This window comes from Streptomyces sp. NPDC107500 (assembly GCF_055582785.1).
On record NZ_JBVJPF010000001.1, the window covers coordinates 1 to 115,343 of the forward strand.

The following is a 115,343-nucleotide window of genomic DNA, read 5'->3' on the forward strand; positions in this document are numbered from 1 at the left end:
CATTCCGAACCCGGAAGCTAAGCCTTACAGCGCCGATGGTACTGCAGGGGGGACCCTGTGGGAGAGTAGGACGCCGCCGAACAATCATTGTATGAAAGCCCCGCACCGGGAACGGTGCGGGGCTTTCTGCGTTTAGGGGGAAATGAAGGCGGGGCCGAAGGGCCCCGCCTCAGCCCTTTACAGGCGTCCGGCCGCCTTCAGTTCCAGATAGGCGTCGGCGAGTGCCGGCGGGAGGTCGTCCGGGGTGGCGTCGACGACCGTGACGCCGTGCCGGCGGAGCTGGTCCGCGGTGCGACGGCGTTCGGCCTGGGCCTGTGCGGCCGCGGCGGCCTCGTACACGGCGTCCGTGTGGCCGCGGGCCTTGGCCATCCGGGCGACGTGCGGGTCTGCCACCGAGGCCAGGAGGACAGTGTGGCGTCGGGTCAGTCGCGGCAGGACCGGGAGGAGCCCTTCCTCGATCGGTGCCGCGTCGAGAGTGGTGAAGAGGACGATCAGCGAGCGGCGCGGGGCCGAGCGGAGTGCGGTGGCGGTGAGGCCGCGTGCGTCGGTCTCCACGAGTTCGGGGTCCAGGTTCGCCATGGCGTTGACCAGGGAGGGGAGCACGTCGCCTGCGCTTCGGCCCTGCACGAGGGCGCGCACCCGGCGGTCGTACGCGAGGAGGTCTACGCGGTCGCCGGCGCGGGAGGCCAGGGCCGCCAGGAGCAGAGCGGCGTCCATGGCGGCGTCGAGGCGGGGGGCGTCGCCCACGCGGCCGGCCGAGGTGCGGCCGGTGTCCAGGGCGAGCAGGATGTGGCGGTCGCGTTCGGGGCGCCAGGTGCGTACGGCGACGGTGGACTGCCGGGCTGTCGCTCGCCAGTCGATGGAGCGGGTGTCGTCGCCGGGAACGTACTCGCGCAGGCTGTCGAACTCCGTGCCCTGGCCGCGGGTGAGCACGCTGGTGCGGCCGTCCAGCTCGCGGAGGCGGGACAGCTTGGAGGGGAGGTGCTTGCGGCTGGTGAACGGGGGGAGCACGCGCACGGTCCAGGGGACCCGGTGGGTGCCCTGGCGGGTGAAGAGGCCCAGCGGGCCGTACGACCGGATCGTGACGCGGTCCGCGTGCTGGTCGCCGCGACGGGTGGGCCGCAGGCGGGTGGTCGTACGTCGGCGTTCGCCGCCGGGCACCGTGAGGGTGTGGCGGGACGCCGCCACCTCGGTGCCGGGTTGCCAGCTGCTGGGCGGCCAGGCGTCGCGGAGCCGGGCCCTGAGCGGGCGCGTGGACGCGTTGGTGACCGTCAACGTGACGTCCGCGGTGTCACCCAGGCGTACGGATGTGTCGCCGGAACGAGTGAGGCGCAGGCGCCGTACGGGGGCGGCCAGCGCGAAGTCGCAGGCGCAGGCGGCCGCGAGCGGTGCGTTGACCGCGAGGATGCCCGTCCAGCTGGGGTCCCAGATGCCGATCGGGACGGAGCCCAGGGCCGCGATGAGCGCGGCGCGTCCGGTGAGTGCCATCAGCGGGGGACGGGGACGTGGGCGAGGATCGCGTTGATGACGGAGTCCGCGGTCACGCCCTCCATCTCGGCCTCCGGGCGGAGCTGGACACGGTGGCGGAGGGTGGGAAGGGCCAGGGCCTTCACATCGTCCGGAGTGACGTAGTCGCGGCCGGTGAGCCAGGCCCACGCGCGGGAGGTCGAGAGCAGTGCCGTGGCTCCGCGCGGGGAGACGCCGAGGGTGAGGGACGGCGATTCGCGGGTGGCGCGGCAGATGTCGACGACGTAGGCGGTGATCTCCGGGGAGACGGTCGTCTTGGCGACCTCGGCGCGGGCGGCGTCCAGGTCGGCGGCGTTCGTGACCGGGCGTACGCCCGCGGCGCGCAGGTCGCGTGGGTTGAAGCCGGTGGCGTGCCGGGTGAGGACGTCGATCTCGTCCTGGCGGGAGGGGAGGGGGACGGTGAGCTTGAGGAGGAAGCGGTCCAGCTGGGCTTCCGGGAGGGGGTATGTGCCCTCGTACTCGACGGGGTTCTGGGTGGCCGCGACGAGGAAGGGCTCGGGGAGCGGCCGGGGGGTGCCGTCGACCGTGACCTGGCGCTCCTCCATGGCTTCGAGGAGGGACGACTGGGTCTTCGGGGGCGTGCGGTTGATCTCGTCGGCGAGGAGCAGGTTGGTGAACACCGGGCCGGGCTGGAACGAGAACTCGGCTGTGCGGGTGTCGTAGACCAGGGATCCGGTGACGTCGCTCGGCATCAGGTCGGGGGTGAACTGGACACGCTTGGTGTCGAGTTCGGTGGCTGCGGCGAGGGCGCGGACGAGGAGGGTCTTGGCGACTCCGGGGACGCCTTCGAGGAGGACGTGGCCGCGGCACAGGAGCGCGACGACGAGACCGGTCACGGCGGCGTCCTGGCCGACCACGGCCTTGGCGATCTCGGCGCGCAGGGCTTCGAGGGCGGTGCGGGCGTTGCCCGGGTCCCCGCTCTGCCCGGCGTTGTCAGTGGTCGGGTCCATCATGGACGGCGTACCTCACTTTCGAGGGCGTCGAGTTGGTCGGCGAGGGCGATCAGGGCCGCGTCGTCGCCGGGCGGCGGGCCGAAGAGGAGGGCGTGCAGGGACTGTCCGTCGCCGTGGAGGTGGGCGGAGAGGGCGGGGAGCAGGGACTCGGGCGCGTGCGCCTGGGAGACGGGGACGCCTACGAGGGGGGCGAGGCGGGTGCGGGTGGCGGAGCGAAGAGCGGCGGCCGCGCGGTCGCGGGCGTTGGCCTTGCGGTAGAGGCGGGCGCGGCCTTCGACGGTCTCGGAGGCGCGGATCGCGACGGGGAGTTTCTCGGGCACCAGGGGGCCGAGCCGGCGTGCCCGCCACAGGGCGGCAAGGGCCGCGGCGATGAACAGTTGCAGGGTGCCCCAGAGCCAGCCGGAGGGGAGCAGGTCGAAGAAGCCGCGTTCGTCGTCCGGGTCGGGGACGTCGGAGAGCGAGGGGAGGTACCAGACCAGATGGTCGCGGGAGCCGAGGAGTTGCAGGGCGAGCGAGGCGTTGCCGTGGTCGTCGAGGCGTTCGTTGACGAGGATGTCGCGGGCGCCGAGGACGACGGTGTCGCCCCGGGTGCCGTCCGCGGAGGTGTCGGGGACGCGCAGCAGCGTGGCCAGGCGCCGGCTGGGGTAGCAGGCGTCGGCTTCGATGTGGGTGCTGTAGCGGAGGCCGCCCGTGTCGGCGGTGCCCGCGCGCCGGGCGGCGGGCAGGTCGCAGGCGGGGGCCAGCGTCGAGTCGAAGCTGAGCGCGGGGTCGGCGGTGACGCCGGGGACGAGACGTTCGACGGCGGGGCCGCCGGGGGCCACGAGGACGGTGCGGCCGCCGGATCCGGTGACCGCGGAGCGCAGGCGCGTCTGTTGACGCTCGGTCAGGAGGTCGGGGGCGGCGACCAGCAACGTGGTGTCCGGGCCGGTCGCGGCGCGGGCGTCGTCCAGGGTGCTGACGACGCGCGTGGAGACCCCCCGGTCGGCGAGGAGTTCGGCGACCGCGCGGCTGCCGGAGGGGTCGGCGGAGCGCGGGTCGAGTTCGCCGTGGTGGTCGCCGGAGCGGACGACGGCGATCGCCACGGCCCCGGCGAGCAGCAGGACGAGTGCGAGGGCGACGCCCCGCCCGCGCGTCCAGATCTGACGGGCGGTGGGCGAGGCCGAGGTGGTGGGGATCGTCGCCTCGGTGGTCATCCGGCGGCTCCCCGGCGGGTGTCCGTGCCGCCCCCGCCGTTACCGGGCGTGCTGCCCGCCAGGTGCGGCTTGCTGCGGTCCAGGTCGTGGTCGAGTTCGGTGAGGCGCCGGTACGCCTGCTCGGTGCCCGGGCGGCCGCCGTACGTGACGTCGTCGAAGTCCCGGGCCGCGGCCCGCAGCCGGTCGCCGTGGGCGGGCAGGGCGCGGCCGGCCTCGGTGGCGGCCTCGTCGGCGGTGCGGCCGGGCCGGATGTCGAGCAGGGCGCGTTCCTCCAGGGCGCGGACGACGGCCCGCATGCGCTCCTGGACGGCCTGGTTCCAGTGGCCCTGGGCGGCGTGTGCCTGGGCGGCGGCGCGGTGCTCGGCGGCGCTGCGGGGGCGGTCGTCGAACAGGGCGGGGGCGGAGGCCGGACCACGGCGCGGGGTGCCCAGGCGCCACCAGAGGGCGCCCAGTACCGCCAAGACGGCCAGGACGACGACGACCAGGCCGAGCGTTCCTCCGGGCGTCGCCGTGGACGCCCTGGCGAACAGCTCGTCGATCCACTCCCAGAAGGTGTCCAGGGCCCGTTGGAACCAGCTGGGGTCGTTCTCGTGGTACATGCCCTTGGACAGCTCGCGCTCGGCGGCCTCCCGCGCGGGGTCGCGCGGAATCGTCACCGGCGGTTCGTCGCCGGAGCGCGACAGCGACCGTACGAGGCTGTCGCCGGTGCGCGACAGCGTGCGTACGGCGATGTGCGACGTCTCTGTGAGAACTCCCCCCGCTGGGCCCACCCCGTCAGCTCCCCGGGACGGCGCCGGGGGCGCCGGAGCCCTGGGTGCCCGCGGCGCGGGCGAGTTCGAGGTCGAGGGCCTCGCGGCGGATGCGCTGGTCGATGTACAGCAGTACGGCGACGCCCGCCGTGATCGGGAAGGTGATCATGGAGCCGATCACCGAGCCGATGCCGCTGACGATGAGGAAGGTCCAGCCGAGGTCCCCGGTGCCCTCCAGGAAGCCGCTGACGCCGTCGCCGCCGAGGGCGGCGGCGAGGAAGGCGAACGGGATGACGATGATCGACGCGACGACGTTGGCGATGATCGTGGCGAGCAGCTGGATGCCGAAGACCCGCCACCAGGAGCCGCGCACCAGCTTCACGGAGCGGCTCATCGCCTTCTTGATGCCCTGCTTCTCCAGCATCAGCGCGGGGGACGCCAGCGAGAAACGGACCATCAGCCACACGGCGAAGACACCGGCCGCGAGGACGCCCAGGACGGTCAGGGCCACGCCCGCCTCGTCGCCCGCGGTGGCCGTCACGAGGAGACCGGGCGCCATGCCGACGACGACGATGCCCGCGACGATGAGCAGCAGCAGGATGATCAGGCCGAACAGCTTGAGCACCTGGGGGCGGGCGTCCCGCCAGGCCTCGCCGGCGGTCACCGGACGGCCGAGTACGGCACGGCTGGTGACGGTCGTCAGCAGCGCGGTGGCCAGGACGGTGCCGATCAGGGAGATCAGGAAGACGACACCCGAGTTGATCGTGGTCTCGGTGAGGGCGTCGCCGAGTTCGCTCAGGGAGGCGTCGGGGTCGTTGAGGGCCTCGGTGCCGGTGTTGTCCAGGACGAAGCCCTGGAGCAGCACGACGATGATCTCGGTGAAGACGGCGACCGTCAGCGAGATGCCGAGGACCGTGCGCCAGTAGGTGCGCATCGTGGAGACCGCGCCGTCGAGGATCTCGCCGACACCGAGCGGGCGGAGCGGGATCACGCCGGGTTTGGCCGCGGGCGGCGGGCCTCCCCAGCCGCCTCCCCAGCCACCGTGTCCACCGGGGGCGCCGTAACCGCCGTAGCCACCGCCGTAGCTCCCGCCCTGGCCGCCGTAGCCACCGGGGCCTCCGTAGCCGCCGCCGGGAGGTCCTGGGGGCGGGGCGCCCCAGCCAGGGCCTGGGGGCGGCGGAGGCGGGGTCTGCCCCTGGTCGCCGGGGCCGGTGGGGGCGGACCACTGGCCGGGGGGCGGCTGCTCTTTGGACCACTTCGTGCCGGGGCTCGTCGGTTCCGCGCCCGGCTGGTCCGCGGGCTGCGCGGGCTGATCGGGGCCGCCGGGACGGTCGGCGGGCTCGGCGGGGCCGGACGCGCCGGGCTCCCGCCCGTCGGACGGGGCGGATCCGGGCGAGGCCCAGCCCGGAGTGTCGTTCATCGTCGCTCCTTCACGGTGCCCGTCCGCGGGCGCGGCGGCAGGTTGGCAGCCATCGTGCCATGGGGGGCCCGGGTGCGGACCGGGCGCGGTATGGGCTGCACACCTTCAATTGTCCGCCGGATAGGGGGCAGACTGACCGCATGGCTGATCAGGACGCGCGAAACGGCGAGGACAAGCGGCCGACCGAGATCCCTGTGCTCCGCTGGGAAGAGCCCCCCGAAGGCCCGGTGCTGGTCCTGCTGGACCAGACCAGGCTGCCGGCCGAGGAGGTCGAGCTGGTCTGCACGGACCCGGCCGGACTCGTCGAAGCAATCCGTTCGCTCGCCGTGCGCGGGGCGCCACTGCTGGGTGTCGCGGGCGCCTACGGGGTCGCGCTCGCCGCCGTCCGGGGCTTCGAGGTGGAGGAGGCCGCGGCCGCGCTGGCCGGGGCCCGGCCCACCGCGGTGAACCTCGCCGTCGGGGTGCGCCGGGCGCAGGACGCTCACCGGGAGGCGCTCGCCAGGACCGGCGACACACGGGAGGCGGCAGCGGCGGCGCTGACGGCCGCGCGGGCCCTGCACCAGGAGGACGCCCAGGCCAGCGCGCGGATGGCCGCGCACGGACTGGCCCTGCTGGACGAGTTGCTGCCCGCCGGCGGACACCGCGTTCTCACGCACTGCAACTCCGGCTCGCTGGTGTCGGGCGGCGAGGGCACGGCCTTCGCGGTGGCGCTCGCGGCGCACCGGGAGGGGCGGCTGCGACGCCTGTGGGTGGACGAAACGCGTCCCTTGCTGCAAGGTGCTCGCCTGACGGCATACGAGGCGGCCCGCAACGACATGACGTACACCCTGCTCACCGACAGTGCGGCGGGTTCGCTGTTCGCGGCGGGCGAGGTGGACGCCGTGCTGGTCGGCGCGGACCGTATCGCGGCCGACGGGTCGGTCGCGAACAAGGTGGGGAGCTATCCGCTCGCCGTGCTCGCGCGCTATCACCACGTACCGTTCATCGTGGTGGCGCCGGTCACGACGGTGGATCCGCACACGCCGGACGGGGCCGCCATCGAGGTGGAACAGCGTCCCGGATACGAAGTGACCGAGGTCACAGCACCTCAGGTGCCGGTGGCGGGAGCGGGAGGCGGGATTCCGGTGGCACCCCTGGGGACCCAGGCGTACAACCCGGCGTTCGACGTGACTCCGCCCGAGCTGGTGACGGCGATCGTCACCGAGGAAGGCGTGGTTTCGCCCGTGACCGGCGAGGCCCTCGCCGAGCTGTGTGCCAGGTCACGCCAGGTAACGATTAGCTAATGGGATGATGTCGTTTATGAAGGGACGAGTCCTTGTCGTCGACGACGACACCGCACTGGCCGAGATGCTCGGCATTGTGCTGCGTGGTGAGGGTTTTGAGCCATCTTTCGTAGCCGACGGCGACAAGGCGCTGGCCGCCTTCCGGGAGACCAAGCCCGATCTGGTGCTGCTCGACCTGATGCTGCCCGGTCGGGACGGCATCGAGGTGTGCCGCCTGATCAGGGCGGAGTCGGGTGTGCCGATCGTGATGCTGACGGCGAAGAGTGACACCGTCGACGTCGTGGTCGGTCTCGAGTCGGGCGCCGACGACTACATCGTGAAGCCGTTCAAGCCCAAGGAGCTGGTGGCCCGTATCCGGGCGCGGCTCAGGAGGTCGGAGGAACCGGCACCGGAGCAGCTCGCCATAGGCGACCTGGTCATCGACGTGGCCGGTCACTCCGTGAAGCGCGAGGGGCAGTCGATCGCGCTGACGCCGCTGGAGTTCGACCTGCTGGTCGCGCTGGCCCGCAAGCCGTGGCAGGTGTTCACGCGCGAGGTGCTCCTGGAGCAGGTCTGGGGCTACCGGCACGCCGCCGACACCCGGCTGGTCAACGTGCATGTGCAGCGGCTGCGCTCCAAGGTCGAGAAGGACCCGGAGAAGCCGGAGATCGTGGTGACCGTACGCGGCGTCGGCTACAAGGCCGGGCCGAGCTGACATGACCAGGGACAGTGCCGCTTCGGCGCCCGGGTCCGAGGCCCGCGCCGGACGGCCTGTCGGCCCCCCGCCCGCCGGTTCGCGCTTCGGCCGCCTGCTGCGGGGCGGGCTGCTGCACGGCGGGGTGCAGGGCAGCCCGGTGATCCGGCTGTTCATGCGCTGGGTGCGGCGTCCGCTGCTGCCCGTCATGCGGCTGTGGCGGCGCAACATCCAGCTCAAGGTCGTCGTCACCACGCTGCTGATGTCGCTGGGTGTGGTGCTCCTGCTCGGTTTCGTGGTGATCGGACAGGTCCGCAACGGACTGCTGGACGCCAAGGTGAAGGCGTCCCAGAGCCAGGCCACCGGCGGTTTCACGGCGGCCAAGCAGAAGGCCGAGGAGGCGGCGGGCGCCGACGGCGACGACAGCAACCCCGCGGACGGCCGGCCCTCGCAGAACGTCATCCAGTGGATGAGCGAACTGGTGAAGTCGCTCTCCAGCGGCGGCCAGGGCGCCTTCGACGTGGTCACGCTCCCCATGGGCGGCGAGAGCGGCAGTGGACGCGGCCCGCGTGCCTCCGGATCGGTCGACTGGGCGGTCAGCGTCCCGGAGGACCTGCGGGAGCGGATCGACGGCGACACCGCGGCGGCCCAGAGCTACACCCGGATCGTCTACAACTCCGACCAGGGGTCCCAGCCCGGACTGGTCATCGGCAAGCAGGTCAACGATCCCAACGGCGAGCCGTACCAGCTGTACTACCTCTTCCCGCTCACCCAGGAGGAGAAGTCCCTCAGCCTGGTCAGAGGCACGCTCGCGACGGCCGGGCTCTTCGTCGTCGTGCTGCTCGGTGCCATCGCCTGGCTCGTCGTGCGCCAGGTCGTCACACCCGTCCGGATGGCCGCCAGCATCGCCGAGCGGCTGTCCGCGGGGCGGCTCCAGGAACGTATGAAGGTCACCGGCGAGGACGACATCGCGCGGCTCGGCGAGGCCTTCAACAAGATGGCGCAGAACCTCCAGCTCAAGATCAGCCAGCTGGAGGACCTGTCGCGGATGCAGCGGCGGTTCGTGTCCGACGTGTCGCACGAGCTGCGTACGCCGCTGACGACCGTACGGATGGCCGCCGACGTCATCCACGACGCGCGCGTGGACTTCGACCCGGTCACCGCGCGGTCGGCGGAACTGCTCGCCGACCAGCTGGACCGGTTCGAGACGCTGCTCGCGGACCTGCTGGAGATCAGCCGCTTCGACGCGGGCGCCGCCGCCCTGGAGGCCGAGCCGATAGACCTCAGGGAGGTCGTACGGCGGGTCGTCAGCGGCGCGGAGCCGCTCGCCGAGCGCAAGGGCACGCCGATCCGGGTGGTCGGCGACCAGCAGCCCGTCGTCGCGGAGGCGGACGCCCGGCGTGTCGAGCGGGTGCTGCGCAATCTCGTCGTCAACGCCGTCGAGCACGGCGAGGGGCGGGACGTCGTCGTCAAGCTCGCCGCGGCCGGCGGCGCGGTCGCCGTCGGAGTGCGCGACTACGGCGTCGGGCTCAAGCCGGGCGAGGCCACGCGGGTGTTCAGCCGCTTCTGGCGGGCCGACCCGGCACGCGCGCGTACCACCGGCGGTACAGGGCTGGGGCTGTCGATCGCCCTGGAGGACGCGCGGCTGCACGGCGGCTGGCTCCAGGCCTGGGGCGAACCGGGCGGCGGCTCGCAGTTCCGGCTGACGCTGCCGAGGACCGCGGACGAGCCGTTGCGGGGCTCGCCGATACCGCTGGAACCGGCGGACTCGCGGCGCAACCGCGGACTCCACGACGCCGGGCTCGACGACAACGCCGCCCCGCACGGTGCGGACAAGGCGGCCGGTGTCCCGGCGCAGGCGTCCGCCGGACAGGCGTCCCAGGTGCCCGCGCGGGGCCCCATACCGTCGAGGTCGGCCATGGCGGCCCCCACGGCCGACCCGACGGCCCTGCCGGGCAACGGGGCGCGCGTGGTGCCGAGGCCGGCGCCACCGGGCGCCCGGAGACAGGACGGCGGTCCCGCGGAGGCGGACGGCCGTCAGGACACCCGGTCTCAGGATCCGAGCAGGCAAGGGGAGGCATCTCGTGGGCGCTGACCGCGGGGGAGGCGGTCGGCGCAGGCCGGCACGTGTGGTGGGGTACGCCGTCGGCGGCGTCGTGCTGCTGGCGGGATGCGCGTCCATGCCGGACAGCGGGGACCTGCGCGGGGTGGAGTCCACACCGCGGCAGGACCCGCAGGTGCGGGTGTTCGCGATGCCGCCGCGGGAGGACGCGCCGCCCTCCGACATCGTGCAGGGCTTTCTGGAGGCCCTGACCAGCGACGATCCGCACTACGAGACGGCACGCAAGTACCTGACCGGTGATGCCGCGGAGAACTGGCGGCCGGACGAGTCGGCGACCGTGCTCGCGGGCGGGCCGGGCACCGAGTCGGACCACTCCGGCAGCCGCGAGGAAGCCAACGACTACTCGGTGACCCTGACGGGTGCCAAGGTCGCCACGGTGGACGCCCAGCAGTCGTACTCGCCGGCCGAGGGCGCGTACCGGCAGTCGGTGCACCTGACCCGGGACGGCAAGACCAAGCAGTGGCGCATCGACCAGCTGCCGCAGGGCGTCGTCATGGGCAAGTCGGACTTCCAGCGCAACTACATGTCGGTCAACCGGTACTACTTCGCCTCGAACACCGCGGTGCGCTCCGCGGCCGACGAGGGCGCGAGCCCGCAGCCCGCGGCCGTGGCCGACCCCGTGTACGTCCGTCGGCGGGTGGACCCCATGACCCAGGTGGTCAGCTCCCTGATCGGCGGGCCGTCGAGCCTGCTCGGGCCCGTGGTCAGGTCGAGCTTCCCGACCGGGACGGCGCTGGCGAAGAACGCCGGTTCGCTGGCGCCCGACGATCGCAGCAAGCTCACCGTCCCGTTGAACGAGAAGGCCGCCGGCGCCGACCAGGACCAGTGCGACGAGATGGCCGCCCAGCTCCTGTACACGCTGCAGAACCTCACCCCGGCCGTGGAGGAGGTCGAGCTGCGCGCGGATGGTGAGCAGCTGTGTTCGCTCAGCGAGGACCGCGCGGAGACGGTCGCCGCGCCGGGCTCGGCACAGCGGCCCGACTACTTGTACTTCGTGGACGACGAGAACCGGCTGGTCCGGATCGCCGCGGGCAGCAACGGGACCCGGGCGGAACCCGTGCCCGGCCCGCTCGGCGAGGGTGAGAAGGCGCTGCGGGCGGTGGCGGTGTCGCGCGACGAGCACAGTGCCGCCGGTATCGGCCTCGACAACAAGTCGCTGTACGTCGGCTCCCTGGTGTCGGGCGGTTCGCTCGGCGACCCCGTGCTGCTCAGCAAGGGCAAGGCGGAGGCCGACCGGCTGACCCCGCCCAGCTGGGACGCGCAGGGCGACCTGTGGATCGCCGACCGCGACCCGGCCGACCCGCGGCTGCTGCTGCTGGAGAAGGGCGCCGGTGAGCCGGTGGAGGTGCGCACGCCGGGGCTCGACGGGCGGGTGCAGGCCGTGCGGGCGGCGGCCGACGGGGTGCGGATCGCGCTCATCGTGGAGAAGGACGGCAAGCGGTCGCTGCTCATCGGGCGGATCGAACGGGACGAGAGGGCGGGCGAACGGCCTGCGGTCACCGTCCTCGAACTGCGTTCCGCCACTCCCGAGCTGGAGGAGGTCACGGCCATGTCGTGGGCCGGTGACAGCAGGCTCGTGGTGGTCGGGCGCGAGCGCGGCGGCGTCCAGCAGGTCGGATACGTCCAGGTCGACGGCTCGACGCCGGAGGCCTCGGTGCCCGCCGCCCTGACCGGCGTCAAGGAGATCGCCGCGACCGAGGACGAGCGGCTGCCGCTCGTGGCCTACTCCGAGGACCTGATCGTACGGCTGCCGTCGGGGCTCCAGTGGCAGAAGGTCACGGAGGGGACGGCCCCGGTCTATCCCGGCTGAGGCGTTGTCCGCAGCAGTTTTCCACAGGGAGCCCGGAGGCGTTTTCCACAGGCCTGGCCGGGTTTCGCCGGGCTTGGCACAGTGGTGGTCATGTGGCGATCACGGGACTGGTGGCGAGACCTCACGGACCTGGTGCTGCCGGCCGAGTGCGGCGGCTGCGGCCGGAGCCGGGCGGTGCTGTGCCCACGGTGCCGCACCGCCCTGAGCGGGTCGGCGCCACGCCGGGTGCGGCCGGTGCCGGAGCCGCCCGGGCTGCCGTCGGTGCACGCGGCCGCGCCCTACGCGGACGAGGTGCGGGCGGCGCTGCTGGCCCACAAGGAGCGGGGCGTCCTGGCCCTCACACCGCCGCTCGGCGAGGCCTTGGCGGGAGCGGTGCGGGCGGGGCTCCGCGAGGCGTGGCCCGGCGTCGGGGGCGTGGGCGGCGTACCGGGTCCGGTGCTCCTGGTGCCCGTGCCCTCGGCGCGCCGGGCGGTGCGCAGCCGCGGGCACGACCCGGCGCGGCGGATCGCCCTCGCGGCGGCGGGGGAGCTGCGGCGGACCGGGGTGCCCGTCCGGGTGGCCGCCCTGCTGCGGCAGCGGCATCCGGTGGCCGATCAGGCGGACCTCGACGCCCGGCAGCGGCTGGACAACCTCGCAGGCGCCCTGGCGGTGGCTCCGGGTGGTGGCCGGCTCCTGTGCGGCGGCGGCCCGGTCGTCCTGGTCGACGACCTGATGACCACGGGGGCGTCCCTGACCGAGGCGGCACGTGCCGTGCGCGCGGCTGAGTCGCGGACGGGGCCGGACACGTACGGGAAGGCGAGATCGGCTGTGTATCCGTCGGCGGCGGGGGAAGGCAGAGAGGAACGGAAGACCGGGCCGCAAATGGAGGGTCCCAACGGAGGAGACGGCGCGATCCGTGAAGCGATCTGCGCGGCAGTGGTCGCGGCTTCACCTGATTCTTTCGAAAATAAACCGGAACTGACTGAGAACTTACGTCGTTGCAGGTAATGAGAGGTCCTATTCACCGGAACGGAGGTACGTCGCGGTAGAGGGTGACGACATCCGCCCGGGCGAGATATGTTCGGTTGTGAGGCAAAGCCGCAGGCCACACCTCTCAAATCCGAATGCCGTGCTGCGGGTTTTACCGGCATCACCCGCACTGGGGGAGTGGAGATCTCGCCCGCGGGGGAGGAGGTGGACGTCACCGAGTCCGAGGTTCCGGAGTACACCGGAACCTGGTGCAAAAGGGAGATGCTCCGCCATGGAAGTGGAGCGATCCGGGAACGGAGTTCTGCGTGGACATCGTCGTCAAGGGCCGCAAGACCGAGGTGCCCGAGCGGTTCCGGAAGCACGTGGCCGAGAAGCTGAAGCTGGAGAAGATCCAGAAGCTCGATGGCAAGGTGATCAGCCTCGACGTCGAGGTGTCCAAGGAGCCGAACCCCCGGCAGGCCGACCGCTGTGACCGAGTGGAGATCACGCTCCGCTCCCGCGGTCCGGTGATCCGGGCGGAGGCAGCGGCGAGCGACCCGTACGCGGCGCTCGACCTGGCGGCGGAGAAGCTTGGCGCACGACTGCGCAAGCAGCACGACAAGCGCTTCTCGCGCCGCGGCGCACGCCGGATCCCGGCGGCCGAGGTCGCCGACCACGTACCCGGCGCGGCGACGCTCAACGGGAACGGCGACGTCGTTCCGACGGAGAAGCAGGACGGCGTCCCCACCAAGAAGATCGGCTCGCTGGAGGTCCAGGGCGACGGGCCGCTCGTCGTCCGCGAGAAGACCCACGTGGCCGCGCCGATGTCCCTCGACCAGGCGCTCTACGAGATGGAACTGGTCGGGCACGACTTCTATCTGTTCGTCGACTCCGAGACGAAGGAACCCAGTGTCGTCTACCGGCGGCACGCCTACGACTACGGCGTGATCCACCTCACCACGGACACGATGGTCACCCAGGCGCACGCCCCCGACGCGGGCGACGCGCTCGGCGGTTGACCACCGCCGGGTGACAGCGGACCGGTGCCCCTGGAGCGCGTGTGCGCCCCCAGGGGCACCGGTGTGCGACGGTGCGCGAGGGCGTGCGACCCCTTCGGAACTCGCGCGGTCACCCCGTTGTCCGTCGGGCATGGAATCATGGCGGCAACGGCCCAACCGGTGGGCCGTTGCTCTGGGTTGGCGATGGCGCAGGACCACGGGCCAAAGCCTTCAGGGGGAGGAACGATGGCGGACAGTTTCGGACCGATGCGGGGTGCGGGCGTCGACCACGGGATCGACGACGGGGCCGCCGGCCTGGGGCCGCACGCGGACGTGGGCTCCACACGCGAGGAACCCATCAGGGTCCTGGTCGTGGACGACCACGCCCTCTTCCGCCGGGGCCTGGAGATCGTGCTCGCGGCCGAGGAGGACATCCAGGTCGTCGGCGAGGCAGGTGACGGCGCCGAGGCCGTGGAGAAGGCCGCCGACCTGCTGCCGGACATCATCCTGATGGACGTGCGGATGCCCAAGCGGGGCGGGATCGAGGCCTGCACCTCCATCAAGGAAGTGGCTCCCAGCGCCAAGATCATCATGCTGACGATCAGCGACGAGGAGGCCGACCTCTACGACGCGATCAAGGCGGGCGCGACCGGCTATCTCCTCAAGGAGATCTCCACGGACGAAGTGGCCACCGCCATTCGCGCGGTGGCCGACGGGCAGTCGCAGATCAGTCCGTCCATGGCGTCGAAACTGCTCACCGAGTTCAAGTCGATGATCCAGCGGACCGACGAACGCCGACTGGTGCCGGCGCCGCGGCTCACCGATCGCGAGCTGGAGGTCCTCAAGCTCGTCGCCACCGGAATGAACAACCGGGACATCGCCAAGGAACTCTTCATCTCCGAGAACACCGTGAAGAACCACGTCCGCAACATCCTGGAGAAACTGCAGCTGCACTCCAGGATGGAGGCCGTGGTGTACGCGATGCGGGAGAAGATCCTCGAGATCCGCTGACTCCGGTCAGGCGAGCAGGCGGGTCAGCTCCGCCGTCAGGGCGTCGCGCAGGTGCGGGGCGTCGACCCGTTCCACCCGTACGTCCGTGCAGTCGACCCAGCTCGCCGCCTCGATCAGCGCCTGGGCCACCGCCGGAGCGGCCTTGACGCCGTCCAGCCTGACCTGCTTGGCGACCAGGGTGCGTCCTTCCCGCGCCGGGTCCACGCGGCCGACGAGCCGTCCGCCGGCCAGCACCGGCATCGCGAAGTAGCCGTGCACCCGCTTGGGCTTGGGCACGTAGGCCTCCAGGCGATGGGTGAAGCCGAAGATCCGCTCCGTGCGCGCCCGTTCCCAGATCAAGGAGTCGAAGGGGGAAAGCAGCGTGGTGCGGTGACGCCCGCGCGGGACCCTCTCCAGGGCGGCGGGGTCCGCCCAGGCGGGCTTGGACCAGCCCGCCACCGTGACCGGCACCAGACCCGAGTCGGCGATCACGGCGTCGACCTGCTCGGCCTTGAGCCGGTGGTAGTCCGCGATGTCCGCGCGCGTGCCCACGCCCAGGGACTCGCCGGCCAGCCGGACCAGGCGGCGCAGGCACTCGGTGTCGTCGAGGTCGTCATGGAGCAGCGCGGCCGGGACCGCGCGCTCCGCGAGGTCGTACACCCGCTTCCAGCCGCGGCGCTCCACGCACACCACCTCGCCGTACATCAGCGCGCGCTCGACGGCGACCTTCGTGCCCGACCAGTCCCACCACTCGCTGGTCCGCTTCGCGCCGCCCAGGTCCGTCGCGGTGAGCGGGCCCTCGGTGCGGAGCTGCTTGACGACCTGGTCGTAGGTGCCGTCCGGGAGGGAGTGGTTCCAGTGCGGGCGGTTGCGGTAGGCGCGGCGGCGGAACGCGAAGTGGGGCCACTCCTCGATGGGGAGGACGCAGGCGGCGTGCGACCAGTACTCGAAGGCGTGGGTGTCCCTCCAGTAGGCGTCCTCGACCGTCTTGCGGCCGACCGCGCCCAGGCGGGCGTACGGGATGAGCTCGTGGGAGCGGGCGAGGACCGAGATGGTGTCGAGCTGCACCGCGCCCAGGTGCCGGAGGACGCCGCGGACGCCCGCGCGGCGGTCGGGAGCACCGAGGAAGCCCTGTGCGCGGAGGGCGAGGCGGCGGGCCTCGTCTGCGGACAGTTCCGTGGCGGGGGGCGGGAGGGTCGTCATACGTCCGCACGATAGAGGGTGGGTCTGACAGTGCCGGTCGCTTGCGATGGCGCCCCGTGCCGGGGTGGGCCGGAGGTTGGTGCGCAGCCCGGCGTTGCGGGGTGCCGCCGCGCCCACCCGTGCCGCCCCGGCGGCACGATTGCCCGCAGCTATGCAGCTATGCGCGTCTACGCGGTCTGCGCCGGCAAGTAAGGCGCCGTCGACGGGAGGGCCAGGTCCGAGGGGAGGAGGGAGGCGATCCAGCAGTCTCGGCGTACGCCCTTGTTGTTGGCCGCGGAGCGCAACGTGCCCTCCATGGTGAAGCCCGCCCGCTCGGCCACCGCGCGTGAGGCCGTGTTGCCGACCTCGGCACGCCACTCCAGGCGGTCGATCGCCCGCTCCGTGAAGGCCCAGCGCGCGACGGCGAGGGATGCCTCCGTGATGTAGCCCCGGCCGCGGAACTCCTTGGCACTCCAGAACCCGAGCTCGCCGGCGCCCAGGGAGATCATCGTGATGCCGATCATGCCCGCCAGGTCACCGGCGGGCAGGAAGACGCCGAAGGTGAACATCGAGGCGTTGGCCCAGCCGTCCGGGACCATCTGCTCCGTGAAGCCCCGCGCGTGCTCGGGGAGGTAGGGCGAGGGGATCGTCGTCCAGCGCTGGACGACGGGATCCTGGCAGGCGGCGTACACGGCATCGTTGTCCTGGGGGCCGACCGTGCGCAGGACGAGGCGTTCCGTGCTGAGGGTGACGGGTTCCATCCGCCGATTCTGCGCGGCCTCAGGTCGCGGGCGCCATCTTTTTGCCCTGCGTGAACACGTGGTCACTTTTCGTTCAATTCACCGGAGGGTGCGGCACCATCGGCGGGGCCCGGACGTTGAACCCGGTGACGGCAGCCAGCGAAGCTGGATGCAAGGAGTGGACGCTCCCGTTACGGCGGGCCTCCCGGGGTGCCGGGGTCCTCGCATACGATGGCCGTTGCTCAGTCCGTGACAGGAAACCGACCGTCCCAGGCCCGACCGGCAAGGAGACCAACCCCCGTGTCCGTCCTCTCAAAGATCATGCGTGCAGGCGAAGGCAAGATCCTGCGCAAGCTGCACCGCATCGCGGACCAGGTCAACTCCATCGAAGAGGACTTCGCTGACCTCTCCGACGCCGAGCTGCGGGCCCTCACCGACGAGTACAAGCAGCGCTACGCCGACGGTGAGGCCCTGGACGACCTGCTGCCCGAGGCCTTCGCCACCGTCCGCGAGGCCGCCAAGCGCGTCCTGGGCCAGCGCCACTACGACGTGCAGATCATGGGCGGCGCCGCCCTGCACATGGGCTACGTGGCCGAGATGAAGACGGGTGAGGGCAAGACCCTCGTCGGCACCCTGCCCGCCTACCTCAACGCCCTGTCCGGCGAGGGCGTGCACATCGTCACGGTCAACGACTACCTGGCCGAGCGCGACTCCGAGATGATGGGCCGCGTCCACAAGTTCCTCGGTCTGAACGTCGGCTGCATCCTCGCCAACCAGACGCCGGCCCAGCGCCGCGAGATGTACCGCTGCGACATCACCTACGGCACGAACAACGAGTTCGGCTTCGACTACCTGCGCGACAACATGGCGTGGTCCAAGGACGAACTCGTCCAGCGCGGCCACAACTTCGCCATCGTCGACGAGGTCGACTCCATCCTGGTCGACGAGGCCCGTACGCCGCTGATCATCTCCGGCCCGGCCGACCAGGCCACCAAGTGGTACGGCGACTTCGCCAAGCTGGTCACCCGCCTGAAGAAGGGCGAGGCCGGCAACACCCTCAAGGGCATCGAGGAAACCGGTGACTACGAGGTCGACGAGAAGAAGCGCACCGTCGCCATCCACGAGTCGGGCGTCTCCAAGGTCGAGGACTGGCTGGGCATCGACAATCTCTACGAGTCGGTGAACACCCCGCTGGTCGGCTACCTGAACAACGCCATCAAGGCCAAGGAACTCTTCAAGAAGGACAAGGACTACGTCGTCCTCGACGGCGAAGTCATGATCGTCGACGAGCACACCGGCCGTATCCTCGCCGGCCGCCGCTACAACGAGGGCATGCACCAGGCGATCGAGGCGAAGGAAGGGGTGGACATCAAGGACGAGAACCAGACGCTCGCCACGATCACCCTCCAGAACTTCTTCCGCCTCTACAAGCGCCACGACCACGACGAGAAGGAACAGCCCGGTCTCTCCGGCATGACCGGTACGGCCATGACCGAGGCCGCCGAGTTCCACCAGATCTACAAGCTCGGCGTGGTGCCCATCCCGACCAACCGGCCGATGGTGCGCAAGGACCAGTCGGACCTGATCTACCGCACCGAGGTCGCGAAGTTCGAGGCCGTCGTCGACGACATCGAGGAGAAGCACCGCAAGGGGCAGCCGATCCTCGTCGGCACCACCTCCGTCGAGAAGTCCGAGTACCTCTCGCAGCAGCTCAGCAAGCGCGGCGTCCAGCACGAGGTGCTCAACGCCAAGCAGCACGACCGGGAGGCGACGATCGTCGCCCAGGCGGGCCGCAAGGGCTCCGTGACGGTGGCCACGAACATGGCCGGCCGCGGTACGGACATCAAGCTCGGCGGCAACCCCGAGGACCTCGCCGAGGCGGAGCTGCGTCAGCGCGGCCTCGACCCCGAGGAGCACATCGAGGAGTGGGCCGCGGCCCTGCCCGCCGCGCTGGAGCGGGCCGAGCAGGCGGTCAAGGCCGAGTTCGAAGAGGTCAAGGACCTGGGCGGGCTCTACGTGCTGGGCACCGAGCGGCACGAGTCGCGTCGTATCGACAACCAGCTGCGTGGTCGTTCCGGCCGCCAGGGCGACCCGGGCGAGTCCCGCTTCTACCTCTCCCTGGGCGACGACCTGATGCGCCTGTTCAAGGCCCAGATGGTCGAGCGCGTGATGTCCATGGCGAACGTGCCGGACGACGTGCCGATCGAGAACAAGATGGTCACGCGCGCGATCGCGTCCGCCCAGTCCCAGGTCGAGACCCAGAACTTCGAGACGCGCAAGAACGTCCTGAAGTACGACGAGGTCCTCAACCGGCAGCGCGAGGTCATCTACGGCGAGCGGCGCCGCGTCCTGGAGGGCGAGGACCTCCAGGAGCAGATCCAGCACTTCATGAACGACACGATCGACGCCTACGTCCAGGCCGAGACCGCCGAGGGCTTCCCGGAGGACTGGGACCTCGACCGTCTGTGGGGCGCCTTCAAGCAGCTCTACCCGGTGAAGGTCACCGTGGAGGAGCTGGAGGAGGCGGCCGGCGACCGGGCCGGTCTGACGGCGGACTACATCGAGGAGTCCATCAAGGACGACATCCAGGAGCAGTACGAGGCGCGTGAGACGCAGCTCGGCTCCGAGATCATGCGCGAGCTGGAGCGCCGGGTCGTGCTGTCCGTCCTGGACCGCAAGTGGCGCGAGCACCTCTACGAGATGGACTACCTCCAGGAGGGCATCGGCCTGCGCGCGATGGCGCAGAAGGACCCGCTGGTCGAGTACCAGCGCGAGGGCTTCGACATGTTCCAGGCCATGATGGAGGGCATCAAGGAGGAGTCCGTCGGCTACCTGTTCAACCTGGAGGTCCAGGTCGAGCAGCAGGTCGAGGAGGTTCCGGTCGAGGACGCGGCGCCGTCCCTGGACAAGGGCGCGCAGGACGCCGTCCCGGCCCAGGCGGGCGCCCGCCCGGAGATCCGGGCCAAGGGCCTCGACGCTCCGCAGCGCCGGGACCTGCACTTCTCCGCGCCGACCGTGGACGGCGAGGGAGGTGTCGTCGAGGGCGACTTCGCCACCGACGGCGAGCCCGCGCAGGCCGCGTCGGACGGGCTCACGCGCGCGGAGCGCCGCAAGCAGGCCAAGGGCGGGCGACGCCGCAAGAAGTGACGGTGCGGTGCCTCGGGGCGCCGCAGCGGTGGAAGGGCCGGTCACCCGTGGTGGCCGGCCCTTCGGCGTAGGCGCGCGGGCTGGGCGGTGCGCGATGGACGGTCGCCTGCGGAGTCGTCAGTCGTCAGTCGTCAGTCGTCAGTCGCGAGTCGCGAGTCGCCAGCCGTCAGTCGTCGTCGGCGTACGGCCTGCGGGGCCCGCCCAGTTCCACCGCGGTGCAGCGCCAGCGCAGGTCCTGGCCCCGTTCCAGCCGGAAGGCCATCGCGCGCAGCTGGTCCCCCGCGCCGATGCGGGCGAAGACCTCCAGGGCGCCCGGCCGCGGCTCGAAGTAGCCGATGTCCCGGACGACGGGGAGGGCGCCGCGCGTGCGCAGCGGGCCGCGCTCGGCGAGGTGGGCCAGGTCGTCGTAGGCGCGGCCGACGGTGTGGCGGAGCATCGAGTGGACGGGGCGCCGGCCGCTGAGCACATGGAGGAGAAGCTCGGCGAAGCGGTCCGTGGGGCGTACCTGCGGGACGGGGCGGCGCGGGGTCTGGGCGGGGACGCGGGGCGCGGCGGACGGTCGGGTGAGGGGCGGGAGCGGCCGTGGCGCGCGAGGCGTCGTGGCATCGGGCGCGAGCCGGTGGGCGCCCGGCTGGAGCGGCGTCGTCCCGGGCGCCCGGGCGGGGCCCTGTCCCGCCGTGGGCGGGCGGGTGTCCGCGGGCCTGGTGCGGCCCCGTGAGGACCGGCCGGGGGAGCCCGGCGGGCGCCCGCCGGACGGCGCGGTGCGCACCGGCCGCCCGCCGGGCCGGCGGGGCGGGAGGCCACCGGGGGCCCGGGTCGCGGCTCCGGCGTCGGGCAGGGCTTCGGGGATGGGCGGGGGAGGGCTGCTGGGAGGGAGCTGAGTCCTGGTCATGACCTTGCGCATGGGGGTCCCCGTTCGGCGGCGGCCCGGGTGATACCGGGCAGTAACTTAGTGGTTGGGGATCTTGTACGGGGTCGGGGCACCGCTCGGCAAGGAGGCGGGTGCCCGTGCCGCGGGGGTCGCAAGGTTCACCTATCAGAGTGACCGGGACCGCGCCGAGGCCCGGTGCGGAGCGGGCGGAGCGGGTGAATTCCGGGCCGGGGGTGGACGCCCTGGGCGTCACGGGTGGGAACTCGAAAGGGGACACCCGGACGTATCCTGAAGACCCCTCCGGGGCTCCACCGGGGCCTCACCAGGGCTCCTCGGGCCCGAAGCCCCCGACCCGAAAGCGGCGGTCCCATGCGCGTCTACGTCCCCCTGACCCTGTCCGGCCTCGCCGAGGCGCACCGGGCCGGGGAGCTGGGGGCAGGGCCGCTCCCCGCCCACGCCGTCACGCCGGCGCTGCGCGAGTGGTACCAGTCGGACGACGTCGAGGAGCTGGAGTACGCCGCCCTGGGCCGGGCCGCCCAGACCTCACTGCGCCTGCTCGCGGCCGCTCCGGGTGCCCAGTGGCACCGGGTCGTGGTCGCCGTCGACGTACCCGACGGCGCGGTCTCGGCCGACCCGGACCGGGCGCCCGACGGCGCGGTGCGGGTGGCCGGTCCGTTGCCGCTGGCCAAGGTGGCCTCGGTGCACGTCGACTCCGGCGACGCGGAGGCGGACGTGACCGCCGCGGCCCGGGCCCTCGCGGCGGCGGACGCCGGGGACGACGACGCCCGGTCCGTGGTGGACGGCGCCGAGGACCACGAGCTGCTCTGGTACGCCACGCAGGAGATCCCCGGCCTGCTGGAAGCCGGACGCTGACCCGGCGGCCTGCCGATTGTCAGTGGCGGCGGGTACGTTTTCGGGCATGGGGATGCAGACAGGGGCGCACATCGTCTGGGACTGGAACGGGACGCTGTTCCACGACAACGACGCGATCATCGGGGCGACGAACGCCGCCTTCGCCGAGCTGGGCATGACGCCGATCACGATGGAGCAGTACCGGGCGCTGTACTGCGTACCGGTGCCGAAGTTCTACGAGCGGCTGCTGGGCCGGCTGCCCACGGAGGCCGAGTGGGAGGTCATGGACGCCACCTTCCACCGGCACTACACCCGGCATCGGGCGGCGTGCGGGCTCACCGACGGGGCGGCCGAGCTGCTCGCGGGCTGGGGCGCGGCGGGGCGGAGCCAGTCGATCCTGAGCATGTACGGCCACGAGGAGCTGGTCCCCCTGGTCCAGGGGCTCGGGATCGAGGCGCACTTCATACGGGTCGACGGGCGGACCGGGCCGTCCGGCGGCAGCAAGGCTGAGCACATGGTGCGGCATCTCGAGGAGCTGGCCGTCTCCGGGGTGAAGCCCGCCCGGACGGTCGTGATCGGGGACGCCGCGGACGACGCGGTCGCCGCGCGGTACGTGGGCGCGGGGGCGGTGCTGTACACCGGGGGATCGCACAGCCGGGCCAGCCTGGAGGGCGTCGGGGTGCCCGTGGTCGACACGCTGGCGGAGGCCGTGGCGGAGGCGGAGCGGCTGGCCGCGTGAGTCCGTGGCCGCCGTCGGGCCGCGCGTAGCTGTGCGGAACGTCCAAGTTCCGGGCATGGTTTTGTACACATGCGGCTCGTGACGAGGGGCCCGTGCGGGGCGATAGCCTGGTGGCGTGATCAGCGCGATAGTTCGCGGGGGCACAGGTGCCCCTGCCCTGCGCCCGGTACGCACGGACCACATCCGTGTCCGGGCGGCGGTCGCTGGTCCTCGCGAGCGGGACGGGGCGCCGCAGGCTCCCCGCAGGGCGCCGCGCACACCCCGGACGGTGACGGCGAGAGCGATGTCACACCCGGTCGGTGCGGCGACATTGGCCGATATGCCCCCGCTCCTCTCATCTTGCGGCATAGCGTCGGAGCAGACCGGACACCCCGCGTCTCGACGTCGTGCCGGAAGGCAGGAGACCGTACTTTCTTCTACGTCACGCAACGGCGCGCGACAGGAGCCAGAGGACAATGCAGACCAAGCTGGACGAAGCCAAGGCCGAGCTGCTCGAAAGGGCTGCGCGGGTAGCTGAGAACAGCCCGGTCGGGGGGCACCTACCGACTGGGACGACGGACAAGGGGACCCCGGACACCCCGGGCACTCCGGCCCCGGACCACGCATCCGTGTTCGCGTTCCTCCGGCGTTACTACCGGCACACCGCTCCGGAGGACCTGGCCGACCGCGACCCGGTCGACGTCTTCGGCGGTGCCGTCTCGCACTACCGGCTGGCCGAGAACCGCCCGCAGGGCACGGCGAACGTGCGGGTGCACACCCCGACGGTCGAGGAGAACGGCTGGACGTGCAGCCACTCCGTCGTCGAGGTGGTCACCGACGACATGCCCTTCCTCGTCGACTCCGTCACCAACGAGCTGACCCGTCAGGGCCGCGGCATCCACGTCGTCGTCCACCCGCAGATCGTGGTGCGCCGCGATGTCGCCGGCAAGCTCGTGGAGGTGCTCGACGGCCGGCCCACCGCCGACCTCCCGCACGACGCGCACGTCGAGTCCTGGATCCACGTCGAGTTCGACCGCGAGACCGACCGCGGCGACCTCAAGCAGATCACCGCCGACCTGCTGCGCGTCCTCAACGACGTCCGCGAGACCGTCGAGGACTGGGGCAAGATGCGGGACGCGGCCGTCCGCATCGCGGAGGGGCTGCCCGCCGAGCACACCCCCGGCGACCTGCCCGCGCGTGAGGTGGAGGAGGCCCGCGAGCTGCTGCGCTGGCTGGCCGACGACCACTTCACCTTCCTCGGCTACCGCGAGTACGAGCTGCGCGAGGACGACTCCCTCGCCGCCGTCGCCGGCACCGGCCTGGGCATCCTGCGCTCCGACCCGCACCACGAGACCGACGAGAGCCACCCCGTCAGCCCGTCCTTCGAGCGGCTCCCCGCCGACGCCCGGGCCAAGGCGCGCGAGCACCGGCTGCTGGTGCTGACCAAGGCGAACAGCCGGGCCACCGTGCACCGGCCCTCGTACCTGGACTACGTCGGCGTCAAGAAGTTCGACGAGAACGGCGACGTCGTCGGTGAGCGGCGCTTCCTCGGCCTGTTCTCCTCCGCCGCGTACACCGAGTCCGTCCGCCGGGTGCCGGTCGTGCGGCGCAAGGTGGAGGAGGTGCTGGAGCGCGCCGGGTTCTCGCCCAACAGCCACGACGGCCGGGACCTGCTCCAGATCCTGGAGACGTACCCGCGCGACGAGATGTTCCAGATGCCCGTCGAGGAGCTGGAGCCGATCGTCACCTCGGTGCTCTACCTCCAGGAGCGCCGCCGCCTGCGGCTCTACCTGCGCCAGGACGAATACGGGCGCTACTACTCGGCGCTCGTCTACCTCCCGCGCGACCGCTACACCACCGGCGTCCGGCTGCGGATCATCGACATCCTCAAGGAGGAGCTGGGCGGCACCAGCGTCGACTTCACCGCCTGGAACACCGAGTCGATCCTGTCCAGGCTGCACTTCGTCGTCCGGGTCCCGCAGGGCACCGAGCTGCCGCACCTCTCCGAGACCGACAAGGAGCGCATCGAGGCCCGCCTGGTCGAGGCCGCCCGGTCCTGGGCCGACGGGTTCGGCGAGGCGCTGACCGCCGAGGTCGGCGAGGAGCGCGCCGCCGAGCTGCTGCGGCACTACGGGGGTGCCTTCCCCGAGGGCTACAAGGCCGACCACGGCCCGCGTTCCGCGGTCGCCGACCTCGGCCACCTGGAGCGCCTCGACGACCGGAACACCTTCGCGCTGAGCCTCTACGAGCCGGTCGGCGCCGGCCCGGAGGAACGCCGTTTCAAGATCTACCAGAAGGGCGGCACGGTCTCCCTGTCCGCCGTCCTCCCGGTGCTCAGCCGGCTCGGCGTCGAGGTGACCGACGAGCGCCCCTACGAGCTGCGCTGCGCCGACCGCACGACGGCCTGGATCTACGACTTCGGCCTGCGGATGCCGAAGTCGGTGGCCGGCGGCGCCGACTACCTCGGCGACGACGCCCGCGAGCGCTTCCAGGACGCCTTCGCCGCCACCTGGAACGCCCAGGCGGAGAACGACGGCTTCAACGCCCTCGTGCTCAGCGCCGGACTGAACTGGCGCCAGGCCATGGTGCTGCGGGCGTACGCCAAGTACCTGCGGCAGGCGGGCTCCACGTTCAGCCAGGACTACATGGAGGACACCCTCCGCAACAACGTCCACACCACGCGGCTGCTCATCTCCCTGTTCGAGGCGCGGATGGCCCCCGAGCGCCAGCGCGCCGGGCGGGAGATCGTCGACGCCCTGCTCGAAGAGGTCGACGCGGCCCTCGACCAGGTGGCCAGCCTCGACGAGGACCGGATCCTGCGGTCCTTCCTCACCGTGATCAAGGCGACCCTGCGGACCAACTTCTTCCAGGAGGCGGCGGGCGGCAAGCCGCACGACTACGTCTCCATGAAGTTCGACCCGCAGGCCATCCCCGACCTGCCCGCGCCGCGCCCGGCGTTCGAGATCTGGGTGTACTCGCCGCGAGTCGAGGGCGTGCACCTGCGGTTCGGCAAGGTCGCGCGCGGCGGTCTGCGCTGGTCGGACCGCCGGGAGGACTTCCGCACCGAGATCCTCGGCCTGGTCAAGGCGCAGATGGTGAAGAACACCGTCATCGTGCCGGTCGGCGCCAAGGGCGGCTTCGTCGCCAAGCAGTTGCCCGACCCGGCCGTCGACCGCGACGCCTGGATGGCCGAGGGCATCGCCAGCTACAAGACCTTCATCTCGGCGCTGCTCGACATCACCGACAACATGGTGGCCGGCGAGGTCGTGCACCCCGCGGACGTCGTCCGGCACGACGAGGACGACACCTACCTCGTGGTCGCCGCCGACAAGGGCACCGCGAAGTTCTCGGACATCGCCAACGGGGTCGCCGAGTCCTACAACTTCTGGCTCGGCGACGCCTTCGCCTCCGGCGGCTCCGCGGGCTACGACCACAAGGGCATGGGCATCACCGCCCGCGGCGCCTGGGAGTCCGTCAAGCGGCACTTCCTGGAGCTGGGCGTCGACACCCAGACCCAGGACTTCACGGTCGTCGGCATCGGCGACATGTCCGGCGACGTGTTCGGCAACGGCATGCTGCTCAGCGAGCACATCCGCCTGGTCGCCGCCTTCGACCACCGGCACATCTTCATCGACCCGAACCCGGACGCGGCCACCTCGTACGCCGAGCGCCGCCGCCTGTTCGACCTGCCGCGCTCGTCGTGGGAGGACTACGACACCGCGCTGATCTCGGCCGGCGGCGGCGTCTTCCCGCGCACCGCCAAGTCGATCCCGGTCAACGCGCACCTGCGCGAGGCCCTCGGCATCGAGGCCCGCGTCACCAAGATGACCCCGGCCGACCTGATGAAGGCGATCCTCTCGGCCCCGGTGGACCTGCTGTGGAACGGCGGCATCGGCACCTACGTCAAGGCCTCCACGGAGTCCAACGCGGACGTCGGCGACAAGGCCAACGACGCCATCCGCGTCGACGGCGGGGACCTGCGCGCCCGGGTCGTCGGCGAGGGCGGCAACCTGGGCCTGACCCAGCTGGGCCGGATCGAGTTCGCCCGCACCGGCGGCAAGATCAATACCGACGCCATCGACAACAGCGCGGGCGTGGACACCTCCGACCACGAGGTGAACATCAAGATCCTGCTCACCGGCCTGGTCAAGGACGGTGACATGACGGTCAAGCAGCGCAACAAGCTGCTCGCCCAGATGACCGACGAGGTCGGCGCGCTGGTCCTGCGCAACAACTACGCGCAGAACACGGCGATCGCCAACGCGCTCGCCCAGTCCAACGACATGCTCCACGCCCAGCAGCGCTTCATGCGCCACCTGGTCCGGGACGGGCGGCTCGACCGGGCGCTGGAGTTCCTGCCCACCGACCGCCAGATCCGCGAGCGCCTCCAGAGCGGCCAGGGTCTGACCGGCCCGGAGACGGCCGTGCTGTTGGCGTACACGAAGATCACGGTCGCCGAGGAGCTGCTGCACACCTCGCTGCCCGACGACCCGTACCTCAAGGGCCTGCTGCACGCCTACTTCCCGACGGCGCTGCGCGAGCAGTTCCTCGAGCGGATCGACGGCCACCCGCTGCGCCGGGAGATCACGACGACCGTCCTGGTCAACGACACGGTCAACACGGGCGGTACGACGTACCTGCACCGGATGCGCGAGGAGACCGGCGCGTCGCTGGAGGAGATCGTGCGGGCGCAGACCGCGGCCCGGGCGATCTTCCGCTCCGCCCCGGTGTGGGACGCGGTGGAGGCCCTGGACACCAAGGTCGACGCCGCGGTGCAGACCCGGATCCGGCTGCACTCGCGCCGTCTGGTCGAGCGCGGCACCCGCTGGCTGCTCAACAACCGGCCGCAGCCGCTGGAGCTGGCCGAGACGGTGGAGTTCTTCGCCGAGCGCGTCGAACAGGTCTGGTCGCAGCTGCCGAAGCTGCTGCGCGGCGCGGACGCGGAGTGGTACCAGCGCATCTTCGACGAGCTGACCGACGCCGGCGTCCCGGACGAGACGGCCACCCGGGTGGCCGGGTTCTCCTCGGCCTTCCCGACGCTGGACATCGTGTCGGTGGCCGACCGCATGGGCAAGGAGCCGCTGGAGGTCGCCGACGTGTACTACGACCTCGCCGACCGGCTGGGCGTCACCCAGCTGATGGACCGGATCAGCGATCTGCCCCGCACCGACCGCTGGCAGTCCATGGCCCGCGCGGCGATCCGCGAGGACCTGTACGCGGCCCACGCCTCGCTCACCGCCGACGTCCTGGCGGCGGGCAACGGCACGTCCACGCCGGAGCAGCGGTTCAAGGCGTGGGAGCAGAAGAACGCGGCGATCCTGGGCCGGGCGCGGACCACGCTGGAGGAGATCCAGGGTTCGGACGCGTTCGACCTGTCCAACCTCTCGGTGGCGATGCGGACGATGCGGACGCTGCTGCGCACGCACGCGTGACGGCGTAGCCGCCCGAACAGGGTTTGGCGGGCGCCCCGGGTCCTGACGGCCCGGGGCGCCTTCATGTCTGAGTGTCGACGCCTGATTCGTGCCCCATTTGGGAGTCTTGTGCGGATAAAGTGATCGCGTGACCGGGCGTTCCGCATTGACGCGCACCGCGCTGGCGCGAGCGGGGGCGGCCCTCGTCCTCCTGCTGCTGGTCCTGGTGGTGGTCCGGCTGCCCTGGATCGGTGACCTGGGCATGCACGCCGCCACCCTCGAACGCCTGCGGCACGACCTCCTCCACCCCGGCAACCCGCTGGTCGACGCGGACACGCCGAGCCCGTACTACACGCCGTGGACGGTGCCGCTGGGCTGGGTGGCCGGGGTGACCGGGTTCTCCGTCTTCACCGTGCTGCGGATCGGGGCGGTGGTGGCGCTCGCGGTGCTGGTCACGGGGGTGTGGCGGTACGCCCGCACGCTGAGCGCGCGCCCGGTGGTGCCCCCGCTGGCGCTGCTGTGCCTGGTGCTGCTGTGGGGGACGACCGAGTTCAGCTGGAGCGGCTTCCTCGGGCTGCACTCCCTCGCGTTGACGGTGGCGTACCCGAGTGTGTTCGCCCTCGGGCTGGCGTTCCACCTGTGGGCGTGGCTCGCGCGGGCGGACGGGTGGGGGAGCCGGCTCGGGTGCGGGTTGCTGTGGGCCGTGATCCTGCTGGTCCATCAGTACTCCGGGATCGTCGCGTCGTTGGGCGCGCTCGCCGTCGTGGTCGGGGCGCGGCATGCCGGGCGACGGGTGTGGGCGCGGGTGGCGGGGGCGCTGGCGCTGGGAGTGGTGGTGCTGTGGGCCTGGCCGTACTACGACTTCTTCGCGCTCTTCGGCGCCGGGGACGGGATGGACGAGGTGCACCGGTCGCTGTACCGGGACCTGTGGGCGCGGTACTGGCTGGTGCTGGTGGGGGTGGCCGCGCTGGTGGTGCGGTGGCGGCGGGACCGGCGGGACGTGCTGGTGCTGTTCTTCGCGCTGGGGCTGGTGGTGTTCGTGGCGGGCGGGGTGACCGGGCACTGGTCGTGGGGGCGGGTGCTGCCCGCGGCGGTGATTCCGGCGCAGCTCGCGGTGGCGGTGGAGGTGGGGGAGTCCGGGCGGCGGGCGGTGCGGTGGGTGTGGGCGGGGGTGTTGGGGGTGGCGCTGGTGGTGGGGGCCTGGGGGCAGGCGGGGATGCTGGGGTACGCGGTCGGGCCGGGGGCGTTGCCGGGGGTGGTGGCGGATAAGTACCGGGAGCCGTGGGAGGGGTACGGCTGGATCACGCGGTGGGTGGGGTACGGGGACGTGGTCATGGCGAGGGAGTTTCCGTCCCGGCGGATTCCGGCGACCGGGGCGTACACGGTGGCGCCGGGGTACACCGACTTCTTCCTCGATGACGAGGGGGAGCGGGTGGGGGCGGTGCGGAGGTATTTCTCGGTGGGGGTGGAGGGGGTGTCGGGGGGTGTGCGGAGGGGGATCGAGCGGGCCTATGACGTGCGGTGGGTGGTGGATCGGGGGATGGGCGTGCGGGGGGATGCGGGGTTGCGGGAGGTGGGGCGGGGGCCCGGTGGGTGGGTGTTGTACGCGGTGGTGGGGTGAGCGGCTGTTGGCGTGACGGGTGTTGGCCGGGTGCCCGGCGGTGGTGTGGGCCGGGGGTGGGTGACGCGGGCCGGCGCTGGCCGGGTGCCGCTGCGCCCACCCGTGCCGCCCCAGCGGCACGACTGCCCGCAGCTGGGTGGGATGCGGGGGAGGGTGCGTCCACCCGTGCCGCCTCAGCGGCACGACTGCCCGCAGCTGGGTGGGATGGGGGGAGGGTGCGCCTAGCCGTGCAGCCCCAGTGGCACGACTGCCCGCAGCTGAGTGCGGTGCGACTGCCTGTAGCTCGGGGGTCAGCGGAGGATGTTTGACGCCAGGCGGGCCGCTCGGCGGGTTCGGGGGGTGGAGAGGTGGCGGGCGGCCGGGTGGAGAAGGGTCGCCGTAGTGCCCACCGGCTGCCAGTGGACTTGCATGCGGCCCGGGTTGTGGCCCTCAGGTTCCACCGTGACCCGGTGCGGGGTGGTGCCGGCGTGGTACGGGACGCGGGCGGTGAGGGCCGGGAAGCGCAGCGGGGCCAGGAGGATGCCGGTGTGGACGCGGCCCTCGTGGCGCAGCCGGAGTACGGGGTGGCGCAGCCCTTCGAAGCCGTGCAGGGGGAGGCGGACCGCCGCGAGGTCGAGGCGGACGCGGCCCTCGAAGACGCCGGGGCGGACCGGGGAGAGGCGGAAGGGGACCGTCAGGCGCCGGTGGCCCGGCGAGAGGTGCAAGGTGGCACGCTGCGGCCCGACCGGGAGGCGCAGCGCGGGGTCGTAGGTGCGGACCGTGAGGTCGATCGACGCACCGGGGCCGCGCGCGAGGTCCGTGATCTCGTGCCGGAGCAGGGCGGTGAAGAACGGGCGGGTGTCCAGCTCCAGGTCCGTCAGGTCCAGCTCGCGGCGGGCCCCGGCCGACCCGGGGATCTCCTCGCCCCAGTAGGTCCGCCCGCTCTCCTCGTCCGGCGTCACCCGGCGCGGGGCGACGGCGTGACCGAGGCCCCGCGCCGCCACGCGTACGTCGGACAGGCGCCGGTCGCGCAGCAGTTGGAGGACCACCCGTTCGGCGCGGGGCAGGCGCGCGTAGGCGCCCTCGGCGAGCGTGTCGAGGTAGGGCGTCATGAGGTCGGCGAAGGACGCGAGCCAGGCGTCGTCCCGGTACGGGAGGTCACCGGCGTACATGCGGAAGTCGTGCTTGAGGAACTTGAAGTCCTTGTCCTCGCGCAGCGACTCGTGCCCGCTCCCGGTCAGGAACGCGTCGATGAGGCGCTGGACGTGGACCCGGTCGCAGACGTTGCTGAGCAGGTGCCGCTGGTTGGAGATGGAGGCGGTCTCGGAGGCGGCGTACGGGGCGACGTACCAGCGGTAGACCGGTTCGGGGACGACGGTGAACGTCCTGGCCAGGCAGTACGCCTGCGCCGAGAAGAGCTGGTCCTCGTAGTGGATGCCCTCGGGGAAGCGCAGGCCGTGTCGGTCGAGGAAGGCGCGGGCGTACATCTTGCTGGTCGACAGGTGTTCGAAGAGCAGTCGCGGATCGGCCTCGATGCCGTCCAGGGTGCGGCGTTCGGCGACCAGGTGCGGCATCCATGTGGTGCGGCGTCCGCCGTCCACGCGTATCCGGTGCACCGCGCCCATCGCGAAGTCGAGGTCGCGTTCGCGGTGGGCGGCGAGCAGGGTCTCGACGGCGCGCTCGGGGAGTTCGTCGTCGCTGTCCAGGAACATCAGGTACGGCGCCCGGGCGATCTCCAGGGCGCGGTTGCGCGGCACGCTGCACCCGCCGCTGTTCTCCGGCAGGCGCAGGTACACGACGCGCGGGTCGCGGGCCGCCAGCGCGCGGGCCACCTCGGGGGTCGCGTCGGTCGAGTGGTCGTCGCTGATGACGACCTCGATGTTCGCGTGGGTCTGGCGCAGCACGGACGCGACCGCGCGCGGGAGGCGCTCGGCGTCGTTGTAGACGATGACCGTGACGGTGACGTCCGGGGCCTCCACGGACGAGGGCGCGGACGGCGGGCCCGCGGCCGGGTCGGTGGCCGGACTCGTGGCTGCTCCGGTGGCGGCTCTCATGACGCGTTGGCCTCCTCGGGGCTCGGCGCCGGGGTGCGCTCCTCGATCGGCAGGACCGGGGGCAGCGTGCGTTCGTCCTGGCCGAGGAAGACCCGGCGGACGACGCGTTCGGCGGCGCGGCCGTCGTCGTACTCGCAGAACCGGCGCCGGAAGGCGGTCCGTGCCTTGGCCGCGCGCTCGTCGTGCCAGGCGTCGGTGGTGAGGATCTCCGTCAGTTCGGCCTGGCCGCGGGCGACCGGACCGGGTGCCTCGGCCATCAGGTCGAAGTAGACGCCGCGGGTGGTGCGGTACGTCTCCCAGTCGTCGGCGTGGATGACGATCGGGCGGTCCAGGTTGGCGTAGTCGAACATGATCGACGAGTAGTCCGTGACCAGCGCGTCGGCGGCCAGGCACAGTTCCTCGACGGGTTCGTAGGAGGAGACGTCGACGAGGCGGCCGGTGCGGCGCAGGCCGGCCAGCGGGGCGGACGGGGTGGACGCGCCCTCGTAGAAGTAGTGGGCGCGGACCAGCAGGACCGTGTCCTCGCCGAGGTCGGCCGCGAGTGCCGCGAGGTCGAGGCGCGGGGTCCAGCCCGCCTCGTAGTCGCGGTGGGTGGGCGCGTAGAGGATCGCCCTGCGGCCGGGCGGGATGCCCAGGCGCTCGCGGACCGCGCGGACCTCGGTGGCGCCGGCCGTGTAGTAGACGTCGTTGCGCGGATATCCGTGGTCGAGCGAGACGTGGCGGGACGGGTAGGCCCGTTGCCACATGCGGGTCGTGTGGCCGTTGGCGGAGACGCTGTAGTCCCACCGGTCGACGCGCTCCAGCAGCGCCGGGAAGTCCAGGCCCCGGGCGGCGGCGGGGTACGGCAGCTGGTCCAGGCCCATGCGCTTGAGCGGGGTGCCGTGGTGGGTCTGGAGGTGGACGGTGCCGGGGCGTTTGACCACGGCGTCCGGGAAGTTGACGTTGTTGACGAGGTACTTGGCGCGGGCCAGCACCTCCCAGTAGCGGCGGGTGCCGGGGACGACGTGGTCGGTGCCGGGCGGCAGCAGCGCCGCGTTCGCCGCGGTGACCACCCACACCGGGTGAACGTTCGGGGCGAGTTCGGCCAGCTCGGCGGCTATCGCGGCCGGGTTGCAGGCCACGCCGCGGGCCCAGTAGGCGGAGAAGACGGCGAGGTGCGGGTCGATCGGGCGGGCCAGGGCCCTGCGGTACTGGAGGGAGCGCACCCGGTCGCCGGCCAGGTGCCTGCCGGTGCGCACCGCCGACCGCACCCTGCGGCGCGTGTGGTTGGCGGCCTGGAGGGCGCGGTACTTCGTGTACGCGCCGTCGGCCAGCAGCGACCGGCGTACGCCTTCGAGTCCGGCCGGGTTCCGGTGGCCGTCGGGGCGCAGGCGCCGGGCGGCCGACGACGCCCGGCGGAAGAACTCCCGCGCCACGTCGTCCGGCATTCCGGCGCGGGCGAAGGTGCGCAGGCAGTCGCGGACCATCAGGTCGTACAGGGCGCCGCGGACGGCCGGGCGGTCGGCGGCGAGGCCGAGCAGCGTCTCGTAGCGGTCGACCAGGGCGTACCGCTGCTCCGGCGTGACCGGTGGGAGGCTCTCGGCGCGCAGTCGGCGGTCCTCGAACGCCGGCTGGGGCAGGCAGGCGACGCGGTCGGCGAGCAGCAGGGCGACGAGGGCGGCGAACGGCTCGTCGTCGGTGGTGAGGAGGCGCTCGTGCGCCCGCCAGAAGCCGGCCCGCACGGCGCGGTTCCCGAGCAGCGGGGTCAGCCCGAGCAGCGCCGCGCGGTCGTCCAGGGCGAGGTCGGCGTGTCCGGCGCGGGCGAGGCGGGGACCGTCGGGGGAGGGCAGTCCGGAGGCCCGCCAGGTGCTGCGGACGTGGTCGAACAGCAGGACGTCCACCGTGTCGGGGAGGTCAGCGGCGTGCTGGGCGACGGTGCGCGGGGCGCCGGGGGGCAGCCCGTCCTTGGCGTGGACGAAGTGCAGCCACCGGCCCCGCGCCCGCGCCGCCCCCGCCGCGCGGGCCGCGGAGTCGCGGGCGCCGTCGGGGAGGGGCAGCACGGTGAACGCGGGGACGTGGCCCTCGGCCGTCTCCCCGGCCCAGTCCCCGACGGCGGCGACGATCACTTCGACGCCGGTGAGGGGGTGGGCGGCCAGGGAGTCGAGGAGTGCGGGCAGGTGGTCCTGGACGTTGGGGCCGTGGACGACGACGCTGAGGTCGGGGGTCTCGGGCATCGCTGGGGCTCCTTAGCCTCGGTCGCTCCCTGCGCACTCCTTGGGGTCGTGTCTATTCGGATATGGTGGCATCAAACAGGCAAAAGGGTTAATCGAGAGTACGCCTCACGGGGGAAGGGCGCCGTCAGGCGGAGACCTTCGCCTTGGGCGCCGCCTTGGGTGCGGCCTTCGGCTTCGCCGCCTTGTCCGGGCCGCCGGTGAACTTCTCGTACTCCTTCAGGACCTCCTCCGTGGGCCCGTCCATCCGCAGCTCGCCCCGCTCCAGCCACAGCACCCGGTCGCAGGTGTCGCGGATGGACTTGTTGCTGTGGCTGACCAGGAAGACCGTTCCGGCGTGCTTGCGCAGCTCCCGGATGCGCTCCTCGGAACGCTTCTGGAAGGAGCGGTCGCCGGTGGCCAGGGCCTCGTCGACCAGCAGGACGTCGTGGTCCTTGGCCGCGGCGATGGAGAAGCGCAGGCGGGCGGACATGCCGGAGGAGTACGTGCGCATCGGCAGGGTGATGAAGTCGCCCTTGTCGTTGATCCCGGAGAAGTCGACGATGTCCTGGTAGCGCTCCTTGATCTGCGCGCGGGACATGCCCATCGCCAGGCCGCCCAGGTACACGTTGCGTTCGCCGGTGAGGTCGTTCATCAGGGCGGCGTTGACGCCGAGCAGCGAGGGCTGGCCGTCGGTGTAGATGCGGCCGTTCTCCACCGGGAGCAGCCCCGCGACCGCCTTGAGCAGCGTCGACTTGCCGGAGCCGTTGGTGCCGATCAGGCCGATCGCCTCGCCCCGGTACGCCACGAAGGACACCTTCTTCACCGCGTGCACCCGGCGCACGCCCGTGGCCTTCTCGCTCTTCTTGCGGCGCAGGATGCGGTTGAGGGCGGCGGTCGCGGAGCCGCGGCCCGCCCCGGTGCCGTTGACCCGGTAGACGATGTCGACGCCGTCGACGACGACGGTGGGAACGCGCTCGGCAGGGGTGTTGTCAGCCACGACCGTAGGTCTCCTCGGCCTTCCAGAAGTAGATGAAGCCGCCGATCCCGACGACCAGGGCCCAGCCCAGGGCCATCGCCCACACGTGGTTCGGCAGCATGTCCCCGCCGAAGCTGTCGATCAGGGCGAACCGCATCAGGTCGATGTAGACGACGGCCGGGTTGACCTGGAGCAGCGGGCCGACCCAGGACGGCAGGTCGCTGTCGGGGCCGGTCATGTGGTGGATGCTGAACATGACGCCCGAGGCGTACATCCAGGTGCGCAGCAGGAAGGGCATCAGCTGGGCCATGTCCGGGATCTTGGAGCCCACCCGGGCCATGACCAGCGCCACGCCCGCGTTGAACACGAACTGGAGCACCAGCGCCGGGATCGCCAGCAGCCACGAGGGGCCGGGCGGGACGCCGAACGCCAGCAGGATCACCACGAGGGCGCCCATCGAGAACAGCAGCTGCTGGAGCTGCTGGAGGCAGAAGGAGACCGGCAGCGCGGCCCGCGGGAAGTGCAGGGCGCGGACGAGGCCGAGGTTGCCGGATATGGCCCGGGTGCCCGCCATGATCGAACTCTGCGTGAACGTCCACACGAACACGCCGGTGACCAGGAACGGGACGAAGTCCTCCACCCCGTGGCTGGTGTTCAACAGCAGACCGAAGATGAAGTAGTACACCGCCGCGTTGAGCAGCGGCGTCATCACCTGCCAGACCTGGCCCAGCTTGGCCTGGCTGTACTGGGCGGTGAGCTTGGCGGTGGAGAAGGCGCCGATGAAGTGCCGCCGGGCCCACAGTTGGCGGACGTACTCGGGCAGGGAGGGGCGGGCGCCGCTGACCGTCAGACCGTGCCGGGCGGCGAGGGCGCCGAGGTCGTGGTCGGCGGGGGCGGGCGGGGCCGCTGTCGGGGGCGGTGTGTCGAGGACCTGGCTCACTCCGCGCTGCTTTCGCTCAGGGGGGTGGAAGCGAATCCCGTCGTTCACCCGGGTGTCGGGAGGCGTTCATTCACGTCGGGACGGGACCGTATCGTCGTAACGGGAGCGTACGGCGTGCTGGCGTCGGAACGCAACCGTTTCGTCGCTACGCCCTATGCTGTCCCGCATGACGACCGACGCCGCCGACGAGCCCCAGCCGCGCCCGCGCCGCCGCCGGGCCCCCGCCGGGGCGGCCGTACTCCGCGAGGACGTGACGGAGGCGATCCGGGCGGCGGTCTTCGAGGAGCTGGCGGCGGTCGGCTACGCGCGGATGTCCATCGAGGGGATCGCGCGCCGCGCGGGGGTCGGCAAGACCGCCGTCTACCGGCGCTGGCGCTCCAAGCTGCACCTGGTGCTCGACGTCGTCTCGGCGCTGGCCGTGCAGGGCCTGCCCGCGCCCGACACGGGTTCGCTGGAGGGTGACCTGCGGCTGCTGTACGAGGTGACGTCCCGGGCCCTGCGCCACCCGGTGGCCTCGCAGATCATCCCCGACCTCCAGGCGGAGGCGGCCCGCAATCCCGAGATCGCCGAGATGCTGCGGAAGACCCTGCGGGAGGGTCAGGACGGCGTCGCCAGCAAGATCCTCGAGGCGGCGGCGGTCCGCGGTGAGCTGGCCGCCGGTCTCGACACCGACCTGGCCCTCGACCTGATCTCGGGCCCGCTGTACTGGCGCTCGGTGGTCATCCGCAGCCCGAAGCTGCCGAAGGGCCACCTGGCCGCGCTGGCCCGGGCGACGGCGGCGGGGCTGCGCGCGCTCTGACGGCGGGGCCGCGGCATCACCGCACTGTCAGTGGTGCTTGCGAGGATGCGGGCATGGAACCTATGGCGGTCGTGCGGGAGTTCTGGGCGCGCATGCAGGCCCGTGACTGGGTGGGTCTCGGCGCCCTGCTGGCCGACGACCTGGTCGTGGAGTGGCCGGTCAGCGCGGAGCGGATCGTGGGCCGCGCGGACTTCGTGGCGGTCAACGCGGAGTACCCCGAGGGCTGGTCGATCGACGTGCTGCGCGTCGTGTCCGACGGCGAGACCGTGGTCTCCGAGGTGGAGGTCCCGCACGAGACGATGGGCGTCCACCGCGTCGTGTCGCTGTGGACGGTCCGCGACGGCCGGATCATCGCCGGCCGGGAGTACTGGACGGAACCGGGCTCGGACCCGTCCCCCAAGTGGCGGGCGGAGTTCGTCCGGCCCCTGTGACCCGCCGTCTTCACCAGGCGGCGGCCCGGAGCACCTCGGCCGCGATGTCCGGCACCGTCCGGCCGTCCGTGGCCACCCGGACCGTCCCGGCGGGAGCCTCGTCGGACAGCCGCCGGGCCGTACGAAGACTCCGCTCGATGTGGACGCCGAGCTGCGAACCGGTCTCCCGCCGGGCCAACCGCTGCCGCACGACGCCCTCACCCGCGGTCAGCAGTACCCGGGTGCCCCGCACCCCGCACCCGCCCATGGCCCGTACGATCATCGGCGCCTCGAGGATGCTCACGGTGTTGGTGTAGATCAGCCTGCGCTGTCCGAGCGCCGCGTAGTTCGCCCACACCGCCGCGATGTTCCGCTCCGTCACCGCCGTGCGGTGCGGGTCCCCTTCGGGGGCGGGATGGATCTGGTCCATGCCGTCCCCCTCGATCAGGCAGTGCGCGGTCCCGGCCTCTCGCAGCAGCGCGGACACCTCCCACCCGACGGCTGCTCTTGCCGACACCGGATCCGCCCGCCGGATCAGTCCCGCGCCGCCTCCGGGTGCAGGCGTACCCAGCCCGACCATGCCGACGTGATCATTTCCTCGACGTCGTACTTGGCCTTCCAGCCCAGTTCGACGGCGGCGCGGTCGGCCGAGGCGACGACGCGGGCCGGGTCGCCGGGGCGGCGCGGGGTGACCGTCGGAGGGTGGTCGTAGCCGGTGAGGGCGTTGATGTGGTCGATCATCTCGCGGACGGAGACGCCCTCGCCCCGGCCGATGTTGAGGGTGAGGGTGCGGCCCGGCGAGGACTGGAGCGCGCGGGCCGCGGCGACGTGGGCCTCGGCCAGGTCGACGACGTGGATGTAGTCGCGGACGCAGGTGCCGTCCGGCGTCGCGTAGTCGTCGCCGAAGACGCGCGGGGCGGCGCCCTCGGTCAGCTTCTCGAAGACCATCGGGACGAGGTTGTAGACGCCGGTGTCGGCCAGCTCGGGGCTCGCCGCGCCCGCGACGTTGAAGTAGCGCAGGGAGGCGGTGGCCAGGCCCGATGCCCTGCCGGTGGCGCGCACCAGCCACTCGCCGGCCAGCTTCGTCTCGCCGTACGGCGACATGGGCGCGCACGGAGTCTCCTCCGTCACCAGGTCGACGTCCGGCATGCCGTACACGGCGGCGGAGGAGGAGAAGACGAAGGACGGGACCTCGGCCGCCGTGACCGCGTCCAGCAGGACGCGCAGGCCCTCGACGTTCTCCCGGTAGTAGTGCAGCGGCAGGTCCACCGACTCGCCGACCTGCTTCTTCGCGGCCAGGTGCACGACGCCGGTGACGGAGTGGTCGGCCAGGGCGCGGGCGACCCGTTCGCCGTCCAGGACCGAGCCCACCACCAGCGGGACGCCGTCGGGCACGCGGTCGGCGATGCCGGTGGACAGGTCGTCGTACACCACCGCCTTCTCGCCCGCCTCGGTCATCGCCCGTACGACGTGCGCCCCGATGTATCCGGCGCCGCCGGTGATCAGCCAGGTCATGTGCGGCCGTCCCCTCGTGAGTGGTCCTGTGTGGACATGATCCGTCATCGGGGACCCGCGGGCGCCCGCACCCCTCAGGACGGTGCCGGGGCCGGATCGGTGCCGTAGGCGTCCAGGGCGGAGGTGAGCCGGTCGAGGCGGTCGCGCAGGTCCTGGACCTCGGTCACGTCCAGCCCCGTCGCCGCGGCGATCCTGCGCGGCACCTCGGCGGCCCGCTCGCGCAGCGCGACGCCCTCCCCGGTCAGCCGCACCTCCACCGACCGCTCGTCGCGCGCGCTGCGCTCCCGCCGGACCAGACCGGCCGCCTCCAGCCGCTTGAGCAGCGGCGAGAGCGTGCCGGAGTCGAGGCGGAGGTGCTCGCCGAGCTTCTTCACGGGCAGTTCGCCGTGCTCCCACAGCACCAGCAGCACCAGGTACTGCGGGTAGGTGAGTCCCAGATCCTTGAGGACCACGCGGTAGACGCCGCCGAAGGCGCGGGACGCGGCGTTCAGGGAGAAGCAGATCTGCTGGTCCAGGCGGAGCCAGTCGGTCGCGGGCGTGGTCATGGGATCCAGGGTAGCCGACCAGACGTCATTTAGTTGTGCGCAATTTAGTTGCACGCTTTCAAATTGCGTGCTCTACTTGTGGATGTCAGCGGTCGCCACCACGTGCGACGCACCCCACTGAGAGGCACGGGTTTCCCATGGACGCGCTCTACACCGCCGCCGCCACCGCCACCCACGGCCGCGAAGGCCGCGCCGTCAGCTCGGACAACAAGCTCGACCTCGCGCTCAGCGCCCCCGTCGAGATGGGCGGCGACGGAAAGGGCACCAACCCCGAGCAGCTGTTCGCCGCCGGGTACGCCGCCTGCTTCGGCAGCGCCCTCGGTCTCGTCGGCCGGCAGGCGAAGGTCGACGTCAGCGAGGCAGCCGTGACCGCCGAGGTCGGCATCGGCAAGCAGGGCGAGGGCTTCGCGCTCGCCGTCACCCTCCGCGTCGAGCTGCCCGAGGGCCTCGACCAGGAGACCGGCCGCAAGCTGGTCGAGCAGGCCCACCAGGTCTGCCCCTACTCCAACGCCACCCGGGGCAACATCCCGGTCGAGCTGGTCGTCGAGTAGTCCGGCCGGCGGCACCCCCGCTCATCCGACCCGCGCCAGGACCTCGCCGGTGCGCCCGCTCCACGCCACCACGACCGCCTCCTCGGGCACCGGGTGCCAGCGGGTCAGCAGCAGCCAGCGGACGTCGTACCGGCGGACGACGGCGGCGCGCCCGGCGCGGGTCGACCCGGGCGCGAGGTACGCCCGGACGTCGGCAGCCCGCCGCCCGCGCTCCCGTTCGTCCAGCGACGGGTCCGGCCAGGCGGGTGCCGCGAGGTTGGGCCCGTACCCGGCGATGGCGTGCCCGGCGTAGTAGCCGTCGGTGATCACGACCTCGCCGGGGCCGATGTGCCGGGCCGCCCACGTGTAGTCCGGCCAGGCGGGCGGCTGCTCGAAGCCGACCGGGTCCAGCGCCCGCGGCACCACCGCCCCCGCGTGCACCGTGAGGAACCCCAGCGCGGCACCCGCGGCCGCCACCCCGCCCAGCGCCCTGCGCCACCGCCCCCACGGCCGGGGTGCCGCCAGCTCCACCGCCAGCGCGAGCTGCGCCGGCACCAGCGAGAGCCCGAGGATCCGGCCGTAGGTGTAGTGCCCGCTGCACCAGCCGTACGCCACCACCGCGCAGTCCAGCGCGAACATCAGCACCAGCGGGTCCCGGGCCGACCGGCGTCCGCGCGCCCACAGCGCCGGCAGCCCGAGCAGCCCCAGCCAGAACTCACCGGGCAGGTCCAGGTACAGCACCCGGTGCAGCGCGTCCACGCTGTCGTCGCCGGCCAGCGCGAACACGTCGAAGTACGGCCACAGCGCCGCCGACGCCACCGCCACCGCGCCCGTCAGCGCCCAGCGCCCCACGACCGGGCCGCGCCATCCGCGCTGCCACCCGGCCACCAGCGCCACCGCGCCCAGCGCCGCCGCCACCGAGGTGATCGGGTGGATCAGCAGGACCAGCCCGTACAGGGCGCCGAGCCCCGCGTACCCGGGCAGTCCGCGCAGGCCGCCCGGCCCCACGTACCGCACCCGGCGCTCGTCCCTCGCCCGCGCCCCGGTCAGCGCCCACGCCCAGAAGGTGAGCCCGATCGCGCACGTCGACGGGTAGCCGAGGTTGCCCGTCATCGACATCAGCCCGAGGTAGCCGCTCCACCAGGCCCGCTCGGTGCCCCACAGCAGCGTCATCGCGCCCAGCGCCAGGACCGGCGCCCACGGCCGCGGGCTCAGCACCCGTACGAACCGGTTCAGGCCGGTCAGCAGCACCAGCAGGTTCAGCGGCCCGGCGAGCCGCACCACCTCCCAGCCGCCCAGCCCGGTCAGCCGCGCGAACAGGCCCTGGGCGAGGGCGTACGGCGAGTAGTACGCGCTGCCCGCGCCGGGCAGGTCGGCCATCGGGTGCCGGGGGTTCAGGAGGTCGGCCTTCAGGCGCTCCACGACCGCCGCGTGCTGGCCCGCGTCGCAGCAGAGCGGCACCGCCCAGTACGCCAGCGACATCACCAGGAGGAACAGGAAACCGGCGACCTGGAACGGGGTGGGGCGCCACCCGCGGCCACCGCGCAGCGCCGTCGCGCCGCGTACCGGCCGCCGGACGAGGACGTCGGCGCTCACGAAGGGATCAGAGGATGGGACATTCGGGACATTTGGCGTATGTTCCCGGCGTGGTCACCGCCCTGAACCCAAGTCACCTCAACGGGTGACTTTCAGCCGACCGCCCGGACCGGGTCGGCCGTCCCCTGCGCGGGCAGCGGCACCCTGCCACCCCGCACCACGGGCTCCAGCAGCAGCGGGATGCCCACCACGGGCAGCAGCCAGGCCAGCACGATCAGCCGCTCGCCCCAGATGTTGATGTCCGGATGCCCGGCCTGGGTGAGGATCCCGGTGCACGCCGCCGCGACCAGGAACCCGCCGACCGCGCCCCCGCGCCGCAGCGCGCCCCACGCCCCGGCGGCCAGCGCCGCGACGAACAGCGGCTGCCACGCCTGCCGCCGCAGCCACTCCACCCAGAAGTTGCCCTGCAGCTGCCAGAACTCCGGCCACGGACGCTCCCGGTCGGGCCGCGCGAAGTGGTCGGTGAGCAGATCCTGCACGCTGTCCGACACCGACGGGTAGTGCAGCAGGCGCGCCAGCACCAGCGTGCCGACGGCCCCGGCCAGCCCCACCGCCGCGAGCGCGAGCACGTCCCGGGACGACCGGCCGCCCCGTCGGCGGCGGCGCAAGGCGATCAGCGCGCCCGCCGCCGCCAGGCACACCCCGAGGAACAGCGACTGGGAGTGCTTGACCGTGAACAGCGCCGCCAGCGACCCGGCCACCAGCGCGAGCCCCGCCCGCGTCCGCCCCGCCCGCAGCATCAGCGCACAGCCCCAGACCGCCGCCAGGGTCAGCGCCATCAGCAGCCCTTCGGCCATCGGGCGCATCGCGGTCGTCCCGCACGGCAGCGCGTAGTACAGCGCCTGCCCGCCCAGCGCGAGCGGCACCGGCACCGACAGCGCGCGCAGGATCAGGAAGGCCAGCACCCCGCCCGCGCACGCGATGACGACGCCCGCCGCCCACAGGCCCCAGGTCACCCCGAGGACCGCCACGAACGGCACCAGGAACAGCGGATAGCCGGGCCGCACCTCGAAGATCCGCATGAAGCGGTCCGGCATGTACGGCAGGGTGTGCCCGCCGGTCCGGCCCGCCGCCAGCTGCGGCTCCACCACCGCCCACTCCCGCTCCCGGCACTCGGCCGCCACCTGGTCGGTGGGGTCGGGCCGGTGGAGGCGGACCACGTGCACGCTCTGGTCCCGGCGGGCCCGCTCGGCCCGGCTCGCGCACACGTAGTCGATCGTGGCCGTCGCCACCCCCCGCTTGCCCTCACCGCTGAGACTCAGCGCGTACGCCAGGTAGTTCTTGGTGTCGGGGGTGTCCCGGCCGGTGACGTTCGCCAGTTGCAGCGCGGCGAACACGGCGGCCAGGACCAGCACCCACAGCCGCGGTCTCACGAGGAGGCGAGCAGGTCGTGCCCGGCGGCGACCGAACGGGCGCCGGGGACGCCGGACGGCTCCGGGCCGGGCATCGGCTCGCCCAGCAGCAGCGTCCGCACCACCCGCTCGGCGGCCCGGCCGTCCTCGTACTCGCAGTACCGGGCCCGGAACGCCGACCGCAGCCGCGCCGCCTCCTCGTCCCGCCACGCCCCGGACGCCAGCAGCCAGGCCAGCTCCCGGTACGAGCGCGACACGTGCCCCGGTGCCTCCTCGGTGATGTCGAAGTAGGCGCCGCGGCTCGCCTCGTACGCGCGCCAGTCGTCGGCGTGGATCACGACCGGCCGGTCCAGCAGGGCGTAGTCGAACAGCAGGGCGGAGTAGTCGGTGATCAGCAGGTCGGAGGCGAGCATCAGCTCCTCCACGTGCGGTTCGTCCGTCGCGTCGACCAGGACGCCCCGCCGGTGCAGCTCCGACAGGCCCATGCCGCGGGCGGGTCCGGTGGCCAGCGACGGGTGCAGCCGCACCACCAGGGTGTGGCCCTCGCCGAGGTCCGCGGCGAGCCGGGCCGGGTCGAGGCGGTCGACGAGCCCGCCCCGGCGGTACTCGCGCCGGGTCGGCGCGTAGAGCACCACGGTGTGGCCGTCCGGGACGCCCAGCCGCTCACGCACCCGGCGGCCGTCGTCCGGGCCCGCGTTCACCAGCACGTCGTTGCGCGGGCTGCCACTGGGCACGGACGTGAAGTGGCACGGGTACGCCCGCTCCCACACCCGCTCCGCGTACCGGCCGGCGACCAGGCTGTAGTCCCAGCGGTCGGCCCGGCGCAGCATCTGCGGCACGTCCAGGCCGTGCCGGGCGCCCGGCCGGCCCAGCAGGTCGACGCCCATGTACTTCAGCGGGGTGCCCTGGTGGGTGTGGACGTGGACGCTGCCCGGGCGCTTGGTCACGGCACCGGGCCAGTTGACGTTGTTGACGAAGAACGTCGCCCGCTCGGTCACCCGCCGGTAGCCGGCGCTGCCCAGGACCACGTGCTCGGTGTCCGGCGGCAGCAGCGCCGCCGTCTCCTCGTCGCGCACCACCCACACCCCGCGCACGTGCGGGGCGAGTTCGCGCGCCTCGCGGTAGATCGCCGCGGGGTCGCCCAGCACGCCCCGGTGCGAGAACGCCGAGTACACCGCGAGGTCCGGGTCCAGCGGGCGGCGCGCGCGCACCGCGCTGCCGGCCCCGCGCAGCCGTCCGGCGACCGCGCCCCCCGCCTGCCGTGCCCGGCGCTCCAGCTCCCGGGCCGCCTGCCCGGACCGCAGCCGCAGCCGGTAGGCCGGATAGCCGAGCGCGCCGCCCGCCAGCACCCGCAGCCCGGCCGGGACCTCGGCGCCCTCGGGCCGGTACGCGCGGAACATCTCGGCGGTGCGCCGGAAGAACTCGGCCTTGTCACAGGGCGGCAGCCGGTCCGGCTTGGACAGGATGTCCAGGCAGTGCTCGCCCATCTTGGCGTGCAGGAACGGCCGCCAGCGGGCCAGTTCAGGTCGCGCGTCGAGGAAGGCGAAGACCCGCTCGTACTGCGCGTGCACGTCGAAGTGCTTGCGGCTGGTGGTGGAGAGGATGTTGCCCTGCCGCCGCTGCCGGTAGTTCAGGCAGATGCGGTCCAGCGTGGCGATCCGCTCCGCGCTGAACATCACCGGGAACGTCCAGGGCGTGTCCTCGTAGTAGCCGGGCGGGAAGGTGAAGCCCTCGCGCTCGACGAAGTCGCGCCGGTAGACCTTGTTCCACACCACCATCAGCAGGTCGAGGATCTCGGGGTGACCGGCGGCCGTGAACGTGTCCTCCCCGGCCTCGGCCAGCACCCGGGCCAGGGCGTTGCGCCGCGTGCCGCCCCACCAGTAGGTGCGCGCGTAGTCGAAGACCAGGACCTCGGGGTCGGCCGTCTCCGCGAGCCGGTCGGCCATGGCGCGCAGCGCGCCCGGGGTGAGGGTGTCGTCGCTGTCGAGGAAGAAGAGGTAGTCGCCGGTGGCGTGCGGCAGCCCGGCGTTGCGGGCCCGGCCGAGGCCGACGTTCTCCTCCAGGTGCAGCACGCGCAGCCGGTCGTCGCGGGCGGCGTACTCGTCCAGGATCGCGCCCGAGCCGTCGGGCGAGCAGTCGTCGACGGCGACGACCTCGATGTCCCGGAAGGACTGGTCCAGGACCGAGTCGAGGCACTCGCGCAGGAAGCCCTGCACCTTGAAACAGGGAAGGATGACGCTGAAGCGGGGCACGGCGGGGTCAGCTCCTAACGAGGGTGGCGGCGGGGGCCGGGACGCGCTCCGCGAGCGGGATCACGGGCGGCAGCGCCTCGGGCGGCTCGCCGAGCAGCACCCGGCGCACGACCCGCTCGGCGGCCCGGCCGTCGTCGAACTCGCAGAACCGCTCCCGGAAGGCCGCCCGCAGCGCCGCCGACTCCGGACCCGCGTACGAGCCGTCGCCGAAGACGCGGGCCAGCTCCTGAGGCGTCCGCGCCACCGGTCCCGGCGGCGCCGCCATCAGGTCGAAGTAGACGCCCCGGGTCTCCCGGTAGACGTCCCAGTCGTCGGCGTACACGACGATCGGCCGGTCCAGGTTGGCGTAGTCGAACATGATCGACGAGTAGTCGGTGACCAGCGCGTCCGCGGCCAGGCACACGTCCTCCGAGGAGCGGTGCGCGGTGACGTCGATGATCCGGCCGCTGCCCGCGCGGCCGCCCCGGTCGTAGAAGTAGTGGGCGCGCAGCAGCACCACCACGTCCTCGCCGGCCGCCTCGCAGAACGCCTCCAGGTCCAGGGCGCCCGCGCCGAAGCCGCTCTCGTAGTCCCGGTGCGTGGGCGCGTACAGGACCGCCGTCGCCCCGTCCGGGACGCCCAGCTCGCGGCGGACGCGGGCCACGTCCTCGGCGGTCGCCGTGCAGTACACGTCGTTGCGCGGATAGCCGTACTCCAGGTGCTCGTACGAGCCCGGGAAGGCGCGCTCCCACATCTGGGTGGAGTGCCGGTTGGCGGAGACGTTGTAGTCCCAGCGGTCCACGCGGCCCAGCAGCCTGGTGAAGCTGCCGCTGGCCGCGGCCACCACCGGGTACGTCGACTGGTCCACGCCCATGGTCTTCAGCGGGGTGCCGTGCTGCGTCTGCACGTGCACGCTGCCGGGGCGCTTGACCACGCCCTCGGCGAAGTTGGCGTTGTTCACCAGGTACTTGGCGCGGGCCAGCACCTCCCAGTACCGCCGGCCGCCGATGACCGCGTGGTCGACGCCCTCCGGCATGGTGTGCGCCTGGTCCGCCTCGACCAGGAACACCGACCTGAGGTGCGGGGCGAGTTCGCGGGCCTTGGCGTGGATCGCGGCCGGGCTGCACGCGTAGCCGCGGCCCCAGTAGGCGCAGTACACGACGAGGTTCGGGTCCAGCGGACGGCGCAGGTGGCGGCGGTACAGCAGCCGGGTGCGCAGCCCCCGCGGCCACGGCAGGCGGCGCAGCGCCCCGGTGAGCGCCCGGTTGGTGGCGCGCAGGGCGCGGAAACCGGCGTACGAACCCGCAGCGAGCAGCCGGTGCTGGACGCCGAGCCGGCCGCCCGGCGGGCGGAAACCGGCGGGGCGGTGGCGGCGGTAGAGGCGGCTCGCCCGCCGGAAGAAGACCCGGCGCTCCCGGTTCGTCAGCCGCCGCGGATGCGTCGCCGTCTTCAGGATCGCGGCGAACAGGTGCTCGAAGAGCGGCCCGCGGCGCGCGTCCGGCAGTCCCCGCTCGGCGGCGTACGCGAGCGCCAGTTCGGCCTGGTCGAGGAGGTCGCCGTGGTGCGCGCCGGGCAGGTTCAGCCGGTTGCCCTGGCGCCGCACCAGATGCCGGACGACCACCGAGCGCAGCACCGCCACGCGCTCGGCGCGCGCCGCGACCAGGGCGCCGAAGCCGATGTCCGTGAAGTGCCCGTCGGGGAAGGCGAGCCGGCGCTCGGTGAGGAAGGTGCGGCGGTGGACGGCGCTCCACGCGGGCAGCCGCACGCCGGTCAGGTCGGGGGCGCGGTCGGGGGCGAAGGCGCCGTCGGGGGCCCTCGTCAGCAGCGGGGCGGCCGGGTTGGTGGCCTCGCCCTCCCACCAGGGCACCCGCTCGTACTCGAAATACAGCACGTCGACGCCCCCGGTGTCCGCCAGCCGCGCCTCCAGCGCCGCCAGCGCGCCCGGTACGAGGACGTCGTCGCCGTCGAGGAACAGCAGGTACGCGCCGGTCGCCGCCCGCATCCCGGCGTTGCGCGCCCCGGCCAGCCCGGCCGACGGCGGGGCGTGCACGGGCGTCACCCGCGAGTCCCGTCCGGCGTGTTCCTCGGCGACGTCCGCCGCGGCGGTGTCCGGGGCGTCGCAGACCGGGATCAGCTCGAAGTCGCCGAAGGACTGGTCGAGCACCGAGTCCAGTGCCTGGGAGAGCCGCCCCGCGACCCCATGGGACGGGACGATGATGCTGAAGCGGGGCATGCTGCTCTTTCTCTCGATGTGCTGGTCCGGCGGGAGCCCTGCGCCGGCCGCGACACCCCGGGCTCCCGAGGGACCAACGGCGCTCAGAGGCTGTCGGTGACGGTGCGCGGCCCGGCCGGTTGCGGGACCGTGGCCAGTGGGGTGCGGGCGACCGCCGCCGCGGGGGGACGGCGGGTGCCGAGCGGCACCACCGGCGGCAGCCGGGTCTGGCCGAGCACCACCCGGCGCACCACGCGCTCGGCGGCGTGGCCGTCGTCGTGCGGGCAGAACCGCTCGCGGAACTCGGCCCGCAGCCGGGTGGACCGGGCGCCGTACCAGTCGCCGCCGGCGAAGAGGGCGATCAGCTCGTCCTCGTCCCGCGCGATCGGTCCCGGCGGGGCGGAGCGCAGGTCGACGTAGGTGCCGCGGGCCGCCTCGAACGCCTCCGGCTCGTCGGCGTGGAGCACGATCGGCCGGTCCAGGCCGGCGTAGTCGAACATCAGGGACGCGTAGTCGGTGACGAGGGCGTCCGAGGCCAGGCAGAGCGACTCCACGCTCGGGTGGCCGCTCACGTCCAGGACCCGGCCGACGGGCGCGGCGGGCCGGCCGTTGTGGCCCGGGTGGGCGCGGGCCAGCACCATGAAGCGGGGGCCGAGGCGGCGTACGACGCGCTCCAGGTCCAGGGCGGAGCGCTGGGTGCGGCGGTAGTCGCGGTGCGCGGGCGCGTACAGGATCGCCACCGTGCCCTCGGGGATGCCGAGGGTCTCGCGGAGCCGGGCCACGTCCGTGGCGGTCGCCCGGTGGAGGGCGTCGGTGCGGGGCTGGCCGTACTCCAGGGTGGTGTAGCCGCCGGGGTGGACACGTTCCCAGGTGAGGGTGGAGTGGCGGTTGGCGGAGACCACGTAGTCCCAGGAGTCGACCTCGCGCAGCAACCGGGCGAAGTCGGTGCCGCCCGCGGCGGCCGGCCGCTCCTGGAGGTCCAGGCCCGCGTGCGCCAGCGGCGTCCCGGCCTGCGTCTGGACCAGTACCTGGCCCCGGCGCTTGACCAGGCCGCTGTCGAAGGCGGCGTTGTGCACCAGGTACCGGGAGCGGGCCAGGGCCGTCCAGTAGGCGGCCGTGCCGGGAGTGAGGCGCCGGGTGGCGGGCGGGACCGTGTGGTGGTGCGCGGGGGCGGCGGCCCACGCGGTGCGCACGTGCGGCGCGAAGCGGCGGAACGCGTCCTCCAGTGCCCCCGGGTTGCAGCCGTACCCCCCGCCGCCGTCCACGGCGAAGAGGGCGCGGTCGGCCCGCAGCGGGAGGAGGCGCTGGCCCCGGTAGTGCAGGCGCAGGGCGCCGGTCCGGGCGGTCCGCAGCCAGCCGGCGGCGGCCCCCGCCGTCCGCCGGCGCAGGGCGGACGCCAGCCGCAGGGTCTCCCAGGTGCGGCGCAGGCCCAGCCGGAGCAGGGCGTGGCGCACCCGGACCGGCGCCGGGACGGGGGCACCGGCGACCCGGTAGCGGCGGCAGTGGACCCGCGCCCGGCGCAGGAACTCGGCGCGCAGGGAACGCGGGAGGCGGTCGGGCCGGGTGAACACGGTCGCCAGGTGGTCGCACATGCGGCGGTACAGCACCGGCCGCCAGCGGTCGTGCTCCGGATGCGCCTCGAGGAACGCGAAGACCCGGTCGTACTGCGTGAAGACGTCCAGGTGGCGTTCGCTCGGCGTGCCCAGGATGCTGCCCCGGCGACGCTGCCGGTAGTGGACGCAGACCCGGTCCAGGGTGGCGACGGACTCCGCGGTCAGGAGGACCGGGTACGTCCACGGGGTGTCCTCGTAGTAGCCGGGCGGGAAGGTGAGGCCCTCGCGCTCGGCGAACTCCCGCCGCACCGTCTTGTTCCAGGCCACCATCAGCAGCCGCAGCAGCCCCGGCCGGTCGGCCAGCCGGAACGGCGCCGGTCCCTGCTCGGTGAGGTGCGCGGCCGCCTGGCTGCGGACGGTCTCGCCGGTCCAGTACGTCCGGGCGTAGTCGTAGACGAGCACGTCCGGGTCGCCGGTCTCCTTCACGCGGTCGGCGAGGGCCCGGAGCGCGCCCGGGGCGAGGGTGTCGTCGCCGTCGAGGAAGACCAGGTAGTCGCCGCCCGCCCGCTCGATGCCGGCGTTGCGGGCGGGGCCGAGGCCCTGGTTCCTGGGCAGGTGCACGGCGCGTACGCGCGGGTCGCGGTCCGCGAACTCGTCGGCGATCGCACCGCACGCGTCCGGCGACCGGTCGTCGACGACGATCACCTCGAAGTCCTGGTACGACTGGGACAGCACCGACTCCAGGCACGCGTGCAGATACGCCTGGACCTGGTACGCGGGCACGATGACACTGAACCTGGGCACGGGAACATCCATGGGTCGGCGGGGTCGGCGCGGGCGTTCGCGCCGGGAACGGCCAATGGAGTGATTCGGTTACGGCCGCTGCGGCATTCGGGGGAACCTCGCCGCGTACGGTGCCCGTACGGATGAGGGGGCGGACCGGTGTCCGGCCCGCCCCCTCAAGGGTGATGTCGCGGCGGCTACTTGACGGCGCCCGCCATCACGCCGGACACGAACTGCCGCTGGAACGCGAAGAACACGGCCAGCGGGATCACCATGGAGATGAACGCCCCCGGCGCCAGCACGTCGATGTTGTTGCCGAACTGCCGTACCTGCGTCTGAAGCGCGACCGTGATCGGCTGGCTCCCGGAGTCCGAGAAGATCAGCGCGACCAGCATGTCGTTCCACACCCACAGGAACTGGAAGATGCCGAGGCTCGCGATCGCGGGCCCGCCGAGCGGCATCACGACCCGCACGAAGAGCCGCAGTTCACCGGCGCCGTCCAGCCGGGCCGCCTCCAGCAGCTCCCGGGGGATCTCCGCGAAGAAGTTCCGCAGCAGGAACACCGCGAAGGGCAGGCCGAAGCCGACGTGGAAGAGGACCACGCCGACGATCGACCCGAACAGCCCGATCTTGCCGAAGAGTTCGGCGATCGGGATCAGGGCCACCTGCACGGGGACGACCAGCAGCCCGACCACGGCCAGGAACCACCAGTCGCGGCCCGGGAACTCCATCCACGCGAAGGCGTACCCGGCCAGCGATCCGATGACCACGACCAGGACCGTCGCGGGGACGGTGATCAGCACGGTGTTGAGGAGGGACGAGGTGATGTCGCCGTTGGCCAGCAGGTCCTCGTAGCTCTGGAAGGTGAGCTGGGACGGCTTGGTGAAGACCTCCCACCAGCCGCTCGCCGCCATGTCCCGCGGGGTGCGCAGCGAGGAGAGCAGCAGGCCGATCGTCGGCACCAGCCAGAAGAGGCCGACGACGATCAGGAAGACCCGGACCAGACCGCCGCTGACGCCCTCGGCCAGCCGCGCCCCCAGGGAGCGCTTCGCCGTCGTCATCGCCGCACCTCCCGCCGCAGCCGCCGTACGTTGAACCACATCACCGGGATCACCAGGAGCAGCAGGAAGACCGCGATGGCGCTGGCGATGCCCGGCTGGTCGGAGGCGAAGCCCTTGCGGTACAGCTCCAGGGCGAGCACGTTCGCGTCGTCCTGCGAGGAGCCCGGGGCGATGATGAAGACCAGGTCGAACACCTTCAGGACGTTGATCATCAGGGTGACGGTCACGACCGCGAGGACGGGCGCCAGGAGCGGCACCGTGACCCGTCTGAAGACCTGCCACTCGTTGGCGCCGTCGACCCGGGCGGCCTCCAGGAGTTCCCGGGGCATCCCGGCGAGACCCGCCGCGATCAGCACCATCGCGAAGCCCGCCCACATCCACACGTACGACCCGATGATGGCCGGGGTGACGAGGGAGGGGCCGAGCCAGTTCAGGCCGTTGTAGGGCTCCTTGAAGTTGTCGGCGGGGAGTCTGAGCAGCGCCCCGTCGGCCGCGGCGGGCAGCGTGAACGTGCCGTCGCCCGACGCCTTCGCCGACGCGACGACCTTGCCGTCCTTCACCGCCTCGATCGTCATCCCGGCATAGCCCAGTTCGGCCGCGTCGACGCCGTTGAGCTTCCCGACGCCCTTGCCGCGGGTGAAGTCCTGCCAGGCGGTGCCGGTGATCTTCCCGTCCTCGGGTTCGGCGGGTACGGCCTTCTCCGCGCCGTCCGGCATCAGGTCGGGGGCGACGCCGACGAGGGGGAGGACGACCGGGGTGCCGGCCGCGACCGGCTGCTTGGTGACGAAGGCGCCGCCGCCGGCCGGTTCCAGCGGCGAGTCACGGCCCGGGTGCGCCTTCGGGAACGCGGACGACTCGGCGAACGTGTCGTGCACGCCGACCCACACCGCGTTGGCGACGCCCTTGTCCGGGTCCTGGTCGTACACCAGGCGGAAGATGATTCCGGCCGCCAGCATCGAGATCGCCATCGGCATGAAGACGACCAGCTTGAACGCGGTGCCCCAGCGGATCCGTTCGGTCAGCACCGCGAAGATCAGGCCGAGCGCGGTGGCGACCGTCGGCGCGAACACCACCCAGATGACGTTGTTCTTCAGGGCGGTGCGGATGCCGTCGTCGGTGAACAGCGCCTGGTAGTTGTCGAATCCGGCGAAGGAGTCGCCGGACTGGTCGTAGAAGCTGCGGACCAGCGAGTACCCGATCGGGTAGACCACGAGCGCGCCGAGCAGCACCAGGGCGGGGAGCAGGAACAGGGCCGCCACGGTCCTGCGGGTGCCGGTCACGCTCCTGCGCGACTTGGGGGCGGCGGGGCCCGGTGAGGTCCCCGCCGCCGTGGCCGACGTCATCCGTCAGCTCCCGTAGGCGGCGGCCGCGTCCGCCTCCAGCCGCTGCTGTGCGCCCTCGACGTCCTTCGGGTTCTTCAGGAAGTCCTGGAGGGCCTTCCACTCGCCCTTGCCGGGCGTGCCGCCGAAGGCCTGCGGGGCCTGGTCCGACATGTCGAAGCGGAAGTCGTCGCCGGCCGCGACCAGCGCCTCGGCGATCTTCTTCTGCACGTCGTTCGGGTACGCCGACGCGTCGACGTTCTTGTTCGGTGAGAGGTAGCCGCCGAGCTTCGCCTGGATCGTCGCCGCGTCCGGCGAGGCCAGCCAGGTGGCCAGCGCCTGCGCCGCCTTCGAGTCCTTCAGGACCACGGCCGCGTCGCCGCCGGAGACCACCGGCGCGGTGTCGCCGACCGACGGGAACGGGAACACCTTCGCGTCGGTGCCCACCTCCGCGTCCGTCTCGCCGATGTTGACCTGCACGAAGTCGCCCTCGTAGACCATGCCCGCCTTCGGCTGGTCGCCGCCGGTGAAGGTCTGCGTCACCGAGGCCGGGAACTCGGTCTGGAGCGCGCCGGACGCGCCGCCCGCCACGTAGTCCTTCTTGCCCCAGATCTCGGCGAGGGTGGTCAGGGCCTCCTTGACGGACGGGTCCGTCCACTTGATCTCGTGCTTGGCCAGCTGGTCGTACTTCTCCGGCCCCGCCTGCGAGAGATAGACGTTCTCGAACCAGTCGGTGAGGGTCCAGCCGTCCGCGCCGCCGACGGAGAACGGCGTCACGCCCGAGTCGTAGATCGTCTGGGCGGCGGTGAGCAGTTCGTCCCAGGTCTTGGGCTCGGCGGCGCCCGCGTTCTCGAAGACCTGCGCGTTGTACCAGATCAGCGACTTGTTGGCGGCCTTGTAGTACACGCCGTACTGCTTGCCGCCGACCTTGCCGATCTCCTGCCAGCCCGGCGAGTAGTTCTCGCCCAGCTCCTTCGTGGCCTCCGCGCCGAGCGGTTTGGCCCAGCCCTTCTCGACGGCCTGCTTGATGGCGCCGGGCTGCGGGAGCATCGCCACGTCCGGCGGGGCACCGCCCGCGATCTTCGAACCGAGGAAGTTGATGATCGGGTCCTGGGCGGGCACGAAGGTCACCTTGGCGCCGGTGCGCTTCTCGAACTCGGCGAGGACCTTCTTGAAGTTCTCCTGCTCCGCGCCGGTCCAGACGGCGGCGACCTCCAGACTCTCGCCGTCCAGCTTCGGGAGGGTGACGGTGGCGGCCGTGTCCTTGCCGCCGTCCCCCGGACTGCCCTTGTCGCCATCGCCGTTGTCGTCGTCGCCACCGCACGCGGTGAGCGAGAGCGCGAGCGCTCCCGCGGCGAGGGTGGCGGCGATCCGGGTGCTCCTGCCGAGGGTCCTGCGTGGCCCCATGGTGCTGCTCGTGCGCATCACTGCCCCGTTCTTCGTGCCTCGTCGAACGTTGAGCGCTCTTCCGTGCGCTCTGGTGTACGCCAGGGGGGTGAGGGCGGCAAGACCGCGTCCGCGGTGGTGGGGAAGATCGTGACCGCGTCGTGACCAGGTGGGCGGCACCGGTGTGGGCGTCGCTGGGGGCTGCCGCCCCCAGACCCCCGCTGTCGGCCTGGACGGCCTCGTCCTCAAACGCCGGACGGGCTGGAATGTGCCCGGCGTCAGAGGAGTGAGGGGACCTGAGCTGCCTCCACTTCGCGGGCCGCCCGTTCCAACGCGCTGGCCAGCAGGGCGAGATCGGTGGGGCCGTTGCCCAGTTCGCGTACCGGGCGGCGGGTGGGCGGGTCGCCCATGAGGTGCCATTCCAGCGGGATCACCGTGGGGCGCAGGGTCGCGGTGCGCGGGATGCGGCCGGTGACCCTCCCGGCCTGGAAGACCACGGCGGGTCCGTCGGGGCGGGTCAACCGGCCGCGTCCCGGCATCGGTTCGTCCGGTCCCGGGGCCGGGGCGTCCAGCGTGATGCGCAGGGTGGCGCGCTGGGCGGGCTCCGTCTGGGCCGTACGGCCGCCCGGCGCGGTGGCGGCCACCAGGTGCACGCCCAGCCGTCCGCCCTCCCGCGCGACGGCCTCCAGCGCCCGCACGACCGACCCGGCCGCGGGGCGTCCGGGCGAGCCGAGCGGGGGAGTGACGAGCGCGTCGAGATCGTCCACGACCACCACGAGGCGGGGCAGCGGCGGGACGGCCCCGGACCGGCGCCGGGCCGCTCCCGGGCGCAGCCGCATGGTGGAGCTGGGCGGGGAGTCGAGGTCCCCGTCGTCGGTCCCCGGCCCGGTGCCGGGTGCGCCGTCCGGCGGGGTGCGCTGGGCGACCAGACGGCCCGACACCTCGCGTCCGGTGTGCCACTCGGGGAACTCCGACCGCCCGAGCAGCTCCGCCCGCCGCTTCAGCTCGGCGCTCAGGGACTGGGCGAACTCCCGCATGCGGACCGGGTCGTTGGCGGTGAGGTGGGTGGTGACATGCGGTACGTCCGTGCAGACGGCCAGTCCTTCGCCCTGCCCGCCGTCGGTGCCCACGCTGTCGCGGCCGTCCATCAGGACGACGCCGAGACGGTCGGGGCGGTCGGCGGAGGCGAGGGAGGCGACGAGCGCCCGCAGCAGCTCGGTGCGGCCGCTGCCGGGCGGGCCCTCGACCAGCAGGTGCGGTCCCTCGGCGGCGAGGTCGACCGTGACGGGGCCGCGCGGTCCGGCGCCCAGGACCGCGTGGGCGCGCCCCCCGAGGGCGTGCGTGTCGTCGGCGGCGTCGGCCCAGCGGGCCATCAGGGAGGCCGGGGTGGCGCGGGCCAGGCCCAGTTCGTCCAGGAGCCGGGCCGCCTGGGGCAGCGGCGCGGCCACCCGCGTGTGCCGCTCGCCGCCCGCGGGGGCGTCGGTGCGCAGGGGCGCCAGTGCGCGCGCGAACCGCTCCGCCCACGCCAGGGAGACGGCGTCGACCGTGCCGAGGGTGCCGTGCCCGACCGGTCCTGCGGGGGCCTCGCCGGAGGTGCGGGCGACGCGCAGCAGCCGCAGGGCCGTCGCCACGTCGCCGCTGAGCAGCGCCACGGCACCGCACTCCCGGAACACCGGTGACACGGCGCAGGCCGCCTCGTACGTCTCCGCCACGGGCGAGGTGGGGGAGGCGGCGGCCGTCTCGGCGAGGCACAGGACGTGGATGCCGGCCCGCGGTCCCTCCAGGGCCAGCCGCGCCACGGTCTCGCGCACGTCGGCCCCGCCGGGGTCCCCGTCCACGACGACCACGCTGTACGGCCCGGCGAAGCCGTCGGCCGGGTCGGTGCCGTCGTCGGGGCGGGCCCAGGAGGGCTGCCGGGTGCTGCCGGGGGCCGTCGCCGGCCTGGCCTCGGGCCGGGCGTCCGACAGGTGGTCGTCCAGGCGGCGGACCAGCTCGTGGGCGCGGGCCATGGCCTGTTCGCGGTCGTGGGCGAGGAGCAGGCGGCAGTCCTGGCCGTGCGCCGGGCGCAGCTGGGGCAGCCAGCCGAGCCAGGACCACTCGGCGGTCCGCTCGGCGAGCGGACGGGAGCGGTCCGCGCTGATCAGGACGATCTCCAGGGTCTCCGCGGAGTGCAGCGCTGCGAGCTGGGCCAGCACCGAGCGGGCCAGCCCGGCGAGCCGGGCGCGCGGGCCGGCCAGGCCGAGCGCCCCGACCTCGCGCAGCCCGGCGGTGACCGGGACCGCGGGCAGCGGCTCCGCACCGCCGGGCGCCACCCGGTCGGCCGTACCGAGCCGCACGGTCAGCGCCTCCGGGTGCGCCGGGCCCCGCTCCCACAGCCGGGGCCCGGGGCCGAGCGCCGTCAGCAGCAGCGACGCGGCGTCCGGCCAGGTCTCCGGGGCGTGCGAGGCGCCACGGGGTGCGGCCGGTGCGGGTCCGGCCGCCTCGTCGTCGTAGGCGTGCGCACCGGTGGCGGTGTCGTCCTGCGCGCCCCCGCGCCCCCCGGTCAGCCGTCGCGCCCACGCGCCGATACCGCCGCGCCGCCGCACACCCTGCGGGAGGTCGGTGCCGCGCAGGGGGGTGCCCTTGCGTCCGGGGCCACCGTCCGGGACCCCACCCTCGTCGCCGCGCGCGGGGGCGCCGGGGTGCGATCCGCCCGCGCCGGAGGGCTGGGGGCGGACTGCTCCCGTGCCGGGCCCGGACCGCCCGGCGGGGCCGGTCCGGGGCTCGCCCCCGCGGGGTGCCGGAGCGGCGGGGGGTCCGCCATGGCCGCTTCCGCGTGACGCAGCCGCGTCCTGCCCGCCGGCCCCGGTGGAGCGCGTTCCGTGCTCGCCACCGTGGGACGTACGCGCGCCGGACCCGTCCGGATCGGCGGCGCCTCCTCCGAACGCGCCCGCTCCGTACCCGCCCGCCGCGGCGTCGAACGCCCCGTAGGGCGCCGTCCCGACGTGGGTCTCGCCCCCCGCGGGGGCCTGCCGGGGGAAGCCGGCCGCGGGGCCCGTGCCGTGGCTCTCCATGCGGGGCGCGCCGCCCTGGCCCGGCACCTGGGGAGGCTCGGCGGGTGTCGCACCCCGGCCGTGCCCCGAAGGTCCGCCGGCCTGGTGGCCCGGTCCGGCCGGGCTGTCCCATCCACCGGCCCCCGGGCGCCCCGCGCCGTCGGTTCCGGTCCCGTGGGCCGGGGTGTCCCGGCCGGCGGATGCGGCACCGCCCGCACGCGCGGTGCCGCTCGTCACACCCGAGTCCCTGTAGAGGGCGCCCGCCGGGCGGGGGCCCTCCGCACGGGAGGCACCGTCCGGGTCGCCCGCCTGCCCCCCGTCGGCCACGCGCGCGTGCGCCACCTCGTCGGCGTCACCGCGGCCCGCCGCCCCGGACAGCCGTACGTACCCCTCCCCGTCCGGCGTCGTCGCCGCCCGCGTGGTCGCCTCGCGCTGGACCGGCACCAGCCGCAGGGCCGACTCGCCGATCCGCAGCAGCGCACCCGGCGCGAAGCGGACCGGGCGGTCGCCCACGCGGCTGCCGTCCAGCGTGGTGCCGTTGGTGGAGCCGAGGTCGGCGACCGAGACGCGGGCGTCGGGGGTGACGGTGACCGCGCAGTGCATCCGGGAGACGTCCGGGTCGTCGAGCGCGACATCGGCGTCGGCGGAGCGGCCGAGGCGGATCTGCCCGCCGTGCAGGAGGTGGACGCCGCCCGCGTCCGGTCCCGCGACCACGTGGAGCTGGGCGGGGACACCGGCCGGCTCGGTGTCCGGGTCGGGCTCGCCGGGGGTGCCCAGGCAGAGCACGGCGCCGTCGATCAGCGGCGGCTCGCCCAGGGTGCTGCGCTGGGTGTCGAGCCGGTGCGCGCCCGCGTACAGCACCACCTGGCCGGTGCCCGGGGCCTCACCGCCGGGGAGCGCCGCGGCCAGCGCGGAGGCGACTGCGGCCAGGGCGGTGCCGGCCGGCGCGGTGACCAGCACGTCGCTGCTCGCGGCGCGGCCCCCCGCCGAAGCATGCGGGCCCAGCGGGTCTACGACGGTCAGCCGGATCTGCATCGCCGTCAGCGGTCCCTTCGCGCGGGCGCCCGCGCGTCGGGCAGAAGCCGTCACCACGGTCACCCACCGCGGACTTCCCCCACCGCCACACGAGCACGTCGGCCAGTTCTCCCCGCATCCTCGCACCTGCCACTGACAACGCGCCCGTCTCCCGCCGTCAAATGATCTTGATTGGTCGGCTCTGACCCCAAAAATGCCTGACAGGTGCCTCGGAGGTGATCGAAGACCGTCGGCTTGAGATCGGTCACGTCCGGGCATCGGCAACCAAGGGACCGGGTCGAGCGTCTTTCCTTCGAACACGGCCCGGGAGCGGAACGTAAGGCTTACCGGCGGGCCATCGGGAACCACGGAACAACCGCGGAATGACTACAGCCCGGTGCCGGGAGCGCGGCATTACAGTGGGTCGGAACAGCCAGCAAGCAACTAGGAGCGCATGACGTGCGGCCGGTAGGCAGCAAGTACCTCCTCGAGGAGCCCCTCGGTCGCGGCGCGACGGGCACCGTCTGGCGTGCGCGCCAGCGTGAGACCGCGGGCGCCGAGGCGGCCGTGGCCGGACAGCCCGGCGAGACCGTCGCGATCAAGGTCCTCAAGGAAGAGCTCGCGAGCGACCCCGACATCGTGATGCGCTTCCTGCGGGAGCGCTCCGTCCTGCTCCGGCTCACCCACCCCAACATCGTCCGGGTCCGCGACCTGGTCGTGGAGGGCGAACTGCTGGCGCTCGTCATGGACCTCGTCGCCGGTCCCGACCTGCACCGCTACCTGCGGGAGAACGGGCCGCTCACCCCGGTCGCCGCCGCCCTGCTCACCGCCCAGATCGCCGACGCCCTCGCCGCCAGCCACGCGGACGGCGTGGTCCACCGCGACCTGAAGCCGGCCAACGTGCTGCTGAAGCAGACCGGCGGCGAGATGCACCCGATGCTGACCGACTTCGGCATCGCCCGCCTCGCCGACTCGCCCGGTCTCACCCGCACCCACGAGTTCGTCGGCACGCCCGCGTACGTCGCGCCGGAGTCCGCCGAGGGCCGCCCCCAGACCTCCGCCGTCGACGTGTACGGCGCCGGCATCCTGCTCTACGAGCTGGTCACCGGGCGTCCCCCGTTCGGCGGCGGCTCCGCCCTCGAAGTGCTGCACCAGCACCTGAGCGCCGAGCCGCGCCGCCCCTCCACCGTCCCCGACCCGCTGTGGACGGTCATCGAGCGCTGCCTGCGCAAGAACCCCGACGAACGCCCCAGCGCCGAGAACCTCGCCCGCGGCCTGCGCGTCGTCGCCGACGGCATCGGCGTGCACGCGAACAACGCGCAGATCGGCGCCGCCGAGAACGTGGGGATGCTCCTCGTCCCCGACCCGGCGCCGGCACAGGTCCCGGGCGAACCCGGTGCCGCCGACCCGACGCAGGTCCTGCCGCAGAACGGCGGCTACGACCCGAACGGCGCGACCAGCGTCCTGCCGCACACCGGCAACCCGTCCGGCGCCGCCGACCCCACCGCCGTACTCCCCAACCGCGGGGCCGCCGACCCGACCGCCGTCATGCCGCCGGTGCCGCCCGGACAGGGCCAGGGCGGACAGCCCGGCGGGCCCGACGACCCGCACCCCTGGCAGAACCAGCTGCGTGCCGCCCGCGACCGCAACGAGCAGACGCAGGTCCAGTACCTCGACCCGAACCAGGACCCGCTGCGCCGCCGCCCCCAGCGGCAGGTATCCCGGCCGCCGCAGCAGCCCCGGCAGGCCCCGCCGCCCCAGCAGCCCGGCTACGGCTACCCGCAGCAGCAGCAACAGCCGCAGCGGTACGCCACCCCGCAGCCGCAGCAGCCCCAGCGGTACGCGCCGCCGCCCACGCCCGAGCCCCGGCCGCCCCGGCGTGAGCCGCGCCCGCCGCGGCAGCGCGGCGCGAACCCGATGCGTATCCCCGGGCTCGGCTGCCTCAAGGGGTGCCTGTTCACCCTCGTCATCATGTTCGTGGCCGGCTGGCTGATCTGGGAGCTGAGCCCGCTCCAGGACTGGATCGGCACCGGCAAGGGCTACTGGGAGCAGCTCAGCGACTGGTTCACCACGGCGACCGACTGGATCGGGGACCTGGGCGGTTCGGGCGGCGGCGGCTCCTCCGGCAGCTGAGTCTGGAGATTTGTCGACATCCGGCGGGTGATTTCCGCCTCCGTTGTGAAGGTTGGCTCCGCGGACGCGTACTTTTAGGCGCAACACGCGTCGGTAGGAGCAGTCTTGGCACGGAAGATCGGCAGCCGGTACACCGCCCACCAGATCCTCGGGCGGGGCAGCGCCGGCACGGTGTGGCTCGGCGAGGGCCCCGAGGGGCCCGTCGCGATCAAGCTGCTGCGCGAGGACCTGGCGTCCGACCAGGAGCTGGTCTCGCGCTTCGTCCAGGAGCGCACGGCCCTGCTCGGCCTGGAGCACCCGCACGTCGTCTCCGTCCGTGACCTGGTGGTCGACGGCAACGACCTCGCCCTGGTCATGGACCTGGTCCGCGGCACGGACCTGCGCACCCGCCTCGACCGCGAGCGGCGCCTGTCGCCCGAGGCCGCCGTGGCCGTCGTCGCGGACGTCGCCGACGGCCTGGCCGCCGCGCACGCGGCCGGGGTCGTGCACCGCGACGTCAAGCCGGAGAACGTGCTCCTCGACATGCAGGGCCCGCTCGGCCCCGGCGGCTCCCACCCGGCGCTGCTGACGGACTTCGGGGTGGCCAAGCTCATCGACACCCCGCGGCGCACCCGCGCCACGAAGATCATCGGCACGCCGGACTACCTGGCCCCCGAGATCGTCGAGGGCCTGCCCCCGCGCGCGGCGGTCGACATCTACGCGCTGGCCACGGTCCTCTACGAGCTGCTCGCCGGCTTCACGCCGTTCGGCGGCGGCCACCCCGGCGCGGTGCTGCGCCGCCACGTCACCGAGACGGTCGTCCCGCTCCCCGGCATCCCCGACGAGCTGTGGCAGCTCCTCGTGCAGTGCCTCGCCAAGGGACCCGCCTCCCGGCTGCGCGCCTCCGAGCTGAGCGTCCGGCTGCGCGAGCTGCTGCCGATGCTGGCCGGGATGGGCCCGCTGGACGTGGACGAACCCGACGGCGAGCAGGAGGAGGACGCGCCCGAGGAGCCCGCGACCTCCTCGGCGCCCGCCGGGGAACCGGTACGCCGCCGGGGAGCCGTGCCCCTGGTGCCGGGAGCGAAGCCGGCCGACTCCAACCGCGACACGCACACGTCGATGCGCGTACCCGCCCCGGACGAGCTGGCGGGCGGCGCCCGGGGCACCGCCCGCGCCCCGCGCGCATCCGGCGCCCCACGTCCCGGCTCGGCCCGCAACCGCGCCGCCACCCGTCGCCGCCGCCTCGCCCTGGGCGGCGGAGCGGTCGCCCTGGTGGCGGCGATCGGCGTCGGCACCTGGCTGGCGACCAGCGCCGACGAGACCGACCGGGGCCCCCAGGACACACGGAACTCGGCCCCCGCCTCCCCCTGACCACGGGCGGCCGTACGCCCGCCGTCCGCGCCCGGCGCCCCGGTCCGGCCGGGGCCGGTCGGTGGAGCCGTTACGCTGGACGCGTGGCAGTCGTCGATGTATCCGAAGAGCTGAAGTCCCTCTCCTCGACCATGGAGTCGATCGAGGCCGTCCTGGACCTCGACAGGATGAGGGCAGACATCGCCGTGCTCGAGGAGCAGGCGGCCGCGCCCTCCCTGTGGGACAACCCGGACGAGGCGCAGAAGATCACGAGCCGGCTCTCCCACCTCCAGGCGGAGGTGCGGAAGGCCGAGGCCCTGCGCGGGCGGCTCGACGATCTCGGCGTGCTCTTCGAGATGGCCGAGGAGGAGGACGACCCGGACACCCGTGCCGAGGCCGAGTCCGAGCTGACGGCCGTGAAGAAGGCGCTGGACGAGATGGAGGTCCGCACCCTGCTCTCGGGCGAGTACGACGCGCGTGAGGCGCTCGTCAACATCCGCGCCGAGGCGGGCGGCGTCGACGCCGCCGACTTCGCCGAGAAGCTCCAGCGCATGTACCTGCGCTGGGCCGAGCAGCACGGCTACAAGACCGAGGTCTACGAGACGTCGTACGCGGAGGAGGCCGGCATCAAGTCGACCACCTTCGCCGTGCAGTCGCCCTACGCCTACGGCACCCTCTCCGTCGAGCAGGGCACGCACCGGTTGGTGCGCATCTCGCCCTTCGACAACCAGGGGCGTCGCCAGACCTCCTTCGCGGGCGTCGAGATCCTCCCGGTGGTCGAGCAGACCGACCACATCGAGATCGACGAGTCCGAGCTGCGGGTGGACGTGTACCGGTCCTCCGGCCCCGGCGGCCAGGGCGTGAACACCACCGACTCCGCGGTGCGGCTCACCCACCTCCCCACCGGCATCGTGGTCTCCTGCCAGAACGAGCGGTCCCAGATCCAGAACAAGGCCACCGCGATGAACGTCCTCCAGGCCAAGCTCCTGGAGCGGCGCCGTCAGGAGGAGCAGGCCAAGATGGACGCCCTCAAGGGCGACGGGGGCAACTCCTGGGGCAACCAGATGCGTTCGTACGTGCTGCACCCGTACCAGATGGTCAAGGACCTGCGCACGGAGCACGAAGTGGGCAACCCCGAGGCCGTGTTCAACGGCGAGATCGACGGTTTCCTCGAGGCCGGAATTCGCTGGCGCAAGCAGCAGGAGAAGTAGCGCGAAGCGGCTGCGCTCACGCCGCTTTGTCGACAAGGCAACTGCCGTCCACCAGGCGGCGGTTGCCTTTTCTCTGCCCGCCGTTCGCCGGTGATGTCTGGGTTTTACATCACACTCACACCCTTTGTGTCCGGCATACGTCCCGTACCTGGACATCGCGTACGCAATGGCCTTGACGTTGCTTTGAACATTCGCAAGGGTGAGGCGCGGCATGCGTATTTCTGGGGCGCATGTGAACCGGGGGACATAAGCGCAGCCACCCCCGTCGATCACGGTCCCGAGCGCGGCCTCACTGACTAATCGGCTACTGGGGGTAGCAACCACATGACGAAGAAGACGCGCATCCGTGTCGCGCGCATAGCGGCCGGCGCCGTGATCGCCGCCGGAGCCTCGCTGACCGCCGCGGGTGCCGCCTCGGCGCTCGACATCGGCGTGAGCGCGGGTGTCGGCGACACCAACGTCGACCTCGGCGTGAGCGTCGGCGGCGACACCGAGGGGACCACCGAGGGTACGACCGAGGGCACCACCGAGGGCACCTCGCTCGGCGTGACCGAGGGGACCACGGAGGGTACGTCCGAGGGGACCACCGAGGGCACGACCGAGGGCACCTCGGAAGGCACCACGGAGGGCACGTCCGCGGGCACCACCGAGGGGACCACGGAAGGCACCACCGAGGGCACGACCGAGGGCACGACCGAGGGCACCTCGGTCGGCACCACCGAGGGCACGTCCGAAGGCACCACCGAGGGTGGTGACAACGGCGGCAACGGTGACAACGGCGGGAACGGCGACAACGGTGGCACCGGCGACAACGGTGGCAACGGTGACAACGGCGGTTCCGGCGACAACGGTGGCAACGGCAACACCGGTGGCACCGGCGGCAACGGTGGTGGCGGCGACAACACCACCCCCGACGGCGGCAGCAACGACAACGTCACCCAGGACGAGGGCTCCTCGGCCCTGACCGACACCGGCGAAGAGGCCCCGGCCTCCGACACCGCGGCCCAGGGCAGCGGTGACGAGCTGGCCGAGACCGGCGCCGCGGAGACCACGTTCCTGCTGGTCGGCGCCGCCACGATGATCGCCGGCGGTATCGGCTTCCGCCTGCTGCCGCGCATGATGAACGGTCGCGGCGGGGCCGCTGCCTGACGGTAGCCCTCGGGCTACGCACGGCACAGGCACGCGAAGGGGCCCGGAGCGCACAGCGCTCCGGGCCCCTCTGCCATGTCCGCGAAGGCCCTGTGGGCCTCTACGCGCCCCTCAGACGGTCTGGTGGGCCAGCAGGGCCACCGCCGCGATCAGCACCGCCAGCAGCGCGATCAGCGTCATCGGGTTCAGCCCCGCGAGGGGGCCCTCGTGCTGCATCCGCTCGCGGTTGGCCCGGCACACCGGGCACCGGCCCTCGTTCACGGGCGCCGCGCAGTTCGCGCACACCAACCGGTCGTACGTCATGCGCTCGCCCTCCTTGCCGCCGGCTCCGTCAGAACAACGCCCGCAACGACACGAACGTTCCCCTTCCACTGTGCCAGGTTCCGGAGGACCCCGCGCGTCCTCCCGTCAGGGACAAAACGTGCAACTGATACGCAACCCAGACCGGTGACTGCGGTCCGCTCCCCGGTTCGCGTATGGTCACGCACATCTACCCCCGGCGACCCGTGGTGCATCCGTGATCCGATTCGACAACGTCTCCAAGGTCTACCCCAAACAGAGCCACCCAGCCCTCAGGGACGTCTCCCTGGAGGTCGAGAAGGGCGAGTTCGTCTTCCTCGTGGGATCCTCCGGCTCCGGCAAGTCCACCTTCCTGCGGCTGATCCTCCGCGAGGAGCGGTGCAGCCACGGCCAGGTGCACGTCCTGGGCAAGGACCTCGCCCGCCTGTCCAACTGGAAGGTGCCGCAGATGCGGCGCCAGCTGGGGACGGTGTTCCAGGACTTCCGCCTGCTGCCGAACAAGACGGTCGGCGAGAACGTCGCCTTCGCCCAGGAGGTCATCGGCAAGTCCCGCGGCGAGATCCGCAAGTCGGTGCCCCAGGTGCTCGACCTGGTCGGTCTCGGCGGCAAGGAGGACCGCAGGCCCGGCGAGCTGTCCGGCGGTGAGCAGCAGCGCGTCGCGATCGCGCGGGCCTTCGTCAACCGGCCCAAGCTGCTGATCGCGGACGAGCCCACCGGCAACCTCGACCCGCAGACCTCCGTGGGCATCATGAAGCTGCTCGACCGCATCAACCGGACGGGCACCACCGTGATCATGGCCACCCACGACCAGAACATCGTGGACCAGATGCGCAAGCGCGTCATCGAGCTGGAGAAGGGCCGCCTCGTCCGCGACCAGGCACGCGGCGTCTACGGCTACCAGCACTGACGACGAGGAACGAAAGGCTTAACGAGACGCCATGCGCGCCCAGTTCGTGCTCTCGGAGATCGGTGTCGGTCTTCGCCGCAATCTGACGATGACCTTCGCGGTCATCGTCTCCGTCGCCCTGTCCCTGGCCCTGTTCGGCGGATCGCTGCTGATGAGCGACCAGGTCAACACCATGAAGGGCTACTGGTACGACAAGGTCAACGTCTCGGTCTTCCTCTGCAACAAGAGCGACGCCGAGTCCGACCCCAACTGCGCCAAGGGCGCGGTGACCGCGGACCAGAAGAAGCAGATCATGTCCGACCTCGACGAGATGACCGTCGTCGACAAGGTGACGTACGAGTCGCAGGACGAGGCGTACAAGCACTACAAGGAGCAGTTCGGCGACTCGCCGCTGGCCAGCTCCCTCACGCCGGACCAGATGCAGGAGTCGTACCGGATCAAGCTGAAGGACCCGGAGAAGTACCAGGTCATCGCCACCGCCTTCGACGGCCGGGAAGGCGTGCAGTCCGTGCAGGACCAGAAGGGCATCCTGGACAACCTCTTCGGCCTCCTCAACGGCATGAACTGGGCCGCCCGCGCGGTGATGGCGCTCATGCTGGTCGTCGCCCTGATGCTGATCGTCAACACGGTGCGCGTCTCGGCGTTCAGCCGGCGGCGCGAGACCGGCATCATGCGCCTCGTCGGCGCCTCCGGGTTCTACATCCAGGCGCCGTTCATCATGGAGGCGGCGGTCGCCGGGCTCATCGGCGGTGGTGTCGCCTGCGGCTTCCTGGTGGTCGCCCGGTACTTCATCATCGACCACGGTCTCGCCCTGTCCGAGAAGCTGAACCTGATCAACTTCATCGGCTGGGACGCCGTGTTGACGAAGCTGCCGCTCATTCTGGCCACCAGCCTGCTGATGCCCGCGTTGGCCGCGTTCTTCGCGTTGCGCAAGTACCTGAAGGTGTGACACATACCAAGAGGGCCGAACGGTCAAGCGACCGTTCGGCCCTCTCGCGTTGTCCTAGACTCACCGGCATGTCAGGTCGTGACCTGTTCTGTCAGCCCCGCCGCGTACGCCACGGGGCCGCCCTGGCCTTGGTGTTCGCGAGTGTGCTCGTCGCGGGCGGGGTCACTGGCTCGTTCTCCGGAAGCGACCGGAAGCCCGAGTCGGACACCGCGCACCCGGCCGCTCCCGCCGAGCGGCACGACGCGGTGGCCAGGGCGGCCGCCGAGGCGCTGGCCGACGGCAAGTCCCCCGAGGAGGCCGCCGAACGCGCGGTCAGCCGCAGCGGGGACCGCTGGGGCGCCGTCTACTCCCACGGCGAGTACGAGGAGTTGGAGGACGCCCTGGACGGCCGGTACACCGGCGTCGGGCTCTCCGCGCGGCGCGAGAGCGACGGCCGCATCGAGGTGACCGGCGTGCGGCCCGGCTCGCCCGCCGCCGACGCCGGGATCCGGGAGGGCGACCGGCTGCGCAGCGTCGACGGCGAACGGGTCGACGGGCGGCCCGTCACCGAGGTCGTCGCCATACTGCGCGGCGACGCCGAGACCGAGCCCGCCGGCACCGCCGTCCGGCTCGGTCTGGAGCGCGGCGCACGCGCGTGGAGCGAGACCGTGCGCCGGGCCAGACTCTCCACGGAACCCGTGACGGTACGCACCCTCGCCACCGGTGACACGGTGATCAAGGTCAGTTCCTTCACCAAGGGCGTCGGCGCGCAGGTGCGCGACGCCGTGCGGCGGCTGCCGTCCGGCGCGGGAGTCGTCCTCGACCTGCGCGGCAACTCGGGCGGTCTGGTCTCCGAGGCGGTGGTCGCCGCTTCCGCCTTCCTCGACGGCGGCCTGGTCGCCACGTACGACGTCGACGGCGAACAGCGGGCCCTGCACGCCGAGCCCGGCGGCGAGACCACCAGACCCCTGGTCACGCTCGTCGACGGCGGCACGATGAGCGCGGCCGAACTCCTCACGGGAGCCCTCCAGGACCGCGGCCGTGCCGTCGTCCTGGGCTCCCGCACCTTCGGCAAGGGCTCGGTGCAGATGCCGAGCCGGCTGCCCGGCGGCTCCGTGGCCGAGCTGACCGTCGGGCACTACCGCACCCCCTCCGGCCGCGGCGTCGACGGCACGGGCATCACACCCGACCTGGAGGTCGACCCGGCGGAGCCGTCCGCGCTGGAACGGGCGCGGACGGTGCTGAGCGGACTGGGACCGACCGCGTAATCGGCTTTCCGTGAGCCCCCTCGGTAGTGCCAAAATGGTTGCACTATGGCTAAGGAAAAAGGGCGCAAGCTGATCGCGCAGAACAAGAAGGCGCGGCACGACTACCAGATCCTCGACACCTACGAGGCGGGACTCGTCCTGTCCGGGACCGAGGTGAAGTCGCTGCGCCAGGGACGGGCCTCGCTGGCCGACGGCTTCGTGCAGCTGGACGGACACGAGGCGTGGCTGCACAACGTGCACGTGCCGGAGTACAGCCAGGGGACCTGGACCAACCACAGCGCCCGCCGCAAGCGGAAGCTGCTGCTGCACCGCGTGGAGATCGACAAGCTGGAGTCGAAGTCCCAGGAGACCGGCCACACCATCGTGCCGCTGGCCCTCTACTTCAAGGACGGCCGGGCCAAGGTCGAGATCGCGCTGGCGCGCGGCAAGAAGGAGTACGACAAGCGCCAGACGCTCCGCGAGAAGCAGGACCGCCGCGAGGCCGAGCGGACGATCTCCGCGATCCGGCGCAAGCAGCGGGCCTGACCGCCGGGAATAGGCTGGCACCCCGGTGCGTTGGTCACGTACGATGGCATCCGCACCTCACAGCGGGTGCACCTCCCTCTTCGGAGGGGTTGAAAAATCAACATGGGGATGATCGGTTTCGACAGCGGCTGTCGAAGCAGGGGAAGCGTGTCGAGGAAGCGGCCATGATCTCGTAAACCACAGGCCGAAAAAATAATCGCCAACACCAAGCGCGATTCCTCCCAGCAGGCCTTCGCCCTCGCTGCCTGATCTCAGGTAGCAGAGCGAGCCTCCTACTACGGGAGTGTCAGCCCGGGGCTGTTCCCGACCCGGATCCTGGCATCAGCTAGGGGACTAAACCTTGATCCCGGTCACGGGGTGAAGAGGGAAACCAAACAGTGACTGAGCCCGTCGGAGACTTGTCCGCGTGATCTCCGGGGCTGAGAAAATCGAAGCGGACTGCACACGGAGAAGCCCTGATTCCGCACCGTTGGACGCGGGTTCGATTCCCGCCATCTCCACGAGGTCGAGGGTGGCCTGGCTCGCGTACGGCGCGATCCGGGCCACCCTCGTCGTTTTTCCGCCGCCTACCGGAAGGCCGCGGCGTTGCGTGTCGCCCATGCCGTGAAGGAACCGGCCGGTCGGCCGAGGAGCTTCTCGACGTCGGGGGCGACGCGCTGCTCCGAGGGGAGCGGCTCACCGAGGATGTCGAGCGTGCCCTCGACGACCGGCTCGGGCATGAACCGCGCCATGTGCTCGCGCGCCTGCTCACGGCTCAGCTCCACGAACCGCACCTCCTCGCCCAGCGCCCCCGCGATCTCCTGTGCCTGCGCGCGCGGAGTCACCCCGACGGGGCCGGTCAGTTCGTAGGTCTGCCCCGCGTGGCCCTCCTCGCGCAGCGTCACGGCGGCCACCTCGCCGATGTCCGCCGGGTCCACCACCGGAAGGGCGACCTCGGCGAACGGCGCGTGCACGGTCCTCCGGGTGCGGACGGTCTCGGCCCACGCGTAGGTGTTGGAGGCGAAGCCGCCGGGCCGCAGGATCGTCCAGTCCAGGCCCGAGGAGCGCACCGCCTCCTCGAACTCCCGCAGCCGGCCGTGCGCCGGGGCCTGCGGCCGGGTGCCGGTGACCTGGGAGGAGAGCAGCGTGACCCGGCGCACCCCGCCCGACCGGGCCACCTCCAGGACCTCGGCGGCGGGTGCCCCGCCGGCGAGCAGTTCCCCGGCCGGCAGGAGGAAGAGCGCGTCCGCGCCGGTGACGGCGGCACCCAGGGTCGACGGGTCGGCGAGGTCGGCCCGGACGTGCCGGGCGCCGTCGGGAAGGTCGTGGGACGGGGTGCTGCGCGTGACGGCCGTCACCCGCTCGCCCGCGGCGGTGAGTGCCGCGACGAGGGGGCGGCCGACGTTTCCGGTGGCTCCCGTGACAACGATCATGATCGGCTCCCGCCGTCGGTGGTGCGGAGGTTCAGGACTTCCGGGAAGCTAACATCCTCCGTAAAGTAGGTACCTAAAGGAAAGTGACTTCCCTGGAGGGCCCGATGGCCGGTGCCACCCCCCGCGGCGCGGGGATCGAACCGGAACTGGCATGTCCGGTCTCCCCGGTGCTCGACATCGTCTTCAGCCGCTGGACCACGCCGATCCTGTGGGCGCTGCACGAGTACGGGCGTCAGCGCTTCGTCGAACTCCAGCGCAACATCGGCACCATCACCCCCAAGGTGCTCACCCAGCGGCTGCGCCAGATGGAGCGCGACGGCCTGGTCGAGCGGACCTACCACGCCGAGGTGCCGCCGCGGGTGGAGTACGAGATCAGCGACCTCGGTCGCAGCCTGGCGCCGATCTTCGCCTCGCTCGTCGAGTGGTCCGCCGAGAAACTGCCCGAGGTCGAGCGGGCGCGGCGGGAGTTCGACGGCGCGGACGAGCCCGTCGCCGTCATCCGGCGGCGCGGGGCAGCCGGGGCGGCAGCAGGGTGAGCATCAGGGCCACCGCGGCCGCCGTCACCGGGATGCCGTAGGCCGCCGCGGCCGACGTGTGCTCGACCGTCCAGCCGCCCGCCGCGCTGCCGCAGGCGATGCCGCCGAGCAGGCCCGTCACCGCGAGGGTCATGCCCTCGTTCAGGCGGCCCTCGGGTGTGCGCTGCTGGACCAGCGTCATGGTGGTGACCATGGTCGGGGCGGTGGCCATCCCGGCGATCAGCAGGGTGAGCGCCAGCAGCGGCAGGGAGCCGGTGAGCGAGGCCGCGAGCAGCGGCAGCGTCAGCAGGCCCGTCATGGCCGCGACGCACCACGGCAGCCGGTGTTCGGCGGCACCGGCCGGTTTCATCGCGCCGTACAGCAGGCCGGCCGCGCAGGAACCGGCCGCCTGGAGTCCGAGGACCACACCGGCCGCCGTGCGGTGGCCCTGTGCGTCCGCGAACGCGATGGTGACGACCTCCATGGCCCCGAACACCCCGCCCGTCGCGAGGCACACGACCAGCAGCGGAGGGATGCCCGGGACGCGGAGGGGGGCCTTGGCGGCGGGGCGCGGCCGGACCGCCGGGGGCTCGGTCGAACGCTGGGCGGTGAACAGCAGCATGCCGCTCACCAGCAGCCCCACCCCGGCGAGCGTGCCCGCCTGCGGGAACAGCGCCGTGCACAGGAAGGCCGCGAGGACCGGCCCGAGCATGAAGCACAGCTCGTCGACCGCCTGCTCGAAGGAGTTCGCGGTGTGCAGCGCGTCGGCGTCGCCCTTCAGCAGGTGGTTCCAGCGGGCACGGGCCATGCCCCCGGTGTTGGGGGTCGTCGCGGTGGCGGCGTAGGAGGCGAAGAGGGTCCAGGCGGGCGTGCCGTGGCGCACGCACAGCAGCAGGGCGAGCGAGCCCAGCGCGGCGATCAGCGTGGCGGGCACGGCGACCCGGGCCTGCCCGTGCCGGTCCACGAGCCGGGCGGTCCACGGGGCGACCAGGGCGGTCGCCGCCAGTCCCGTCGCGGTGACGGCGCCCGCCAGGGCGTACGAACCACGGGTGCCGGCGATCATCACGACGGCGCTCACGCTGAACATGCCCATGGGCAGCCGCGCCATGAGATTCCCGATCGTGAACGCGCGGGCGCCGGGTGTGGCGAGGAGCCGCCGGTACGGACCGGGCGGCCGGCGCCGGGTGCGCGGGCGGAAGTCGGCGGCGACCAGGGTGTCGGCGGTGACGGCGAGGAAGGCGACGGGAGGGGCCTGCGGGGGACGGCGTTCGAAGGTCGGTTGCGGCATGCATCCACCGTGGCCCGGAGGAGATCGAGGGGTCCAACACCTACTCCGTCGCCATTCACGCACTCCTGTTGTAAGTTCACCGGATGCCCGCACCCGCCCATGTCGACCCCCGCCTGCTGCGCGCCTTCGTCACGGTCGCCGAGGACCTGCACTTCACCCGCGCCGCCGCCCGGCTGTACGTCGCCCAGCAGGCCCTGAGCCGGGACGTGCGGCGCCTGGAGCGGGAGCTGGGTGCCGAGTTGTTCGTCCGGACCACCCGGCAGGTGACGCTGACCGCCGACGGCGAGCGGCTGCTGCCGTACGCCCGGCGCGTCCTCCAGGTGCAGGACGAACTCCTGGCCGCCTTCGGCCAGGCCCGCCCGCTGCTGGTCGACCTCAACTCCCCGTGGCTGGCCACCGGCCGCCTCGTCCTGGAGCGGGCGCGCGAACTCGCCCCCGGCCAGGAGCTGATGGCGCGCTACGAGAGCGGACTGACGTACGCCGCCGCCGAGGTGCTCGCGGGCCGGATCGACGCCTCCTTCGGCCGGTTCGCGGGCCTGCCCCCCGCGCTGCGGGCCGGACTCGGCCACCAGCCCGTGCGCCGAGAGCCGATGGCGGTCGTCCTGCCGGAGGACCATCCGCTGGCCGGGCTGGACGAGGTGCCGCTCTCCGCGCTCGCCGGGGAGCGGGTGTACGCCGGGGCCGGCAACCCGCGCACGCCGGAGTGGACCGACCTCGCGCACCGCCTCTTCGAGGGACGCGGCATCGACGTGGCGCCGCCCCTTCCGCTGGCGATGGGGGAGGAGGAGTTCCGGCGGATCATGGACAAGACGCGCCATCCGATCCTGGCGGTGATGGGCTTTCCGGCCATGGCGTCGACCGTCGTACGCCCGCTCGTCGATCCCGTGCCGCTGTCGCCGGTCTCACTGGTCTGGCGAAAGGGACTCGTGCATCCCGCGCTGGACGCGTTGCGCCGGGCGGCGGCGCAGGTCGCGACCGAGAACGACTGGCTCCGGGCCCCCGCCGGGGGATGGATTCCGGCCGCCGACAGCGCTGTGATGTCCGCCCACAATTGACACGCGGCCACCACGGATCCTCCGCGTGCGCTACATTCTCTGCCTGAGCACGGTGTGATACAGGGGGCGCTCGAACCTGGTGGGGGCCGGTTCTACCGACGAGTGCTCGGAGTCGTATGCGCACCCGGAAGTGTCCCGTGGGGGGAAGTGCGCACGCGTGAAGAATTGGCAGAAAGACGCCCAACCGGAGTGGCCCCAGGTCGAGTCCGGGGGTCGTGAACTCCCGGAGGCAAGACCCGATGCTGACGCCACCGAGGTGCTCCCGCCGACCCGCTCCTTCCCACCCGCGGCAGGGTCTGCGATGACCGCGCCGGCGTCCGGCGGGTCCGGTCCGGGATGGTTCGGCAGTGGTCCGGGTGACGGCGCCCGCCGCCAGGGGAGTGCCGGCAACGGCGGGCCGGAGATACCCCGTTCCCGAATAGGCCGGGAGTACCAGGGCACCGACGCCTTCGGCCGGCAGCCGCGCATAACCTGGGGCAACACCGACGCGGCCGCCCCGGCCGCTCCGGTCGCTCCGGTCGCCCCCACCACCGCGGTCCCCCCGACGGCCCCGGCCACCCCGACGGCCCCGGCCACCCCGCCCCCTCCCGTCCCCCTCCTCCGCGACCCCTGGCAGGAGACCCCGGACGAGGCCGCGGACGCCGACGCCCCGGACGCCCCGCACACCCACGACCCGCACGAGGTGACGGTCCAGCTCGACGCCGTCGTGCTCGGCGACGGCGTGCTCCACCGCGCCGACGGCGGGCACCGCGGAAAGGGCCGGGAGACCTCCGACGGACCGGTCTTCGTCGACTCCTCCGGCCGCCGCAGCCGCCTCTACCGCCGCCTCGGCATACTCGTCGGCGTCGCCTGCGCGATCTACGCCGTCGTCATCGTCTCCACCCTGATGTCCGGCAACTCCAACGCCCCCTGGCTGCCCGTGCCGGGCCAGGAGGAGGGCAAGCCCGCCGGCCAGGTCGACACCACCCCGCTGCCCTCGCAGTCCGGCCCGCCCGCCGCCACCGGCACCGGCGCCCCGCGGACGAGCCCCACCGACGGCGCCGGCGTGACCGGCACCCCGGGCGCCGGCGTCCCCGCACCCGGCACCACCGCCGGCACCGCTCCGCAGCCCGGCACGACCTCCGGCTCCGGCGTGACGGAGACCGGGACCGACGAGAAGCCGGCCGGCGGGGCAACGACCGACCCGGACCCCAGCGCGACGACGCAGGCCCCGCCGCCCGTCACCACCGGCCCGTCCGCGTCGACGGGCGGCGGCGACACCACCGTCGACCCGACCGCGCCCACCGGCGGTGCCACCACGGGCTCCGACCCGGGCGAGGGCGGCGCGGGCGCCAACGGCTCCCGTGACACGACGCCCCTCGCGGGGGCCTCCGCCGCGCCCGCCGCCGCCGGTCCGGGCACCACCTCCACGTCCACGTCCCTGTCCCCGGAGACCACCCTCTGATGGCATCCCGCACCCGCCGTCACGGGGCGGCGCGCAGCCCCCGTGCGGGCGTCCGCCGCCTGCCCCTGCGCCTGCTGCTCCCCCTGCTCGTCCTGGTCGCCCTGGCGGCGATGCTCATGCTGCGCGGCTACGTGCACAGCGAGATCCTCGCCGACCACCGCGTCCAGGAGCCCGCGCCGACCACCCACGTGCCCGAGAAGATCCTGGAGGGCGGCCCGGTCATCGACGCCCGGGGCGGCCGCACCGAGAGCCTGAGCGTGCCCGACCACCGGCTCGTCCTCACCTTCGACGACGGCCCGGACCCGACCTGGACCCCGAGGGTGCTCGACGTGCTGAAGAAGCACGACGCGCACGCGGTCTTCTTCGTCACCGGCACCATGGCCTCCCGCTACCCGGACCTCGTGGAACGCATGGTCGACGAGGGCCACGAGGTGGGCCTGCACACCTTCAACCACCCCGACCTCTCCTTCCAGTCCAAGAAGCGCATCGACTGGGAGCTGTCGCAGAACCAGCTGGCGATCACCGGCGCGGCCGGCGTCCGCACCTCGCTGTTCCGCCCGCCCTACTCCTCCTTCGCGGACGCCATGGACGACAAGTCCTGGCCGGTCACCGAGTACATAGGCAGCCGCGGCTACATCACCGTCGTCAACAACACGGACAGCGAGGACTGGAAGAAGCCCGGCGTCGGCGAGATCATCCGCCGCGCCACCCCGCAGGGCGGCAAGGGCGCCATCGTCCTGATGCACGACTCCGGCGGCGACCGCCACCAGACCGTCCAGGCCCTGGACCGGTTCCTGCCCGACCTGAAGGCGAAGGGCTACGAGTTCGACAACCTCACCGAGGCCCTGGACGCGCCCAGCGCCATGAGCCCCGTGACCGGCGCCGAACTGTGGAAGGGCAGGGCGTGGGTCTTCCTCGTCCAGGCCTCGGAGAAGCTCACCGACGTCCTGGTGGTGGGCCTGGCGATCATCGGCACGCTGGTCATCGGGCGCTTCCTGCTGATGCTGCTGCTCTCCGGCGTCCACGCCCGCCGGGTCCGCCGCAAGGGCTTCGGCTGGGGACCGGCGGTCACCGGACCGGTGACGGTGCTGGTCCCGGCGTACAACGAGGCCAAGTGCATCGAGAACACGGTCCGTTCCCTCATGGCGAGCGACCACCCGATCGAGATCATCGTCATCGACGACGGCTCCACCGACGGCACCGCCCGGATCGTGGAGGGCCTGGGCCTGCCGGGCGTCCGGGTGATCCGCCAGCACAACGCGGGCAAGCCCGCCGCCCTCAACCGGGGCCTGGCCAACGCCCGGTACGACATCGTCGTGATGATGGACGGCGACACCGTCTTCGAACCGTCCACCGTCCGCGAACTCGTCCAGCCCTTCGGCGACCCGAGGGTGGGCGCCGTCGCCGGCAACGCGAAGGTCGGCAACAAGGACAGCCTCATCGGCGCCTGGCAGCACATCGAGTACGTGATGGGCTTCAACCTGGACCGCCGGATGTACGACATCCTCGGCTGCATGCCGACCATCCCGGGGGCGGTCGGCGCCTTCCGCCGCTCCGCGCTCGCACCCATCGGCGGCATGAGCGACGACACGCTCGCCGAGGACACCGACGTCACCATGGCGCTGCACCGGGCCGGCTGGCGGGTCGTCTACGCCGAGAACGCGCGCGCCTGGACCGAGGCCCCGGAGTCCGTCAGCCAGCTGTGGTCCCAGCGCTACCGCTGGTCGTACGGCACCATGCAGGCCATCTGGAAGCACCGCCGCGCGGTGATCGAGAAGGGCCCCTCGGGCCGCTTCGGCCGCGTGGGGCTGCCCTTCGTCTCCCTCTTCATGGTGCTCGCGCCGCTGCTCGCCCCGCTCATCGACGTGTTCCTGCTCTACGGCATCGTCTTCGGCCCGACCCGGCAGACGATCATCGCCTGGCTGGGCGTCCTGGCCATCCAGGCGGTCTGCGCGGCCTACGCCTTCCGGCTGGACCGGGAGCGGCTGACACCGCTCATCTCGCTGCCGCTCCAGCAGATCCTCTACCGCCAGATCATGTACGTGGTGCTGCTCCAGTCCTGGATCACGGCCCTCACCGGCGGCCGGCTGCGCTGGCAGAAGCTGCGCCGCAGCGGCGGCGTGTCCGCGCCGCCCGGGGGAGGGGCCGCCGGCGTACCCGCCCAGCGGTCCCGCGCCATGGACGGGAGGCCGGTCGGATGACCACCCCGTCCTACGACCCCGCCCCTCCCTTCCCCGACCCGACCGCACCACCCCGGAAAGACCGGTACGTGACCGCACCACCCCCGTACGCCCCCGACACCGCGACCGCCCCGCCGCTGCCGCCCCAGCAGACGCAGGCCCGGCGGGCGCCCGTCCGGGACCGGTACTTCGACCTGCTGCGGGCGGTGGCGCTCTTCCGCGTGGTCCTCTACCACCTCACAGGATGGGCGTGGCTGCCCGTGCTGTTCCCGTCCATAGGCGTGATGTTCGCCCTGGCCGGCAGTCTGATGGCCCGTTCCCTCAAGCGCCCCGCCGTGCAGGTCGTCCGCGGCCGCCTGCGCCGCCTGCTGCCGCCGCTGTGGCTGCTCGGCGCGGTGGGCGTGACCGGGATGCTGCTCCAGGGCTGGGGGCCGAACGACGACGGGCACCCGGGGTGGTGGTGGCTCCACCTCACCTTCTGGATCCTGCCGCTGAGCGACCCGCCGTACGCCGAGGGCCTGTCCGGCATCCACGGGCTGCTGGGCGACAACTGGGCCTCGGACCTCGCGGGGCCGCTCTGGTACATCCGCGCCTACCTCTGGTACGTCCTGCTCTCCCCGGTGCTGCTGCGCGCCCTGCGTGCGCTGCCGTGGCAGACGATCCTGGCGCCCATCGCGCTCTCGGCCGCCTTCCAGTTCGGCTACCTCGAACTGCCGGGCGAGCGGATCCCCTCCGCCCTCACCGACTTCAGCACCTTCGGGGCCTGCTGGATCCTGGGCATGGCCCACCAGGAGGGCGTCCTGAAGCGGCTGCCGCGCTACGTCGTGCCGTCGGTGGCCCCGCTGATCGGTGCGCTCGGCCTCTGGTACGCCTTCGGGGAGGGCTTCAAGTCCGGCTACGACCTGGACTCCATCCCCTTCGCCCAGGCCGTCTGGTCCTTCGCGACCGTGCTGCTGCTCCTGCACCTCAGCCCGTCGTGGACCGAGTGGCCACGCCGGCTGCGCCGCTGGGACCGGGTGGTCACCCTGCTCAACTCCCGTGCGGTGACGATCTACCTGTGGCACAACGTGTGCATCCTGATCGCCGCCACCATGTGGGACCAGCTGTGGGGCTTCGACGTCATGTACGAGCACTTCACCTGGCTCCTGGAGAGCCCCTGGCCGGTCCTGGTCCTCGCCTGGCTGCTCATCGGGAGCTGCGTCGTCTGGTTCGGCTGGATGGAGGACGTGGCCGCCAAGCGGAAGCCGCAGCTGTGGCCGGACGGCGGGGGGAAGGCGGCGCGCACGCGGCCGAGGGCGCGCGCGGCGCACCGGGGCTGACGGCCGTCGTACCGGCGTGCGAGACTGCACCGGTTGCGCGAGTGAACACGGTGGCGTGAGCCGGTCAGGGGGAACGGGCGGGATGAGCAAGCGGCAGACGCAGAAGATGCTGCGGTTGATGGCGAGCGGCGAGCCGGTCGAGCTGACCAGCCCGATGGCGTCCGTGAAGAAACTCGCCAAGCTCGCCTTCGTCGCCCAGCAGTTCGGCTACGAGTACGCCGATGCCCGCCAGGGTGGCGGGAGCAACGGCTCGCTCACGATGCTGCTCCTGCCCGACCCGAGCCCGCAGGCCCGCGCCCGCGCCGCGCAGAACTGGGCGCAGTACCCGAACGCGGGCGACGGGGTCTCGGTGCCGCCGCTGGTGCCCGACGCCTTCGAACTCCTCAAGGCGCGGATCAACTTCGACCTCACCGGCAAGAGCGCCGAGAAGCGGATGGGGTACGGCGCGCTCGGCGTCACCATCGGCTGTGTGGTCCTCGCCTACCGCTCGGGCGGTTCGTCCGACGACTTCGTCGTGGCCGCGGTCGTCTGGCTGGCCGTCCTCGCCATCCTGGGCGTCGGCTTCCTCGTCACCCGCAAACGCAACGCGAAGTTCGCGGTCCGGTTGCGGGCCGCGGGGTTCGTCCCGACGGCCGACGAGACCGGGCGGGTGCGGTACCTGCCGCCCGGCGGGCAGCTCCCGGGCCACGGGAACCCGTTCGGCGGGGCGCAGGGAGGCCACGCCGCGCCCGGCGGCTACGGCGTCCCAGGCGGATACCCCGCCCCCGGTGGCTACGGCGCCCCCGGCGGTTACGGCGCCCCCGGCGGTTACGCGCAGCCGGCTCCCGCCCAGTACGCCCAGCCCCAGCAGCAGTACCCGCAGCAGCCCTACGCGCCGCCCCAGGGCCCGCAGCAGCCGTACCCGCCCCAGGCGCACCCGCAGCAGCAGCCGTACCCTCCGCAGCCCGCGCCCCGGCAGCAGCCCTACCCCCAGCAGAACCCCCACTGGCAGCCCCAGCACCCGCAGGGCTGACCGGCGCGACCTCTCATCCGGTCCCGGTGCCGGGTGAGAGCAACGTTCCCTTCCGGTCATCCACAGCCCCACCGGCACGAAACGCGCTCTTCCTACCGTCGGGGCAATCGAGCTGTGGAGCACCGTGGAGGCGTCATGACATTCCGAGGCGGCCGCTGGATCGAGTACTGGGATCCGGAGGACGAGACGTTCTGGAAGGAGACGGGGGAGCGGACCGCCCGGCGGAACCTGTTCTTCTCCGTGCTCTCCGAGCACATCGGGTTCTCCGTCTGGACGCTCTGGTCCGTGCTGGTCCTCTTCATGGGGCCGGAGTACGGGCTGACGCCCGCCGACAAGTTCCTGCTGACGTCCGTGGTGACCCTCGTCGGCGCCGTCGTACGGGTCCCCTACACCTTCGCCGTCGCCGTCTTCGGCGGGCGGAACTGGACGATCATCTCCGCCGGGCTCCTGCTCGTGCCGACCGTCGCGGCCTTCACCGTCATGGAGCCGGGGACGTCCTTCTCCACCTTCCTCCTGGTCGGGCTGCTGGCCGGCATCGGCGGCGGCAACTTCGCCTCCTCCATGACCAACATCAACGCCTTCTTCCCGCTGCGGAAGAAGGGGTGGGCGCTCGGTCTCAACGCCGGGGGCGGGAACATCGGTGTGCCGGTCATCCAGCTGGCCGCGCTCGCGATCATCGGGGCGAGCGGCGGGCCGCGGGTGCTGCTCGGCATCTACATCCCGCTGATCCTGGTGGCCGCGGTCCTCGCCGCCTGCTTCATGGACAACCTCGCCTCCGTGAAGAACGACACCGGGGCCGCGAAGGACGCCGCGCGGGACGCGCACACCTGGATCATGTCCGTGCTGTACATCGGCACGTTCGGCTCGTTCATCGGGTACAGCTTCGCCTTCGGGCAGGTGCTGACGACCCAGTTCGGGCGGACCCCGCTCCAGGCGGCCTACCTGACCTTCATCGGCCCGCTGCTCGGCTCCCTGATCCGGCCCCTGGGCGGCAGGCTCGCCGACCGGTACGGGGGCGCGCGGATCACCCTGTGGAACTTCGTGGCGATGGCCACCGCCACCGCGGTGCTGGTCGCCGCCAGCATGGCGAAGTCGCTCGGGCTGTTCGTGGCCGTGTTCGTGGTGCTGTTCGTGCTCAGCGGGCTCGGCAACGGCTCGACGTTCAAGATGATCCCCGGCATCTTCCAGAACAAGGCGCTGGGCCGGGGGCTGACGGGTGAGGCGGCGGTGGCCCACGGGCGGCGCCTCTCCGGTGCCTCCATGGGGCTGATCGGCGCGGTGGGCGCGCTCGGCGGCGTCGCCATCAACCTCGCCTTCCGGCAGTCGTTCCTCTCCTCCGGCTCGGGCACCGGGGCCTTCGTCGCCTTCCTCGCCTTCTACGCGGTGTGTTTCGTGGTCACCTGGGCGGTATACCTTCGCCGTCCGGCCCCGCGGGTGCCGGACGGCCCGGCGGACCCGGCGGACACGAAGGCCCAGCTCAGCTACGCCGAGGTGTGACGTAACACTGGTGACATGAAGCGGAACCGAGCCTGTCACGCACCGTTGACAGGCTCGGTCGGCACGCGAGTACGCAGATGGGCGTGAGGATCGGAGCGCGGCGAGCGATGGACGACGAACAGCAGCGACCTGACCACGGGCCCCTGGCCGGATTCACCGTGGGCGTGACCGCCGCCCGCCGCGCCGACGAACTGGGCGCCCTGCTCCAGCGGCGCGGCGCCGCCGTCCAGCACGCGCCGGCGCTGCGGATCGTGCCCCTCGCGGACGACAGCGAGCTGATGGCCGCGACCAAACAGCTCATCGACCAGGCACCGGACGTCGTCGTCGCCACCACCGCCATCGGGTTCCGGGGCTGGGTCGAGGCGGCCGACGGCTGGGGACTCGGCGACGCCCTGCTGGAGCGGCTGGGCGCGGTCGAACTCCTGGCGCGCGGGCCCAAGGTCAAGGGCGCCGTCCGGGCGGCGGGACTGACCGAGCGGTGGTCGCCGTCGTCGGAGTCCATGGCCGAGGTGCTCGACCGGCTCCTGGAGGAGGGCGTCGACGGCCGCCGGGTCGCCGTACAGCTGCACGGCGAGCCGCTGCCGGGGTTCGTGGAGGCGCTGCGGGAGGGGGGCGCCGAGGTGGTCGGCGTGCCCGTGTACCGGTGGCTGCCGCCGGAGGACATCGGGCCCGTGGACCGGCTGCTGGACGCCGCCGTGTCGCGGGGCGTGGACGCGGTGACGTTCACCAGCGCGCCCGCCGCGTCCTCGCTGCTCGGCCGCGCCGAGGAGCGCGGTCTGCTGCCCGAACTGCTCGTCGCCTTCGGCCACGACGTGCTGCCCGCCTGCGTCGGACCGGTCACCGCGGTGCCGCTCCAGGCCCACGGTGTCGACACCGTCCAGCCCGAACGCTTCCGGCTCGGCCCGCTCGTCCAGCTGCTCTGCCAGGAACTCCCGGGGCGGGCCCGTGCCCTGCCGGTGGCCGGGTTCCGGCTGGAGATCCGGGGGCACGCGGTGCTCGTCGACGGGGAGCTGCGGACCGTACCGCCGGCCGGCATGTCCCTGCTGCGGGCGCTCTCCCGGCGGCCGGGCTGGGTGGTGTCCCGCGCGGAACTCCTGCGCGCCCTGCCGGGCGCCGGCCGCGACGAACACGCCGTCGAGACGGCGATGGCCCGCCTGCGCACGTCCCTCGGCGCCCCGAAGCTGATCCAGACGGTGGTCAAGCGCGGCTACCGCCTGGCCCTGGACCCGGCGACGGACGCCAAGTACACGGCGGACGAGTGACGGACCGCGGCGACGGCCGCGTGCCCGGCACCGTGCGCCCGGCCGTGGCGCCGCGGCGCGCGTGACCGGTGACGGCCGACGGGACGCGCGGGCGCCGGACGCGGCCCTGGTGCGCGGGCGCGCGCGTACGCGTCCACGCCTCACCGGTACGAGGGGTTCCGGGCGCGAGTGCGGGCAGGCACTGTAGAGGGAGCGGTCCACCTGCTCCCCTTCCCAGCCCGTACCTCGGCGGGCCACCTCCAGGCGGTGACAGGAACATGGCAATGAGTACGGCCACCGACCCGTACGAGCTGCGCTTCGACACCGGGCGGATCTGCCTGGACCTCATCGCCACCACCCACCCCGTCGAGCGCCTCGGCTCCGTGGTCGTGCTGCGCGCCTGGATCGCCGGCTCCGGGCTCGTCCCGCCCGGCACCCCGCTGGCCCACGCCGACGCCGGCTGGCTGACCGGCTTCCGCGAACTGCGCCGCGAGACCGCCCGGTTGGTGCGCGCCCGGCCGGCCCCCCGCACCCGCCGCTACGACCTCGCGCTGGCCCGCGTCAACGACCTGGCCCTGGCCGCGCCCCCGGCCCCGCGCGCGGTGCACGGCGAGGACGGCGCGCTGACCCGCGAGCTGACCGGCCCGCCGCAGTGCGCGGCGCTGCTCGGCGCCCTCGCCCGGGACGCCGTCGAACTGCTCACCGACCCGGTCGCGCGGGCCGGTCTGCGCCAGTGCGAGGGCGACAACTGCCCGATCCTCTACGTGGACACCTCCCGCGGGCACCGCAGGCGCTGGTGCTCCAGCGAGGTCTGCGGGAACCGCGAGCGGGTCGCCCGGCACCGCCGGCGAGCCGCCCTCGCCCGATAAGTGCCGCCACGCCCCGTTCGTCACACGGCTCCGAGAAAACTGTCATCTCACTTTGAACACCCCGCACTTCGCGTCCGTACCGAATGGGCGAGCGACCGACTGGGGGAACCCCCGGACATCGGAGGTGGGCGTGCGCAAGGATTCCGTCGTGGCCAATGAACGTGGTGCGAGGGCCCGACATCGCATGTCCCAGTCGTCCTCGGAACCCGACGAGGAGCTGATGCGCGCGCTCTACCGCGAGCACGCCGGCCCCTTGCTGGCCTATGTGCTGCGGCTGGTCGCGGGGGACCGGCAGCGGGCCGAGGACGTCGTCCAGGAGACGCTCATCCGTGCCTGGAAGAATGCCGGTCAGCTCAACCGTGCGACCGGATCGGTACGCCCCTGGCTGGTGACGGTCGCCCGGCGCATCGTCATCGACGGCCACCGCAGCCGGCAGGCCCGGCCGCAGGAGGTCGATCCGTCGCCGCTGGAGGTCATCCCCGCGGAGGACGAGATCGACAAGGCGCTGTGGCTGATGACGCTGTCGGACGCGCTCGACGACCTGACCCCGGCTCACCGTGAGGTCCTCGTCGAGACGTACTTCAAGGGGCGTACCGTCAATGAGGCGGCGCAGACACTGGGCATACCCAGCGGCACCGTTCGCTCCCGGGTTTTCTACGCCCTGCGTTCGATGAAGCTGGCACTGGAGGAGCGGGGGGTGACGGCGTGATGAGCGGGTACGGGGGAGTTCAGGGGTTCGGTCCGGGGGATACGGGTAATTCTGTCCCCATGCAGGGATCACCGGCGCCGAACGAACACGAGACCGTCGGCGCCTACGCCCTCGGGATTCTCGACGACGCGGAAGCAACCGCTTTCGAGGCACACCTCGCCACCTGCGAATGGTGCGCCCAGCAACTCGACGAGCTGGCCGGCATGGAACCGATGATGGCCGCGCTCGCTGACCTGCCAGGTGCCGGTACGCCGGCCATCGCCGAGTCGCTCACCGTCAAGCCGGGCCCACGGTTGTCCGAGAAGCTCGTCGACGAGGTCGCCGAGCGCCGCGCGAGCAAGCGCCGGCGCAACTTCTACCTGGTGGGCACCGCCGCCGCGCTGATCATCGGCGGCCCGTTCGCCGCCGTGGCGACCACGGGCGGCGGCGGTGGCGACGACGGCGGACGCAAGACCGAGGCCTCGCAGGAGCAGACCGGCAGCCCCGCCGAGTCCGCCTTCGCCGCGATGCCCGACCGGGTCACCGCCACCGACCCGGCCACCGAGGTCAGCGCCACCGTGGCCCTGGAGAAGAAGGCCTGGGGCACCGAGGCGGTCCTGGAACTGAAGAACGTCAAGGGGCCCGAGAAGTGCTCCCTGATCGCCGTCGGCAAGAACGGCGAGCGGGAGACCCTCAGCTCCTGGACGGTCCCCGACTGGGGCTACGGCATCCCGGACGCCACCACGGAGAAGGCCAAGAAGCCGCTCTACGTGCACGGCGGCGCCGCCTTCGACCCCAACCAGATCGACCACTTCGAGGTCATGACCTTCGACGGCAAGCGGCTGGTCGAGGTGGACGCGTAGCCGGGTTCTCAGGCGTGCCGTGGCTTCCGGGCCCCCCTTCGCGTACCTTTGACGGCTGCCCAGCACGTCAGAAGGGGGCCCGGTGGCCGCACAGGCTCAACAGGATTCAGCGGTCGGCTCGGTGCACGACCCCGTACGGGAGGACTCCGTACGGGACCGAGAGATCAGCGTGGAACAGGCACACCTCGACCGGGTGTACCGCCGCCTCGAGGAGAAGATCCACGAGGCCGAGTTCCTCATGCACGACGCCGCCCAGCGCGGTCACGTCGGCACGCCCGGCGCGCTGGCCGAGCGCGACGCGCAGGTCTTCCGGGCCGGCATCCACCTCAACCGCCTGAACAACGAGTTCGAGGACTTCCTGTTCGGCCGCATCGACCTGCTCCTCGGCAAGGACGGCAAGAAGGGCCCGGACGGCGCGTACACGGCGGTCGAGCCCGCCGAGGGCGCCCTCGGGCCCGACAACACCGCCGACATCGCCGAGACCCTGCACATCGGCCGCATCGGCGTCCTGGACGCGGAGTACGCGCCGCTGGTCATCGACTGGCGGGCGCCCGCCGCGGCCCCCTTCTACCGGTCCACGCCGGTCGATCCGGGCCGGGTCGTGCGCCGCCGGGTGATCCGCTCCAAGGGGCGGCGCGTGCTCGGCGTCGAGGACGACCTCATGCGGCCCGAGGTCACGGCCCGGCTGGCCGGCGAGGAACTGGCCGTGGTCGGCGACGGCGCCCTGATGGCCGCGCTCGGCCAGGCCCGCACGCACACCATGCGGGACATCGTGGCCTCCATCCAGGCCGAGCAGGACCGCGTGATCCGCGCCCCCGCCGCCTCCGTGACCTACGTGGAGGGCGGCCCCGGCACCGGCAAGACCGCCGTCGCCCTGCACCGCGCGGCGTACCTGCTCTACCAGGACCGGCGCCGGTACGCGGGCGGCATCCTGATCGTCTCGCCGACCCCGCTGCTGGTGGCGTACACCGAGGGCGTGCTGCCCTCCCTCGGCGAGGAGGGGCAGGTCGCCATCCGCGCGATCGGCTCCCTGGCCGACGACGCCGCGGGTGGCGAGGCCACGCTGTACGACTCCCCGGCCACCGCTCGCGTCAAGGGCTCCTCACGCATGCTCCGGGTGCTGCGCAAGGCCGCGCGCGGCGCGCTGGAGCCGGCCGACTCGCCGACCCTGCTGAGGGTCGTCGCCTTCAACCGCCGACTCGAACTGGAGGCCGAGGAACTGGCCTCCATCCGCCGCACCGTCCTCGGCGGCACCGCCCCGGTCAACCTGCTGCGCCCCCGCGCCCGCCGGCTGCTCCTGGACGCCCTGTGGGAGAAGTCCGGTGCCGGGACCCGGCACAGCGACCCGGAGCTGGCCGCCGAGCTGCGTTCCTCCTTCGACGAGGACGTCAGCTCCGAGGACTCCTTCACCGAGTTCCTGGACGCCTGGTGGCCGGAGCTGACCCCGGGCGCCGTGCTGGCGGCCATGGCGGACGAGCGGCGCCTCGGGCGCTGGGCGCGGCGCGTCCTGAACCCGGGCGAGGTCCGCAAGGTGGCCCGTTCGCTGCGCCGCGAGGGCCGCTCCGTGCACGACGTCGCCCTGCTCGACGAACTCCAGGCGATCGTCGGCACCCCGGCCCGCCCCCGCAAGCGCCGCGAGGCGGACCCGCTGGACCAGCTGACCGGCCTGGACGAGCTGATGCCGCAGCGCGAGGAGACCCAGTGGGAGCGCGCCGAGCGGCTGGCGCAGGAACGCACCGAGTACGCGCACGTCATCGTGGACGAGGCGCAGGACCTCACCCCGATGCAGTGGCGGATGGTGGGCCGCCGCGGCCGGCACGCCACCTGGACCGTCGTGGGCGACCCGGCCCAGTCCTCCTGGTCCGACCCCGACGAGGCGGCCGAGGCCCGCGACGAGGCCCTGGGCACCCGCCCGCGCCGCCGCTTCGAGCTGACCGTGAACTACCGCAACCCGGCGGAGATCGCCGAACTGGCGGCCAAGGTGCTCGCCCTCGCCATGCCGGGCGCCACCTCGCCGTCGGCCGTGCGTTCGACCGGCGTCGAGCCGCGCTTCGTCGCCGCGGAGGACTCCCTGTTCGACACCGTCCGCGCGGAGGCGGCCCGGCTGCTCGGCCTCGTGGACGGCACCGTCGGCGTCGTGGTCGCCATGAACCGGCGCGAGGAGGCCCGGCGCCGGCTGGCCGGGCTCGGCGACCGGGTCGTGGCGCTCGGCAGCCTGGAGGCGAAGGGGCTCGAGTACGACGCGACGGTCGTCGTCTCCCCGGCCGAGATCGCCGACGAGTCGCCCGCCGGGCTGCGGGTCCTGTACGTCGCCCTGACCCGGGCCACCCAGCAGCTCACGGTGGTCTCCAGCGAGCGGGACGAGCCCGACGCCCGAGGCGTCCCGGACCTGCTCCGCGACTGAGGCGGACGTGCGAGAGGCCCGCGCCGTGGACGGCGCGGGCCTCTCGTCTCTTCGTTTAGGTGGCACCGACCCGCCATGCTCGCCTCGCGGCAAGTGGTCGCTCGTAGCGACGAAGGTTGGGCCCGGGGGCTTGGATCGAGCCGGTGCCACGTCCAAGGTAACAAACGATCCCCGCAAGGCAATTCCCGTCCCGCGGGTTCCTTCGCGGGACGCCCGGACGGCCGGTCCGCGGCTTCCGGCGCCCACTTCCCCGGACGGGTTTCCTCAGCGGGCAACTTCTCGTATGGTGGAAGTCGTTTTCCGAAAGAGGGCCGCGAACACAAAGTTCGCAATCCGGGGCGGCTACCGCGTACTCAGTGGTAGGTGCGACGATCGGACGGCACAACCCAGTTACACGGTGAAAGCAGAGGAAGTCGGCCATGGCAACGGCGCCCAGCGTCTCCTACTCGATGACGGTCCGGCTGGAGGTGCCCGCGGGCGGAACCGCCGTCTCGCAGCTCACCACCGCGGTGGAGTCCGCCGGAGGCTCCGTCACCGGCCTCGACGTCACGGCCTCCGGCCACGACAAGCTCCGCATCGACGTCACCATCGCGGCGGGCTCGACCTCGCACGCCGACGAGATCGTGGAGCAGCTCCGGGGCATCGACGGCGTCAGCCTGGGCAAGGTCTCCGACCGTACCTTCCTGATGCACCTCGGCGGCAAGATCGAGATGGCGTCGAAGCACCCCATCCGCAACCGTGACGACCTCTCCATGGTCTACACGCCGGGCGTGGCCCGCGTCTGCATGGCGATCGCCGAGAACCCCGAGGACGCCCGCCGCCTGACCATCAAGCGCAACTCCGTTGCGGTCGTGACGGACGGCTCCGCCGTGCTGGGCCTGGGCAACATCGGCCCGAAGGCCGCGCTGCCGGTGATGGAGGGCAAGGCGGCCCTGTTCAAGCGGTTCGCAGGCATCGACGCCTGGCCGATCTGCCTGGACACCCAGGACACCGACGCGATCGTCGAGATCGTCAAGGCCATCGCCCCGGGCTTCGCGGGCATCAACCTGGAGGACATCTCCGCGCCGCGCTGCTTCGAGATCGAGGCCCGGCTGCGCGAGGCCCTGGACATCCCCGTCTTCCACGACGACCAGCACGGCACCGCCATCGTCGTCCTCGCCGCCCTGACCAACGCCCTGCGCGTGGTGAACAAGGGCATCGAGAACGTACGGGTCGTCATGTCCGGCGCCGGCGCCGCCGGTACGGCCATCCTCAAGCTGCTGCTCGCGGCCGGGGTGAAGAACGCCGTCGTCGCCGACATCCACGGCGTCGTGCACGCCGGACGCGCCGACCTGGTCGACGCCGCGCCAGAGTCGGCGCTGCGCTGGATCGCCGACAACACCAACCCCGAGGGCCTCACCGGCACCCTCAAGGAGGCCGTGCACGGCGCGGACGTCTTCATCGGCGTGTCGGCCCCCAACGTCCTGGACGGCGACGACGTGGCCGCCATGGCGGACGGCGCGATCGTCTTCGCGCTCGCGAACCCGGACCCCGAGGTGGACCCGGCCATCGCCCGCCAGACCGCGGCGGTCGTCGCCACCGGCCGCTCGGACTTCCCGAACCAGATCAACAACGTGCTGGTCTTCCCGGGTGTCTTCCGCGGTCTGCTGGACGCCCAGTCGCGCACGGTCAACACCGAGATGATGCTGGCCGCCGCGCACGCCCTCGCGGACGTCGTCACCGAGGACGAGATCAACCCGAACTACATCATTCCGAGCGTCTTCAACGACAAGGTCGCCGGTGCCGTCGCGGGCGCCGTGCGCGAGGCGGCGAAGTCCGCCGGAGTGGTGGCGTAGGTTCCCCGGGCGGGGGCAGGCGCCCTGTGGCGTGGTGGTGAGGATCACCACCACGGGCGGCTCCACCGGCGCGTCGCGCGGCGGCGCGCCTCGGACCGCCCTCTAGTGTGGCGCAAGGCTCAGGCCCTCTCATCGTGTGACTCCCAAGGGTGTTCTCACGACTCCTGGGGGTGCCGGATTGGCTTTACCGCCGCAGGTGGAGGCAGGATGCCTCCCTGGGCGCGAGGGTCCGACGACCGACCCGGGTCCGGGGAGTGTCAGAGGTCCCTGGCAGCATCGGCATCGCTGTGCCCAACATGCGGCTCCGCCGCGTGGCACGCCTCAACGGCAAGAAGAACACGGGAGTAACAACATGAACCGCAGTGAGCTGGTGGCCGCGCTGGCCGACCGCGCCGAGGTGACCCGCAAGGACGCCGACGCCGTTCTGGCCGCGTTCGCCGACGTCGTCGGCGACATCGTCTCCAAGGGCGACGAGAAGGTCACGATCCCCGGCTTCCTGACCTTCGAGCGCACCCACCGTGCCGCTCGCACCGCCCGCAACCCGCAGACCGGCGAGCCGATCCAGATCCCGGCCGGCTACAGCGTCAAGGTCTCCGCGGGCAGCAAGCTCAAGGAAGCCGCCAAGGGCAAGTAAGCGCTCCGCCTGGAGTGCCGGGTGACTGCGCGGACCGTCCGCGTGGCCTGCGGGCCGTGGGCGGGTGCGGCGACATCGTGGCTTGTCGCGCAGTTCCCCGCGCCCCTGACGGGGCGCACACAGCACAACGCCGATGGGGCGGTCACCCGGACTCCGGGTGACCGCCCCATCGGCGTTGCTCGCGCTGTCTAGCCGAGTGCCTTGCCCGGCAGTTCCACCTTCGCGCCCAGCTCCACGAGCTTCTCCATGAAGTTCTCGTAGCCGCGGTTGATCAGGTCGATGCCGTGGACCCGGGAGGTGCCCTGGGCCGCGAGGGCGGCGATCAGGTACGAGAAGCCGCCGCGGAGGTCGGGGATGACCAGGTCGGCGCCCTCCAGCTTGGTCGGTCCGGAGACGACCGCCGAGTGGAGGAAGTTGCGCTGGCCGAAGCGGCAGTCGGAGCCGCCCAGGCACTCGCGGTAGAGCTGGATGTGGGCACCCATCTGGTTGAGCGCCGAGGTGAAGCCCAGCCGGGACTCGTAGACAGTCTCGTGGACGATGGACAGGCCCGTCGCCTGCGTCAGCGCGACCACCAGGGGCTGCTGCCAGTCCGTCTGGAAGCCGGGGTGCACGTCCGTCTCCAGGGCGATGGACTTCAGCCGGCCGCCCGGGTGCCAGAAGCGGATGCCCTCGTCCTCGATCTCGAAGGCGCCGCCCACCTTCCGGAAGGTGTTGAGGAACGTCATCATCGACCGCTGCTGGGCGCCGCGGACGTAGACGTCGCCCTCGGTCGCCAGCGCAGCCGACGCCCAGGACGCGGCCTCCAGGCGGTCCGACAGGGCGCGGTGGGTGTAGCCGCCCAGCTCGTCCACACCGGTGATGCGGATCGTGCGGTCGGTGTCCATCGCGATGATCGCGCCCATTTTCTGCAGGACGCAGATCAGGTCCTCGATCTCCGGCTCGACCGCCGCGTTGGACAGCTCCGTGACGCCCTCGGCCAGCACGGCCGTGAGCAGCACCTGCTCGGTCGCGCCGACGGACGGGTACGGCAGCCGGATCTTCGTGCCGCGCAGCCGCTGCGGGGCCTCCAGGTACTGGCCGTCCGCGCGCTTCTCGATCTTCGCGCCGAACTGCCGCAGCACGTCGAAGTGGAAGTCGATGGGCCGGCCGCCGATGTCGCAGCCGCCCAGACCCGGGATGAAGGCGTGGCCGAGGCGGTGCAGCAGCGGGCCGCAGAACAGGATCGGGATGCGCGACGAACCCGCGTGGGCATCGATGTCGGCGACGTTCGCGCTCTCCACGTGCGTCGGGTCCATCACCAGCTCGCCGGGCTCGTCGCCCGGACGGACCGTCACCCCGTGCAGTTGCAGCAGTCCGCGTACGACCCGCACGTCGCGGATGTCCGGCACGTTGCGCAGCCGGCTCGGCGCACTGCCCAGCAGGGCGGCCACCATGGCCTTCGGCACGAGGTTCTTCGCACCGCGGACCCGGATCTCGCCCTCCAGCGGGGTTCCGCCGTGGACAAGCAGTACGTCATCAGCGCCGTTGACGGTCATGAATCTCGCGTTCCGTGGGTTACGGGCAGGGGCCAGAAGGGAAAGGGTAATCGCCTTGTACCCCCCTTCTGTAAGCCTGTGCATGGTCGGGCTACGTCATGGATTCGTCACAACACGCCGTGTTCCCCGGCGCGTACGGGGGGTCACGACCGTGGGGCGTGCGCGGGGTGCGTGTTCACCCCCGTGCCCCCGATTGCCTCCCCACGGGAGGGGAACATGCGGGATCATGTCAGGCATGACCGAGGTGTCCTCGCTCACGGGGCGGCTGCTCGTGGCAACGCCCGCCCTGGCGGACCCGAACTTCGAGCGTGCGGTGGTGCTCCTTCTCGACCACGACGAGGAGGGCTCCCTCGGTGTCGTCCTCAACCGTCCCACACCGGTAGACGTGGGCGACATCCTGGAGGACTGGGCGGACCTGGCCGGCGAACCGGGCGTGGTCTTCCAGGGCGGCCCGGTGTCGCTCGACTCGGCCCTCGGGGTCGCCGTCGTCCCGGGCGGAGCGTCCGGCGAGCGCGCCCCGCTGGGCTGGCGCCGGGTGCACGGCGCGATCGGCCTGGTCGACCTGGAGGCGCCGCCGGAACTGCTGGCGCCCGCCGTGGGCGCCCTGCGCATCTTCGCGGGGTACGCCGGCTGGGGGCCGGGCCAGCTGGAGGACGAGCTGGCGGAGGGTGCCTGGTACGTGGTCGAGTCCGAACCCGGCGACGTCTCCTCCCCCTTCCCGGAGCGGCTGTGGCGAGAGGTCCTGCGCCGCCAGCGGGGCGACCTGGCGATGGTGGCCACGTATCCGGACGACCCGTCGCTCAACTGAAGCGTGTGAGCTTCAGTACCCTTGGCCCTTATGAGCACTCTCGAGCCCGAGCGCGGGACTGGTACGGGGACCCTCGTTGAGCCGACGCCGCAGACGTCCCACGGCGACGGGGACCACGAGCGCTTCGCCCATTACGTCCAGAAGGACAAGATCATGGCGAGCGCCCTCGACGGCACCCCCGTCGTGGCGCTGTGCGGCAAGGTCTGGGTGCCGGGCCGCGACCCGAAGAAGTACCCGGTCTGCCCCATGTGCAAGGAGATCTACGAGTCCATGAGCGGCGGCGGGGACGAGGGCAAGGGCGGCGACAAGAAGTAGCGGCCCCGCCCGCAGAGACTTTCCCGAAGGCCCCCGGAGCGTGCCCGCGCGCGCTCCGGGGGCCTTCGTGCGTTCCGGGGCCGTCGAGCGTCACGAATTGGTTCAGACCTCTTGTGGACATGTTCATGTACTCCCTACTCTCCTGACTGTTGTGCAGAGCGAAACCGTCATTGCATATGTTGCAACGCACGTCCGGAGGAAACACTCCATGAAGCTCGCCCCACGCCTGGCCCTCCTGCTCGCCGTCGCCGTCGTCTCCGCGACCGCCTGCGCCCCCCAGACATCCGACAACTCCTCCTCCGGCAAGGACGAGAAGAGCGGCACGCTACGGGTCTGGCTCTTCCAGGAGGTCAACACCAAGCCGAAGGAGAAGGCCGTCGACGCGGTCCTCGCCGACTTCGAGAAGGCGCACGCGGACACCGACGTCACCGTCGAGTACATCCCCGTCGAGACGCGCGCCCAGCGCATCAAGGCCGCCTTCAACGACCCGAAGAGCGCCCCGGACGTCATCGAGTTCGGCAACACCGACACCGCGGGTTACGTGAAGGACGGCGGACTCGCCGACGTGACCGAGGAGTTCGGGGACTGGGACGAGGCCAAGGACACCGACCCCACCGCCCGCCAGTCGGTCACCGTCGACGGCAAGGTCTACGGCGCCCCCTACTTCGTCGGCGTCCGCGCCCTGTACTACCGCACCGACGTCTTCGAGAAGCTGAACCTGGAGGTCCCCCGCACGCTGGCGGAGGTGGCGTCCACCGCGAAGCAGGTCAGGGCCGACGAGCCCGAGCTGTACGGCCTCGCGGTCGGCGGCGCCTACACCTACGGCGCGATGCCGTTCATCTGGGCCAACGGCGGCGAACTCGCCACCGGCAAGGGCGGCTCGTACGCCTCGGCGATCGACAGCGCCGCCGCCCGCAAGGGCATCGAGGCGTACACGTCCCTGTTCGGCGACGACAACTGCCCGGCCGCCAAGTGTGCCGGCATGGGCGGCAACGACACCGTCACCGCCTTCGCCTCCGGCAAGGCGGCCATGGCGATCGGCGGCGACTTCAGCCACCAGGCCGTGGAGGCCGGCACGGTGAAGGGCAAGTACGCGGTCGTGCCGCTGCCCGGCGTCGAGCCCGGCTCCATAGCCCCGGCCTTCGCGGGCGGCAACAACATCGGCGTCCTCAAGAGCACCTCGCACCGCACCCTCGCCGTCGACCTGATGAAGCGGCTCGCGTCGAAGAAGGCGCAGGCCGGCCTGTTCGACGCGATGGGCTTCCTGCCGACCTTCACGGACGTGCGGCAGCAGGTGGCGAAGGAGGAGCCGTTCGTGAAGCCGTTCGTCGACACGCTCGGCGCCGGTACGAAGTTCGTTCCGGCTTCGCCGGCCTGGGCGACGATCGACTCCTCGCAGGTGTTGCCGACGATGTTCCAGGAGGTCGTGAGCGGCAAGAAGGACGTCGACGCTGCCGCTGGGGATGCCGCGAAGAAGATGGACGCGGCGTTTGGCTCCGCCGGATGACGGTTTCGCCTAGTAGCTCGGGTGGTGCTGTTCGGGAGCGGGTGCGGGTGCGTCGGGGTACTTCGCGCAGTTCCCCGCGCCCCTTGGGGGGCGCGTCCAGCACCCCTTGGATCTATCTCGCCCCCGCGCTCGTCGTCCTCGGTGGGCTGCTCGTCTACCCCGTCTACCAGCTCGGGCTGATCTCCTTCCTGGAGTACACGCAGGCGCAGGTGTCCGGTGGGGAGGCGACGACCTTCCGGGGGTTCGGGAACTACGCGGAGCTGTTCGGGGACGGGGAGTTCTGGCGGGTGCTGCTCGCCACCGTCGTGTTCGCCGCCGCCTGCGTGGTCTCCACGCTCGCCGTGGGGTGCGCGCTGGCCGTGCTGCTCACGCGGGTGCGGGCCGTGCCGCGGCTCGTGCTGATGCTGGCCGCCCTCGGCGCCTGGGCGACCCCGGCGGTGACCGGGTCCACGGTGTGGCTGCTGCTGTTCGACCCGGACTTCGGGCCGGTCAACCGGATGCTCGCACTCGGCGACCACTCCTGGACGTACGGGCGCTACAGCGCCTTCCTGCTCGTCCTGCTCGAAGTGGTCTGGTGCTCCTTCCCGTTCGTCATGGTGACCGTCTACGCCGGGATCCGGGCCGTGCCCGCGGAGGTGCTGGAGGCGGCCGCGCTGGACGGCGCCTCGCAGTGGCGGATCTGGCGCTCGGTGCTGGCACCGATGCTCCGGCCGATCCTGGTGGTCGTCACCATCCAGTCGGTCATCTGGGACTTCAAGGTCTTCACCCAGATCTACGTCATGACGAACGGCGGCGGCATCGCCGGCCAGAACCTGGTCCTCAACGTCTACGCCTACCAGAAGGCGTTCGCGTCCTCGCAGTACAGCCTCGGCTCGGCGATCGGCGTCGTGATGCTGCTGATCCTGCTCGCCGTGACGCTGGTCTACCTGCGGCTGCTGCGCCGCCAGGGGGAGGAACTGTGAATCTTCCACTGCGTCTTCCACGCGCGCGTGTGCGTCGTCCGTGGCGGCTGGCGGCCGAGGCGTCGGCGCTGCTGATCGCGGTCGTGGTGGCCTTCCCGCTGTACTGGATGGTGCTCAGCGCCTTCAAACCGGCCGGTGAGATCGAGTCGACCGAGCCGCGGCCGTGGACGCTGACGCCCACGCTGGATTCCTTCCGGCGGGTCTTCGGGCAGCAGGAATTCGGTCGTTACTTTCTCAACAGTCTGCTCGTGGCGGGCACCGTCGTGGTCGCCTCGGCGCTGATCGCGTTCCTCGCCGCGACGGCGGTGACGCGATTCCGGTTCCGTTTCCGGACCACCCTGCTGATCATGTTCCTGGTGGCCCAGATGGTGCCCGTGGAGGCGCTCACGATCCCGCTGTTCTTCCTCATGCGGGACGCCGGTCAGCTGAACACCCTGGGATCGCTGATCCTGCCCCACATCGCCTTCTCGCTGCCCTTCGCGATCTGGATGCTGCGGGGCTTTGTGAAAGCCGTGCCTCAGGCCCTGGAGGAGGCCGCCCACATGGACGGGGCGAGCCGGTCCAGATTCCTCTGGCAGATCCTTTTCCCGCTGGTCTTCCCGGGACTGGTGGCGACCAGCGTCTTCTCCTTCATCTCGACCTGGAACGACTTCCTGTTCGCCAAGTCGTTCATCATCAGCGACACCTCGCAGTCGACCCTGCCGATGGCGCTGCTGGTCTTCTACAAGCCGGACGATCCCGACTGGGGCGGCGTCATGGCCGCGTCCACGGTGATGACGATTCCGGTGCTGGTCTTCTTCGTACTCGTGCAACGACGACTCGTCTCCGGCCTCGGCGGAGCGGTAAAGGACTGACGTGACGGACGTGATTCCCCAGCCCGTGCAAACGACCACCGGCGAGGGCGGCTTCTTCGTCCTCGGTCCGGACACCAGGGTGGTGGCGGACGAGGGCGCCGGGTCCACCGAGCGGTGGCTGCGCGCCACGCTGGGCGCGGCCACCGGCCTGCCGCTGGCCCCCGGCACGGGGGACGACGGCGCGGTCCGCCTGTCCCTCGACGCCGCACTGCCCGACGAGGGCTACCGCCTCGACGTCGCACCGACCGGCGTGCGGCTGACCGGCGGCGGTCCCGCCGGCCTCTTCTGGGGCGCCCAGACGCTGCGGCAGCTGCTCGGCCCGGACGCCTTCCGGCGCGCGCCGCTGCCCGACCGCCGGTGGCGGCTGCCGTCGGTCCGGATCGAGGACGCGCCCCGCTTCCGCTGGCGCGGGCTGATGCTGGACGTCGCCCGGCACTTCATGCCGAAGGACGGCGTCCTGCGCTACCTGGACCTGATGGCCGCCCACAAACTCAACGTCCTGCACTTCCACCTGACGGACGACCAGGGCTGGCGCGTCGAGATCAGGCGGCACCCGAAGCTCACCGAGACCGGCTCCTGGCGGGCCCGCACCAAATACGGCCACCGTGCCTCGCCGTTGTGGGAGGACAAACCCCACGGCGGCCACTACACCCAGGAGGACATCCGGGAGATCGTCGCCTACGCCGCCGAACGGCACATCACCGTCGTCCCCGAAATCGACGTACCGGGACACTCGCAGGCCGCCATCGCCGCGTATCCGGAACTCGGCAACACCGATGTGATCGACACCACCGCCCTCTCCGTCTGGGACACCTGGGGCGTCTCGCCGAACGTACTCGCCCCCACCGAGAACACACTGCGCTTCTACGAGGGCGTGTTCGAGGAACTCCTGGAGCTTTTCCCCTCGGAGTTCATCCACATCGGCGGCGACGAATGCCCCAAGGAGCAGTGGCGGCGCTCGCCCACCGCGCAGGCCCGCATCGAGGAACTCGCCCTCGCCAACGAGGACGAACTCCAGGCCTGGTTCATCCAGCACTTCGACACCTGGCTGAGCGAACGCGGACGCCGGCTCATCGGCTGGGACGAGATCCTGGAGGGCGGACTCGCCAAGGGCGCGGCCGTGGCCTCCTGGCGCGGGTACGCGGGCGGGATCGCCGCCGCACGCGCGGGACACGACGTGGTGATGTGCCCCGAGCAGCAGGTGTACCTGGACCACCGGCAGCACGCGGGTGAGGACGAGCCGGTGCCGATCGGCTTCGTGCGCACCCTGGAGGACGTCTACCGGTTCGAGCCGGTTCCCGCGGAACTGACACCGGACGAGTCCGGACATGTGATCGGCACCCAGGCGAACGTGTGGACCGAGGTGATGGAGAACCAGGCACGCGTCGACTACCAGACCTTCCCGAGGCTGGCCGCGTTCGCCGAGGTCTCCTGGAGCGCCCTGCCCGACCCGGCCGACCGGGACTTCGACGCCTTCGAGGAGCGGATGGCCGCCCACTACCGGCGACTTGACGCCCTGGGCGTCGGATACCGGCCGCCCGGCGGTCCGCTGCCCTGGCAGCGGCGGCCCGGCGTGCTCGGCCGGCCGCTCGACGGGCCACCGCCGAACAAGTAGGGAGAAAGCCCCTGAACGTCACCTGAGAGTGGCAACTCGCACGCATCGCGCGTAGTTCCGATCGCCGGAGATCCTCAGGTAAACCGCCCGTCTTGTGGACGAGTCGGGCGAATGCCTCCTAGCGGACCCCTGCGTTCGGGCCCTGCAAAGATGTGCCAGAGTTGCCACGTCCGCCCTGTCAGGTCGTACCGTACGGCCACATGGGCGGGACCAGGTGGGACAGCGGGAAGGGGCAGTCGGTTTGACCACGCACGCACCGCAGGCGGCGCAGGCCGTCACGCTGCCCACGACTCTGGACGAGGCCGTGGCGGCGCTGGCCGCCATGCCCGCCGCCGTCCCCGTCGCGGGCGGCACCGACCTGATGGCCGCGGTCAACTCCGGCCAGCTCAGGCCCGCCGCGCTGGTGGGCCTCGGCCGGATCAGCGAGATCCGCGGCTGGCAGTACCAGGACGGCCACGCGCTGCTCGGCGCGGGCCTCACACACGCCCGCATGGGCCGCCCCGACTTCGCCGCGCTCATCCCGGCGCTCGCCGCTGCCGCCCGGGCGGCCGGACCGCCGCAGATCCGCAACGCCGGCACCCTGGGCGGCAACATCGCCTCGGCCGCCCCCACCGGGGACGCGCTGCCGGTGCTGGCCGCCCTGGAGGCGACGCTGATCATCGCGGGCCAGGACGGCGCCCGCCGGGAGATGCCGGTCTCGCACCTGCTGGCCGGCATGGAGATGCTCCGCGCGGGCGAGCTGATCGGCTACGTGCGGATGCCGCTGCTGCACGCGCCGCAGGTCTTCCTGAAGGCCACCGGCCGCACCGGTCCGGGCCGCGCGACGGCCTCCGTCGCACTGGTCCTCGACCCCGCCCGGCGCGGGGTGCGCTGCGCCGTGGGCGCCATCGCGCCGATGCCGCTGCGGCCCCTGGAGGCCGAGCAGTGGGTGGCCTCGCTCATCGACTGGGACAACGGCCGCGCGATCGTCCCGGAGGCGCTGCACGGCTTCGGCGAGTACGTCGCCGCCGCCTGCATCCCCGACGCGGCCCCGGCCGAGGACGGCTCCGTGGCCCAGCTCCCGCCCGCCGTACTGCACCTGCGGCGCACCGTCGCCGCGCTGGCCCGACGAGCACTGGGGAGGGCGCTGTCGTGACCGACGACCAGCACGGCGACCGGTACGACGACCGGCACGGAGAGGGCGCGCCCCCGAGCGGCGGCCGCTGGGACCCGCTGCCGCAGGGCGACTACGACGACGGCGCCACCGCCTTCGTGAAGCTTCCCGAGGGCGGCGTGGACGCGCTCTTCGCCTCCTCGGACAGCCCGCTCGCCGCACCCGGACACGGCTACGTACCGCCGCAGATCACGGTCGCGCCCGCCTCCGGCACCGACCCGGCCGCCACCGGCTCCTGGACCATGCCGTCCGCCCCCGTGGACGGCACCCAGTGGCAGCTGCCGGACACCGGACGGGAGCACGCCGCTCAGCAGGGCCATGCCGACTACCCGCCGCCGCACGACCCCTACGGCGGGGCCGCGCCCTACGACGCGAACGCCGGACAGGGCGACGGCGAACGGTTCACCTACCGGCCCGGCGCCACCGGCCAGTGGGACTTCTCCGAGGCCGCGCCCCCCGAGGACGCGCAGCCGGGGTCCGGCCAGGACGTGACCGGACAGTGGTCCATCCCCGTCGCCGGCGGCGACCTTCCGGACGAGTCGGGCGAGTTCACCACCTCGTCCCTGGCCGAGCAGTGGGGCACCGGCGCTCCGGCCACCCTGCCGGGCGGCGCCCCCGCGCCCTGGGCGACCCAGCCCCCCGGGCAGCCGTGGGGCGACGACACGGCGGAGGGCGGCTCCGGCCCCGGCGAGCAGCTGACGTCCAGTACGTCGCGCCCGCCCCAGCACCCCGCCGACCCGTACGCCCAGGCACCCGCCGAACCCGCCGCGGAGACTGACCCCGTGGCACCGGCGGCCGAAGCCACGGCGACCGGCGGCGCCCGTGGTGCCGAGGAGGCCCCTGGGGGCCCCACTGGGCGTCCGGAGGGCACCGCGGAGGACGTGACCGCGGAATCCGTGCCGGAGGCCGCGGAGGAGCCCGTGACGGACCCGGCCGCCGCGACCGGCGACCGGACCGAACCGGCCGACGGAGCCGACCCGGCCGAGGCCGTGAGCGACACGCCCGCCGACGCGCACACCGGCGTACCGGCCGCCCCGCCCGCCGCCGACGAACGCGCCCCGGCCGCGCCGCACGACGAGCACCCCCTCGCCTCGTACGTGCTGCGGGTCAACGGCGCCGACCGGCCCGTCACCGACGCCTGGATCGGCGAGTCGCTGCTCTACGTGCTGCGGGAGCGGCTCGGCCTCGCGGGCGCCAAGGACGGCTGCTCGCAGGGCGAGTGCGGCGCCTGCAACGTGCAGGTCGACGGACGTCTCGTCGCCTCCTGCCTGGTCCCGTCCGTGACCGCGGCCGGCAGCGAGGTGCGCACCGTCGAGGGCCTTGCCGCCGACGGACAGCCGTCGGACGTGCAGCGGGCGCTCGCCCGGCGGGGCGCCGTGCAGTGCGGCTTCTGCGTGCCCGGCATGGCGATGACCGTGCACAACCTCCTGGAGGGCAACCCGGCGCCGACCGACCTGGAGGCCCGCCAGGCCCTGTGCGGCAACCTGTGCCGCTGCTCCGGGTACCGCGGAGTCCTGGAGGCGGTCCAGGAGGTCGTTGCCGAACGCGAGGCGCACGCCGGCGCCGACGCGCACACCGGCGCGGACGGCGACGAGCCCCGCATCCCGCACCAGGCCGGCCCGGGCGCGGGCGGCGTCAACGCGTCGGCCTTCGAACCCCAGCCACCGCCCGGCGCGCCGGACCCGGCGGCGGGACCCCACGACCGGCCCTTCGGCGACCACGGCCAGGACGGAGGCCACGCGTGAGCAACGACACCGCGACCGCGGAGGCCGCGGGACCCGCCGAGGCGGCGCCCCCCGTCGCCGAGCCGATCCCGCACGGCCTCGGCGTGTCCCTGCCGCCCGCCGACGCCCGCGCCAAGACGGAGGGCACCTTCCCGTACGCCGCCGACCTGTGGGCCGAGGGCCTGCTGTGGGCGGCCGTACTGCGCTCCCCGCACCCGCACGCGCGCATCGTGTCCATCGACACCACCCACGCGCGGGAGATGCCCGGCGTCCGCGCGGTCGTCACCCACGAGGACGTGCCCGGCGCCGTGCTGCACGGACGCGGCCGGGCCGACCGCCCGGTCTTCGCCTCCGAGGTGGTACGCCACCACGGCGAGCCCCTCGCCGCCGTCGCCGCCGACCACCCCGACACCGCGCGGATGGCCGCCGCCGCCGTCATCGTCGAGTACGAGGTGCTCGACCCGGTGATCGACCCCGAGCAGGCCTTCGAGGCCGAGCCGCTGCACCCCGACGGCAACCTGATCCGGCACATCCCGCTGCACCACGGCGACCCGGACGCGGCCGGCGAGATCGTCGTCGAGGGCCTCTACCGCATCGGCCGCCAGGACCCGGCGCCGATAGGAGCCGAGGCGGGCCTGGCCGTACCGCGCCCGGACGGCGGCGTGGAGCTGTACCTGGCCTCGACCGACCCGCACGGCGACCGGGACGCGGCCGCCGAGTGCTACGGCCTGACGCCCGAACAGGTGAAGATCGTCGTCACCGGGGTGCCAGGCGCCACCGCCGACCGCGAGGACCAGGGCTTCCAGCTGCCCCTCGGCCTGCTCGCGCTGAAGACCGGCTGCCCGGTGAAACTCACCGCCACGCGCGAGGAGTCCTTCCTCGGCCACGCCCACCGCCACCCCACCCTCCTGCGCTACCGCCACCACGCCGACGCCGAGGGCCGGGTGGTGAAGGTCGAGGCGCAGATCCTGCTCGACGCGGGCGCCTACGCCGACACCTCGTCGGACGCCTTGGCCGCCGCGGTCGCCTTCGCCTGCGGGCCGTACGTCGTCCCGAACGCCTTCATCGAGGGCTGGGCCGTGCGCACCAACAACCCGCCCTCCGGCCACGTGCGCGGCGAGGGCGCCATGCAGGTCTGCGCCGCCTACGAGGCGCAGATGGACAAGATCGCCAAGAAGCTCGGCCTCGACCCGGCCGAGGTGCGGCTGCGCAACGTACTGGCCACCGGGGACGTGCTCCCCACCGGCCAGTCCGTCACCTGCCCCGCCCCGGTCGCCGAACTCCTCCAGGCCGTACGCGACTTCCCGCTGCCCGCGCTGCCCAAGGACACGCCCGAGGACGAGTGGCTGCTGCCCGGCGGCCCCGAGGGCGCGGGCGAACCGGGCGCGGTGCGCCGGGGCGTGGGCTACGGCATCGGCATGGTGCACATGCTCGGCGCCGAGGGCGCGGACGAGGTCTCCACCGCCACCGTGAAGGTCCAGGACGGCGTGGCGACGGTGCTGTGCGCGGCGGTCGAGACCGGCCAGGGCTTCACCACCCTCGCCCGGCAGATCGTGCAGGACACCCTCGGTGTCGACGACGTGCAGGTGGCACCGGTCGACACCGACCAGCCCCCGGCCGGCGCGGGCTGCCGCGGCCGCCACACCTGGGTGTCGGGGGGCGCGGTGGAGCGGGCGGCCAAGATGGTCCGCACCCAGCTCCTCCAGCCGCTGGCGCACCAGTTCGGGATGTCGACCGAGCTGCTCCAGATCGCCGACGGCAAGATCACCTCGTACGACGGCGTGCTGTCGACCACGGTCGCCGAGGCGCTGGACGGCAAGGAGCTGTGGGCCACCGCGCAGTGCCGCCCGCACCCGACCGAACCGCTGGACGCGACCGGCCAGGGCGACGCCTTCGTCGGCATGGCCTTCTGCGCGATCCGCGCGGTGGTCGACGTCGACATCGAGATCGGCTCGGTGCGGGTGGTGGAGCTGGCCGTGGCGCAGGACGTCGGCCGGGTGCTCAACCCGGCCCAGCTGACCGCGCGGATCGAGGCCGGTGTCACGCAGGGCGTCGGCATCGCGCTCACCGAGAACCTCCGCACCCCGCGCGGCCTGATCCGGCACCCCGACCTGACCGGCTATGCGCTGCCGACCGCGCTGGACACCCCGGACATCCGGATCGTGAAGCTCGTCGAGGAGCGCGACGTGGTCGCCCCCTTCGGCGCGAAGGCGGTCAGCGCGGTGCCGGTGGTGGCCTCCCCGGCCGCCGTCGCCTCCGCCGTGCGCGCGGCCACGGGCCGCCCGGTGAACCGGCTGCCGATCCGGCCCCAGGCCGCGGTGGTCACGGCGAACTGACGTCCCTTCCCGACGCCCTTCGCCCGGGAGGCAACGCGCGGGGCGCGGGACGCGTCCTACGCAACGGGACGGACGGGTCCCGTGCGACGGGGCGTTGTCAGTGGCAGGCCATAGGCTGCGAAGCGGTGGGGACGACTGCCGCTCCCACCGCGCTCGAGCACACCCGGGGGAGACGATGCAGGCGGTCACGAAGGATGCGACGGACACGACTCAGGCACCACCGTGCGTGCCGTCCCTGCTGACCCTCGCCCGTCTCACCACGGCCTCGGCGCGGGAGCCCTCCCGCTGCCCGGTGCCGCCGGGGCGCGAGACGCCGCTGTTCTGGACGTCGGCGGCGCTGATCGGCTGCCTGCTCCTGTCGGCGGGCCGGCGCACGACGTCCGGCCTCGCCCTGGATCTGCCCTACCGGCTGCTGACCCGCGAGTTCGGCCGGGGCCGGGTGGCCCGCTTCGAGGACGTCGACTTCCCCCCGGCCCTCACCCACGAGCCCACCCGCCGCTTCCTGCGGGAGACGGGCCTGCCGGAGGACGCCTTCCCGCTCGCCGCGGACACCGACGGGATGGCACTGCCGACCCTCGCCGAGTACTACGGCGCCCAGTCCCCGGACGGACCGCCCGCCCACCTCGTCCGGCTGGGCCGGCTCCCCGACGGCGCCGACGTGGTGGTCGACGGAGCGACGGGCGCGGTGTCGACCTGGCACCCGGCCGACGCGGACCCACGCCCGCTCACCCCGGACGTCTCAACCCTCGTCTTCAGCCTGTGGCTGCTGCACCGCGCGGCAGCTGTGGAGGCCGTGGCGGGATTCGAACCCACGTAACTCGCTTTGCAGGCGAGCCCCTGAACCACTCGGGCACACGGCCGTGTCCTTCGTTCGTGATCGACCGTAGGGCGGCCGGGGCGGGTGCTCAAGGAGTCCGGCGGGGCCGCAACACGACTGCCATACCGCGTTCATGAACGGGGCGGGGTCGTACGACCAAGGTCCCGGTCCGGTACCGCCTCCCGACAGGGGTCAAGCGGTGCTGTGGCCCTTACCCTGGCGACCATGACCGTCCCTGAGCCCCGCGACACCGATGTCGCCGTCACCGCCGCGACCGCCGGCGCCCCCGCCGTTCCCTCCGATCCCGCCGCTCCCGACGAGACCGTGCTGAGCCGCGCCTACCGGGCGCTGAGTGTCGGCATCGTCTCCGTCATCGTGCTGATCGCCTTCGAGGCGACGGCGGTCGGTACGGCGATGCCGGTGGCGGCGCGGGAGCTGGACGGGGTGTCGCTGTACGCGTTCGCGTTCTCGGGCTACTTCACGACGAGTCTGTTCGGCATGGTGCTCTCCGGCCAGTGGTCGGACCGGCGGGGCCCGCTGGCGCCGCTGACCTCCGGCATCGCCGCCTTCGCGGTGGGTCTCGTGCTGTCCGGGACGGCCGGCACGATGTGGCTGTTCATCCTCGGGCGGGCCGTGCAGGGGCTCGGCGGCGGCCTGGTGATCGTCGCCCTGTACGTCGTCGTCGGACGGGCCTACCCGGAGCGGCTGCGACCCGCGATCATGGCGGCGTTCGCGGCGGGCTGGGTCGTCCCGTCGATCGTCGGCCCGCTCGCCTCCGGCGCGGTGACCGAGCACCTCGGCTGGCGCTGGGTGTTCGTCGGCATCCCGGTGCTCGTCGTCTTCCCGCTGGCGCTCGCGCTGCCGCAGATACGCGCCCGCGCGTCCGGTGCAGTCGGCGGCGGGAACGCGCCCGCCTCCTTCGACGGCCGCCGCATCCGGCTCGCCCTCGCCATCTCACTGGGCGCGGGCCTGCTCCAGTACGCCGCCCAGGACCTGCGCTGGGTCTCGCTCCTGCCCGGCGCGGTGGGCGTGGCGCTGCTCGTCCCGGCCGTCCTCGGCCTGCTGCCGCGCGGCACCTACCGGGCGGTGCGCGGACTGCCCTCCGTGGTCCTGCTGCGCGGGATCGCCGCCGGGTCCTTCATCGCCGCCGAGTCCTTCGTACCGCTGATGCTGGTCACCCAGCGCGGCCTCAGCCCCACGCTGGCCGGCCTGTCCCTCGCCGCGGGCGGCGCGACCTGGGCCGCGGGGTCCTGGCTCCAGTCCCGGCCGCGCCTGGAACCCCACCGCGAGCGCCTGATGGCCCTCGGCATGGTCCTGGTGGCGGCGGCCATCACCACGGCACCCAGCGTGCTGATCGACGCCGTACCCGCCTGGACGGTGGCCGTCGCCTGGGGCTTCGGCTGCTTCGGGATGGGCCTGGTGATCTCCTCCACCAGTGTGCTCCTGCTCAAGCTCTCCGCCCCCGAGGAGGCCGGCAGCAACTCCGCCGCCCTCCAGATCTCCGACGGCCTCTCCAACGTCGTCCTGCTCTCGGTCGGCGGAGCCGCCTTCGCGGCCCTCGGCGGCGGCACGGTCAGCCACGCGGCCACGCAGGCGACCGGCTCCCATCCGGCGGCCTTCGCAGCGGTGTTCCTGCCGATGGCGGGCGTGGCGCTGGTGGGAGCGTGGGTCGCGACGCGGCTGCGCGCGCGGTGAGACCGGCGCCGGCGGTGCGCGGCCGGCAGCCGGGCCCGGCCCGTGGCTGCGCCGGGGAGGTGAGCCGCGTGGGTGCGCCGGGGCCGCTGTGACGTCCGTCCCACCCGGGGGTGACCCGCCCCTGTGCGCGCGTCGATCACCGCGGAGCGCCGGTAGGGTGGCCCGGTTGTCATACGTGGCCGAGCCGTTCTACCCCCTTCGGAGACCGTGACTACCACCGCCAGCTCCAGCACCTCGCACCACCTGTCCCCGGCCTTCCCCGGCCGTGCCCCCTGGGGCACCGCCAGCAAGCTGCGGGCCTGGCAGGAGGGGGCGATGGAGAAGTACCTCCAGGAACAGCCCCGGGACTTCCTGGCGGTCGCCACACCCGGCGCCGGAAAGACCACGTTCGCGCTGACGCTGGCGTCCTGGCTGCTGCACCATCACGTCGTCCAGCAGGTGACCGTGGTCGCGCCCACCGAGCACCTGAAGAAGCAGTGGGCGGAGGCCGCGGCCCGGATAGGCATCAAGCTCGACCCCGAGTACAGCGCCGGTCCACTCAGCCGCGAGTACCACGGCATCGCCATCACGTACGCGGGCGTCGGCGTCCGCCCGATGCTGCACCGCAACCGCTCCGAGCAGCGCAAGACCCTCGTCATCCTCGACGAGATCCACCACGCGGGCGACTCCAAGTCCTGGGGCGAGGCCTGCCTGGAGGCGTTCGAGCCGGCCACCCGGCGCCTCGCGCTCACCGGCACGCCCTTCCGGTCGGACACCAACCCGATCCCCTTCGTGACGTACGAGGAGGGCAACGACGGCATCCGCCGCTCCGCCGCCGACTACACCTACGGGTACGGCTCCGCGCTCGCCGACGGCGTCGTGCGCCCCGTCATCTTCATGAGCTACAGCGGCAACATGCGCTGGCGCACCAAGGCGGGCGACGAGATCGCGGCGCGGCTCGGCGAGCCGATGACCAAGGACGCCGTCAGCCAGGCCTGGCGCACCGCGCTCGACCCGCGCGGCGAGTGGATGCCCGCCGTACTCCGCGCCGCCGACCAGCGGCTCACCGAGGTCCGCAAGGCCATCCCGGACGCCGGCGCCCTCGTCATCGCCGCCGACCAGGATTCCGCCCGCGCCTACGCCAAGCTGATCCGCGAGATCACCGGCGACAAGGCCACCGTCGTACTCTCCGACGACGTCGGCGCGTCCAAGAACATCGACACCTTCAGCCAGGACAACTCCCGCTGGATGGTCGCCGTCCGCATGGTGTCCGAGGGCGTCGACGTGCCGCGCCTGGCGGTCGGCGTCTACGCCACCACCATCTCGACCCCCCTCTTCTTCGCCCAGGCCGTGGGCCGCTTCGTACGCTCCAGGCGCCGCGGCGAGACGGCCTCCGTCTTCCTCCCCACCGTGCCCGACCTCCTCACGTTCGCGAACGAGATGGAGCGCGAGCGCGACCACGTCCTCGACAAGCCCAAGAAGGACGGCGAGGAGGACCCGTACGCCGAGTCCGAGAAGGAGATGGACGAGGCGAACCGGGAGCAGGACGAGGACACCGGCGAGCAGGAGCAGTTCTCCTTCGAGGCGCTGGAGTCCGAGGCCACCTTCGACCGGGTCATGTACAACGGCGCCGAGTTCGGCATGCAGGCCCACCCGGGGAGCGAGGAGGAGCAGGACTACCTCGGCATCCCGGGGCTCCTCGAACCCGACCAGGTCCAGCTCCTCCTCCAGAAGCGCCAGGCCCGCCAGATCGCGCACAGCCGCAAGAAGCCCGACGACGAGGCCGACCTGCTCGAACTGCCCGCCGAGCGGCGCCCGGTCGTCTCCCACAAGGAGCTGATGGAGCTGCGCAAGCAGCTCAACACGATGGTCGGCGCGTACGTCCACCAGAGCGGCAAGCCGCACGGCGTGATCCACACCGAACTGCGCCGCGTGTGCGGCGGCCCGCCCAGCGCCGAGGCCACCGGCGGACAGCTGCGGCAGCGCATCGCCAAGGTGCAGGAGTGGGCGACGCGCATGAAGTGACGCCGCCCCTCCTCGGCGGCGTGTGCGGTACGTACCAGGACAAACACCGGCAGTGGATAACGGTTGCCGCCCGGATTCTGGACGGAGCCTTCCGCTGAGCGGACCTGGTCGTTACTGTCCCGCTACGCACACGCCCCGTGGCAGCGCCGCCGCGGAGCGCAGCCGTGAAGCGACGGGGCCCGGGTAAGAGGCCGGACCGTCAGCCGATCGGCGGCCTCTGAAGCGCGTCACTGACGGGACTCGGTGACGCATCCGACGCGATGGGGCCGCCGACCTCACCACTAAGGAGTGGGCGTCGTGACCGCGGAGACCTCTCAGACGCTCGACCGGGGACTGCGGGTCCTCAAGCTGCTGGCCGACACGGACCACGGGCTGACCGTCACCGAGCTGTCGCACAAGCTGGGGGTGAACCGGACGGTCGTCTACCGGTTGCTCGCCACGCTGGAACAGCACGCGCTGGTACGCCGTGACCTGGGCGGCCGCGCCCGGGTCGGACTCGGCGTACTGGGCCTGGGCCGCCAGGTGCACCCCCTCGTCCGCGAGGCCGCCATGCCGGCCCTGCGCTCGCTGGCCGAGGACATCGGGGCGACGGCCCACCTGACCCTGGTCGACGGGGCCGAGGCCCTGGCCGTGGCCGTCGTCGAACCCACCTGGACCGACTACCACGTCGCCTACCGCGCGGGCTTCCGCCATCCCCTGGAACGCGGCGCCGCGGGCAAGGCCATCCTCTCCGCCCGCCAGCCCGGCGACGCCGCGGACGACCCCGGCTACACCCTGACCCACGGCGAACTGGAGGCCGGCGCCTGCGGGGCGGCCGCGCCGCTGCTCGGGGTGACGGGCGTGGAGGGCAGCGTGGGCGTGGTCATGCTCTCGGAGGTGGTCCCGGAACGCGTGGGCGAACGCGTGATGCACGCGGCCCGGGAGGTGGCGGAGGCCCTGCGGTGACGTGCCGCGCCTCAGCCGCGTGAGGCGTAGGCGACGAAGTCGCGCCAGGCGGCGGGGGAGAGGGCGAGCTGGGGGCCGCGCGTTTGCTTGGAGTCTCGGACGCGGACACCTGAAACGCCAGTGGGCTCAATGGCCACTTCGATGCAGCTGTCGCCCTGCGAGCCGCTGTAGCTGCTCTTGAACCAGGCCAGTTCGGATGTGCTCATAGCGCTCCTCGCCTTCGCTTCAGCAGGCTCATAGAGTCCGCCGGGGTGAGAGCCTGCGAGCGCAGTTTCGCATACCGCTGTTGGAGGATACTGATCTCTTTCCGGGTGGTGATGAGACGGCCGTTCTCTTGCCCCTCCGAGTAGGCGAACCACTCGTTCTCGGGCGTCTCCAGCAGTTGAAGCGGTCCGTCCATCCCTGCATGTGCCGGCTGCCGCAAGGGCATCACCTGCACTTCCACGTTCCAGTTCCGTTCGACCAGCCCCACCACATGGTCGAGCAGCCCCCGAGTCACGTCCTGCCCGCCGGTATCCCGCATCAGCAGCGCCTCCTCCACGATGAACGTGAAGGCTGTCGGCGGCTTCCGGGCCACCGACAGAAGCTCCTGCCGCGCGAGCCGCGCGGCGACGCGCTGATCCAGTTCGTGCTCGTCCGGGACGGGCGGTACGTTCAGCGACACCGCCCGCGCGTACGCCTCTGTCTGCAACAGACCCGGCACGACGCGGCATTCGTACGTGTAGAGGCTGAGGGCCGTTGCCTCCAACCTGGCCCACTGCCGAAACCAACTCGCGAGCCCCGGTTGCCGCGACAAATGCCGCACGGCCCCGCTGAGGATGCCCGCCGCGTCCAGTACCTCCTCGGCCCGGCGGACGTACTCCAGCGTGGGAAACCGCCGCCCCTGCTCAACCGACGCCACGGTCTGCACGGAGTACCGAACCCGCTCGGCCAATTCCTCCTGCGTCATCCCGGCCCGCTTCCGGAAGCCCTGGACCACTGCCCCGAACGTCCTGAGGCTGTCGGACACGTCGGGCTCACCGCCCCCGCCGACCACGCCCGCATCCACCGCACCGTCCGCCATGGCGGCCACCTTCCGCACGCTCTCCCCGCCGCACACTTTGGAGACGCCCAGGCTTACAGTCCGTCACCACCACTGTCCACTCTTCGTACTCGTACGCTGACGGAGCGTACGAGTAGCTGACCTGGTGAAGTACGCGGCCGAACGCCACGGTGACCCCATGACGCCCCTCCCGCCCAACCAACTGCCAGTCACCGTACGTATGTTTACCCAGCGCTTCAGCTCCACCCCACTCGGCGCCCGCCTCGCCCGGCACTTGGCGGCCACCCAGCTCCACGCGTGGGGCTTCCCGTACAGGACCGCCCTCTCCGACACCGCCACCCTCATCGTCGCGGAGCTGGCGGCCAACGCCGTGACCCACGGCCGAGTCCCGGGCCGCGACTTCGAACTGCGCCTCATCCACGCCCCGCACGTCCACCTCCACATCGAGGTCTCCGACACCCGCGCGGAACGCAGGCCACCCGCACGCGGGGAAGCGCCGTCCCCGAGCCCGCTGACCGACACCGGCCGGGGCCTGCTCCTGGTCGACGCACTCGCCGACCGCTGGGAAGTGGTGGACCGGATCTCACGGGGCGTGGCGCTGCCCGGCAAGACGGTCCGGGCCGAGCTGGACCTCCGGCCGTCCGCCTGAATCCGGCTCACCTTCCACTCGAACACTCGCACCTTGTAAGTTCACTTGTGCATACGGGTTGTTGCTGTTGTGCGTGCGTCGACGGGGGTTGCGTGATGGTGGGCCACAGGCCGAGTGACTGGCATGTCCTGGACCTGGACAAGGACCCGACCCCTGGCGACCCGCAACGCGTCCGCACGCTCGCGAAGACGCTGCACGACTTCGCGGACGACGTGTCCGAGGCACTGCGCCTCGTCAAGGGCATGGCGGGGGAGACCACGCTCGCGGAGTGGGCGGGCAAGTCGGCGACGGTCTTCAAGGAGGAGTTCTCCGGCGTCCCGAAGAACCTGAAGAAGCTGGAGAAGTCGTACGGGATGTGCGGCGACGCGCTCGCGGACTTCTGGCCGAAGCTGGAGCGCGCCCAGGCCCTGGCCGACCGGGCCCTCGTCAAAGCCCGTGAGGCCCGTCAGGACCTGACCTCGGCCCAGTCGAAGCTGTCGTCGGCGGACTCGTGGGTGACGCGGGCGTCGAAGGAGGCGGACAAGTACAAGGACGATCCGACGGGCAGCAAGTCGGACGGGGACAAGCCGGACGAGGCGAAGGTCCGCGCGGCCACCCGTGACGCGCAGCACGCGAAGACGGCGCAGACGAACGCGCAGTCGGCGGTGGACTCGGCGCAGAGTGCGCTGGACGCGGCGAAGAAGATGGCCGAGGACGCGCGCAAGATGCGTGAGGACGCGGCCCGGGACGCGAAGAACAAGATCGACGAGGCGTCGGACGCGGGCATCCAGAACCGGTCGTGGTGGGAGGACGTCGGCGACTGGTTCTCCGACAACTGGGACACGATCGTCATGGTCTGCAAGGTCGTCGTCGCGATAGTCGGCATCGTCGCGATGATCATCGGCGGTCCGATACTCGCCGCGATCGTCGTCGTGGCCGCTCTCGTGGTTCTCGCGGACACGCTCTACAAGTACAGCAAGGGCCAAGCTTCTCTGTGGGACGTGGGGTTGGCCGCGCTGGACTGCATACCCGGTATGAAAGGCCTGACCACCCTCGGCGGACTCGCCAAGGGTATGAAGGGCATGGCCACCGCCATGCGGGGTGGTCTGAAGACCTTGCGTTCCGGTGCCAAGGACCTTCTTGCGAAAGCCAAGCCCTACAAGGGCCGGTGCCGGGGCGGCGACCCGATCGACATGGTGTCCGGCGAGATGCTCATGGAGCAGGTGGACCTGGAACTCGGCGGGCTCCTGCCGCTGCTGGTCCGGCGCACCCACCTCTCGACCTATCGCTGGGGGCGGTGCTTTGGGGCGAGTTGGGCCTCGACGCTGGACCAGCGCCTGGAGATCGACGACCAGGGTGTCGTGTTCGCCAGTGAGGACGGCATGCTCCTGGCGTATCCGATTCCCGCGCCCGACACCGCGACCCTGCCTCTGGAAGGGCCTCGACGGCCGTTGACGTGGAACGGTGACGGCGAAGGCGCGATCACCGTCCACGACGACGAGACCGGACGGACCCACCACTTCGCCCCCGGTGTACGGCGCGATGATGACACCCCCGCCTACACCCTGCCTCTCGCCGCGATAACCGACCGCAACGGGCACCGCATCGACTTCCTCTACGACGAGGGGGGTGTCCTCACCGAGATGCGCCACTCGGGCGGCTACCGGGTGGCCATCGCCACCGAAGACGGCCGCATCACGTCCCTGAGCGTTCTCAGCTCACCGGAAGACGGCTATGGCGCGGAAGCCCACTCACCATGGGTGGTGGTGCGACGCTACGGCTACGACACGGAGGGCAATCTCCGCGTCGTCTCCGACGGGCAGGGCCGGGACTTCCAACTCACGTACGACACCGAGTCCCGCATCACGAGCTGGACCGACCGCAACGGCGGTTGGTACCGCTACACCTACGACGAGCGCCACAGGGTCACGGTCGGCAGGGGAGCGGACGGTTTCCTCGACTGCTCCCTTACCTACGACGACGCGGCACGCGCCAACACGTACCGCAACTCCCTCGGCCGGGCCACCACCTACCGGTTCGACGAGCGTCTGCAACTCGTCCAGGTCACCGACCCTCTGGGAGCCTCGACCCGCCGGGAGTGGGACGAGAACGGACGTCTCGTCTCCTGGACCGACCCCCTTGGCCGCACCACCCGGCAGGTCTTCGACGCGGCCGGTCACCTGACCGAGGTGGTCAGGCCCGACCTCAGCTCTGTCCAGGCCGATTACGACGAGGCGGGCCGCACCCGCCGGCTCACGGACCCCGACGGCTCGTCCTGGACCTACACCTATGACGAGCGGGGCAATCGCCTGTCCGTCACCGACCCGTCCGGCGCGACCACCCACTACAGCTACGACGCTCTGGGGCGGCCCCTCTCCGTCACCGACGCGCTCGGCCATACCCGGCACATCCAGACCGATCCGGCCGGTCTGCCGCTGGCCCTCACCGACCCCGAGGGCCGGACGACCCGAGCGCGACGCGACTCCTTCGGACGCGTGACCGCGGTGACCGACCCCGCCGGCGCCACCGATCGATTCGGCTGGACCGTCGAAGGACTGGCCTCGTGGCGTTCGCTCCCGGACGGCGCGACGGAGACCTGGAGCTGGGACGGTGAAGGCAATCCCGTCTCGCACACGGCCCGCGACGGTGCGGTCACCACATACGAGTTCACCCACTTCCACCAACCGACCTCCCGCACCACACCGGACGGCCGCCGCTACACGTTCTCCTACGACACCGAACTGAACCTGACCGGTGTCCACAACGTGGACGGCCGCACCTGGGAGTACGCCTACAACGAGGCCAACCGCCTGATCCTGGAGACGGACTTCAACGGCCGCACGCTCACCTACACCCACGACGCGGCCGGGCAGCGTACATCGTGGACCAACGGCGCCGGACAGACCACGGACGTGACCGTGGACCTGCTCGGCCGGCCCCGCCTGTACCGTACGGCGGACGAGGTCACCACCTACGAGTACGACAGCGCCGGCTCATTGCTCCGCGCGGCCAACCGCGACACTGCAGTCGAACGCACCTACGATTCCATGGGGCGCACGTTGACCGAGACGGTCAACGGCCGGACGACCAGCTACACGTACGACTCCCTCGGCCGTCGCATCAGCCGGCGCACTCCCTCGGGCATCACCTCGACGTGGACGTACGAGGCGACGGGCCACCCCCGGACCCTGAGCGGCGTCGGCAGCCAACTGCGCTTCGACTACGACACCGCCCATCGTGAGATCCGCAGGACGCTGGGCGCGGAGGCGGTGCTCCACCAGAGCTGGGACGGTTCCGGCCGGCTGACCCGGCAGTCGGTCACCGCGCCCGACCGGGGCAGCGGCGACGTGGGCAGTGAGCTGCTCCAGCACCGTACCTACACGTACGACCTCGACGGAGCGCTCAGCGAGATCAACGAGCTGCTCGGCGAAAGCCGCCGGTTCGACGTCGATCCGGTCGGCAGGCTGACCGCGGTCAGGGCCGCCGACCGCGAGGAGAACTACGGGTACGACCGCGCGGGCAACCTCGTCACCAGCTCCCCGTACGACGGAACCGCGGAACCGCAGCCCCACCATGTCGACGGAACCAGACTGCACCGTGCCGGACGTACCACCTACGCCTACGACGGCCAGGGGCGCCTGATCCGCAGGACCGTCCGTCTCCTCAGTGGCGGACGACGCACCTCCCACTACGGGTGGAGCCCGGAGGACCGCCTGGTCCGGGCCGTCACACCGGACGGATCCGAGTGGCGCTACACCTACGATCCGGACGGCCGACGAGTCGCCAAGCAACGCCTCGGCACCGGCGGAGACGTGCTGGAGGAGACGACGTTCAGCTGGGACGGAACACGCCTCGCCGAACAGATCGAGGCCGACGGCACCGTCACCACCTGGGACTACGCACCGGGCTCTTACCGACCCGTCGCCCAGACAGTGAGCGGCGGCAGCGAATGGGCGGCGGCGGACCGAGGCGGAAGCGACCTGGGCGACGACACGGACGCCCGCTTCTACGCCATCGTCACCGACCTCGTCGGAACACCGACCGAACTCGTCTCGGCGGACGGCCGGATCGTCTGGCACCGCAGATTCACGGCCTGGGGGCAGCCGACCGGCGCACCGCTCCCAGCCCCGGAGGCCGACTGCCCGCTGCGGTTCCCAGGGCAATACGCGGACGCCGAGACCGGCTGGAACTACAACTACTTCCGGTACTACGACCCGGAGACCGCGCGCTACGTCAGCGCCGATCCGCTGGGCCTGGCCCCGGACCCGAACGACTACGCCTACGTCACCAACCCGCTCCTTCTCCTCGACCCGCTGGGCCTGATCCGCATCCGCGGCCAGCGCGGCCGCTGGGAGAGGGACCCGAACTCTCCCGTACAGGCCCACAATCGCGACACCGAGTACCCCGGCAGCTATCGCCAGTCCACCCATGACGCCATGGCCGCCACCTGGACCGACGAGGGCATCGCCCAGGGCGGCACACCCATGCGGCCTACCGGACAGCTCGACCCCCAGGGCCGTCAGATCATGGAACGCATTCCCAGATCCGATCTGACCTGGCGCAACTCCGCGGGCGAGATCATCCCGTCAAACCAGCTCACCTACGAGCACCTGACACCGGTGGTCGATCACTGGAACCAGACGGGCTACCGTTCCGACCGGGCCACCCGCAACGACTTCTACAACCGCCCGGAGAACATGGAGCCCATGACGAGAAGCGAGAACTCCCGCGGCGGTGCGCTCATGGACGCCACCTACCGCCAGGATGTCCACCCCACCCTCTACTCATGCAGCTAGGGCCCCCGACCCGAGCACAGGAGCCATCCTCATGAACCTTGGACCCGTCCTGTCCGCCATGCCCGGCGCCGCTCCCGTTCCGGGTCTGGCATCCGCGTGGCGGTGGTCGCCGAACCCGATGTTCACCTTCACCGCCGCACTTTCCACCGACGGCCGGCACAACTTGCAGGTCAACGTACGTGGCCGCTACGACGAGGTGCTCGTCACGGCGCTGCTCGCCCACGCTCGCGCCCATGACGACACCTTCGTGGGCCAGGGGCGGCCCCTGGTGGCCGTCGGCGGCTTCCACCACGACGGGACGCAGTTCGACACCGTAGGAGTGGCGGCCCCCGAAGTGCACGGCTACCACGCCACCGAGAACCCGGAGCTGTCCGCCGTCACCTACGCCGTCTTTCCCGCCTACGCCAGTGAGATCTCCGGCAGGGAGAACGAGGAGGAGGCCTGGGGCAGGTTCCGCAAGATGCTCCAGCCGAACAAGCTCGACCGTACCGAGATGCCGTTCGTCAAGGTGCGCTACGACAACACCCGTACCCAGAGCATGAGCAAGGGCGACGCCCGCGGCTTCGCGCCCCTGGACACGCTCGTGCGGGAACTGGAACTGCTCGACGGTGCTCCCGGCAGCTTCGTCGAGTGGGAGAACCGGCACGGCGCCGTCTGGCGGGTGGACAGCGCCGGCGACACACTCGAGCTGACGCACGACGCGACGCGGGAGCCGGTGATCCCTGGCCGACTGGAGGCCGTGGCCCGCGCCAGCGTCCAGTAAGCCCCTTCCGTCCTCCGTAGCCCTGCGAGGGCCGACCGTCCGCGTCGTGCCCCGCCCCCACCCCGAGCGGCAGCGCCCCCGCGTTAGATTGACCCCGTGCTCTCACGTCTCTCCCGCCCCCAGTTCCTCCTCGCCTGCGGTGTCCCCGTCGTGGGGCTGCTCGCTGCCGTGCTCTTCGCGCCCCTGCCGTTCTCCGTGGCGCAGCCCGGGCTGACGGCGGACGTGCTGGGGAAGAACCAGGGGGCCGAGGTGATCACGATCAAGGGGGCGCCGACGCGCGAGACGAGCGGGCAGTTGCGGATGACGACCATCGAGGCGACCGGGCCGGACGCGAGCGTGCGCCTCGGGGACGTGCTCGGGAGCTGGTTCGACACCGACCGGGCCGTGATGCCGCGCGACGCCGTCTACCCGAGCGGCGACGACGTGGGCGAGATCGAGCAGTACAACCAGGAGCAGATGAAGGAGTCGCAGGACGCGGCGACCACCGCCGCCCTGGACTACCTGCGCCTCGGCGACGAGGACATCGACGTCGACCTGCGGCTGGAGGACGTCGGCGGGCCCAGCGCCGGGCTGCTCTTCTCCCTCGGCATCGTCGACAAGCTCGGTACCGGTGATCTCACCGGTGGCCGGGTCGTCGCCGGTACCGGCACCATCACCACCGGCGGCAAGGTCGGCGCGGTGGGCGGCGTGCCGCTGAAGACGCAGGCCGCGCGGCGGGACGGGGCGACCGTCTTCCTCGTGCCGAAGGCCGAGTGCTCCGACGCGCAGGCCGAGCTGCCGAAGGGGCTGCGGCTGATCCCGGTCACCACCCTCAAGGGCGCCGTCGACTCCCTCACGGCCCTGGAGAGCGGCAAGGGCAGCGTGCCCGCCTGCTGAGCACCAGGCTCCGGGCGACCTAGCCCTCCACCACGAAGCCCTTCTCCTTCATCCAGTCCAGCGCCACCTGGTGCGGATCCTCGCCGTCCACGTCGACCTTCGCGTTGAGCGTCTGCGCGACGTCGTTGGTCAGCGCCTTCGTGACCGGGTCGAGGACCGAGGCGATCGCGGGCCACGCCTTCAGGGTGGCGGTCCGGACCATGGGGGCCGCGTTGTAGTTCGGGAAGAACTTGCGGTCGTCCTCCATCACCACCAGGTTCATCGACTTGATCCGGCCGTCGGTGGTGAAGACCTCGCCGAAGGTGCACGCGCCCTTCGCCGTCTGGGTGTAGATGATGCCGGTGTCCATCTGCGTGACGTTCCCGGCCGGCAGGGACATCCCGTACGCCTTCTCCAGCCCCGGCAGCCCGTCCGCGCGGTTGGCGAACTCGCCCTCCACGCACAGCGTCACCGCGCCCGGGTCCGACTTCGACAGCTGGGCTACCTCCGAGAGCGTCTTCGTTCCGTACTTCTTGTAGTTCGCCTGGTTCATCGCCAGCGCGTACGTGTTGTTCATCGGCGCCGGCGGCAGCCAGGTCAGGCCCTTCTTCGCGTCCGCGTCCTTCACCGCCTGCCACTGCTGCCGGGGGTCGGGGATCGGCTTGCTGTTGCCCAGGTACGTGATCCAGGCGGTGCCCGTGTACTCGTACGTGGCGTCCGCGTCGCCGTTCTCCACGGCCGCCCGGGTGCCGACGGAGCCCTGGATGCCCGTGCGGTCGAGCACCTCCGCACCGGCCGCCTCGAAGGCGATGCCCATGATCGCGCCGAGCACCAGCTGCTCGGTGAACTCCTTGGACGTGACCGTGAGATCGGCGTCCGCCAGCGGCCGGCCCCGCCCGATGGAGCCGGGGCCCACGTCGTCGACCATGGGAGAGCCGCTGGTCAGCCCGCACCCGGCGGAGGCCACCAGGACGGCGGCGGCCAGCATCAGACACGTACGCCTGCTCACGGCGCCGGCTCGGGGCCGTCTCATGTCCCCACCTCCAGGCCGCGCGGCCGCAGCAGCAGTTCCGCCAGCGAGGCCAGCCAGTCCACCAGCAGCGCGAGCGCCACCGTGAGGATCGAGCCGAGCACCAGCACCGGCATCCGCTGGCTGGTGATCCCGGTGGTGATCAGCACGCCCAGGCCGCCGCCCCCGCCGAAGGTCGCCAGCGTCGCCGTACCGACGTTCAGGACGAGCGCCGTGCGCACGCCGGCCAGGATGAGGGGGACGGCCAGGGGGAGTTCCACCCGGGTGAGTACGCCCAGCGGGGACATGCCGATGCCGCGGGCCGCCTCCAGGAGCGTCGGGTCGTTCGCCTTCAGGCCGGCGATGGTGTTGGAGAGCACGGGCAGCACGGCGTAGATGATGATGCCGATCAGGGCGGCCCGGCGGCCGATGCCCAGCCAGATCACCAGCAGCGCGAGCAGGCCGATCGCGGGGGTCGCCTGGCCCATGTTGGCGAACGCCATCGCGACCGGCGTGGCCTTCCGGAACATGCGCCGGGTCAGCAGGATGCCCAGCGGGATCGCGATGATCAGCACGAAGAAGGTGGAGATCACCGTGAGTTGGACGTGCTGCCACAGCGCTTTGGTGACCTGCCCGTTCGACAGCGCGTTCCGGCTGAGCGCGTCCAGGTCCGCCTGCCGGAACCACAGCCACGTCGCCAGCAGTACGGCGATCAGCACCACCGGCAGCAGGGTCAGCTTCCGCCAGCCGACCCGGAGCGGGGCCGCCGAGGGGGACGCCCGCCGGGGCTCCGGCCCGGCCTCGTGCTCCGGCTCGTCCCCGGCGTCGTCCCGGAAGGCCACGCCGCCGGGCTCGTGCTCGCCCCCGGGGAGCCGGCCGCCCGGGGAGCGGGAGGAACCGCTCATGCCCGGCCCCCGATCCCTCCGAAGCCCTCCTGCTCGGCATGGGTCTGCTCGCTCCGGGTCTCCTCCAGGTCGTGCCGGTGCTCCAGCGCGTCCAGCCGGTCGGCCTCCAGCAGCTCGTGCACGGAGTTCATCAGCGTCTCCATGTCGACGACGCCCGTGTACTCCCCGCGCCGCCCGGTCACCGCGACCCGCCCCGCGTTGTCGGTGAGCACCGCCTCCAGCGCGTCCCGCAGCGTCGCGTCCCGGGTCACCGTGTCGTTGACCAGCGTCCCGGCCCGCGCCAGCGAACCCCTGGCCCGCATCAGGTCCCCGCGCCGCAGCCACTTGTAGGGCCGGCCGTGCCGGTCGAGGAGCAGGATCTCGTTGGTGCCCGCGTCCCGGA

The 115,343-nt window shown here is 72.4% G+C and carries 86 protein-coding genes, 1 tRNA gene, 1 rRNA gene, 1 other RNA gene and 1 pseudogene (1 of these 90 running past the window's edge); 56 read left to right on the plus strand and 34 right to left on the minus strand.

The annotated features are described in order from the left end of the window. Positions 1–82: ribosomal RNA gene (gene rrf / locus ACZ67M_RS00005) — 5S ribosomal RNA — on the plus strand; the annotation flags it as partial. A gap of 95 nt (positions 83–177) precedes the next feature. On the opposite strand, the gene ACZ67M_RS00010 is transcribed toward rrf, so the two are convergent. The 5 genes from ACZ67M_RS00010 to ACZ67M_RS00030 all read right to left on the minus strand — a co-directional run bounded on the left by ACZ67M_RS00010 (position 178) and on the right by ACZ67M_RS00030 (position 5,842). Beyond that, entirely contained in the window at positions 178–1,488 is a 1,311-nt protein-coding gene (locus ACZ67M_RS00010) for a DUF58 domain-containing protein (protein WP_469848917.1), read from the minus strand. After that, complete coding sequence (locus ACZ67M_RS00015) at positions 1,488–2,477, minus strand: AAA family ATPase (RefSeq protein ID WP_392103891.1); 990 nt, start codon at positions 2,475–2,477, stop codon at positions 1,488–1,490. The genes ACZ67M_RS00010 and ACZ67M_RS00015 overlap by 1 nt, the downstream gene beginning before the upstream one ends. Continuing rightward, on the minus strand, positions 2,477–3,673 hold the full coding sequence (locus ACZ67M_RS00020; protein ID WP_392103670.1) for a DUF4350 domain-containing protein: 1,197 nt from the start codon (positions 3,671–3,673) through the stop codon (positions 2,477–2,479). The genes ACZ67M_RS00015 and ACZ67M_RS00020 overlap by 1 nt, the downstream gene beginning before the upstream one ends. Further along, a complete protein-coding gene (locus tag ACZ67M_RS00025) occupies positions 3,670–4,356 on the minus strand; it encodes a DUF4129 domain-containing protein (RefSeq protein ID WP_469849707.1) in 687 nt (228 codons plus the stop codon). Before ACZ67M_RS00025 ends, ACZ67M_RS00020 begins: the two co-directional genes overlap by 4 nt. Before the next feature lie 91 nt (positions 4,357–4,447). Further along, positions 4,448–5,842 (minus strand): DUF7847 domain-containing protein, encoded by a 1,395-nt coding sequence (locus ACZ67M_RS00030; protein ID WP_469848919.1) that lies wholly within the window; start codon positions 5,840–5,842, stop codon positions 4,448–4,450. A 140-nt stretch (positions 5,843–5,982) separates the two neighbouring features. Between ACZ67M_RS00030 and mtnA the strand changes: the two genes are divergently transcribed. The 7 genes from mtnA to ACZ67M_RS00065 all read left to right on the plus strand — a co-directional run bounded on the left by mtnA (position 5,983) and on the right by ACZ67M_RS00065 (position 14,687). Next, a complete protein-coding gene (gene mtnA, locus ACZ67M_RS00035) occupies positions 5,983–7,125 on the plus strand; it encodes an S-methyl-5-thioribose-1-phosphate isomerase (protein ID WP_385802919.1) in 1,143 nt (380 codons plus the stop codon). A gap of 4 nt (positions 7,126–7,129) precedes the next feature. Continuing rightward, entirely contained in the window at positions 7,130–7,819 is a 690-nt protein-coding gene (mtrA, locus tag ACZ67M_RS00040; RefSeq protein ID WP_193776289.1) for a two-component system response regulator MtrA, read from the plus strand. 1 nt (position 7,820) lies between these two features. Further along, positions 7,821–9,893, plus strand: coding sequence for an MtrAB system histidine kinase MtrB (gene mtrB, locus ACZ67M_RS00045; RefSeq protein ID WP_385802916.1), 2,073 nt, complete (start codon positions 7,821–7,823; stop codon positions 9,891–9,893). Beyond that, complete coding sequence (locus ACZ67M_RS00050; protein WP_469848922.1) at positions 9,883–11,730, plus strand: LpqB family beta-propeller domain-containing protein; 1,848 nt, start codon at positions 9,883–9,885, stop codon at positions 11,728–11,730. The genes mtrB and ACZ67M_RS00050 overlap by 11 nt, the downstream gene beginning before the upstream one ends. Positions 11,731–11,820: 90 nt before the next feature. Further along, complete coding sequence (locus ACZ67M_RS00055) at positions 11,821–12,717, plus strand: ComF family protein (protein WP_469848924.1); 897 nt, start codon at positions 11,821–11,823, stop codon at positions 12,715–12,717. A 287-nt stretch (positions 12,718–13,004) separates the two neighbouring features. After that, complete coding sequence (hpf, locus tag ACZ67M_RS00060; protein WP_059301636.1) at positions 13,005–13,697, plus strand: ribosome hibernation-promoting factor, HPF/YfiA family; 693 nt, start codon at positions 13,005–13,007, stop codon at positions 13,695–13,697. Positions 13,698–13,922: 225 nt separating this feature from the next. After that, complete coding sequence (locus ACZ67M_RS00065; protein WP_385802910.1) at positions 13,923–14,687, plus strand: response regulator; 765 nt, start codon at positions 13,923–13,925, stop codon at positions 14,685–14,687. Positions 14,688–14,693: 6 nt separating this feature from the next. On the opposite strand, the gene ACZ67M_RS00070 is transcribed toward ACZ67M_RS00065, so the two are convergent. Both ACZ67M_RS00070 and ACZ67M_RS00075 read right to left on the minus strand, forming a co-directional pair. Next, complete coding sequence (locus ACZ67M_RS00070; RefSeq protein ID WP_469848926.1) at positions 14,694–15,869, minus strand: winged helix-turn-helix domain-containing protein; 1,176 nt, start codon at positions 15,867–15,869, stop codon at positions 14,694–14,696. Positions 15,870–16,036: 167 nt separating this feature from the next. Next, on the minus strand, positions 16,037–16,609 hold the full coding sequence (locus ACZ67M_RS00075) for a GNAT family N-acetyltransferase (protein WP_469848927.1): 573 nt from the start codon (positions 16,607–16,609) through the stop codon (positions 16,037–16,039). A 279-nt stretch (positions 16,610–16,888) separates the two neighbouring features. On the opposite strand from ACZ67M_RS00075, the gene secA reads away from it, so the two are divergent. Next, the gene (secA, locus tag ACZ67M_RS00080; RefSeq protein WP_361353707.1) at positions 16,889–19,735 is read left to right on the plus strand and encodes a preprotein translocase subunit SecA; all 2,847 of its coding nucleotides are present in this window, start codon (positions 16,889–16,891) and stop codon (positions 19,733–19,735) included. Positions 19,736–19,901: 166 nt separating this feature from the next. Here secA and ACZ67M_RS00085 read toward each other — a convergent pair whose 3' ends face one another. Then, complete coding sequence (locus tag ACZ67M_RS00085; protein WP_469848929.1) at positions 19,902–20,639, minus strand: Rv3235 family protein; 738 nt, start codon at positions 20,637–20,639, stop codon at positions 19,902–19,904. 336 nt (positions 20,640–20,975) lie between these two features. On the opposite strand from ACZ67M_RS00085, the gene ACZ67M_RS00090 reads away from it, so the two are divergent. The 4 genes from ACZ67M_RS00090 to ACZ67M_RS00105 all read left to right on the plus strand — a co-directional run bounded on the left by ACZ67M_RS00090 (position 20,976) and on the right by ACZ67M_RS00105 (position 29,208). Beyond that, complete coding sequence (locus ACZ67M_RS00090) at positions 20,976–21,479, plus strand: DUF6912 family protein (protein WP_450735347.1); 504 nt, start codon at positions 20,976–20,978, stop codon at positions 21,477–21,479. Between the two features lie 46 nt (positions 21,480–21,525). After that, on the plus strand, positions 21,526–22,197 hold the full coding sequence (locus ACZ67M_RS00095; RefSeq protein WP_385802902.1) for an HAD family hydrolase: 672 nt from the start codon (positions 21,526–21,528) through the stop codon (positions 22,195–22,197). Positions 22,198–22,652: 455 nt separating this feature from the next. Next, complete coding sequence (locus tag ACZ67M_RS00100; RefSeq protein ID WP_361353719.1) at positions 22,653–27,608, plus strand: NAD-glutamate dehydrogenase; 4,956 nt, start codon at positions 22,653–22,655, stop codon at positions 27,606–27,608. Between the two features lie 127 nt (positions 27,609–27,735). Further along, a complete protein-coding gene (locus ACZ67M_RS00105; RefSeq protein WP_469848931.1) occupies positions 27,736–29,208 on the plus strand; it encodes a hypothetical protein in 1,473 nt (490 codons plus the stop codon). Between the two features lie 290 nt (positions 29,209–29,498). Here the strand turns inward: ACZ67M_RS00105 and ACZ67M_RS00110 are convergent, their stop codons facing one another. The 4 genes from ACZ67M_RS00110 to ACZ67M_RS00125 all read right to left on the minus strand — a co-directional run bounded on the left by ACZ67M_RS00110 (position 29,499) and on the right by ACZ67M_RS00125 (position 35,349). Beyond that, complete coding sequence (locus ACZ67M_RS00110) at positions 29,499–31,241, minus strand: glycosyltransferase family 2 protein (RefSeq protein WP_469848933.1); 1,743 nt, start codon at positions 31,239–31,241, stop codon at positions 29,499–29,501. Continuing rightward, positions 31,238–33,454: a CDP-glycerol glycerophosphotransferase family protein gene (locus tag ACZ67M_RS00115; protein WP_469848935.1), complete on the minus strand. Its 2,217-nt coding sequence runs from the start codon at positions 33,452–33,454 to the stop codon at positions 31,238–31,240. Before ACZ67M_RS00115 ends, ACZ67M_RS00110 begins: the two co-directional genes overlap by 4 nt. Positions 33,455–33,578: 124 nt before the next feature. After that, a complete protein-coding gene (locus ACZ67M_RS00120) occupies positions 33,579–34,430 on the minus strand; it encodes an ABC transporter ATP-binding protein (RefSeq protein ID WP_469848937.1) in 852 nt (283 codons plus the stop codon). Further along, positions 34,423–35,349, minus strand: a complete 927-nt coding sequence (locus tag ACZ67M_RS00125; RefSeq protein ID WP_361353732.1) for an ABC transporter permease — start codon at positions 35,347–35,349, stop codon at positions 34,423–34,425. The genes ACZ67M_RS00120 and ACZ67M_RS00125 overlap by 8 nt, the downstream gene beginning before the upstream one ends. Positions 35,350–35,515: 166 nt before the next feature. On the opposite strand from ACZ67M_RS00125, the gene ACZ67M_RS00130 reads away from it, so the two are divergent. Continuing rightward, positions 35,516–36,148 (plus strand): TetR/AcrR family transcriptional regulator, encoded by a 633-nt coding sequence (locus tag ACZ67M_RS00130; protein ID WP_469848939.1) that lies wholly within the window; start codon positions 35,516–35,518, stop codon positions 36,146–36,148. A gap of 53 nt (positions 36,149–36,201) precedes the next feature. Beyond that, a complete protein-coding gene (locus ACZ67M_RS00135) occupies positions 36,202–36,579 on the plus strand; it encodes a nuclear transport factor 2 family protein (protein ID WP_385802889.1) in 378 nt (125 codons plus the stop codon). A gap of 10 nt (positions 36,580–36,589) precedes the next feature. Here ACZ67M_RS00135 and ACZ67M_RS00140 read toward each other — a convergent pair. From ACZ67M_RS00140 to ACZ67M_RS00150, 3 genes and pseudogenes are all read right to left on the minus strand, one after another. Continuing rightward, positions 36,590–37,085: pseudogene (locus ACZ67M_RS00140) on the minus strand (hypothetical protein); the annotation flags it as partial. 7 nt (positions 37,086–37,092) lie between these two features. After that, complete coding sequence (gene galE / locus ACZ67M_RS00145; protein WP_361353743.1) at positions 37,093–38,073, minus strand: UDP-glucose 4-epimerase GalE; 981 nt, start codon at positions 38,071–38,073, stop codon at positions 37,093–37,095. Positions 38,074–38,147: 74 nt separating this feature from the next. Further along, a complete protein-coding gene (locus tag ACZ67M_RS00150) occupies positions 38,148–38,618 on the minus strand; it encodes a MarR family winged helix-turn-helix transcriptional regulator (protein ID WP_122619794.1) in 471 nt (156 codons plus the stop codon). Between the two features lie 137 nt (positions 38,619–38,755). Between ACZ67M_RS00150 and ACZ67M_RS00155 the strand changes: the two genes are divergently transcribed. After that, complete coding sequence (locus tag ACZ67M_RS00155) at positions 38,756–39,169, plus strand: organic hydroperoxide resistance protein (RefSeq protein ID WP_361353746.1); 414 nt, start codon at positions 38,756–38,758, stop codon at positions 39,167–39,169. Positions 39,170–39,190: 21 nt separating this feature from the next. Here the strand turns inward: ACZ67M_RS00155 and ACZ67M_RS00160 are convergent, their stop codons facing one another. From ACZ67M_RS00160 to ACZ67M_RS00200, 9 genes are all read right to left on the minus strand, one after another. Next, entirely contained in the window at positions 39,191–40,744 is a 1,554-nt protein-coding gene (locus tag ACZ67M_RS00160) for a hypothetical protein (protein ID WP_469848943.1), read from the minus strand. A gap of 92 nt (positions 40,745–40,836) precedes the next feature. Beyond that, positions 40,837–42,117: a hypothetical protein gene (locus ACZ67M_RS00165; protein WP_469848945.1), complete on the minus strand. Its 1,281-nt coding sequence runs from the start codon at positions 42,115–42,117 to the stop codon at positions 40,837–40,839. Continuing rightward, positions 42,114–44,348 (minus strand): bifunctional glycosyltransferase/CDP-glycerol:glycerophosphate glycerophosphotransferase, encoded by a 2,235-nt coding sequence (locus tag ACZ67M_RS00170; protein ID WP_392103698.1) that lies wholly within the window; start codon positions 44,346–44,348, stop codon positions 42,114–42,116. The genes ACZ67M_RS00165 and ACZ67M_RS00170 overlap by 4 nt, the downstream gene beginning before the upstream one ends. A 7-nt stretch (positions 44,349–44,355) precedes the next feature. Continuing rightward, a complete protein-coding gene (locus ACZ67M_RS00175) occupies positions 44,356–46,560 on the minus strand; it encodes a bifunctional glycosyltransferase/CDP-glycerol:glycerophosphate glycerophosphotransferase (RefSeq protein WP_469848947.1) in 2,205 nt (734 codons plus the stop codon). 83 nt (positions 46,561–46,643) lie between these two features. Next, positions 46,644–48,896, minus strand: a complete 2,253-nt coding sequence (locus ACZ67M_RS00180; RefSeq protein ID WP_469848949.1) for a bifunctional glycosyltransferase/CDP-glycerol:glycerophosphate glycerophosphotransferase — start codon at positions 48,894–48,896, stop codon at positions 46,644–46,646. 176 nt (positions 48,897–49,072) lie between these two features. Continuing rightward, a complete protein-coding gene (locus ACZ67M_RS00185) occupies positions 49,073–49,936 on the minus strand; it encodes a carbohydrate ABC transporter permease (protein WP_385802877.1) in 864 nt (287 codons plus the stop codon). Next, complete coding sequence (locus ACZ67M_RS00190) at positions 49,933–51,279, minus strand: carbohydrate ABC transporter permease (RefSeq protein ID WP_469848951.1); 1,347 nt, start codon at positions 51,277–51,279, stop codon at positions 49,933–49,935. Before ACZ67M_RS00190 ends, ACZ67M_RS00185 begins: the two co-directional genes overlap by 4 nt. A 3-nt stretch (positions 51,280–51,282) precedes the next feature. After that, entirely contained in the window at positions 51,283–52,680 is a 1,398-nt protein-coding gene (locus ACZ67M_RS00195; protein WP_385802873.1) for an ABC transporter substrate-binding protein, read from the minus strand. Between the two features lie 239 nt (positions 52,681–52,919). Beyond that, positions 52,920–56,708: an FHA domain-containing protein gene (locus tag ACZ67M_RS00200; RefSeq protein WP_469849709.1), complete on the minus strand. Its 3,789-nt coding sequence runs from the start codon at positions 56,706–56,708 to the stop codon at positions 52,920–52,922. A 438-nt stretch (positions 56,709–57,146) separates the two neighbouring features. Between ACZ67M_RS00200 and ACZ67M_RS00205 the strand changes: the two genes are divergently transcribed. The 4 genes from ACZ67M_RS00205 to ACZ67M_RS00220 all read left to right on the plus strand — a co-directional run bounded on the left by ACZ67M_RS00205 (position 57,147) and on the right by ACZ67M_RS00220 (position 62,509). Further along, the gene (locus ACZ67M_RS00205) at positions 57,147–58,820 is read left to right on the plus strand and encodes a serine/threonine-protein kinase (RefSeq protein ID WP_361353773.1); all 1,674 of its coding nucleotides are present in this window, start codon (positions 57,147–57,149) and stop codon (positions 58,818–58,820) included. 105 nt (positions 58,821–58,925) lie between these two features. Then, positions 58,926–60,170 carry a serine/threonine-protein kinase gene (locus ACZ67M_RS00210; protein ID WP_385802871.1) on the plus strand — a complete coding sequence of 415 codons (1,245 nt, stop codon included), beginning with the start codon at positions 58,926–58,928 and terminating at the stop codon, positions 60,168–60,170. Positions 60,171–60,253: 83 nt separating this feature from the next. Then, complete coding sequence (prfB, locus tag ACZ67M_RS00215) at positions 60,254–61,360, plus strand: peptide chain release factor 2 (protein WP_064728181.1); 1,107 nt, start codon at positions 60,254–60,256, stop codon at positions 61,358–61,360. Positions 61,361–61,684: 324 nt separating this feature from the next. Then, positions 61,685–62,509 (plus strand): hypothetical protein, encoded by an 825-nt coding sequence (locus ACZ67M_RS00220; RefSeq protein WP_469848955.1) that lies wholly within the window; start codon positions 61,685–61,687, stop codon positions 62,507–62,509. 111 nt (positions 62,510–62,620) lie between these two features. On the opposite strand, the gene ACZ67M_RS00225 is transcribed toward ACZ67M_RS00220, so the two are convergent. Beyond that, on the minus strand, positions 62,621–62,812 hold the full coding sequence (locus ACZ67M_RS00225; protein WP_125494768.1) for a hypothetical protein: 192 nt from the start codon (positions 62,810–62,812) through the stop codon (positions 62,621–62,623). Between the two features lie 214 nt (positions 62,813–63,026). Here ACZ67M_RS00225 and ftsE point away from each other — a divergent pair, with 214 nt between their 5' ends. The 5 genes from ftsE to ssrA all read left to right on the plus strand — a co-directional run bounded on the left by ftsE (position 63,027) and on the right by ssrA (position 66,940). Next, positions 63,027–63,716: a cell division ATP-binding protein FtsE gene (gene ftsE, locus ACZ67M_RS00230; RefSeq protein WP_043372426.1), complete on the plus strand. Its 690-nt coding sequence runs from the start codon at positions 63,027–63,029 to the stop codon at positions 63,714–63,716. Between the two features lie 31 nt (positions 63,717–63,747). Further along, entirely contained in the window at positions 63,748–64,665 is a 918-nt protein-coding gene (gene ftsX, locus ACZ67M_RS00235; RefSeq protein ID WP_064728178.1) for a permease-like cell division protein FtsX, read from the plus strand. 68 nt (positions 64,666–64,733) lie between these two features. Beyond that, on the plus strand, positions 64,734–65,912 hold the full coding sequence (locus ACZ67M_RS00240) for a S41 family peptidase (protein ID WP_469848957.1): 1,179 nt from the start codon (positions 64,734–64,736) through the stop codon (positions 65,910–65,912). A 45-nt stretch (positions 65,913–65,957) separates the two neighbouring features. Continuing rightward, a complete protein-coding gene (gene smpB / locus ACZ67M_RS00245) occupies positions 65,958–66,437 on the plus strand; it encodes an SsrA-binding protein SmpB (RefSeq protein WP_052841735.1) in 480 nt (159 codons plus the stop codon). Between the two features lie 104 nt (positions 66,438–66,541). Further along, positions 66,542–66,940, plus strand: a transfer-messenger RNA (tmRNA) gene (gene ssrA, locus ACZ67M_RS00250). Positions 66,941–67,003: 63 nt separating this feature from the next. Here the strand turns inward: ssrA and ACZ67M_RS00255 are convergent. Then, positions 67,004–67,849 carry an NAD(P)H-binding protein gene (locus ACZ67M_RS00255; protein ID WP_469848959.1) on the minus strand — a complete coding sequence of 282 codons (846 nt, stop codon included), beginning with the start codon at positions 67,847–67,849 and terminating at the stop codon, positions 67,004–67,006. Positions 67,850–67,953: 104 nt separating this feature from the next. Between ACZ67M_RS00255 and ACZ67M_RS00260 the strand changes: the two genes are divergently transcribed. Then, positions 67,954–68,385 (plus strand): winged helix-turn-helix transcriptional regulator, encoded by a 432-nt coding sequence (locus tag ACZ67M_RS00260; protein ID WP_469849711.1) that lies wholly within the window; start codon positions 67,954–67,956, stop codon positions 68,383–68,385. Here the strand turns inward: ACZ67M_RS00260 and ACZ67M_RS00265 are convergent. Beyond that, on the minus strand, positions 68,345–69,652 hold the full coding sequence (locus ACZ67M_RS00265) for an MFS transporter (protein WP_469848961.1): 1,308 nt from the start codon (positions 69,650–69,652) through the stop codon (positions 68,345–68,347). The two genes, ACZ67M_RS00260 and ACZ67M_RS00265, sit on opposite strands and share 41 nt — an antisense overlap. Before the next feature lie 83 nt (positions 69,653–69,735). On the opposite strand from ACZ67M_RS00265, the gene ACZ67M_RS00270 reads away from it, so the two are divergent. The 13 genes from ACZ67M_RS00270 (at position 69,736) to ACZ67M_RS00330 (ending at position 86,693) form a co-directional block, all read left to right on the plus strand. Next, complete coding sequence (locus ACZ67M_RS00270; protein WP_392007950.1) at positions 69,736–70,707, plus strand: LysR family transcriptional regulator; 972 nt, start codon at positions 69,736–69,738, stop codon at positions 70,705–70,707. 301 nt (positions 70,708–71,008) lie between these two features. After that, positions 71,009–72,151 (plus strand): hypothetical protein, encoded by a 1,143-nt coding sequence (locus ACZ67M_RS00275; RefSeq protein WP_469848963.1) that lies wholly within the window; start codon positions 71,009–71,011, stop codon positions 72,149–72,151. After that, positions 72,151–74,352, plus strand: coding sequence for a bifunctional polysaccharide deacetylase/glycosyltransferase family 2 protein (locus tag ACZ67M_RS00280; protein ID WP_361353797.1), 2,202 nt, complete (start codon positions 72,151–72,153; stop codon positions 74,350–74,352). Before ACZ67M_RS00275 ends, ACZ67M_RS00280 begins: the two co-directional genes overlap by 1 nt. Continuing rightward, a complete protein-coding gene (locus ACZ67M_RS00285; RefSeq protein ID WP_392007956.1) occupies positions 74,349–75,650 on the plus strand; it encodes an acyltransferase family protein in 1,302 nt (433 codons plus the stop codon). The genes ACZ67M_RS00280 and ACZ67M_RS00285 overlap by 4 nt, the downstream gene beginning before the upstream one ends. Positions 75,651–75,732: 82 nt before the next feature. Continuing rightward, positions 75,733–76,662, plus strand: coding sequence for a hypothetical protein (locus ACZ67M_RS00290; RefSeq protein ID WP_469848966.1), 930 nt, complete (start codon positions 75,733–75,735; stop codon positions 76,660–76,662). A gap of 135 nt (positions 76,663–76,797) precedes the next feature. After that, a complete protein-coding gene (locus ACZ67M_RS00295) occupies positions 76,798–78,159 on the plus strand; it encodes a nitrate/nitrite transporter (RefSeq protein WP_361353805.1) in 1,362 nt (453 codons plus the stop codon). A 107-nt stretch (positions 78,160–78,266) separates the two neighbouring features. Further along, a complete protein-coding gene (locus ACZ67M_RS00300) occupies positions 78,267–79,421 on the plus strand; it encodes a uroporphyrinogen-III synthase (protein ID WP_469849712.1) in 1,155 nt (384 codons plus the stop codon). A gap of 257 nt (positions 79,422–79,678) precedes the next feature. Further along, positions 79,679–80,269 (plus strand): CGNR zinc finger domain-containing protein, encoded by a 591-nt coding sequence (locus ACZ67M_RS00305; protein ID WP_355830949.1) that lies wholly within the window; start codon positions 79,679–79,681, stop codon positions 80,267–80,269. A 184-nt stretch (positions 80,270–80,453) separates the two neighbouring features. Beyond that, on the plus strand, positions 80,454–80,978 hold the full coding sequence (locus tag ACZ67M_RS00310; RefSeq protein WP_007450155.1) for a sigma-70 family RNA polymerase sigma factor: 525 nt from the start codon (positions 80,454–80,456) through the stop codon (positions 80,976–80,978). Between the two features lie 59 nt (positions 80,979–81,037). Beyond that, complete coding sequence (locus ACZ67M_RS00315; protein WP_361353811.1) at positions 81,038–81,820, plus strand: zf-HC2 domain-containing protein; 783 nt, start codon at positions 81,038–81,040, stop codon at positions 81,818–81,820. An 82-nt stretch (positions 81,821–81,902) separates the two neighbouring features. Beyond that, positions 81,903–84,224, plus strand: coding sequence for a HelD family protein (locus ACZ67M_RS00320; RefSeq protein WP_361353814.1), 2,322 nt, complete (start codon positions 81,903–81,905; stop codon positions 84,222–84,224). Positions 84,225–84,643: 419 nt separating this feature from the next. After that, entirely contained in the window at positions 84,644–86,059 is a 1,416-nt protein-coding gene (locus ACZ67M_RS00325; protein WP_125492710.1) for an NAD-dependent malic enzyme, read from the plus strand. Between the two features lie 352 nt (positions 86,060–86,411). Then, positions 86,412–86,693: an HU family DNA-binding protein gene (locus tag ACZ67M_RS00330; RefSeq protein WP_003990598.1), complete on the plus strand. Its 282-nt coding sequence runs from the start codon at positions 86,412–86,414 to the stop codon at positions 86,691–86,693. Positions 86,694–86,881: 188 nt separating this feature from the next. Here ACZ67M_RS00330 and murA read toward each other — a convergent pair whose 3' ends face one another. Further along, positions 86,882–88,228, minus strand: a complete 1,347-nt coding sequence (murA, locus tag ACZ67M_RS00335) for a UDP-N-acetylglucosamine 1-carboxyvinyltransferase (RefSeq protein ID WP_122619820.1) — start codon at positions 88,226–88,228, stop codon at positions 86,882–86,884. Positions 88,229–88,463: 235 nt separating this feature from the next. On the opposite strand from murA, the gene ACZ67M_RS00340 reads away from it, so the two are divergent. The 10 genes from ACZ67M_RS00340 to ACZ67M_RS00385 all read left to right on the plus strand — a co-directional run bounded on the left by ACZ67M_RS00340 (position 88,464) and on the right by ACZ67M_RS00385 (position 100,319). After that, positions 88,464–89,036, plus strand: coding sequence for a YqgE/AlgH family protein (locus tag ACZ67M_RS00340; RefSeq protein WP_064728163.1), 573 nt, complete (start codon positions 88,464–88,466; stop codon positions 89,034–89,036). A 30-nt stretch (positions 89,037–89,066) separates the two neighbouring features. Further along, the gene (locus ACZ67M_RS00345; protein WP_030402030.1) at positions 89,067–89,351 is read left to right on the plus strand and encodes a DUF3039 domain-containing protein; all 285 of its coding nucleotides are present in this window, start codon (positions 89,067–89,069) and stop codon (positions 89,349–89,351) included. Positions 89,352–89,559: 208 nt separating this feature from the next. Then, entirely contained in the window at positions 89,560–90,858 is a 1,299-nt protein-coding gene (locus tag ACZ67M_RS00350) for an extracellular solute-binding protein (protein ID WP_385798834.1), read from the plus strand. After that, on the plus strand, positions 90,855–91,820 hold the full coding sequence (locus ACZ67M_RS00355; RefSeq protein WP_392103719.1) for a carbohydrate ABC transporter permease: 966 nt from the start codon (positions 90,855–90,857) through the stop codon (positions 91,818–91,820). The genes ACZ67M_RS00350 and ACZ67M_RS00355 overlap by 4 nt, the downstream gene beginning before the upstream one ends. After that, on the plus strand, positions 91,817–92,674 hold the full coding sequence (locus tag ACZ67M_RS00360; protein ID WP_392007975.1) for a carbohydrate ABC transporter permease: 858 nt from the start codon (positions 91,817–91,819) through the stop codon (positions 92,672–92,674). Before ACZ67M_RS00355 ends, ACZ67M_RS00360 begins: the two co-directional genes overlap by 4 nt. 1 nt (position 92,675) lies before the next feature. Next, positions 92,676–94,289 (plus strand): beta-N-acetylhexosaminidase, encoded by a 1,614-nt coding sequence (locus tag ACZ67M_RS00365; RefSeq protein ID WP_392007978.1) that lies wholly within the window; start codon positions 92,676–92,678, stop codon positions 94,287–94,289. A 241-nt stretch (positions 94,290–94,530) separates the two neighbouring features. After that, positions 94,531–95,424, plus strand: coding sequence for an FAD binding domain-containing protein (locus ACZ67M_RS00370; RefSeq protein WP_469848971.1), 894 nt, complete (start codon positions 94,531–94,533; stop codon positions 95,422–95,424). Beyond that, positions 95,421–97,187, plus strand: a complete 1,767-nt coding sequence (locus ACZ67M_RS00375) for a (2Fe-2S)-binding protein (RefSeq protein WP_469848973.1) — start codon at positions 95,421–95,423, stop codon at positions 97,185–97,187. The genes ACZ67M_RS00370 and ACZ67M_RS00375 overlap by 4 nt, the downstream gene beginning before the upstream one ends. Then, complete coding sequence (locus tag ACZ67M_RS00380) at positions 97,184–99,502, plus strand: xanthine dehydrogenase family protein molybdopterin-binding subunit (RefSeq protein WP_361353829.1); 2,319 nt, start codon at positions 97,184–97,186, stop codon at positions 99,500–99,502. Before ACZ67M_RS00375 ends, ACZ67M_RS00380 begins: the two co-directional genes overlap by 4 nt. Positions 99,503–99,728: 226 nt before the next feature. Further along, entirely contained in the window at positions 99,729–100,319 is a 591-nt protein-coding gene (locus ACZ67M_RS00385) for an SUKH-4 family immunity protein (protein ID WP_469848976.1), read from the plus strand. Here the strand turns inward: ACZ67M_RS00385 and ACZ67M_RS00390 are convergent. Next, a tRNA-Cys gene (locus tag ACZ67M_RS00390) sits at positions 100,288–100,362 on the minus strand. The two genes, ACZ67M_RS00385 and ACZ67M_RS00390, sit on opposite strands and share 32 nt — an antisense overlap. Positions 100,363–100,544: 182 nt before the next feature. On the opposite strand from ACZ67M_RS00390, the gene ACZ67M_RS00395 reads away from it, so the two are divergent. The 3 genes from ACZ67M_RS00395 (at position 100,545) to ACZ67M_RS00405 (ending at position 104,963) form a co-directional block, all read left to right on the plus strand. Further along, complete coding sequence (locus ACZ67M_RS00395; RefSeq protein WP_392103725.1) at positions 100,545–102,014, plus strand: MFS transporter; 1,470 nt, start codon at positions 100,545–100,547, stop codon at positions 102,012–102,014. Positions 102,015–102,221: 207 nt separating this feature from the next. Further along, complete coding sequence (locus tag ACZ67M_RS00400; protein WP_361648418.1) at positions 102,222–104,018, plus strand: DEAD/DEAH box helicase; 1,797 nt, start codon at positions 102,222–102,224, stop codon at positions 104,016–104,018. Between the two features lie 297 nt (positions 104,019–104,315). Continuing rightward, the gene (locus ACZ67M_RS00405) at positions 104,316–104,963 is read left to right on the plus strand and encodes an IclR family transcriptional regulator (RefSeq protein WP_122619831.1); all 648 of its coding nucleotides are present in this window, start codon (positions 104,316–104,318) and stop codon (positions 104,961–104,963) included. A gap of 11 nt (positions 104,964–104,974) precedes the next feature. Here ACZ67M_RS00405 and ACZ67M_RS00410 read toward each other — a convergent pair whose 3' ends face one another. After that, positions 104,975–105,169, minus strand: coding sequence for a DUF397 domain-containing protein (locus tag ACZ67M_RS00410; RefSeq protein ID WP_365636727.1), 195 nt, complete (start codon positions 105,167–105,169; stop codon positions 104,975–104,977). Beyond that, on the minus strand, positions 105,166–106,026 hold the full coding sequence (locus ACZ67M_RS00415; RefSeq protein WP_469848979.1) for a helix-turn-helix domain-containing protein: 861 nt from the start codon (positions 106,024–106,026) through the stop codon (positions 105,166–105,168). The genes ACZ67M_RS00410 and ACZ67M_RS00415 overlap by 4 nt, the downstream gene beginning before the upstream one ends. 157 nt (positions 106,027–106,183) lie before the next feature. Here ACZ67M_RS00415 and ACZ67M_RS00420 point away from each other — a divergent pair, with 157 nt between their 5' ends. The 4 genes from ACZ67M_RS00420 (at position 106,184) to ACZ67M_RS00435 (ending at position 113,068) form a co-directional block, all read left to right on the plus strand. Then, positions 106,184–106,654: an ATP-binding protein gene (locus tag ACZ67M_RS00420; protein ID WP_469848981.1), complete on the plus strand. Its 471-nt coding sequence runs from the start codon at positions 106,184–106,186 to the stop codon at positions 106,652–106,654. A gap of 95 nt (positions 106,655–106,749) precedes the next feature. Then, the gene (locus tag ACZ67M_RS00425; RefSeq protein ID WP_469848983.1) at positions 106,750–111,429 is read left to right on the plus strand and encodes an RHS repeat-associated core domain-containing protein; all 4,680 of its coding nucleotides are present in this window, start codon (positions 106,750–106,752) and stop codon (positions 111,427–111,429) included. 31 nt (positions 111,430–111,460) lie between these two features. Further along, positions 111,461–112,192 (plus strand): hypothetical protein, encoded by a 732-nt coding sequence (locus ACZ67M_RS00430; protein ID WP_469848985.1) that lies wholly within the window; start codon positions 111,461–111,463, stop codon positions 112,190–112,192. 96 nt (positions 112,193–112,288) lie between these two features. After that, complete coding sequence (locus ACZ67M_RS00435; protein ID WP_469848987.1) at positions 112,289–113,068, plus strand: S16 family serine protease; 780 nt, start codon at positions 112,289–112,291, stop codon at positions 113,066–113,068. A gap of 19 nt (positions 113,069–113,087) precedes the next feature. Here ACZ67M_RS00435 and ACZ67M_RS00440 read toward each other — a convergent pair whose 3' ends face one another. The 3 genes in view from ACZ67M_RS00440 to ACZ67M_RS00450 are tightly spaced (each overlapping or abutting the next) and all read right to left on the minus strand, a layout consistent with a single transcriptional unit that may run on beyond the window. Then, positions 113,088–114,080: a glycine betaine ABC transporter substrate-binding protein gene (locus ACZ67M_RS00440; RefSeq protein WP_361353858.1), complete on the minus strand. Its 993-nt coding sequence runs from the start codon at positions 114,078–114,080 to the stop codon at positions 113,088–113,090. Next, positions 114,077–114,961, minus strand: coding sequence for an ABC transporter permease (locus ACZ67M_RS00445; RefSeq protein WP_469848989.1), 885 nt, complete (start codon positions 114,959–114,961; stop codon positions 114,077–114,079). Before ACZ67M_RS00445 ends, ACZ67M_RS00440 begins: the two co-directional genes overlap by 4 nt. Further along, positions 114,958–115,343 carry the 3' end of a betaine/proline/choline family ABC transporter ATP-binding protein gene (locus ACZ67M_RS00450; RefSeq protein WP_392008010.1) on the minus strand. Its footprint extends 901 nt past the window's final position, so only the last 386 of its 1,287 coding nucleotides appear in the window; its start codon lies beyond the right edge, outside the window; it ends in the stop codon at positions 114,958–114,960. The genes ACZ67M_RS00445 and ACZ67M_RS00450 overlap by 4 nt, the downstream gene beginning before the upstream one ends.

Bases quoted from the DNA above. Each gene is read 5' to 3' on its own strand.
- ACZ67M_RS00220 (WP_469848955.1), top strand. From the start codon at position 61,685: ATGACGAAGAAGACGCGCATCCGTGTCGCGCGCATAGCGGCCGGCGCC.
- ACZ67M_RS00330 (WP_003990598.1), top strand. From the start codon at position 86,412: ATGAACCGCAGTGAGCTGGTGGCCGCGCTGGCCGACCGCGCCGAGGTG.
- ACZ67M_RS00085 (WP_469848929.1), bottom strand. From the start codon at position 20,639: ATGCGCAAGGTCATGACCAGGACTCAGCTCCCTCCCAGCAGCCCTCCC.
- ACZ67M_RS00195 (WP_385802873.1), bottom strand. From the start codon at position 52,680: ATGCGCACGAGCAGCACCATGGGGCCACGCAGGACCCTCGGCAGGAGC.
- ACZ67M_RS00270 (WP_392007950.1), top strand. From the start codon at position 69,736: ATGCCCGCACCCGCCCATGTCGACCCCCGCCTGCTGCGCGCCTTCGTC.
- ACZ67M_RS00350 (WP_385798834.1), top strand. From the start codon at position 89,560: ATGAAGCTCGCCCCACGCCTGGCCCTCCTGCTCGCCGTCGCCGTCGTC.
- ACZ67M_RS00225 (WP_125494768.1), bottom strand. From the start codon at position 62,812: ATGACGTACGACCGGTTGGTGTGCGCGAACTGCGCGGCGCCCGTGAAC.
- ACZ67M_RS00445 (WP_469848989.1), bottom strand. From the start codon at position 114,961: ATGAGCGGTTCCTCCCGCTCCCCGGGCGGCCGGCTCCCCGGGGGCGAG.
- ACZ67M_RS00290 (WP_469848966.1), top strand. From the start codon at position 75,733: ATGAGCAAGCGGCAGACGCAGAAGATGCTGCGGTTGATGGCGAGCGGC.
- ACZ67M_RS00055 (WP_469848924.1), top strand. From the start codon at position 11,821: ATGTGGCGATCACGGGACTGGTGGCGAGACCTCACGGACCTGGTGCTG.
- ACZ67M_RS00395 (WP_392103725.1), top strand. From the start codon at position 100,545: ATGACCGTCCCTGAGCCCCGCGACACCGATGTCGCCGTCACCGCCGCG.
- mtnA (WP_385802919.1), top strand. From the start codon at position 5,983: ATGGCTGATCAGGACGCGCGAAACGGCGAGGACAAGCGGCCGACCGAG.
- mtrA (WP_193776289.1), top strand. From the start codon at position 7,130: ATGATGTCGTTTATGAAGGGACGAGTCCTTGTCGTCGACGACGACACC.
- ACZ67M_RS00135 (WP_385802889.1), top strand. From the start codon at position 36,202: ATGGAACCTATGGCGGTCGTGCGGGAGTTCTGGGCGCGCATGCAGGCC.
- ACZ67M_RS00325 (WP_125492710.1), top strand. From the start codon at position 84,644: ATGGCAACGGCGCCCAGCGTCTCCTACTCGATGACGGTCCGGCTGGAG.
- ACZ67M_RS00075 (WP_469848927.1), bottom strand. From the start codon at position 16,609: ATGGAACCCGTCACCCTCAGCACGGAACGCCTCGTCCTGCGCACGGTC.
- ACZ67M_RS00440 (WP_361353858.1), bottom strand. From the start codon at position 114,080: ATGAGACGGCCCCGAGCCGGCGCCGTGAGCAGGCGTACGTGTCTGATG.
- ACZ67M_RS00340 (WP_064728163.1), top strand. From the start codon at position 88,464: ATGACCGAGGTGTCCTCGCTCACGGGGCGGCTGCTCGTGGCAACGCCC.
- ACZ67M_RS00300 (WP_469849712.1), top strand. From the start codon at position 78,267: ATGGACGACGAACAGCAGCGACCTGACCACGGGCCCCTGGCCGGATTC.
- galE (WP_361353743.1), bottom strand. From the start codon at position 38,073: ATGACCTGGCTGATCACCGGCGGCGCCGGATACATCGGGGCGCACGTC.
- ftsX (WP_064728178.1), top strand. From the start codon at position 63,748: ATGCGCGCCCAGTTCGTGCTCTCGGAGATCGGTGTCGGTCTTCGCCGC.
- ACZ67M_RS00175 (WP_469848947.1), bottom strand. From the start codon at position 46,560: ATGCCCCGCTTCAGCATCATCGTCCCGTCCCATGGGGTCGCGGGGCGG.
- ACZ67M_RS00130 (WP_469848939.1), top strand. From the start codon at position 35,516: ATGACGACCGACGCCGCCGACGAGCCCCAGCCGCGCCCGCGCCGCCGC.
- ACZ67M_RS00015 (WP_392103891.1), bottom strand. From the start codon at position 2,477: ATGGACCCGACCACTGACAACGCCGGGCAGAGCGGGGACCCGGGCAAC.
- ACZ67M_RS00150 (WP_122619794.1), bottom strand. From the start codon at position 38,618: ATGACCACGCCCGCGACCGACTGGCTCCGCCTGGACCAGCAGATCTGC.
- ACZ67M_RS00430 (WP_469848985.1), top strand. From the start codon at position 111,461: ATGAACCTTGGACCCGTCCTGTCCGCCATGCCCGGCGCCGCTCCCGTT.
- ACZ67M_RS00240 (WP_469848957.1), top strand. From the start codon at position 64,734: ATGTCAGGTCGTGACCTGTTCTGTCAGCCCCGCCGCGTACGCCACGGG.
- ACZ67M_RS00305 (WP_355830949.1), top strand. From the start codon at position 79,679: ATGGCAATGAGTACGGCCACCGACCCGTACGAGCTGCGCTTCGACACC.
- ACZ67M_RS00260 (WP_469849711.1), top strand. From the start codon at position 67,954: ATGGCCGGTGCCACCCCCCGCGGCGCGGGGATCGAACCGGAACTGGCA.
- ACZ67M_RS00255 (WP_469848959.1), bottom strand. From the start codon at position 67,849: ATGATCGTTGTCACGGGAGCCACCGGAAACGTCGGCCGCCCCCTCGTC.
- ACZ67M_RS00090 (WP_450735347.1), top strand. From the start codon at position 20,976: ATGCGCGTCTACGTCCCCCTGACCCTGTCCGGCCTCGCCGAGGCGCAC.
- murA (WP_122619820.1), bottom strand. From the start codon at position 88,228: ATGACCGTCAACGGCGCTGATGACGTACTGCTTGTCCACGGCGGAACC.
- ACZ67M_RS00355 (WP_392103719.1), top strand. From the start codon at position 90,855: ATGACGGTTTCGCCTAGTAGCTCGGGTGGTGCTGTTCGGGAGCGGGTG.
- ACZ67M_RS00185 (WP_385802877.1), bottom strand. From the start codon at position 49,936: ATGACGACGGCGAAGCGCTCCCTGGGGGCGCGGCTGGCCGAGGGCGTC.
- ACZ67M_RS00285 (WP_392007956.1), top strand. From the start codon at position 74,349: ATGACCACCCCGTCCTACGACCCCGCCCCTCCCTTCCCCGACCCGACC.
- ACZ67M_RS00315 (WP_361353811.1), top strand. From the start codon at position 81,038: ATGCAGGGATCACCGGCGCCGAACGAACACGAGACCGTCGGCGCCTAC.
- ACZ67M_RS00155 (WP_361353746.1), top strand. From the start codon at position 38,756: ATGGACGCGCTCTACACCGCCGCCGCCACCGCCACCCACGGCCGCGAA.
- ACZ67M_RS00190 (WP_469848951.1), bottom strand. From the start codon at position 51,279: ATGACGTCGGCCACGGCGGCGGGGACCTCACCGGGCCCCGCCGCCCCC.
- ACZ67M_RS00420 (WP_469848981.1), top strand. From the start codon at position 106,184: ATGACGCCCCTCCCGCCCAACCAACTGCCAGTCACCGTACGTATGTTT.
- ACZ67M_RS00115 (WP_469848935.1), bottom strand. From the start codon at position 33,454: ATGCCCGAGACCCCCGACCTCAGCGTCGTCGTCCACGGCCCCAACGTC.
- ACZ67M_RS00280 (WP_361353797.1), top strand. From the start codon at position 72,151: ATGGCATCCCGCACCCGCCGTCACGGGGCGGCGCGCAGCCCCCGTGCG.
- ACZ67M_RS00345 (WP_030402030.1), top strand. From the start codon at position 89,067: ATGAGCACTCTCGAGCCCGAGCGCGGGACTGGTACGGGGACCCTCGTT.
- ACZ67M_RS00065 (WP_385802910.1), top strand. From the start codon at position 13,923: ATGGCGGACAGTTTCGGACCGATGCGGGGTGCGGGCGTCGACCACGGG.
- ACZ67M_RS00310 (WP_007450155.1), top strand. From the start codon at position 80,454: ATGTCCCAGTCGTCCTCGGAACCCGACGAGGAGCTGATGCGCGCGCTC.
- ACZ67M_RS00425 (WP_469848983.1), top strand. From the start codon at position 106,750: ATGGTGGGCCACAGGCCGAGTGACTGGCATGTCCTGGACCTGGACAAG.
- ACZ67M_RS00095 (WP_385802902.1), top strand. From the start codon at position 21,526: ATGGGGATGCAGACAGGGGCGCACATCGTCTGGGACTGGAACGGGACG.
- ACZ67M_RS00100 (WP_361353719.1), top strand. From the start codon at position 22,653: ATGCAGACCAAGCTGGACGAAGCCAAGGCCGAGCTGCTCGAAAGGGCT.
- mtrB (WP_385802916.1), top strand. From the start codon at position 7,821: ATGACCAGGGACAGTGCCGCTTCGGCGCCCGGGTCCGAGGCCCGCGCC.
- ACZ67M_RS00010 (WP_469848917.1), bottom strand. From the start codon at position 1,488: ATGGCACTCACCGGACGCGCCGCGCTCATCGCGGCCCTGGGCTCCGTC.
- ACZ67M_RS00295 (WP_361353805.1), top strand. From the start codon at position 76,798: ATGACATTCCGAGGCGGCCGCTGGATCGAGTACTGGGATCCGGAGGAC.
- ACZ67M_RS00070 (WP_469848926.1), bottom strand. From the start codon at position 15,869: ATGACGACCCTCCCGCCCCCCGCCACGGAACTGTCCGCAGACGAGGCC.
- ACZ67M_RS00265 (WP_469848961.1), bottom strand. From the start codon at position 69,652: ATGCCGCAACCGACCTTCGAACGCCGTCCCCCGCAGGCCCCTCCCGTC.
- ACZ67M_RS00415 (WP_469848979.1), bottom strand. From the start codon at position 106,026: ATGGCGGACGGTGCGGTGGATGCGGGCGTGGTCGGCGGGGGCGGTGAG.
- ACZ67M_RS00020 (WP_392103670.1), bottom strand. From the start codon at position 3,673: ATGACCACCGAGGCGACGATCCCCACCACCTCGGCCTCGCCCACCGCC.
- ACZ67M_RS00030 (WP_469848919.1), bottom strand. From the start codon at position 5,842: ATGAACGACACTCCGGGCTGGGCCTCGCCCGGATCCGCCCCGTCCGAC.
- smpB (WP_052841735.1), top strand. From the start codon at position 65,958: ATGGCTAAGGAAAAAGGGCGCAAGCTGATCGCGCAGAACAAGAAGGCG.
- ACZ67M_RS00110 (WP_469848933.1), bottom strand. From the start codon at position 31,241: ATGAGAGCCGCCACCGGAGCAGCCACGAGTCCGGCCACCGACCCGGCC.
- ACZ67M_RS00275 (WP_469848963.1), top strand. From the start codon at position 71,009: ATGACCGCGCCGGCGTCCGGCGGGTCCGGTCCGGGATGGTTCGGCAGT.
- ACZ67M_RS00410 (WP_365636727.1), bottom strand. From the start codon at position 105,169: ATGAGCACATCCGAACTGGCCTGGTTCAAGAGCAGCTACAGCGGCTCG.
- ACZ67M_RS00200 (WP_469849709.1), bottom strand. From the start codon at position 56,708: ATGCAGATCCGGCTGACCGTCGTAGACCCGCTGGGCCCGCATGCTTCG.